The sequence below is a fragment of the Microvirga terricola genome, from assembly GCF_011777495.1.
Taxonomy (GTDB): Bacteria; Pseudomonadota; Alphaproteobacteria; order Rhizobiales; family Beijerinckiaceae; genus Microvirga; species Microvirga terricola.
Genome location: NZ_JAATJS010000002.1, coordinates 1 through 115,343 on the forward strand (window position 1 = coordinate 1; position 115,343 = coordinate 115,343).

Genomic DNA, 115,343 nt, shown 5'->3' on the forward strand with positions numbered 1-115,343 from the left:
CATTCCCGGCAAGTCGAATGCGGAAGATCACGTGTCGAACTCCACCTGGTGCGGGCGCAAGGCCCGCACCGTGGTCGAGAACGTGGAGCAGATCGTAGCGGGCGAATTGCTGATGGCGGCGCAGGCGCTGACCCTCGTTGAGCCGCTGGCGAAGGACTATCCGCTCGGCCGAGGCTCGCAGGCGGCGATCGGGGCTATCCGCGCAATCATCCCGCCCGCGCTCGACGGCGACCGCTGGTACGCCACCGAGATGCGCCAGGCGCTCGATCTCGTGCGCTCCTGCGCGGTGGTCGAAGCGGTCGAGAGCGCTATCGGAGCGCTGGAATAGGGAAGGCGTCCGCTCCGAAACCGCCCCGGTTTCGGAGTGGCCTCCCTCAGTGCAGGATCTGGCTCAGGAAGAGCTTGGTGCGCTCGTGCTGCGGGTTTTTGAAGAACTCGTTGGGTGTGTTCATCTCCACGATCTGCCCGTAATCCATGAAGATCACGCGGTCCGCGACCTGACGGGCGAAGCCCATCTCGTGGGTCACGCAGAGCATGGTCATGCCCTCTTCCGCGAGGCCGACCATGGTGTCGAGCACTTCCTTCACCATTTCCGGGTCGAGCGCCGAGGTCGGCTCGTCGAACAGCATGATCTTGGGGTTCATGCAGAGCGAGCGGGCAATCGCCACGCGCTGCTGCTGGCCGCCCGAGAGCTGGCCGGGATATTTGTTGGCCTGTTCCGGGATCTTGACCCGGGTCAGGTACTTCATGGCGACCTCTTCGGCGTCCTTCTTCGGCATCTTCTTCACCCAGATCGGGGCGAGCGTGCAGTTTTCGAGGATCGTGAGATGCGGGAAGAGGTTGAAGTGTTGAAACACCATGCCGACATCGCGGCGCACCTCGTCAATGCGCTTCAGGTCGTTGGTCAGTTCCGTACCATCAACGATGATGCGGCCCTTCTGGTGCTCTTCCAGGCGGTTGATGCAGCGGATCATGGTCGATTTGCCGGAGCCCGAAGGTCCGCAGATCACGATACGCTCGCCACGGCGGACATTGAGGTTGATGTCACGCAGCACATGGAACTCGCCGTACCACTTGTGCACGCTTTCGAGCGCGATGGCATCCACTTGGCCGGTCGCGCTTCGGTCTCTTGTCGGCATTAAGGTCTCTCTCATGTGAATGGTGCGCGAGAAATCAGTTCTTCAGGGGCAATGCACGAGGGGCGAGAACCTCAAGCGGCCTGCCGCGCGGATCGTTCTTCTCCGCCTGACGGGATGCGCGTCGCTGCGCGTCTTGCAGCTCGCGGACGGCACCGTCGTAGTCGAGGTTCACGACCCGACGGTCTCTTACGACTACTTGCCCATCCACGTAGACGTCACGTACTGCGCGTTCGGCTGAACAATGGATCAGGTTCCGCAAGGGGTCGTGGACGGGTTGCATGGCGGGATGATTCAAATCCACAAGGACGAAATCCGCCTTTGAACCCGGAGCAAGCCGACCGATATCCGTTCGCCCCAACGCGGTCGCGCCACCAACCGTCGCTGCCGTGAAGAGGGTGGCTGTGTCGAGATCGAACACGCTGCGCCCTGAAACACGCGAGCAGATCATGGCCTCGCGCATCTCTTCGAGCATGTTGAAGGGATAGCTGTCGGTGCCGATGCCGACATTGACGCCCGCCCGACGATAGGCGCCAAGGCTTTCGAGGGTCATGCCGCTGCGGGCAAAGGTGACCGGGCAATGGGCTATCGAGGTGCCGCTCTTGGCGAGGCGTCCGAGATCATCTCGCGTCCGTTGCCGGGTCCAGGAGTGGTGGTCGAGGAAGATACTGTGACCGAGGATCAGGTCCGGCCCCAGGATACCGAGGCGTTCAAGAAAGGCTGGCGCAGTCTCGCCGGTTCGGCGCAGCAGCTCCTCATGTTCGGCCATGGTTTGTGCGGCGTGGATCGTGACGGGTATCGAGCGCTTGCGGGCCTCGGCCGCTGCCTCCTGCAGTAAGCGCTCCGAGCAGGTCTCGATCTGCGACGGTGCCACAACACCCTCAAGCCGGTTGCTTGGATGCGTCCGAACCCGGTCGATGAAGGCGAGGGCCTCCACATAGCGTTCGCGACCAGCGGCCTCGTTCCAGTCGAAATCCAGACGATGGCTGTCCACGACTCGCCAAGCGGCCTCGCGGAAGCCGGGGGCAAGGTAGACCCGCGCGCCGCTCTCCGCCGCAAGCGAAAGCCATTTCGGATGGGGCGAGGCGATGTCGAGAAGCGTCGTGACGCCACTGCGCATAAGATCGCCGAGCATAACCGTTTGGCAGGCTGCTTTGGCATCGTCGTCAGCGTCGAGAAGAGCCGAATACTCATAGAGCGCATTACCCCAGAGCGCGGCCGTGCCGATATCTTCGAACAGGCCCTTGGCGAGCGGTTCGTCGCCGGAATGGCAATGAACGTTCACGAAGCCGGGCATGACCAGGCATGAAATGCCCTGGATCTCCTGATCCACGCGGCCCTCGAAGCCGGGGCCGATATGGAGAATGCCTTTCGATGAGAAAGCCACGTCGACATTCTGTCGATAGACATGCTGCGCGGCTGCCTCGTCCCAGGAAACGACCCAGGCGGCGTTGCGAATTGCGGTAATCGTATCAGTCATGACCCATCCGGAAGTGACGCTCGAGGAAACGGCTATAGACACCCATGATCGTGCTGAAGAGCAGATAGACCGACGCCGCGAAGATATAGCCTTCGAGCACGGCAATGCCCTGCCATTGCGGATCGCGCATGGCGCTTCTGATGGTGTCGAGGAAATCGAGTAACCCGACGATCACCACGAGCGTGGTGTCTTGAAAGAAACCGATAAAAAGCGTGACCAGAGGCGGGATCATCGTCTTGATCGCCTGCGGCAGCACGATAAGGCGCATCATCTGCCAATAATGAAGCCCCATGGCTGCGGAGGCTTCGAACTGGCCTCGTGGAATGGCTTGCAACCCGCCGCGCACGATCTCCGCCACATAGGCGGCAGCAAAGAGGATGATCGCGATCTGGGCCCGCAGGAGCTTATCGATAGTCAATCCTTCCGGCATGAAGAGCGGCAGCATGACAGAGGCCATGAACAGGATGCTGATGAGCGGAACCCCGCGGACAAGTTCGATGAAAGCGATGGCGAGAGCGCGGATCACCGGCAGCTTCGATGCGCGCGCCAGTGCGAGCACGATTCCAAGCGGAAACGCGCCCGCAAGCCCGATGAAGGACAGCATGAAGGAGAGGGGAAGGCCGCCCCACTTGGAGGTCGGCACATAGCTGAGACCGAAAACGCCGCCGAGCATGAGGCAGAATAGGGCGGCAAGAGTGAGTCCCCAGAACGCGAGAAGCTTTCGTCCCCAAAAGGCGGGCCCCATCGAGATGCCGCAGCCGGCAAAGAAGAGCAGCAAGGCGGCGAGGGGCCGCCACTGCTCGTCATAAGGATAGAAGCCAAAGACCATGAAACGGACTTTGGATGTGAAGAACGGCCAGCAGGCTCCGCCGCTTGCCTTGCAGGTGGCCGGATCGCCCGTGAAGACCGCATCCACAACGAGCCATGTAAAGGCCTTCTGCAGAACAAGTACGATCAGGGCGAGGCATGTGACCGTGATGATCGCGTTTCCTGGGGTTCCGAAATAGGGCGCAGAGAGTTTGCGCCAGAGCCCAACTTGCTGCGGAGGGCTGACGCGCGGAGCCAGATCTGTCTTGACGAGTTGCATGCCATCACCCTCGCAATGCCACGCGGGCGTTGTACCAGTTCATGAAGGCCGAGATGCAGAGCGACAGTGAGAGATAGACCATCATGAAGATGGCGATCGGCTCAATGGCCTGGCCGGTCTGGTTCATGATCGTGTTCGAGACCATGACCAGGTCTGGATAACCGATGGCGATCGCGAGAGAGCTGTTCTTGAAGACATTGAGATAGGTGCTCGTCATCGGTGGAATGATAACGCGCAGCGATTGCGGCAGGATCACTAGGCGAAGCGCCAAGGGGCGATGTAAGCCGAGAGAGGCCGCAGCCTCCCATTGACCCTTCTTGACGGCTGTGATGCCGCTTCGGACAATTTCGGCCACGTTTGCGGATGCACTCAAGGAAAGGCCGACGAGCAACGCGACGAATTCCGGCATGAGCTGGGCGCCGCCTGCGATGCGAAAGCGGCCGATTTCCGGCCAGTCCATTGCCAATGTGGGTCTCAGCACCGCAAAGAACAGGAGCGGCGGGGCGATGACGGCGAGAAGAACGAGCGGCCAGCGGCGCCGCTCGACGCCCGTAACGACCCGCTTGTCGCGCATCTTTCGCGCGAAAGGGAAAGCCAAACCGATGCCGGCAATCAGTGCAAGGCTGATATAGGTCAGCTCCTGCGACCATTGGAGCGCCGGGACGATCAGGCCGCCATTGCTCAGATAGACATGGGGCAAAATCTGATATGCTTGCCGCGCTGGTGGCAAGGACGTGACGATGACCGCATACCAAAGAAAGAGGAACAGCAGCAGCGGCACGTTTCTCAGGACATCCACATAGACCATCGCAAGGCGCGACAGGAGTGGATTGGCTGAAAGGCGGGCGATGCCGACGAGCGTGCCGATCACCGTCGCGAGAAAGGCGGCGAGGATCGAGACGCGAACGGTGTTCATGATCCCGACGAGAAGCGCTCGCGCATAGGTATCTGACGGCTGATAAGAGATAGGGGACTGGCTGATCACGAAGCCCGCCTCGCGACTCAGATAGGCGAAGCCTGTGGTGATGTTCTGCCGAGCGAGGCTCCCCGTTGCGTTCGTAAACAGAAAATAGGCGATCAGTACGACTGATGCGGCACAAACAATTTGATAGAAGATCGCTCGCGCGCGCAGGTCGTAGATGATGCGCCACGGGCTTTGCGAAGCGGCGTGCATCTCTTGTCCCAGTGCTGAGAAGTGTGCGGCCGAGCGGCGCTGCTCATGCAGCGCCGCTCCCTTTGGATCGGATCAACGGAACGGGGGGGCGTAGAGCAACCCACCCTTCGACCATTGCTGGTTCGGGCCACGGGTCAGACCGAGTGCGGTCTTTTCGCCGAGATTGCGCTCAAACACGTCGCTATAATTGCCGATGCCTTTGATGATGTTGTAGGCCCACCGATTGTCGAGACCGATCATCTTTCCGAAGTCGCCGGTGACGCCGAGCATGCGCTGGATTTCGGGGTCCTGGCTCGAGAGCTGCTGATCCACGTTGTTCTTCGTGATGCCCTTTTCCTCTGCGGCGATGAGCGTATAGACCGACCAGCTGACGATGTCGCGCCAGTTCGAGTCGCCCTGGCGCACGACAGGAGCCAGCGGCTCCTTGGAGATGGTCTCAGGCAGAACTACGTAGTCGGCCGGATTGTTGGCGACGGCCCGGACCGAGGCGAGATCTGAACGATCGCTGGTGGTCGCGTCGCACCGACCGGAGAAGAAGGCGTTCCGGTTCTCGTCCGGGTTCTCGAAAACGACGGATTCGAACTTCTTGTTGTTGGCTCGAAAGAAGTCCGCGAGGTTCTGCAAGGTCGTCGTCCCAGGCAGAAGGCAGATGGCCGCGCCGTCGAGATCCTTTGCGTTGGAGATATTGAGTTTCTTGTGAACCATGAGCCCTTGGCCGTCATAGAAGACGGGCGGCCCGAAATCGAGTCCGAGCGAGTTGTCCCGGCTGAAGGTCATGGTGGTCTGCCGGGAGAGAATGTCGATCTCCCCGGACTGAAGGACCTGGAAGCGTGTGTTGATGTTCGTGGGAACGAAATCAACTTTGTCGGGACTGCCGAAAACGGCGGATGCGACCGCTCGGCAGATGTCCACGTCGAAGCCTGTCATCACGCCCTTGGAGTCGGGAACAGCGAAACCGGGCGTCGGCTGCGAGACGCCGCAGATGAGCTTGCCGCGCTTCTTCACGGCATCGAGCGTCGATTGCGCCGATGCAGGCGCTGATAGGCTTGTCAGACATGCTGCGGTCAAGCCGGCCAGCAGCATATTCATAGTCACTCGTTTCATGATCCCTTCCTCCGCATGTGACGCGTCGTTGCGCGCCTCTGGTGGACAAGGCATCTCTAAGAACGCCCTGCCGATGTTCCTCATTTGATGCCAGAGATTGTATTCAATTTGCCTTCTTTCTGGCGTCCAATGTGAGTTTGAACCCGCTCCTGGGCACGACTCTCGCCGAGCAAAGTGACTGGTGGCGTATCTGCGACAGTCGGGCGTTTCCCGAAATAAGCGGTAATTCTCTGTTTTTTATGGAATATTTTGGCTGTCTGGGCTTGTCGTGTCACATGGCTCTCTCCCGATAACGCCCGTTTTGTGTACATACTCGCGGACAAGACTGTATACATGTCGGTGCGGTAATCAAGGGGCTGGGTCTGATGAGCGCTCGCGATGCCGGACTTGCGGCAGGGTACTCTCGCGCAGCGAGATTAGAGTAAGGAATCTGGGGACACTGGCTGACACGATCACACCCCATATTGACGCCGTCAGTCGCGCATGCACCATATGTTGTAGTCATGGGTCTCTGGACGAACATCCAGAGCTAAGAGGGAATCCGGTGAGTCGAGAGGCGAATCCGGGGCTGCCCCCGCAACTGTGAGCGACGAGCGTTCTGCCATTAGCGTCACTGGTGAGTCATCACCGGGAAGGCCGGCAGGAGGCGATGACCCGCAAGCCAGGAGACCTGCCCAGGACTGACGATCATGTCCTCGGGCGGGGTGCCCCGATGGATCGCTTTGCGCCGCGCGACCCTGTCCATGCGCGGCCGCGGAATGCGCTCCTCGGCCCAAGCCCCCAACATATTGGGGTTGCCGAATGTCCTCTTCTCTCCATACCGAAAGCACCGCGCCAGCGGCGTTATCTCTTTCTTCCACATCGCCAGCGACGGCCCGTGCCGAGCCCGGCTATCAAATCATCCGCCGCAACGGAGGCGTTACGCCCTTCGATGCTTCGAAGATCGGCATTGCGCTGACCAAGGCGTTCCTCGGGGTCGAGGGCTCAACAGCTGCTGCTTCTCGCCGGGTGCATGAGGTCGTCGAGAGTCTGACGCAGGAGATTGTTTTGGGCCTCACCCGGCGCGCGGAGGCAGGTCGCACCTTTCACATCGAGGAAGTTCAGGATCAGGTCGAACTCGCCTTGATGCGAGGCGGACATCACAAGGTCGCGCGGGCCTATGTGTTGTACCGCGAGCAACGTGCGGCCGAGCGGGCGAAGGCTGCGCCGGCAACGGCGATCATAGCTCCCGAGTTTCATGTGACATTGGTCAATGGCAGCCGCATCGCGCTCGACATCGACCGGCTGAGAAACCTCATCAGCGAGGCGTGCGAGGGGCTGGCGGATGTTTCCGCCGAGGCCATCCTCACCGAGACCCAGCGCAATCTCTATGATGGCATCACAGAGGCCGAATTGGCGCTGGCGCCTGTCCTCGCCGCCCGCACGCTGGTCGAGCGCGAACCTGACTACGCCTTTGCCAGTGCCAGGCTCCTCCTGGACGGCTTGCGCAGAGAAGCGCTGAGCGCCGCGCATGGCGGCCGCCAGCAGGCGACGCAGGCCGAGATGAAAGACCGCTACGCTGCGTATTTTCCCGCCTACGTCGCAAAGGGGATCGAGGCGGAATTGCTCGATCCGGAACTCGCCCGCTTTGACTTGAAACGATTGGCGGCGGCATTGAAACCGGACCGTGATTTGAACTTCCAGTATCTCGGCCTCCAGACTCTCTATGACCGCTATTTTTTGCACATTGCAGGAACGAGGTTCGAGCTACCGCAGGCATTCTTCATGCGAGTTGCCATGGGACTTGCCTTGCGCGAGATCGGCCGCGAAGCGAGGGCGATCGAATTCTACGATCTGCTCTCGTCCTTCGACTTCATGGCCTCGACCCCGACGCTGTTCAACGCGGGCACCACACGGCCGCAGCTCTCGTCATGCTTCCTGACCACCATCCCCGACGATCTCGAGGCCATCTTCAAATCGGTCAAGGACAACGCCCTTCTGGCCAAATATTCCGGTGGCCTCGGCAACGATTGGACACCGGTTCGTGGGCTTGGGGCTCGGATCAAAGGGACGAACGGCGAGAGCCAGGGCGTTGTGCCTTTTCTAAAAGTGGCCAACGACACAGCCATTGCCGTCAATCAGGGCGGCAAGCGGAAGGGCGCGGTCTGCGCCTATCTTGAGACCTGGCACATTGACATCGAGGAGTTTCTCGACCTGCGCAAGAACACCGGTGATGATCGCCGCCGCACCCACGACATGAACACGGCGAACTGGGTGCCGGATCTCTTCATGGAACGGGTGTCCGAAGATGGCGCATGGACACTCTTCTCGCCTGATGAGGTTCCCGACCTTCATGACCTCTACGGCCTAGCCTTCAAAGCAGCCTATGAAACTTACGAGGCGAAGGCCGCGCAAGGTAAAATCAAGGTCTTTAAACAGGTCCGGGCGGTCGATCTGTGGCGGCGCATGCTGACGATGCTTTTCGAAACTGGGCATCCCTGGATCACCTTCAAGGATCCTTGCAACATCCGGTCGCCACAAGGCCATGTCGGCGTCGTGCACTCTTCCAATCTCTGCACCGAGATCACTCTCAACACCTCGCGGGATGAGGTCGCGGTGTGCAATCTTGGCTCGGTCAATCTCGCCCGTCATGTGACCCCGCAGGGTCTCGACCACGACAAGCTCGCCCGCACGGTCCGGACTGCTCTGCGGATGCTCGACAACGTAATCGACATTAACTTCTATACGATCCCGGAAGCCCGCCTCTCGAACCTTCGCCACCGTCCGGTGGGCCTCGGCCTCATGGGGTATCAAGACGCGCTCCATACTCTTCGCCTGCCGATCGCATCGGAAGATGCAGTCACCTTCGCCGACGAGAGCATGGAGGCGATCAGCTTCCATGCGATAGCAGCCTCCTGCGAGCTGGCCGCAGAACGCGGGCGTTGCCCGAGCTTTGAGGGTTCGCTTTGGTCGAAAGGTATCCTGCCCATCGACAGCCTCGAGCGCCTTTCCGAGGCGCGGGGAAGGCTAGATCTCGACCGTTCGTCGGTCCTTGACTGGTCGGCTCTGCGGGAGCGCGTCATGCATGTGGGCATGCGCAACTCCAACGTCATGGCCATCGCGCCGACCGCAACAATCTCCAACATCTGTGGCGTCTCGCAGTCCATCGAGCCGATCTTCCGCAATCTCTATGTGAAGGCCAACATGTCGGGCGACTTCACCGTGGTGAATCCGGCCCTTGTGCATGATCTTAAGGCACGCGACCTCTGGGACGAGGTGATGATCTCGGATCTGAAGTACTTCGACGGCAGCCTTGCTTCCATTGACCGTGTTCCGGACGACCTGAAGATGCTTTACGCCACGGCCTTCGAGATCGAGCCCTCCTGGCTGATCGAGGCTGCGGCCCGAAGGCAGAAATGGATTGATCAGGCTCAGTCGCTCAACCTCTACATCGCCAATCCGAATGGCCGGAAGCTCGATAGCATGTATCGGCTGGCTTGGGAGCGCGGACTCAAGACGACCTATTATCTGCGCGCGACAGCGGCGACCCACGTGGAGAAGTCGACGCTCAAGGGCACCGACGGCAAGCTGAATGCCGTCCAGGTCACTGCGACCTCGGTTTCAAGCGGCACCGGAGCCGAAGGCAAGGCATGCTTGATTGACGATCCTACCTGCGAAGCGTGCCAATAAAGCGATCTCGCAGACCTCGCACTGAATCGCCATCCCGAAAAGCCGCGCCACGCCGCGCGGCTCACCTCCCTTCAAGGAATGTCCCATGCTCGACTGGAATGAGACTCAAAACGCTCCGCTGCTCGCATCCACCTTATCTGCCAATCCTGCCGATACGACGGGGCTGGGCTCGATCGACCGCAGCGGCGGGCGCGTCAATGTTGACGACAAGGCGATGATCAATTGTCGCGCAGACGTGAATCAGCTGTTGCCCCTCAAGTACAAATGGGCCTGGGAGAAGTACCTGGCCGCCTGCAACAATCATTGGATGCCCACCGAGGTCTCGATGCAGGCCGACATTGCGCTTTGGAAATCCCGCGAAGGACTAACCGAGGACGAGCGGCGCATGGTGAAGCGTAATCTTGGATTCTTTGCCGCGTCCGAAAGCCTGGTGGCCAACAACATCGTGCTGGCGATCTATCGTCATCTCACGAATCCGGAATGCCGCCAGTATCTGTTGCGCCAGGCCTTTGAGGAAGCGGTCCATACGCATACCTTCCAGTATATCGTGGAGAGCCTCGGCCTCGACGAGGGTGAGCTCTTCAACATGTATCGCGAGATACCCTCGATCACCGACAAAGCCGCCTGGGCGCTCAAGCATACACAGGGCATCGAAAACCCATCCTTCGTCACAGGCACGCCTGAGGCGGACCAAGCCTTCCTGCGCGATCTCATCGCCTTCTACGTCGTCTTCGAGGGGATGTGGTTCTATACAGGATTCGCTCAGATCCTGGCGCTCGGCCGCCGCAACAAGATGGTCGGCATCGCCGAACAATACCAGTATATCCTGCGCGACGAGAGCATCCATCTCAACTTCGGCATCGACGTGATCAATCAGATCAAGATTGAGAACCCGCATCTGTGGACGCCGTCATTCCAAGACGAAGTCCGTCAGATGCTGCGCGAGGCGGCAGAGCTAGAGGCGGCCTATGGCCGAGATACGATGCCGCGTGGCTTCCTCGGCCTCAACGCCGCCTTGTGCGAGCAGTACATGCACTTTATCGCCAATCGCCGTTGCGGGCAGCTCGGACTGGCTCCCGTCTTCGCTGAGGCCGAGAACCCGTTCCCGTGGATGTCGGAGGCGATGGACCTTAAGAAGGAAAAGAACTTCTTCGAGACCCGCGTCATCGACTATCAGAGCGGAGGTGCTCTGGCTTGGGACTGACGCTGAGGCGGAGTTGCTCGGGTGCTCCCCAATGAGGTGCGATGACCTTAAGTTGGGGAGGTCGTCAAGTATTCGGCGTGAAACGCGCCACGAGGGTATGTCTGTCGCCGGGATAAGTGAACCGCACCCAGGTAATAGGGCGGAGATTGCTCCAGGTGCGGCGCTCGACGACGAGGCAGGCCGACCCCTTGGTGACCCCAAGCGATCGAGCCACCTCCGCTGAGGCACCGACGGCCTGGATGCGGTGCTCGGCCGTGCTCCAGGGCACCTGCCGAAGCAGCCATTGCCCGGGCGGCGTGGTGGCGAAATCCGCGTCCGATACTTCAGGGACCGCACTCGCATTGATCCTCCGCTCCTCCACGCAGAACGGCTTCTTGCCGGCGTAGTGGACGCAGAGCAGTTTTACGAGGCGTGTGGCCTCGTTGATGTCCATCAGGCGCCGATCCTCGGCGCTGGCCTGCCGCTCACTCCGCTGCACGAGGGCATAGGCGTAGGGAAGCCCGAGCGATTTTACCTCGGTCTCTATGTCATGGATTTCGAGCACGGCGGACTGCGCGCGCGGCTGACTGACAAAGCTGCCGGCCTTCCTGTGGCGCTCAATCAAGCCGGACTTGGCAAGCTGGGTCATGACCTTGTTCACGGTCATGCGCGAGCATTGATATTGCTCGGCGAGGTCGACCTCGAACGGCAGGCGGAAACCCGGCTGCCATTCGCCCGACACGATCCGGCTCTCGATGTCGCTCAGGATCTTCTGGTGGAGGGTTGTTTCCTTGGCGTTTCCGTTCGCCACGTCGCGCTCATCCTTCTCAACTCTTCTGGTCCGCTTTAGCGCAGCGTCGGCGTAAGCAGAAATGAAAATCTTCAGCCCGTGTCGCGGGCGAGCAGGTCGCTCATTGCCGCACGGAAGCGCGCCGAGATCTGATCGCGGCGGATATGGCGTCCGTGTTCCGCCTGTTTCCGGCCGCGCACCCAGACCGTGTCGATCCCTACGCCGCTGGCAAACACGAAATGGTCGAGGAGGTGTTCCGCAGAAAGCCAAGGAACTTCCGATATATCGAGGGTCATAAGATCGGCAGGTTTGCCAGGCTCGATCCCACAGGTGCTGCCGAGCGCCTGCGCGCCGCCCTCAAGCGCCCTTTGAAGGAGGGCGAGGCCAGTCGACCCGCCAGGAGGAGCGATTACGTTGCGGGAGTGGCGGGCAAGTCGCTGTGAATATTCGAGCAGCCGTAGCTCCTCGGAAAGGGAGATCAGGATGTTGGAATCCGAGCCGACACCAAAGCGACCGCCGCTTTGCAGGAAAAGAGGCGCCGAAAACACCCCATCGCCGAGGTTTGCCTCCGTCACGGGACATAACCCGGCGACCGCGCCGCTTTCGGCCACGCGACGCGTTTCGGCTTCCGTCATGTGGGTGGCGTGAATGAGACACCAGCGCCCGTCAACGGGCGCGCAGTCAAGCAACCATTCCACTGGCCGCGCCCCAGACCACGCGATGCAGTCTTCCACCTCCTTCACCTGTTCGGCGATGTGGATATGGATCGGCCCGTCTTGAGCGAGAGGCTGGATGGCAGCGAGCTCCTGGGGCGTGACCGCGCGCAGGCTGTGCGGTGCGACTCCGAGAATGCCACCGGGCAAGCGGGCAACGATTTTCGCTGACCGTTCCATCAGGCTTGCATAGCGATCGAGATCGTTGATGAAACGGCGCTGTCCCTCAATCGGCGCGCTCCCTCCGAAACCCGAATGGGCGTAGAAGACCGGCAGCAGCGTGAGCGCGATGCCTGCCTCCGCACTCGCTGCCGCGATTCGTTCGGCCATCTCGGCCGGGTTCGCGTAGGCCGTGCCGTCCTTATCGTGATGCAGATAGTGGAATTCGCCCACGCGGCAGAAACCGGCTTCCAGCATTTCCATGTAAAGCTGCGCGGCCACCGCCTCGACGTGATCAGGTTCCATGGAGAGCGCGAAGCGGTACATGACTGCACGCCAACTCCAGAAACTATCATCGCCAGGCCCGCGGGTTTCGGCCAGGCCGGCCATTGCGCGTTGGAAAGCGTGGCTATGCAGGTTGGGTATTGCGGGCAGCAGGAAACGGTGACGCTCGTCTCCCGGTTGGGCAGCGACTCCCATCTCCACACTGTCGATATGCCCGCCTGAAAGAAGAACCCGCACATCGCGCGCAATGCCGTTTGGCAGCAGTGCGTTCTCGGCATGAATGACGGTCATCGCGGTCTCCTCGCCTAGCGTTCCGCCGAATTTCCGGCTTGCGTGGATGTCAATTAAGTATATACATAAAGACGAGCGGACACGCAACAAGGTGTGACAGGGAAACGAGAGCATGGCGGAAGGCGATCGCATCTGGACGAATGCTCGGCTTGCAACGCTTGACCCGCGCCTGATCGGACTGGGTGTGGTGGAGAGCGGTGCACTCGCCGTCCGCGACGGGCGCATTCTGTTCGCCGGTCCGGCGGCTGAGTTGCCGGCTCCTTATGTTGCACGTGCTGAGGTCGTGGACTGCGAGGGGCGCTGGATCACGCCTGGGTTCGTCGACTGCCACACCCATCTTGTTCATGCTGGAAACCGCGCGCGTGAGTTCGAGATGCGACTCGCTGGCGCAACCTATGAGGAGATTGCGCGGGCAGGGGGAGGCATCGTTTCGTCCGTCTCGAGTGTGCGGGCTGCAAGCGAAGACGATCTCGTGCGCGAAAGCTTGCCGCGGCTCGATGCATTGCTGGCGGAAGGCGTCACCACGGTCGAGATCAAGTCCGGTTACGGACTGACTGTCGAGCATGAGCTGAAGATCCTGCGCGTAGCTCGCAGGCTCAGGGAGGAGAGGGCGGTCTCGGTGACCGCCACCTATCTCGGCGCACATGCGCTGCCCCCCGAATACAAGAGCCGCGCCGATTTTCTGCGGGAGGTCGTGCTGCCAGGGCTGGAAGCCGCACATGCAGCGGGTCTCGCGGATGCAGTTGACGGCTTCTGTGAGGGCATCGCCTTTTCCCCCGAGGAAATCCGGCTTGTTTTCGATGCTGCCAAAAAGCTCGGCCTGCCGGTCAAATTGCACGCCGACCAACTCTCCAACCTGTCCGGCGCAGCGCTTGCTGCGGAATACGGAGCGTTGTCAGCCGATCATCTGGAATATGCCGACGAGAGAGGCGCCGCCGCCATGGCCCGCGCCGGTACGGTAGCTGTCCTGCTCCCTGGGGCCTTCTATTTTATCCGCGAGACGAAGAAGCCGCCGGTCGATCTCTTCCGCAAACATGGCGTGAAGATTGCGCTCGCCACCGACAACAATCCCGGTACGTCGCCGCTTACTTCCGTGCTTCTGACGATGAATATGGGTGCGACCCTTTTCGGTCTCACCGTCGAGGAGTGCCTTGCCGGTGTGACACGCGAGGCCGCCCGCGCGCTTGGTCGTCAGCCGGAGATCGGCACGCTGGAGTCCGGCAAGGTCGCCGATCTCGCCATCTGGGACATCGAGGACCCTGCCGAGCTCGTCTACCGGATGGGCTTTAACCCGCTCCACGCACGCGTGTGGAGGGGGCGGGCACAAGTTCAGGCCTGAGAAGAGGCAAATCATGACCATCATCCTGCATCCTGGCGCGGTGTCGCTCGACAATCTTGCCGCAATTTACTGGAATAACGTGGCCGCCAAGCTCGACCGCGGCAGCGACGCCAATATCGGGAAGGCCGCTGCCCGCATTGCGGCCATCGCCGCCGGCAACGAGCCAGTCTACGGCATCAACACCGGCTTCGGTAAGCTTGCCTCGATCAAAATTGACGCCGCCGATACGGCCACACTCCAGCGCAATCTCATCCTCTCCCATTGCTGCGGCGTGGGGGCGCCACTGTCGGAGAATATCGTGCGCCTCATCATGGCGCTGAAGCTCATATCGCTCGGACGCGGTGCCTCCGGCGTGCGGTTGGAGCTGGTGCGCCTGATCGAAGACATGTTGGAGAGAGGTGTGACACCGGTCATCCCGGAAAAAGGGTCTGTCGGCGCCTCGGGGGATCTTGCGCCACTCGCCCACATGGCTGCGGTGATGATGGGAGAGGCCGAGGCCTTCTATCAGGCTGAGCGGTTGCCCGGCCGTGTCGCTCTGGAGCGGGCGGGACTCAAGCCGGTGGTGCTCGCAGCCAAGGAAGGACTTGCCCTCATCAATGGCACGCAGGCATCCACCGCCTTGGCGCTCGGCGGCCTGTTTCGCGCCCACCGCGCTGCTCAGGCGGCACTGATTACTGGGGCCATGTCAACCGATGCGGCCATGGGCTCGTCCGCGCCGTTCACGGCCGAAATCCATACGCTGCGCGGCCACAGGGGCCAGATCGACACCGCTGCGGCTCTTCGCGGATTGCTAGAAGGATCGGCTATCCGCCAGAGCCATCTGCACGGCGATGAGCGCGTGCAGGATCCCTATTGCATCCGCTGCCAGCCGCAAGTGGACGGAGCCTGCCTCGACCTTTTGCGCATGGCTGGCCGCACGCTTGAGATCGAGGCAAACGCGGTGACGGACAATCCACTCGTACTGTCGGATGACAGCGTCGTTTCTGGCGGTAATTTTCACGCTGAACCGGTCGCCTTCGCCGCCGATCAGATCGCGATGGCGGTATGCGAGATCGGTGCCATTGCTCAACGCCGCATCGCGCTGCTCGTCGATCCGGCGCTATCCTATGGTCTGCCTGCGTTCCTGGCGAAGAAGCCGGGGCTGAATTCCGGCCTCATGATCGCGGAAGTCACATCTGCTGCGCTGATGAGCGAGAACAAGCAGATGGCACATCCCGCCTCTGTCGACTCGACGCCGACCTCGGCGAACCAGGAGGATCACGTCTCCATGGCTTGCCATGGCGCGCGACGGCTCGTCCAGATGACTGAAAACCTGTTTGCCATCATCGGCATCGAGGCCTTGGCAGCAGCTCAAGGCATTGAGCTGCGCGCCCCGCTGACCACGAGCCCGAAACTGCAGACGGTCATCGCTACCCTGCGCTCCGTCGTGCCGACGTTGGAGGAGGACCGCTACATGGCGCCCGATCTGGATGCCGCCGCGGCGCTCGTTGCCGACGGCAGGTTGATCGCCTGCGTCTCGGCCAGCCTGCTGCCGGTGCTGGAGGTATAACATGTCCCCTGTCTTCGAGATCAGCCGCGGCTCTTCGCCCGTCATCCTCGCTTTTCCGCACACGGGCACGGAGCTACCGCCGGAGATTGCCGCGAGGCTTAACGACAACGGTACGATCCTGGCTGACACCGATTGGCATATCGACACCCTTTATGCCGGCCTGCTGCCCAAGGTGACGACGGTTCGGGCGACGTTCCATCGCTACGTGATTGACGCCAATCGGGATCCGTCTGGGGCGAGCCTCTATCCGGGCCAGAACACTACCGGCCTCATCCCCGAGACCGATTTCGACGGTAAGTCCCTCTGGAAATCGGGGGAGGAGCCGACCGAAGCCGACATTTGCCGTCGCGTGGAGCAGTTCCATGCACCTTATCATGCCGCGCTTTCGGCCGAGATCGACCGAGTGAAGGCACTGCATGGTGTCGCCGTCCTCTACGACTGCCACTCCATCCGTTCACATATCCCGTTCCTGTTTGAAGGACGGCTGCCGGACTTCAACATCGGCACTCACATGGGGCGCGCCTGCGATCCAGCGATCGAGGCCGCCGCCGTCGAGTCTGCGCGCGCGGCGGAGGACTACACCCATGTGCTGAACGGCCGCTTCAAAGGAGGATGGACGACACGGCACTACGGTCGACCGGAGAGCGGCGTCCATGCGATCCAGATGGAACTCGCACAGTCGACCCATTTGATGGCTGAAACCCCGCCCTACGCCTACGAGCCCGCAAAGGCGGAAGCACTCCGCGTCCAGCTGAAAGCCATTCTCGAGCGCATCGAAGCGATCGCGCTTCGTCTCGGACATTGAGAGGACAAGATCATGACCAATCCGCGCCACAACGTTCGCGAGGTCCGCGCGCCAAGGGGCACCGAACTCAACGCTAAAAGCTGGGTCACGGAAGCGCCGCTGCGCATGTTGATGAACAATCTCGATCCGGATGTCGCCGAGCGCCCGAATGAGCTTGTTGTCTATGGCGGCATCGGCCGCGCCGCTCGCACATGGGAGGATTTCGACCGTATTGTCGCAACCCTCAAGACGCTGAACGACGACGAAACGCTCCTGGTACAGTCCGGCAAACCTGTCGGCGTCTTCCGGACGCACAAGGACGCGCCGCGTGTGCTGATCGCTAACTCAAACCTCGTTCCGCACTGGGCGACCTGGGACCATTTCAACGAACTCGACAGAAAGGGGCTGGCCATGTACGGCCAGATGACCGCGGGTTCCTGGATTTATATCGGGACCCAGGGGATCGTTCAGGGCACCTACGAGACATTCGTTGAGGCTGGCCGCCAGCACTATGGCGGCAACCTGACGGGCAAGTGGATTTTGACGGGAGGCCTCGGCGGCATGGGTGGTGCCCAGCCGCTGGCGGCCGTCATGGCTGGCGCTTGCTGCCTGGCTGTCGAGTGTGATGAGACTCGCGTCGATTTCCGCCTGCGCACACGCTATCTCGACGCCAAAGCGCATACGCTCGACGAGGCGCTCGCCATGATCGATCAATGGACGAAGGCAGGAGAGGCGAAGTCTGTTGGTCTCATCGGCAACGCCGCTGAGATATTCCCTGAAATCGTGCGCCGCGGCGTGAAGCCTGACATCGTCACCGATCAGACTTCAGCCCATGATCCGATACATGGCTATCTTCCGGCTGGCTGGACGGTGGCCGAATGGCGCGCGAAGCAGGAAAGCGATCCGAAAGCCGTGGAGGCAGCGGCCCGCGCTTCGATGAAAGTCCATGTCGCTGCCATGGTCGACTTTTGGAACATGGGTGTCCCAACGCTCGACTACGGCAACAACATCCGCCAGGTGGCCAAGGAGGAAGGGCTGGACAACGCTTTCGCATTTCCTGGCTTCGTGCCGGCGTACATTCGTCCGCTCTTCTGCCGTGGCATCGGCCCCTTCCGCTGGGCGGCGCTTTCGGGCGACCCGGAGGACATCTACAAGACAGACGCCAAGGTCAAGGAGTTGCTGCCCGACAATGCTCATCTGCATAACTGGCTTGACATGGCTAAGGAACGCATCTCCTTCCAAGGGCTGCCAGCGCGGATCTGCTGGGTAGGCCTCGGTGACCGTCATCGCCTCGGCCTGGCGTTCAACGAGATGGTGAGAAACGGCGAGCTGAAGGCGCCGATTGTCATCGGCCGCGACCATCTCGATTCAGGCTCGGTCGCTTCTCCCAATCGCGAAACGGAGGCAATGAAGGACGGCTCCGATGCCGTCTCCGACTGGCCGCTGCTCAACGCACTCCTCAACTGCGCTTCCGGTGCGACTTGGGTGTCGCTGCACCACGGTGGTGGCGTGGGCATGGGCTTCTCGCAGCATTCAGGCATGGTCATCTGCTGCGACGGCACAGACGATGCCGCGCGCCGCATCGAACGCGTCTTGTGGAACGATCCGGCTACAGGCGTCATGCGCCATGCCGATGCAGGCTACGACGTCGCGTTGGACTGCGCGAGGGAAAAGGGCCTGCGCCTGCCGGGCATCCTTGGTAACTGAGGCGAGGCTAAGATGCGGATTATCCGGCGCCGGGATTATTCACGTATGCCATGGAAAAACGGGCAGGGCCTCACCGAGGAGGTGATGGCCTTCCCGGCTGGCAGCAGCGTTGAGAGTTTCGACTGGCGCCTCAGCATTGCGCATGTTGGTACGGACGGCCCGTTCTCGGTCTTCCCCGACATCGAACGGACCATTGCGCTTCTCGATGGCGAAGGCCTGGCGCTTGATCTGCCTGAGGGGCGCACGGTCACGCTCGGGCCGGGTTCAGAACCGTTTTCCTTTCCAGGTGACTGGGTGATCAGCAGCCGCAATCTTCGGGGGGCGACGACCGATCTCAACATGATGACCCGTCGCGGCCGTTACAGGCACTTCATGCGCCGAGAGACTGTGATTGGCACGCTGGCCGTTCAGGCGAAGCATGACGCTCTACTCGTCTTCAATGCCATGGCCCGGGTGCGCAGCGGCGTTGAACAGGCCGAGCTTGCCCGGTGGGACACGGTTCGACTGGAGCCGGGTGAACGCCTTTCGGTGACGTCCGAGGGAGCGGTTGACCTTTTTCTAATCGACGTGAGGCCGGAGCTGTAAGGATCTGTTGCGGCCTTCCTAGAAAACAGAACGACATCGCTGCCTGTCGATCGCCTCCGATCCCGCAGGGCCGGCTTGACCGCTAGCCTGATCGCATCGCAACGATGCCGTCGTGATCGATGGTCTTGAAACAAGGGATCGGGACGGAATGTTATAGGTTCAGCCTGAGCATTTGGAGGGCTAGGTGGAGCCAGAACCGCCAAATGAGACAGCGCGGAAGCCGGTCCCGACAGACATCGCGTCGCAGGGCGGCGACTCACACGGCGCGTTCACCAGGGGCGCCCTCGATCGCCTCCTCGATGAGCCGTGGCCTAGGGCCGGGATGCGGATGCACAGCATCAAAAGCGATCGGCTCGCAGAGTTTGGCGCTTCATCGAAGCTGAACGTCGAAAGGACGTTCATCGCGCTGCTCAAGGAGGAGGGACGCCGCTGCGCTGATGAGTTCCTCTTAAGACATGGCGATGATCTTGGTCGGCGGTCCACACTTGGATGTGCTGTTGGCGGAGGCTTAAGCCAATGACGCTGATCGGACTTGCCGGAATGCTTGGCGGACTCGGTCTTCTGATCGCACTCGCCTTCCGCGGCTGGAGCGTGCTGCTGCTTGCGCCAATCGCGGCACTTGTTGCGGCCCTGTTCTCCCGCGAACCTCTTCTGGCGCACTGGACCCAAACTTTCATGGGCAGTGCTGCAGAGTTTCTTGCGCGCTTCTTTCCCTTGTTTCTGCTTGGCGCGCTATTCGGCAAGTTGATGGAGGACAGCGGGTCGGTGACCGCCATCGCGACCTTCATGACGCAGCGGATGGGTCCACAGCGGGCGATGCTGGCAGTCGTGCTCGCTGGTGCGATGGTCACCTACGGGGGAGTTAGCCTCTTCGTCGCCTTTTTCGTTTTGGCGCCCATGGCGCAGGAACTGTTTTGCACCGCCAATATCCCCCGCCGGCTGATGCCGGCGGCGATCGTGCTCGGCACCTCGACCTTCACCATGTCGGCGCTGCCCGGCACGCCGTCAATCCAGAACGCGATTCCGATGCCGTTCTTCGGCACCACGCCATTCGCCGCACCGGGGCTCGGCATTCTGGCGGCGCTGATCATGCTTGGCTTCGGCCTGTGGTGGCTCGGTCGCGAGGAGAGAAGGGCAAAGAGGATCGGCGAAGGTTTTGGCGACGGTGCACCGATGCCGGCCGGTCGTCTCGCAACCGATGAAAAATTGCGGGAGCGGGCAACCGCTGCGCGTGAGTTTGATCCGGCGGAAATCGTGCATGGCAAGCAAACCGATAGACCACCGTCAATCACACTCGCTGTCCTGCCCCTTGTCGTGGTGGTCGCCGTCAATCTCGCGATGTCGCAGTTCATCCTGCCTGCACTCGACACGCACTATTTGGCGGACCCTCGTTTCGGCGGCGTCTCGCTTGCGGATCTCGGCGGCATCTGGGCGGTGATCACCGCACTCACTTGCGCTATCGTCACGGTACTTGCGGTGAGCCATGGACGATTGCCGGCTCCCCGCGCGACCTTAGACGCCGGCGCCAATGCGGCAGTGCTACCGGCGATGAATGTTGCGAGCCTGGTCGGATTCGGCGCGGTCGTGGCCGCAATGCCTGCGTTCGCAGTGGTGCGCGATGCTGTTCTCGGTATCGGCGGCAGCCCCTTGGTGTCGCTGGCGGTCGCTACTAATTCACTTGCCGCTCTGACCGGATCGGCATCCGGCGGCCTGACGATTGCACTGGACGCGCTTGGCGCGACTTACTTGGAGCGAGCAACGTCGATAGGGCTCGATCCAGCTCTCCTGCATCGCGTGGCGGTGATCGGATCGGGCACCCTTGATAGTCTGCCGCACAATGGCGCGGTGGTGACGCTGCTCGCGGTCTGCGGCTCGACGCATCGCGAGAGCTATCGCGACATTGTCATCGTCGGAATCGTTGGCCCCGTGATAGCGCTTGTTTTCCTGATCGTGATCGGCTCAATGGTCGGGCCCTTCTGAGCCGGCTGGAATACGCACGCTCCAATACTGTGACTGGCCCGATACGGCCGCTTTCGCGCGGCCCAGCGGATCACATATCTCCATTAGATCGCTACCGATACCCCATTCTTGTTGTCCTTCAAAAAGAACAAAATGCCTCTTTGTGGGTAGGTCATTATGGGCGCTAAAGTCCTATTAAATTAGGGTAGGGGACCACTTTCTCTGTCATCGAGAGAAGGGCGGTTTTATTCCCTGAATGGGCGTTCTAAAAAAAGAACATTCTTGTTGACTCGGCCGAATTTCCGGGACACTCTGTAACAGCTCCCAGCCTGCTCGCGCAGATTGGGGACCGCGGTGATTTGAAGTGCACAGCTTGCGCCGCGTCATCAAACGCTAAAGCGTCACGGGGCGTGCCGAGCGCTTCGTGACTTGCAGTCAAGGATTGCTGGTCATGATCATCGCTCTGGCAAAGCCGGCTTCTCTCCGCCCGATGCCCCGAATGTGCATTGGCCATGAGTGTTGTCCCTTCTGAGCGAAGAGATCCCTTCCCAGACAACACCTTCATTCGACGCCGCCTTTCCTCTGCCGGCGGCAGGAGAGTTTTGCCATGCCGACCGCTCACATCATCGAAATCGAGGAAATTGCCGCAGGCGTGATCGTCGCCACCGAAGGCGGCTTCCGGTTCTTCGCGGCTGAAGCGGCCTTCCGATCTCTGGATCGAGAAGTGTTCCCCAGCATCGCCCATGCCATTCGCGCTGTACACGACACGCTCCGCAAACAGCGTTCCTCCTTCAACTCCAAGAAAAGGTCTATTCTGATGTCTTCTCTTCAACGCTCCGGGAAATGGAGCTTGCGGACAGCGCTTGCCGTCGTGGCGACGCTGGGCTCGTTCGGAACCGCATGGGCCGCCAAGGATCAGCTGGTCATCGGCGCCACGCAATATCCCTCGAACCTCAATCCCAACCATGAGGCCATCACCTCGAAGGATTACGTGTTGGGCTTCGTCTTCCGCCAGGCGACGGCTTTCAACGGCGAGGGCAAGAACGTCTGCCTCCTCTGCTCCGAATTCCCGACGATCGAGAACGGCCTTGCCAAGATCGAGACTCGCGACGACGGCTCGAAGGGCATCGCCATCACGTTCAAGATCCATCCCAAGGCCACCTGGGGTGACAGCGTTCCGGTGACCGCGAAGGACGTGCTCTTCACCTGGAATCTCGGACGCCAGAAGGAAGCGGGCTTCTTGAGCCTCGATGCCTATGACCGTTTCGAGAAAATCGAGGTGATCGACGACAAGACCGTCATTCTCCACACCAAGACGGTTCGCAGCGATTACAACGAACTCGGACGCTTCCGCATCCTGCCGGAGCATATCGAAGGCCCTATCGTTAAAAGCGTCGGCGTTGCCGAATATCCGAAAAATACGGCCTATAACCGCGCCTCGACGACGCCCGGCCTCTACAACGGCCCTTACCTGATCAAGGAGATTCAGTCGGGCTCCAACATCATACTCGAACCGAACCCGCATTGGTACGGCAAGGCGCCTTACTTCAAACGTATCGTCATTCGCACCATCGAGAACTCGGCGGCGCTTCAGGCCAACGTCCTGTCGGGCGATGTGGATTTCGCGGCAGGCGATGGCGTGGGCCTCACCACCGATCAGGTGCTGGAGCTCGAAAAGGCTCACAAGGCCAAGTTCGACTTCATCTACAAGCCGAGCTACACCTACGAGCACATCGATCTGCAGAAGAACAATCCGATCCTGCAGGACAAGCGCGTCCGCCAGGCTCTGCTCTATGCGATCAATCGCAAGGCGCTGACGGATAAGCTCTTCGACAGCCGTGAGCCCGTGGCCGACACCTTCCTCGCGCCGATCAGCCCCTTCTACGACAACAGTGTCACCAAATTCGCCTACGATCCGAAGAAGGCGGCGGCGTTGTTGGAGGAGGCAGGATGGAAGGCGGGGCCCGACAAGATCAGGGTCAATGCGCAGGGCCAGCGTCTATCCCTCGATTTCAGCACGACGGCCGGCAACAAGGTGCGCGAACTCGTGCAGCAGGTTCTGCAGAGCCAGTGGCGCGAGGTTGGCGTCGAGGTCGTGATCAAGAACGAGCCGGGACGCACGTTCTTCGGCGAGACGGCCCGCAAGCGCACCTATGGAGGCCTTGCCCTTTATGCCTGGACCAGCGATCCGGATGAGCCGCCGGTGCGCAACCTTCACACCTCGGCCATTCCTGTCGAGGGCAACAACTGGGCCGGCAATAACATCGCGGCTTTCTCCAATCCGCAGTTCGATGCGGCTTTGGACAAGCTCCTCGTCGAACTCGATCCTGCCGCTCGCAAGAAACTCTGGTCTGAGCTGCAAAAGATCTATGTGGAGGAGCTGCCGGTTCTCCCGCTCTTCTTCCGCGTCCAGCCCTTCGCCCTCCCGAAATGGCTGAAGGGTGTCGAGCCTACCGGCAGCGGTGTCAGCACGCACTGGGCTGAAACCTGGCATGCGATCTAACCGCCTTGAAAGCGAGCCTGGACCGTCCAGGCTCGCCTCTCCCCTCGCTCTCGAAGTCGACGGCTTGTCCGTCGATTTTTCGTCTCATGAAGGAAACAAGCGCGTCGTCGATGGCGTGAGCTACGCGATCGCGCGCGGGCAGACGCTCGGTGTCGTCGGCGAAAGCGGCTGCGGCAAATCCATGACGGCGCTGGCTCTTTTGGGACTAGTTCCAAAACAGGGGTGCGTCACGGGACGCATCAGCGTCAGCGGTCAAGGCCTGTCCGAAATTGCGATAGACGAATGGCCGGAGATTCGCGGCAAGCGCATCGCGATGGTGTTTCAGGAACCGATGACGGCGCTCAACCCCGCCATGCGGATTGGCGATCAGATCGCGGAGGTGCTGCACCTTCATGAGGGTCTAAGCTGGAAGGAGGCGCGTGAGCGCGCGGTCGAAGAATTACGCCTCGTCGGCATCCCATCTCCTGCCGAGCGCGCAAATGCCTATCCGCATCAACTCTCGGGCGGCATGCGCCAACGTGTCGTGATCGCCATGGCGCTTGCCTGCCGTCCCGACGTGCTGATCGCGGACGAGCCTACGACAGCGCTCGACGTGACGATCCAGGCGCAGATCCTCGAACTGATGCAGCGTTTGCAGGATGAGATCGGCATGGCGGTGCAATTCATCAGCCACAATCTCGCCGTGGTGTCGGAGATCGCGGACGACGTGATCGTTATGTATGCGGGCCAGATCGTGGAGCGCGCGAGCGCCGATGAGCTCTTTTCCAACCCGCTTCATCCCTACACGCAGGGACTGATCGCCACCCTGCCGAAGATTGAGAATCGTCAGGATGAACTGCCGGTCATTCCCGGCATGGTTCCGCGCCTTGATGGAACCCTCAAGGGATGCCGCTTTGCCGGGCGGTGCGTGAAGGCGGATTCGGAATGCCATGCCCTTATACCTGTCTTGCGCTCGATAAGCCCTGGGCACGATGTTGCCTGCCATAAGGTTCGTCCATGACCGCTCTTCTTTCAGTCAAGGAATTGACCATCAGTTTCCCGGTCGGCGGCGTGTCGCTTCTGCCGAGGCGCCGTCGCGTCATTCAGGCCGTCCAGGATGTGAGCTTCGATATCGCTCCCGGCGAGACCTTGGCTCTCGTGGGCGAGAGCGGCTGCGGCAAGACGACGGCAGGCCGCGCCACTGCCGGCCTTTACAAAGCACCGAAAGGCACGGTTTCGTTTCGAGGGCAAGACATCTTTAATCTGCCGCGAGCCAGCCGGAAGCCTGTGCGCCGCGCGATCCAGATGGTCTTTCAGGACCCATTCTCCTCGCTCGATCCGCGCATGACCGTTTTCGAGATTTTGAGCGAGCCTTTGAAGATCAACCGTATGGGCAGCGCGCGCGAGATCCGCGAGCGCGTGCAGGATCTGATCGGGCAGGTCGGCTTGCCGGCGGATTCCCTCAATCGCTATCCGCACGAATTCTCGGGCGGCCAGCGCCAGCGCATCGCGATTGCACGGGCGCTCGCGCCTGAGCCGGAACTTATCGTCGCCGATGAGCCGTTATCCGCCCTCGATGTTTCGGTGCAGAGCCAAGTGCTCAACCTGCTTGGCGCTCTCAAGCGCGAGCGCGGACTCAGCTATCTCTTCATCAGCCATGATCTTGCTGCCGTTCATCACATCGCCGACCGCGTCGCGGTGATGTATCTCGGCCGTCTCGTGGAAATCGCCGGGCGCGATGCGCTGTTCGCCAATCCCCGACATCCCTATACGCAAGGACTTCTGGCAGCCGTGCCGCGCATCGGGCAGGGGCGCCGGAAAAGAACCCTGATCGCAGGCGATCTTCCAAGCCCTCTCGCTGTGCCGTCAGGCTGCGCCTTCCATCCCCGTTGCCCGCTCGCGCAGGAAATCTGCCGCCGCGAACGCCCGGAGCTCAAAACACATAGCGATGTGGCTCATCTCACGGCCTGCCATTTCGCGGAGCGCAAGGAGGCCGCATGATCGTCTTTCTCCTGCGTCGCCTTCTCGGCATGGCGGTCGTCCTACTCGTCATGTCTTTCGTGGTTTACGGCCTCATCGGTCTCATGCCGGGCGATCCCATCGATCTCATGGTCCTGTCGAATCCCGGCATGACGGCGGCCGATGCGGATCGGCTGCGTGCGCTGCATGGCCTCGACCAGCCGCTCATCGCCCGCTACTGGCGCTGGCTGATCGCCGCCTTGAACGGTGATTTCGGCTTCTCCCGCGTCTATGCCCGGCCCGTTCTCGATATCGTCGGCCCGGCGCTTTGGCAGACGACGAAGCTCGTCGCGCTCACTCTCGCGATCAGCAGCATTCTCGCCATCGCTCTCGGCATCCGCTCCGCCATTAGGCCGGGCGGCAAGTTCGATACGCTCATCAGCTTCGTGAGCTTCGCGGGCATCTCCATTCCGTCCTTCTGGCTCGCCCTGATTCTCATCCTGGCCTTCGCGGTTGGGCTCGGCTGGCTTCCGGCCAGCGGAATGGGGCGGCCCGGCGAGGGAGGGTTCTGGGACAGCGCGCGCTATCTCATTCTTCCTGTGGCGACCCTCGTCATTGCCAACCTGGGCGGCGTGACCCGCTATGCGCGCTCGTCGATGATCGAGACTCTGCGCATGGATTTCATCCGCACCGCGCGAGCCAAGGGCGCGCGCGAGCCGCGCGTCGTTCTGCGCCATGCCTTTCCCAATGCCCTGACCTCGGTGATCACGGTGATCGGCGTGAATTTCGGCACGTTGTTCTCTGGAGCGCTGATTACCGAGACCATGTTCGCGCAGCGCGGCCTCGGCAAGACGATCTACGATGCGATCCTGGGCAACGATTTCAATCTGGCGCTTGTCGCCCTGCTCTTTGCCACCTTCGCGACCCTGATCGGCAATCTTCTAGCCGATATCGCCTATGCCTGGCTCGATCCGAGGATTTCTGTGACATGACCGCAAGCGCGATGACCTTGCATGCCTCGCCCTGGCAAAGGCGCTGGGCGCGGTTCCGGCGCAACAGGACGGCGCTTGCTGGCCTTTGCGTTCTTATCGGCCTGATCATGTTCTCCCTGGCCGCTTTCCCGCTCGAAGCCTTCTTAGGCATCGATGCCAACAATGCGGATCTGCTTTCCCGCTTCGATCCGCCTTCCGCTACGAACTGGCTGGGGCACGATGAGTTGGGGCGTGATGTCCTCATCCGGCTCATGTATGGCGGGCAGGTGTCGCTCGCCGTCGGCTTTGCCGCAACGTTTCTCGGCGCGGTGATCGGTATCTCAATCGGGCTTGCTGCCGGCTATTTTGGCGGACGCGTGGACGCGCTGCTGATGCGTTTTACCGACGGTATCATCGCTCTTCCGCTCCTGCCGCTTCTCATCGTGCTGGCCGCGATCGATCTGACGAAGCTCGGCTTCTCGACCGATTTTGCGCGCTCGGGCGCGGCGAGCTTCTACCGGATCGTCCTGATCATTGCCCTGATCGACTGGACCCGGATCGCCCGCCTTGTGCGCGCCTCCACGCTCAGCATCCGCGAGCGAGAATTCGTGCTGGCCGCCCGCGTCTCAGGAGCGGGGACAATCCGCATCCTGCTGCGCAGCGTTCTACCCAACGTGATCGCGCCGATCATTGTCGCGTGCAGCCAGGTGCTGGGCAGCGTCATCCTCTTCGAGGCGGTTTTGAGCTTCTTAGGGTTCGGCATTGTCCCGCCGACGCCGAGCTGGGGCAACATGCTCAACAACGCACAGGAACTCGTGGCAACCGCCCCGCTGCTCGCGATCTATCCCGGACTTTTCATCTTCACTACTGTCATCGCCGTGAACTTCATCGGCGATGGTCTTCAGGACGCTTTTGATCCGCGGGCAGAATAAAATGGCGGGCGAACTTCTTAAATACGCCCTTGATGATGTGCTCTATCCATCCATCGCGTCTTTCGACGACGGCTATCTGGAGGTCGGTGGGGGCACCGACACGCGGAACTGTTTCATCAGCGGAAGTGACAAGCTCGTTTCAAACGAGCTTGTCACTTGCTGACGGAAGTAGCCCGGGCCCTATGTTGAGAACACCGACGGATTCAGACAGCATCTAAGCAAGGGTATCCGAGTTTTTACGCGATGGGATCGTCAGTAGGTTGCGGCCGGGTTGACCTGCCAGATCTCGGTTACAAGCTTGCCGTCCCGATAGACGAGGACATAGCGGACCTTGATTTTATTAGTGCCGGCGAAGGTCACATCGGCCGTCACGGTCGCGCCGGCAGGATTGGCAGCTTCGGAAGTGGCAGCGATAGTCGCATTCTGGCCGCCCTGCGCAGCGAAGAACTTGGACCAGACTCCACTGATCGCCCCGGGCGCGGCGTAGTTGCCATTAAGAGGCCCGCCAACCCAATGCAGAGCGGCGCCCTCCGCATATGCCCCGGTGACGGTAGTCAGATCCCCCGCCGCAATGCTCTTGATGCGTGCTTTTGCAAGGTCTTCGGCCGGACCCGCCAGCGCGGGAGTGGCTACAAGGGCCGCAAGGACAAGCGGGGTGGCAAGATTGGTCTGTCGGCGCATCTTCGGTTACCTCCTGGTTTGAAATGCACATGACTAAGACGCGTCCGACGAGGAGTTATTCCGCTCGATCAAAAAAATAAAAAGATTGGTTCACGGAATAAGAAGGCCTACGAAGGGTCTATCTTTCCGACGCCGGATAGATCGGCAATCTTTGCTAAGGTCCCAGGAAGAGGTGCTCCGCCAACGGCGATAGGTGGTTCGCTCTTTTCTTCAATGCAAGGTAAGATAATGACCGCCGATATGGTGCGCCAGCTCGAACCGCTTGTGCCGGCGTTACGACGCTATGCTCGCGCGTTGATGCGCGACCGCTCCGATGCGGACGATCTGGTGCAGGACTGCCTGGAACGTGCGATCGGTCGTTGGTATCAGAGACGCAATGAGGAAGATCCCCGTGCTTGGATGTTCACCATCCTGCACAATCTGGCCATGACACGGCTGCGGCGACAAGTTCAACGGCCCGCACATGTGTCGATCGAGGATGTCGATGAAGCAAGCCTCTCATGCACGGCCCCACAGGAAGACCGTTTACGCTATCGTGATTTGCTGTCCGCCTTGACAGAGTTGCCTGAGGAACAGCGCACAGTCCTACTGCTCGTTACCGTCGAAGACCTTTCTTACGCAGATGCGGCGCAAGTGCTGGATATCCCGATCGGCACGATCATGTCGCGTCTGTCCCGCGCCCGCGAGCGCCTCACGCGTCTGATGTCAGCCGATCTTCGACCGGACGCCCCCCGCTTGCACCTCCGGAGCATTAAATGAGTTCCCGACCCATTACTGAAGACGACCTCAACGCCTTTGTCGACGGAAGACTCGATGTCCCCCGCCGCAAAGAGGTCATCGCCTATCTCGAGGCCCATCCGGACGTGGCGCAAAGGATCGCGCTGTACACTGAGCAGCGGGATATGCTGCGAACCGCCCTTCAGCCAATTGCCGAAGAGCCCATTCCACCTGAGCTCGATGTTTCGCGTATGATCTGGGAGCGGCGACGGCCGCGCACAATGCCACGATGGGCGGGCGTGGCCGCAGCTGTGGCTCTCATGATCATCGGAGGGGCAGGGGGCTGGATCTTGCGCGGCTTGGATCAGCCATCCTCGGCAACTGTGCAATCACTGGCGCGGGAGGCAGCCGCGAGCTATTTCGCCTATGCTCCCGATCTGGTGCGCCCGGTCGAAATCCGCGCGGATGATAGCAAAACTCTCGCTGCCTGGACGGCCAAGCGGGTCGGTCGACCGATTGCCATTCCAGATCTTGCAGCATCCGGCTATCACTTCATGGGTGGTCGCGTCGTGCCAACCGACTACGGTCCTGCTGCCCTGTTCATGTACGACAACGACCGGGGAACACGCCTTGTCATTCTCGCGCGTCCTATCGAGGCTGCCCAAGAGCTTCCAATGTCTCCTGTCCGACAGGGCGGCGTCAATGGCTTTGCATGGGTGGGCAACGGGCTTGGCTATAGCATTGTCGGTCCGGTTCAGGCCGAGGCTCTTCGAGATATCGCTGACGACGCCCGGAGACAGGTGGGCACCCACGCCTGACCAAACCAGGAGAAGACGATCAGCGGGCCGATAAAGCCGTCCTGGCGGCGACGTCGTCCCATCCGCGACGCCGCCCCCGCGGTGCGCTCTGCAGGCCGGCGATCACTTTGGTCCGGGCACGCGCGAGCTGGTTCGGCCAGGCGATGGTGACCGTCGGCAAGTCTTTGAAACACATTATCAATCTGGCACGCAGAGAGGGGCATAGCTTACGATAGAGGTCTTTCTCCCTGCTGTCGCCCGCGCCGCTATTGTCATGTTTGGGCTATGATGCCTGAGCCTATGGTATCGGGCAGCGCAAAGGTTTATTCAGGTCGATGATCCTGCTCTGGTTCAGAGCGACATGTAAGTGAAAGACGCCCGCCCGATGCCAGCTTATCGTTCAAGAACCACAACACATGGCCGTAACATGGCTGGGGCCCGCGGCCTCTGGCGTGCTACCGGGGTGAGGGATGGCGACTTTGGCAAACCTATCATTGCCGTGGTCAATTCCTTTACCCAATTCGTTCCCGGCCATGTCCATTTGAAAGACCTCGGTCAGCTTGTCGCGCGAGAGATCGAGGCGGCAGGCGGCATTGCGAAAGAGTTCAACACCATCGCAGTGGATGACGGCATCGCCATGGGGCATGACGGCATGCTCTATTCGCTGCCATCGCGTGAGATTATCGCCGACAGCGTCGAGTACATGGTCAATGCCCATTGTGCCGATGCCATGGTCTGCATCTCGAACTGCGACAAGATCACACCCGGCATGCTCAACGCGGCGATGCGGCTGAACATTCCCGCCGTCTTCGTCTCGGGCGGGCCGATGGAGGCCGGCAAGGTGGTCCTGCATGGCAAGACGCATGCGCTGGATCTCGTGGATGCCATGGTCGCTGCTGCAGATGAGAATGTCTCGGATGCCGATGTGCAGGTCATCGAGCGCTCGGCCTGCCCAACCTGCGGCTCGTGCTCGGGCATGTTCACGGCGAATTCGATGAACTGCCTGACCGAGGCTCTGGGCCTTTCGCTGCCCGGCAATGGATCGACGCTTGCCACCCATGCCGACCGCAAGCGGTTGTTCGTCGAGGCAGGCCATCTCATCGTAGACCTTGCCAAGCGCTATTATGAACAGGACGACGCTTCGGTTCTGCCGCGCAGCGTGGCGAACAAGCGGGCTTTCGAGAATGCTATGTCGCTTGACATTGCCATGGGTGGCTCCACCAACACGGTGCTGCATATCCTTGCCGCCGCGCATGAGGGCGAGATCGACTTCACCATGGACGACATCGACGCATTGTCGCGCAAGGTGCCTTGCCTGTCGAAGGTCGCCCCAGCCAAGCAGGACGTGCATATGGAGGACGTCCATCGCGCCGGCGGCATCATGGCGATCCTTGGCCAATTGGATGCGGGTGGCCTGATCCACCGCGATACGCCGACGGTCCACACGTCCACCCTAGGTGAGGCGATCGAACGCTGGGCCATCGACCGCACGGAAAGCGAGAGCGTGCGCACGTTCTTCAGGGCGGCTCCCGGCGGCGTTCCGACCCAGATCGCGTTCAGCCAGGAAGCTCGTTGGGACGAGCTGGATCTCGACCGCGAAAAGGGCGTGATCCGCTCGGTCCAGCATCCCTTCTCGAAGGATGGCGGCCTGGCGGTGCTCAAGGGCAATGTCGCGCTCGACGGCTGCATCGTGAAAACCGCCGGCGTGGATGAAACCATCCTCAAGTTCACCGGCCCGGCCGTGGTGTACGAGAGCCAGGACGCCGCCGTGAAGGGCATCCTCGGCAAGGAGGTCAAGGCGGGCGACGTGGTGGTGATCCGCTACGAAGGCCCCAAAGGCGGGCCGGGCATGCAGGAGATGCTTTACCCGACCAGCTATCTGAAATCGCGGGGCCTCGGCAAAGCCTGCGCGCTAATCACCGATGGGCGGTTCTCGGGCGGCACTTCGGGGCTTTCCATCGGCCATGTCTCGCCCGAGGCGGCACAGGGCGGAGCGATCGGTCTGGTGCGCAACGGCGACATCATCGAAATCGACATTCCCAATCGGACGATCAATCTTGCGATCTCCGATGAGGAGCTGGCGGCCCGCCGCGCCGAACAGGATAAGCTCGGCTGGAAGCCCGCAGCCCCGCGCGAGCGCAACGTGACCACGGCGCTGAAGGCCTATGCCGCCTTTGCCGCTTCCGCCGACAAGGGGGCGGTCCGCATCCTGCCGGAATGATCTGGCCCGATTGCGGAGCCCGGCTGACGAGCTCCGCCGCAGGCCAGCTTGCATGACCTCTCGCGTCCTGCGCGGGGTGCTGACAAGCTGGCCAGACCTCCTCCTCAGGCTAGTCGCTGTGAGAGGCGGGAGCCACGGGAGTGGGGGGCGTCAGTAATCTCCCATCGGATTCGCCGCCACAGGCGCTCGTCGGGATTTTCGGTTCCGGTGATCCGGATCGAGCATCTGTCTCCGGAACAGCTAAGGGCCTATGCGTCACCGACAACAAGCTCGTCCTCAATGCGAGCCGCCGGCAATCGGGAGCCTAGGGCGATGCTCTTGCGTGAGCCGCGCACTTTTCCAGGTCGATGAGATGGCTGCCCGTCTCCGGGATTGAGAAGAGCGAGGAGGGCCGCCCAATCAGCCGGGCTGCTCGGCCGGACATTGGCGAAGTGCTGCCGAAGAGTTGGTCTCCGGCTCGATTACTAGATCTTCGACGACATCCACGTTCGCGCAACCACCGTAGTAGCGACGATGCGAACCGTTCCGGGATTTCCGGGGCTCCATGTTGCCGACTGGAATGGTCGCAAATAGTTTGACGAAGCCACTGCGCGACACCTCCATGCCAGGAGTCGGTGTTACTGTGCCTCGTGGAGTGTCTATAAAAGTGACGCCAATTCAAAGTATGGTGACATCGAAGGGCACTAGCTTGCTTTAGTTGACCACGCCCAGAAGGGAGAACAGCGTATATTAGCCCTTCGAGGGTCTGGATAAAGCTGCCGCAATGCGTGCGTTCCTCTTTTTGACCGAATACAAGAAGAATTATAGTGCCATGACTGAGCTGGATGGCCCTCGAAAGTTCGCTTTGGACCGAAATAGGTTGGGCGGTTTCACGAAGTGTCTTATTCGCCTCATGGAACAATGGGTACGAACTTGACCAGTCTGTCTGACGCGCAGGCTCTAGTGACGCAGATCGTGGACAACATGATATTGCGCGCTGGGAGCTTCATTGTGACGATCTACGGCGATGTTGTTGAGCCACGGGGCGGCCGTGTGTGGATCGGCAATATAATTGAAACCTGCTCCAGCGTCGGGATCAGTGAGACGCTTGTCAGGACCGCCGTGTCCCGTCTTGTTTCGGCACAGCAGCTCGTGGGCGAACGCGGAGGGCGGCGCAGCTACTATCGGCTGACTCCGGCAGCGCAGCGTGAATTCCTACAGGCGGCACGGATCCTTTTTGAGCCAGAAGAGTCCCGTGGCTGGTCCTTCGTTTGGCTCTCGCCTACACAAAGCGAGGGCGTCTCCGGAAAACTGGAGGCCGCTGGTTTCGCAAAACTGTCGGGCCAGTGGCTGGTTGGTCCGTCCGCCCGGCTACCAAGTGAAAGCGCAGCAGTTGTCTTCGAGGCAGCCGGTGCTGCTGCTTCCGAGGCGCTTCGGGAGTTTGCTGCCGCCCATTGGGACCTGGGTGCCCATGAGGCTGCTTACAGTCGTTTCCTGGCGCTTTTCAGCCCTGTGGAGCACCTGCTCTCGGATGGCCTTCGCGTCTCGCCCGATCAATCGCTACAACTCAGACTCCTGCTGGTTCATCAATTCCGGCATGTCGCACTGCGTGATCCTGGCCTGCCCCGTGAGGCGCTTCCAACAAACTGGATTGGGCACAGGGCCAGGGAATTGTTCGTGCGCCTTTACATCGCCCTTTCGCCTCTAGCCGACTCCCATGTCGCAAGCCGCTTTGTCGCGGAAGAAGGGCCGCTGTCCCCTGAAACTCCCGCCACGGCGCGAAGAGCGGCCAGACTGGAGCATTCTCTCCGCGGATGAGCATAACGGCCCATTTAAGGCGTTTTGAACCGTTGGGTTCGGAAATGTCACAAAAATTCACATGATTGCGCTTGAACTGTGATGTTTTATTTGTTATAGACTGACCGACCGGTCGATTAATAAAAATGCGCGGCGATGATCGCTCTTACGACACGGGAGGAAAGAATGGCCGAAGCGTTCATTTGCGACGCTGTCAGGACCCCTATCGGACGATATGGCGGTGCTCTCGCCTCAGTGCGGGCAGATGATCTCGCGGCATTGCCCCTTGCGGCGCTGATGAATCGCAGTCCCCAAGTCGAATGGAGCAGGGTCGACGATCTCATCTATGGCTGTGCCAATCAGGCCGGCGAGGACAACCGCAACGTTGGCCGCATGGCGATTTTGCTGTCCGGGTTGCCGATCTCGGTCCCCGGCACGACGGTGAACCGCCTGTGTGGTTCCGGTATGGATGCGGCCGGCATGGCAGCACGGGCGATCCGTTCCGGCGATTGCGACATGGTCATTGCTGGCGGTGTCGAGAGCATGACGCGGGCACCTTTCGTTATGCCCAAGGCGGACAGCGCCTTCTCTCGCTCGAGCGCGGTCTATGACACGACGATCGGCTGGCGCTTCGCGAACCCCAAGATCAAGGACGTGTACGGTGCGCACTCCATGCCGGAGACCGCGGACAACGTAGCCGCCGATTTCAGGGTCGCCCGGGCCGATCAGGATGCCTTTGCGGCGCGCAGCCAGGCCCGTTGGGCGGCTGCCCAGGAGGCGGGCATCTTTGCCAACGAAATTGTGCCCGTTCGGATTGCACAAAAGAAAGGCGAGTCCATCATCTTCGATCGTGACGAGCATCCGCGTCCCGACACGACAGTCGAGCAACTCGCGAAGCTCAAGGGCGTCAATGGACCCGACCTGACGGTCACTGCCGGCAATGCGTCGGGTGTGAACGATGGGGCCGCCGCGATGGTGATCGCGTCCGAGGTGAGCGCGCGGCAGCAGGGTCTCACCCCCAAGGCCCGCATCGTGGCCATGGCTGCCGCCGGCGTAGAGCCGCGGATCATGGGGGTGGGGCCGACTCCTGCCGTTCGAAAGGTCCTGGCCCGTGCCGGGCTCACCCTGGACAAGATGGACGTGATCGAACTGAATGAAGCATTCGCGGCCCAGGCTCTGGCGGTTTTGCGCGATCTTGGGTTGCCCGACGATGCGGCCCATGTGAACCCCAATGGCGGCGCGATCGCGCTTGGTCATCCTCTCGGAATGAGCGGCGCCCGCCTCGTGACCACAGCCATGTACCAATTGCACCGGCAGGGCGGCCGCTACGCGCTTTGCACGATGTGCATCGGTGTTGGTCAGGGAATTGCCCTGATCCTTGAACGCGTTTGAACCGAAGGCACGCCGCTATGTATGCTCAGATGGTCAAGACCGATAGCGATCGCTTAAAGAGCCTAGACGAGATGACGCCCGAGGAGCGCGAGTTCCAGGAACGGATCGGGCGCGGCGAGAAGATCGAGCCCAAGGAGTGGATGCCGGAGGGATACCGTAAGACTCTCATCCGCCAGATCGGGCAGCATGCCCATTCGGAAATCGTCGGTCAGCTCCCCGAAGGCAATTGGATCACTCGCGCTCCGACGCTCGAACGCAAGGCCATTCTACTGGCCAAGGTCCAGGACGAAGCTGGTCATGGTCTCTATCTCTATAGCGCGGTTGAAACGCTGGGCGTGAGCCGTGACGAGCTGCTCGCTATGCTCCACTCGGGCAAGATGAAGTACTCCTCAATCTTCAACTATCCGACACTTAACTGGGCCGATATCGGAGCGGTGGGCTGGCTCGTCGACGGCGCCGCGATCATGAATCAAGTCCAGCTGCAGAAGACATCGTACGGCCCTTACAGTCGGGCGATGATCCGTATCTGCAAGGAGGAGAGCTTCCATCAGCGCCAGGGCTACGACATCATGATGAAGATGGCCTTCGGCAATCCGGCCCAGAAGGCCATGGCCCAGGATGCTCTCAGCCGGTTCTGGTATCCGTCGCTGATGATGTTCGGTCCCTCGGACAAGGACTCCGTTCACTCCGCGCAATCCATGGCCTGGAAAATCAAGATCAACACGAATGACGAGCTCCGCCAGAAGTTCGTCGACCAGACCGTCCCGCAGGCCAAATATCTCGGCCTGACGATTCCCGACGAGAACCTCAAGTGGAACGAGGATAAGGGCGGCTACGACTTCTCCGAGCCCGACTGGTCGGAATTCTTCGATGTGATCGCCGGTAACGGCCCCTGTAACCGCGAGCGCATGAATGCCCGGGTCAAGGCCTGGGAGGACGGCGCATGGTTCCGCGATGGCCTTGTGGCTCATGCCGAGAAGACGGCGAGTCGTCGGGCAGCAGCCGGTATTGCCGCCGAGTAAGATATCCCCGGCGCCGGAATGTCCCGTCGCCTTCCTCAATCTGGGAGAATGATCCGTGTCTAGCGAATGGCCTCTCTGGGAAGTGTTCATCCGCGGCCAGCACGGCCTCAACCATCGCCACGTTGGCAGCCTGCATGCTCCCGACGCTGAGATGGCGATCAAGCATGCCCGCGACGTCTACACTCGTCGCAACGAAGGTGTGAGCATCTGGGTGGTGAAGTCAAACGACATCACTGCGTCGAGCCCTTCGAACAAGGGACCTCTGTTCGAGCCATCTAACTCCAAGGTTTATCGACACCCCACATTCTACGACATTCCGGAAGAAGTGGGGCACATGTGATGGCTACGAGTGTCAATCCATCTTTCCTTCTCGAGTTTCTCCTCCGCACAGGCGACAACGCTCTGATCCTTGGCCACCGTGTCTCGCAGTGGTGTGGCCACTCCCCTGTGCTGGAAGAGGATATTGCTCTGGCCAACACGGCGCTCGACCTCATAGGTGAGACGCAGCTCTGGCTGGGGCTTGCCGGTGAAGTTGAGGGTAAGGGCCGGACTGCCGATAGCCTGGCCTATCTGCGTGACGCTGCCGAGTTCCGAAACGTGCTGTTGGTTGAGCGACCCAACGGCGATTTCGGCCAGACGCTGATGCGCCAGTTCTTGTTCGATGTCTGGCACTTCGAACTGCTCACCGCCCTGCAGGAATCCAGCAACGCTCGTATCGCCGAGATCTCGGCCAAGGTCCTAAAGGAAGTTTCATACCACCTCGAACGGTCTGCCGACCTGATCATTCGCTTGGGGGATGGCTCCGCCGAAAGCCACCGCCACATGCAAAGTGCGCTGGATGATCTTTGGGCATACACGGGCGAATTGTTCCTCACCGACGTGGGCGATGATGCACTTGCCGAGGCGGGCATTGCTCCCGCGCCAGCGAGCCTGAAGCCGAAGTGGGAGGCGACCGTCTCGCGCGTGCTGGGGGAGGCGACACTCAGGCGGCCGACAGACAACTACATCCACAAGGGCGGCAAGCGCGGCGTACACACCGAGCATCTCGGGTACATCCTGGCCGAGATGCAGTTCTTACAGCGCGCTTATCCTGGCGCGATTTGGTGAGAAGGCCATGGGCAGCCTCGCTCAGTTCTCGATCGAACAGGTCTGGCATTGGCTGTCAGAGGTTCCGGATCCCGAGATCCCGGTGATCTCCCTCGCCGATCTCGGCATCGTCCGGGACATCGCTTGGGACCACGATACTCTCGTCGTCACGGTAACGCCGACTTACACCGGTTGCCCCGCCACCACCGTCATCAATCTGGACATCGAGCGCGCGCTTCGCGAGCGCGGTGTCGAGAAGATTCGGCTGGAGCGTCGGCTGGCTCCCCCCTGGACCACCGACTGGATCAGCCGCGAGGGTCGGGAGAAACTCCGCGTCTATGGCATAGCTCCGCCCGTTGATGGAACAGCAGCGGACGGCCGCCTCATGGCACGGGTCAACAGCCTGTCCGGCGCCTCGAACTTGCGGATTTCCTGCCCGCGCTGCGGATCCATCCACACGGAGAAGGTCAGTCAGTTCGGATCGACACCCTGCAAGGCGAGCTATCGCTGCGGGGACTGCCTTGAACCCTTCGATTATTTCAAATGCATCTAATGATGCGGGAGTGACGTCACATGGCACGTTTTCATCCCTTGAAGGTCACCGACGTTCGTCGTGAAACACGCGACGCGGTTGTGGTTACGCTTAAGCCGCGCGATGAGGACGGTGCTCTGTTCGATTTCGTCCAGGGACAGTACCTGACTTTCCGTCGCGACTTCGATGGAGTCGAACTGCGGCGCTCCTACTCGATCTGCTCGGGTAAGGACGAGGGCCTCATCCGCGTCGGCATCAAGCGGGTCGATGGCGGCGCGTTCTCGACCTGGGCGAATGAGAACCTCCAGCCTGGCGAATTGCTGGAGGCTATGCCGCCTATGGGATCCTTCCATACCCCGATCGATCCCGACGCCGCAAAGCACTATCTCGGTTTTGCAGGCGGTAGCGGCATCACGCCTCTTCTCTCCATCATCAAGACTGTCCTGGCGCGCGAACCGAAATCGCGGTTCACGCTCGTCTACGCGAACCGGCAGATCTCATCGATCATGTTCCGCGAAGAACTGGAGGATGCGAAGAACGTCTATCTCGGACGTCTCTCCGTTCTTCACGTCCTTGAGAGCGAGAGCCAGGAGATCGACCTCTTCACCGGACGCGTTGATGGCGAGAAGTGCAAGGCGATCTTCCAGAACTGGATCGACCTGCCATCCATCGATACAGCTTTCATCTGCGGACCCGAACCCATGATGTTGGCGATCGCCGCCTCGCTGCGCGAGCATGGGCTTGGCGACGGCCAGATCAAGTTCGAGCTCTTCGCGTCCAGCCAGCCTGGCCGCGCCAATGCCCGCAAGCCTGGTGTCGAAGCTTCGTCTGTGGGGGCAGCCTGCGAAGCGACGGTCACCCTCGACGGTGCTACGCGCAGCTTCACGATGCCCAAGCAGGGGCAGAGTCTGCTCGATGCCGCACTCGAAAACAAACTCGACGCCCCTTATGCCTGCAAGGCCGGCGTATGTTCGACGTGCCGCGCCAAAGTTCTGGACGGCGAAGTGGAGATGGTCACGAACCACGCTCTCGAGGACTACGAGGTCCGGCAGGGCTATATCCTGACCTGCCAGTGCTTCCCGCTGACGGACAAAGTCACCGTCAGCTACGATCAGTGATCCACAGAGCGGGGAGAACAGCATGACTGAGACGATGGGCATCGAGGATTATCTCGCGCAGGGCGGGGTGCTGAGCTCTCCAACGAATGTGCCGGCCCGCTATCGCGGAGAATTGCTGCGACTGATGGCAACCTTCGTGGATAGCGAGCTGGCGGGCTCTGCCGGCTTTGCCGATAGCATCAACGCCGCTCCCGGAATCAAGGAGCGGATCGCCGCTGCCCGGATCGTGCTCGAGAAGACTGATCATGCCGAGCTTGTGCTCGCTGTCATGGGTACCTTCGGGGCAGATACCGCTCGCTATAGCGTGCATCATCCCTGGGCGGCTCGCGTCGCCCGTAATGCCGATCTCGGCGCGACGCGTCTGGGGAGCGATATGCGGCTCTCCGTCTTCCATTACCCGCTTCAGGGTTGGGTGGATGCCGTGACCATGAACGTCCTGATGGGCAGGGCGGTCGGTCTTCAACTCGAAGAGTTCTCCCGCGTCTCCTACGCCCCTCTTGCCGAGGCGTTCCGCGCGATCGCTCCCCGCGAGGCCCGCCATGCCGAACTCGGTATCGAAGGATTGCAGAAGATCATCTCGACCGATGAGGGGAGGGAGGAAGTCCGTGTGGCCGTTGCATTCTGGCGGCCTCAAGTCGCGGCGAGTTTCGGCATGGCCGGATCCTCGCGCTTCGACACGTTGAAGCGATTTGGTTTGCGTCATCGACCCAATGAGGCGTTGCTGGCGGATTGGAACGCCGACGTCGATGCGACCTTGTCGGCGTTGAATTTGAACTGATCAAAGGATTGATTGATGGGCATTGCGTCTGGAAACCCACGGCAGCTTGAGAGTTTTGTTTGCGGAGAGTGGGTCCGGGGTGCGCGTGAAGGCCTTCCGTTGCACGATGCGACGACTGGAGAACCGGTTGCGTTGATCGACTCGTCGGGAATCGACTTTGCCGCTGCGCTGAATTACGGCCGCTCTCGCGGTGGCCCTGCTTTGCGAGCGATGACCTTTCACGAGCGTGCCGGCATGCTCAGGGCGCTTGGCCAGGCCTTGATGGAACTCAAGGAAGAGTTCTACGCTCTGTCCTATGCGACCGGTGCGACTCGCAGCGATAGCTGGATCGACATCGAGGGCGGCATCGGCACGCTTCTGTCCTATGCATCCAAGGGACGTCGCGAGCTGCCGGATACGCGTGTCCTCATCGAGGGAGACGTGGAAAGCCTGTCTCGTGACAACAGCTTCTCGGGTCAGCATATCCTCACGCCGCTACAGGGCGTCGCCGTGCATATCAACGCCTTCAACTTCCCCTGCTGGGGAATGCTGGAGAAGATTGCACCGACGCTGCTTGCCGGTATGCCCGCCATCGTAAAGCCCGCCAGTCAGACCGCTTATCTCACCGAGCTCATGGTTCGGCGGATCATCGAGACCGGGCTTCTGCCGGACGGTGCGCTTCAACTGATCTGCGGATCGGTCGGCGATCTCCTTGATCACGTCACCGGGCAGGACGCCGTCACATTCACCGGCTCTGCCAGCACCGGTCGTCGCCTCAGATCGCATCCGGCTGTTATCGCGAACTCAGTTCGCTTCACGATGGAGGCCGACAGCCTTAACTCTTGCATCCTCGGTCAGGATGCAGGCCCGGGAACCGAGGAATTCGATCTTTTCATCAAGGAGGTTGCACGCGAGATGACGGTCAAGGCCGGGCAGAAGTGCACGGCCATCCGGCGCGTGATGGTGCCGCGCGCTCACTGCGACGCCGTCGTTTCTGCTCTCGGAAAGCGGCTAACGACCGTATCTATCGGGAATCCCGCCGACGAAGCGGTCCGGATGGGCCCGCTGGCGAGCCTCGAACAGCGGGAGGAAGTCCGAGCGCGCATTCACGATCTCTCGCCGGAGACGCGGATCGTCTTTGGAGACCTCGACCGTATCGAAGTGATCTCCGGAGATTCCGAGAAAGGCGCCTTTCTGAACCCGGTCCTGCTGCTTTGCGAGTCCCCCGATAATGCTCGGGCCGTCCACGACGTCGAGATCTTTGGCCCCGTCAGTACGATTCTGCCCTACGACAGTCCCGCCGAAGCCGTCGATCTCGCCCTGCGCGGCAAAGGCTCGCTCGTGGCTTCCGTATTCACGAACGATCCTGTCATTGCGGAGGAGACCGTTCTCGGCCTCGCACCCTTCCACGGTCGTGTGCTGATCGGAAACCGCACTAGCGGCAAGACCTCTACAGGTCATGGATCGCCGCTGCCGGTCCTCGTTCACGGTGGTCCGGGTCGCGCAGGAGGGGGTGAAGAATTGGGCGGCATGCGCAGCGTCAAGCACTACATGCAGCGCAGTGCGGTCCAGGGAGCTCCGCGGCTTCTGTCGGCTGTCACAGGCCGTTGGATCGAAGGCGCGCCTGCGCGGAGTGACGGCGTTCATCCCTTCCGCAAGTCACTCGCCGAGCTGCGTATCGGTGACCAGATCGTCACTGGAAAACGAACCGTCACCCTCGAAGATATCGAACACTTCGCTCATTTTACCGGCGATACTTTTTATGCCCACATGGATGAGGAGGCCGCGAGGGCCAACCCGTTCTTCGACGGGCGGGTCGCGCATGGCTACCTCATCGTCTCTTTTGCCGCAGGCCTCTTCGTCGATCCCGCGCCCGGTCCCGTGCTCGCCAATTACGGCGTGGATAATCTGCGATTCCTGACGCCGGTCAATCCAGGCGATGTGCTTCAGGTTCGTCTGACCTGTAAGGATATCAACCCGCGTGGATCTGCCGAACACGGCGAGGTCCGCTGGGATTGTAGAGTCACCAACCAACATGAAGCTATGGTCGCACAGTACGATGTGCTGACCATGGTTGCAAAGTCATGGCCGTAAGAGCGGGGAACAGAGCATTACTGAGGAAATGACCCCGGTTCATTGCCAGGAATGCGATAACGAAGACGGAATGATTGCGTACAAATGCAAATCATTGGTTTCCGTCTTCGCTATGACGAAGTCTGTGGTCGCCCGGAATTTGTCCAGCGAGCGTCAGCGGATGGACATGATTCCCTCAAGGATCAGCGTCGTGGCGACGTCCGCATAGTCCTCGCGGGTGATGGGGCCTCCGTCACGGAACCACAGATAAACCCAGTTCAACATGCCAAAGAGAGACATGGTGACGGGCATGAGCAGGGGCCGATCCTTGTTGTCCAGGCCCGGATTGATCTCCCGGAGCACGGCAGAAAATCGTCCAACGATCCGGCGTTCGATCGCTTGGATCTCAGTTTTCTGCTCGTTGCTGAGCGCACTCATCCCGTTGAGCTGAACCTTGTGCTGGTTGTCGGCTCCTCGGTAATTCTCAAGGACGGCCCAAACAAGCCCACGCAGACGCTTTCTCGGCGGCACTTCAGCCAGATCGGCTGCTTCAACCGCAGCCTCAAGCTCAGAAAGATGCGCGTGGATGATTCCGAAGATCAGGGCCTCTTTGCTGGGGTAATAATGGTATAAAAGGCCCTTAGAGACGTTGGAATGCGCCGCGATTTGGGACATGGACGCCTTGTCCATCCCTTGGTCGGCAAAGACAGCGGCGGCACTTTCAAGAATACCACGTTGTTTTTCTTCGAAATCGCTTGCGCGAGTTCGTGCCATTTGATCGTCCACTCTTACGTTGCTTCCTGGGCCCCTCAATACGCGGGGAGAGCCCAAGCTCTTCCGCGATATCCTTCGGAGACCCAAAAAGCAAATACCGGGCTAGCCTTTCGGCCGGTTGTCAATAACCCGCTTTGCTTTGCCTTCGGATCGGGCAAGCGCATCCGGGTCACGGATCTCGATACGGGTGCTCACGCCCACAACGCTCTTGATGTGATGGGCGAGTTCTTTCGCGGAGGCGGCTCTGGAAGCAGGATCGGCCCCATGTGGAATGCACTCGACATGCACGGTCATGCTGTCCATACGCCCCTGGCGTGTCAGCTCAATCTGGAAGTGCGGCGCCAGGTTGCGGCATTTGAGGATTTGTTCCTCGATCTGCGTCGGAAAGACGTTCACACCACGCAGAATAATCATGTCGTCCGAGCGTCCGGTGATTTTCTCGATGCGTCGCATGCTGCGAGCCGTGCCGGGAAGAAGCCTTGTCAGATCGCGCGTCCGGTAGCGGATCATCGGCAAGCCTTCCTTGGTCAGCGTGGTGAACACGAGCTCACCCATTTCACCGTCCGGCAGGACCTCGCCCGTCACGGGATCGATGATCTCCGGGTAGAAATGGTCTTCCCAGATATGCAAGCCGTCTTTAGTTTCCACACACTCATTGGCGACACCCGGTCCCATCACTTCGGAGAGGCCGTAGATGTCGACGGCGTGCATATTGAACGCCTGCTCGATCTCGAGGCGCATCGCGTTGGTCCACGGTTCCGCTCCGAAGATGCCGACCGCCAGAGAACTCTCGCGAGGATCGATGCCTTGCCGACGGAATTCATCGAGAATCGATAGCATATACGAGGGAGTCACCATGATGATGCGAGGCTTGAAGTCGTTCATCAATGAAACTTGGCGCTCTGTCATGCCGCCGGAAATTGGCACGACGGTGCAGCCCAACCGCTCGGCTCCGTAGTGGGCTCCCAGGCCTCCTGTAAAGAGACCATAGCCATACGCGACATGAACGATATCGCCGGCGCGCCCCCCTGAGGCGCGAATCGAGCGTGCCATCACATCTGCCCATGTCTCGATATCCCGGGCGGTATAGCCGACCACCGTCGGCTTTCCGGTTGTCCCCGAAGACGCGTGGATACGACTGAGCTTTTTACGCGGTACGGCGAACATTCCAAACGGGTATGTATCCCGCAGGTCCGACTTTGTTGTGAAGGGAAACTTGGCAAGGTCCGACAGAGTCTTCAAGTCGGTCGGATGGACGCCGACGGAGTCGAAGCGTGCGCGGTAAAAGGCAGAGTTCTCGTACGCATGCGTCAAAGACCACTTCATGCGCTTGAGTTGCAGCGCTGCGATCTCGTCGCGCGATGCCGTTTCGATCGGCTCCAGGTCTCCTGGCCGAGGCGAAAGACTTTTCATGGTTTCCTCCCAATTTTTGCGAAGGGTTTTTACCCTCTTCAACGTTTTTATAGTCGCAAGTTGGAGCAATGCAGCGGCTAGACAGTCTCCGGCACGAGCTCTCCCTTGACCGACCGCGAATGCCCACGAAATTCTGCGATCTGATCGCCCGCCTGGTTTGTCACCGCGACGTCGTAGATTCCTCCACGGCCACGCCGCGAAACTTCGCGTGCGATTGCCGTCAACCGATCTCCGACGAAGGCCGGTGCGATGAATGTGATCGCGGCCTGCTGTGCCACGTTGCGCTGGTTGTAGGTGTTGCAAGCGAAGGCGAAGGCTGAATCCGCTAAAGTGAAGATATATCCGCCGTGACAGGTCGCGTGACCATTGGCCATGGCGCTGGTGATCGTCATAGAGATCCGGGCTCCACCCGGACTGACCTGCTCGATCAGCATGTCGAGTTGTTGCGAAGCAGCATCAGCCTGCCACATGGCTTTCATACAGGCTCTAGCGACTTGCTCGGGGTTCATGCTGGTCATTGGCCACGGAACTCCGGTTTACGTTTCTCTAGGAAAGCCGTGACACCTTCAGCGTAGTCGGCACTGCGGCCAGCTTCGCGCTGGAGGTCCTTTTCAAGATCGAGCGATGCGTCAAGCGATTGCGTCGCTGCCGCCTGGATGGCGCGTTTCGTCATGCCGAAACCTCGGGTCGGGCCCGCGGCCAGGCGTAGGGCCAGCTCCTTTGATTCCCTTTGTAGGTCCTCGTCTGGAACCGCTTTCCAAATCAGGCCCCATTGCGCGGCTGTTTCGGCGTCGAGCGGTTCGGCCAGCAAAGCGAGTGCCTTCGCGCGCGGCTCGCCGAGGATGCGTGGCAGGCTCCATGTGCCGCCGGAATCGGGAATTAGACCGATCTTCGAGAACGCCTGGATGAAACGCGCGGAACGAGCCGCCAGGACGATGTCGCAAACAAGCGCGATGTTCGCGCCCGCGCCGGCCGCCACGCCGTTGACCGCGCAGACGACCGGCTTCTCAAGGTTGCGGATGGAGCGCACGAGCGGGTTGTAGAGCCGGTCCACAGTTTGTCCGAGATCGGGCGCCTCATTACCTTTGCGAGGGTCGCGGTCACCCAGATCCTGTCCGGCGCAGAACCCGCGACCGGCGCCTGTCAACAGGACGGCACGCACTGTGGGATCCGAGTGCGCTCTGTCAAAGCCTGATCTCAGAGCGAGATGCATTTCCTCGTTGAAGGAGTTCAGCTTGTCCGGTCTATTGAGAGTCAGCGTCAGAACGCCGTTTTCGAAAGCCGAAATGACAGTTTCGGAATCTGGCATTTTCTCCCTCCCGGCACCGCACTTTCCGGCGGCATAAAAAACATCTTGCATAAACCGACCGGTCAGTCAATTATAAGGAGAAAAATCGAGGGACTGGAATGAGCGCTCTTTTCGACCGGCACCGGAAGCTTATTGATGCCGCTGTCTTGGCCCTTCGGGAGCGCGGGTTCTGGTCACCTTTTTCTGAGATTCCGAGCACCAAGATTTATGGCGAGACAGCCAAGGAAGACGGTCTCGCCGCTTTCGAGGCTCGGCTTAATGCACCTTTTCAGTTGCCCGGACATCCCGAACAAAAGTCGGTAGGAGGCGAACTCTCGCCGTGGGGGATGCCTCTCAACATCTCCTATCCGACGGCGGACTCAAAGACCCTGGTTGCCGCCTCGAAGGCGGCGGCCCCTGTCTGGGCCTCCGCTTCAGTCGAGGAGCGTGCCGGCATCTGCGCCGAAATTCTCGTGCGCTTGAATCGCATGAGCTTCGAGATTGCCAGCGCCGTCATGCACACTACCGGGCAGGCCTTCCCGATGGCATTCCAGGCTGGTGGACCACATGCTCAGGACCGCGGTCTCGAAGCTCTCGCCGTGGCCTGGAGCGAAATGTCCCGCGCACCGCGCGAAGCAATTTGGGAGAAGCCTCAGGGCAAGGCCTCGCCGATTATTCTAGAAAAGCACTGGCGGATCGTGCCACGGGGCATCAGCCTTGTCATCGGCTGCCAGACCTTCCCGACCTGGAACAGTTACCCGGGCCTTTTCGCGAGTCTGGCGACCGGTAATACGGTAATCGTGAAGCCGCATCCGGGTGCCGTTTTGCCGCTCGCGATCACGGTGGCGGTGGCGCGCGAGGTCATGGCCGGGCAAGGGTTCCCGGCTGATGTGGTCCTTCTTGCGGCTGATGCTCAGGGAGCTGAAATCACGAAGGACCTCGTGCAACATCCCGACGTGGCGATCATTGACTACACAGGCTCGAATGCGTTCGGCGACTGGGTGCGTAGCAACGCAGGGTCCGCGCAGGTCTACACAGAGGAGGCTGGGGTCAATTCTATCGTGATCTCGGCCACCGATCGCTTCGATGCCATGTGCGCCAACATTGCGTTCTCCTTGGCGCTCTACAGCGGCCAGATGTGTACCGCGCCGCAAAACCTCTTCATTCCTCGGGACGGCATTCCGACCGACCTGGGTCATAAGAGCTTTGATGAGGTCGGGCAGACCATTGCTTCCGCCATCGATGTCCTTCTGGCCGATCCGGCGCGGGGCTCAGGTGTCTGCGGTGCCATTGCCAATCAGGCGACGCTCGAGCGCGTCGAAAATGCTCGCATGCTTGGACGCGTGGTTCGCGATTCAGCGCCGCTCGAGGGATCTCGCAGTGCGACGCCGCTAATCGTCGCTGTCGATGCTGCCAAGACATCGGTTCACGAGGAAGAGTGCTTCGGCCCTATCGCCTTCCTCGTGGCCGTTGCCGATGCTGATGAGGGGATTGAGCATGCGGCCGCACTCGCCTGCCGCAAGGGAGCTATCACTACAGCCCTGTACGACATCGACGAACCGCGTATTGAGCGCGGCATCGAGGCCTTCGCGCGGGCCGGCGTGAACCTATCCGTGAACCTGACGGGAAATATCTTCGTCAATCAAAGTGCAGCGTTTAGCGATTACCACGTGACCGGGGCAAATCCGGCAGGCAACGCCAGCCTTACGGACGCGGCTTTCGTCACCAATCGCTATCGACTTGCCATGTGGCGTCGCCCAAAGGCGGCATAAAAACGGCGAAAAGCCGATAACATCCAGGGAGGAAAACCATGCAAAGAACCATCATTAGCGCTACCTTGGCCAGCGTGATCTCGTTCGGTCTTACCGGGATCGCAGCGGCCGACATCAAGATCGGCGCGACCGTGTCCGAAACCGGCCCGGCTTCGTTCCTCGGAGATCCGGAGGCAAAGACCCTGAAGCTGCTGGTCGAGCAGATCAACGCTGCAGGTGGAGTGAAGGGGGAGAAGATCAAGCTCTTCCTGTACGATGACGGTGGCGACCCCAATAAGGCGCGCACTTTTGCTACCCGTTTGGTCGAGGATGACGGCGTGGTCGCCATCATCGGCGGCACCACGACGGGAACATCCATGGCTGTGATGCCGGTTGCCGAAGAAGCCAGGCTTCCTTTCATTTCGCTGGCTGGCGCAATAGAGATCATCGATCCGGTGCGTCCGAACACATTCAAGACACCGCACACGGATCGCATGGCTTGCGAAAAGATCTTCGACGACATGAAGAAGCGTGGATTGACGCGTATCGGCATGATCTCGGGGACCGACGGCTTCGGTGCATCCATGCGGGCCCAGTGCCTGGACGTCGCCAGCAAGTACGGCATCACGATCGTCGCCGAGGAGACTTATGGTCCGAAGGATGCCGATATGACGCCGCAGCTCACCAACATTCGCAGCAAGAGCGATGTGCAGGCGATCATCAATCCCGGCTTCGGTCAGGGTCCGGCCATTGTCACGCGAAACTATGCCCAGCTCGGTATCGCTCTGCCGCTCTACCAGTCGCACGGCGTCGCCTCTAACGGTTTCATCGAGCTTGCCGGCGCGAAGGCAGCGGAAGGCATTCGATTGCCGGGAACGGCATTGCTCGTAGGCGAGATGTTGCCTGAGAGCGATGCTCAGCGGCTTGTCGTGATGGCTTACAAGACGAGTTTCGAGAAAGCGACCGGGACACCGGTCTCGACCTTCGGTGGCTATGCTCATGACGCGATGCGCATTCTCGTCGACGCTCTGAATCGTGCGACGTCGATGAAGCCCGCCGCCGTTCGCGATGCCATCGAGAAGACCTCGGGCCTCGTTGGCACGACAGGTACGGTGACGATGTCGGCGAAGGACCATCTGGGCCTCGATCTCGGCTCGTTCCGCATGCTCGAAATCCGCAATGGCAGCTGGAAGCTGGTGAACTGAGTCCACTCTCGGTGGCCGCTGGCGGTGGAGCTCTCCGCCGGCGGCTGACGAGGCTCCGGCCTAAAGGCCGGCCCTCTCTGCTGGAAAAAATCCATGCCCGAATTGATGCAGTTCCTGCTGTCCGGCGCGACAGTGGGCGCCGTCTACGCGCTGGTCGCGCTCGGTTTTACGATTGTCTATAATGCGTCCAACGTGGTCAACTTCGCTCAGGGCGAGTTCGTCATGTTGGGCGGCATGATCACGGTCTTTGCTTTCCAGGCGGGATTGCCGCTTCCATTAGCGGTCCTGATTGCCATTCTGGCAGCAGCGGTGATCGGCGTCGGCTTCAATAAGCTGACGATCGAGGTGGCGCGAGGCGCGCCGGTGGTATCGTTGATTATCATCACGGTTGGTGCCTCGATCTTCATCCAAGGGGTGGCACAAGTCGTTTTCGACAAGCAACTTCATCGCTTTCCTTCGTTCTCGGGTGACGATCCGATTCGTATTCTGGGCGCGACGATCCTTCCGCAAAGTTTGTGGGTTATTGTAGGAGCTATCGTCGTGTTCATCGGACTTTGGGCGTTCTTCACCCGCACCTTGGTGGGGCGAGCCGTACTCGCCACATCGAACAATCGGATCGCAGCTCAGCTCGTCGGAATCAACACGACCTTCATCATGGCGTTCTCCTTCGGATTGTCGGCTGCCATCGGTGCCCTCGCAGGTGTGCTGATCACGCCGATCACGCTGACGAGCTACCAGGTCGGGATCTCCCTCGCCCTGAAGGGCTTTGCGGCGGCGATGCTCGGCGGGATGGGCAATCCGATGGGAGCGCTCGTTGGCGGTATCCTTCTGGGCCTGCTCGAGTCGCTCACCGCTGGCTACATCAGTTCGCAATACAAGGACGCGGTGGCTTTCATTGTCATCCTCACGGTCTTGTTCGCCTTTCCTCAAGGCCTTTTCGGCCGTAGCTCGATGGAGCGGGTGTGATCATGCGCCTGTCAAAGCAAGCGACGCTCCTGGTCCTCGCCGCGTTGATCGTCGTCGCGCCCATCTTCTTCCCCTCCGGTTATTATTTTCGCGTGGGTTCTCTCCTCTTCGTCAATTCTCTGGCCGTCGTCGGAGTGGTGATCCTCACCGGATATGCCGGGCAGATTAGTCTGGGGCACGCAGGCTTCGCGGCTATCGGCGCCTATGCCTGTGCGCTGGCCCCCGTCCACCTGCATGTGCATCCTTCCATCGCGGCGATCATCGGGGCCGTTCTGTCAGCGGTGGTCGCTTATCTGGTTGGCCGGCCCATCCTGAGACTCAAGGGCTATTATCTGGCCGTGGCGAGTCTCGGCTTCGGTATTCTTGTCTCGATGGTGCTGGCGAATGAGATAGCCATCACGGGTGGACCGGATGGCATCAAGGTGCCCGAGCTCGGACTTCGCGCCGTACTCGCCGATTGGGGTTTGGAGCTGACCAATGCGCAGTTCTGGTATGCTTTCTCCGGCCTAGTGCTCCTCGTTGGTTCCTGGCTTGCCCTTAATCTGTATAACAGCCCGACTGGACGCGCCCTGCGCGGCTTGCACGAGTCTGAGATCGCGGCTCGAACTGTCGGCGTAGATGTGGCGCAGGCCAAACTCGTGGCCTTCATGATTTCTGCCGTCTACGCGTCCGTGTCCGGCTCGCTTCTTGCGCTTCAGAACCGGCTGATCACGCCCGACATCGCCGGTTACATGCACTCGATCGAAATCGTGACGATGGCCGTGCTAGGTGGTGTCGGATCGGTCCTGGGCGCGATCTTCGGCGCAAGTATCCTGACCTTGCTGCCGCAGCTCCTCACTGTGTTCCAGGAGTACGAACAGGTGATGCTCGGCCTTGTCATGATGCTGGCCATGATCTTCATGCCCCGAGGGCTTCTTCCCAGCATCGTGGGTCTTGTGCGGGGGAGGGGAGAATGAGCCTTCTTGCTGTCGAAGGGTTGGGAATTTCGTTCGGCGAGCTTCATGCCGTACGCAATGTTGGATTCTCCATGAAGCCGGGCGAGATCGTCTCAGTTATCGGGCCCAACGGCGCGGGCAAAACCACGCTGTTCAACATGATCTCGGGAATTTATCTGCCGAAGTCGGGAACAGTCCATCTTGGCGGTGAGGACGTCACCGGTATGAGCCCGCACCTGTTGGCACGTCGCGGCCTGTCACGCACATTCCAAAATCTCCAGATTTTCCAGGCTATGACCGTCCTGGAAAATGTTATGGTCGGATATCATCTTCATGAGCGGGGGCCGGTAATCGCGGACCTCCTGGGGCTTTCATCCTCCCGTCGCCGCAGCCACGAAGCGGAAGAGAAGGCGAGAATGCTGCTTGAGCGCGTGGGACTTGTCCGCGCCGCAGAGAAAGAGGCCGGATCACTGTCCTATGGTGCGCTCAAACGGCTCGAAATCGCACGCGCCCTTGCATTGAAACCGAAGGTGCTCCTGCTCGACGAGCCGGCGGCCGGCTGCAATGCTGTCGAGACCGAGGAGATCGACCACCTTATTGCCGAACTCGCGGCGGACGGCATCGCCATCCTGCTGGTGGAGCACGACATGAAGATGGTCATGCGCATCTCGAACCATATCGTCGTGCTCGACTTCGGCGAGAAGATCGCGGAAGGCGACCCTGCCACGGTCAGCCGGAATCCGCGAGTCATTCAGGCCTATCTCGGCACCCAGGCGGCGGAGGTCACCTATGCTGTCGGTTGAAGGCCTGCGCTCCCGATACGGTCGCATCGAAGTGCTGCACGGGATCGACCTGTCGGTTGGTTCCGGCGAAATTGTCACCGTTGTGGGCGCGAACGGAGCCGGCAAGACCACTCTTCTGCGCTGCCTCTCTGGCGTTCAGCCTGTGTCTGGTGGGCAGATCACGTTCCGCGGCGAACCCCTAACATCCGTTCCCGCCTTCCGTCGCATTCAGCGCGGTCTAGCCCAGTCTCCCGAAGGGCGGCAAATCTTCACGAATCTCACGGTAGAGGAAAATCTGCGCCTTGGCGCATTCATCTACGACGATGATCGCGTCGGTCAGGACATGCAGGACGCATTCGCCATGTTCCCAATTCTCCGGGACAAGCGGGATCTTCCTGCTGGCGGATTGTCTGGAGGCCAGCAGCAGATGCTGGCGATCGCCCGAGCTCTGATGGGACGCCCGTCCTGCCTCCTGCTCGATGAGCCGTCGATGGGGCTTGCTCCGATTCTGGTCGCACAAATCTTCGACGTGGTGAAGAACCTGAAGAGCCTCGGTGTGACCGTTCTCCTTGTCGAGCAGAACGCCTTCGGAGCTCTGTCCATTGCCGACCGCGGCTATGTGATGGAGACCGGTCACATCACCTTGTCCGGCACGGCTGAGGACCTGATAGCCGACCCGCGGATCCGTGAGGCCTATTTGGGAGTCTAGAATGCCTGTCAGCATTTCACGCGAAGGGGTAGTCGCGATAGTCACGGTGGACAATCCGCCTGTGAATGCTCTCGCCCAACCCGTACGTCAGGCGCTCTGGGACACCGTGGAGGCGCTGGATGCAGACGCATCCGTGCATTCGGTGGTTCTGATCTGCGCTGGTCGCACTTTCATTGCCGGTGCCGATGTCTCGGAATTCGGTCGGCCTCCGATGCCGCCGCACCTGCCGGATCTGGTGTCCCGGATCGAAGCCGCGACAAAACCCTGGATCGCCGCCATTCACGGGAGCGCTCTCGGCGGTGGGTTCGAGATCGCGCTTGGCTGCCGTTTTCGGGTTGCCCTGGCCTCGGCCTCTATCGGCCTGCCGGAAGTGACATTGGGGATAGTCCCTGGCGCTGGGGGCACCGTCAGGACGCCACGCCTGGCAGGCGTTGAGGCCGCCATCGACCTTGTGACGACCGGCAAGCCCATTCGCGCCCCGCGGGCGAAGGCCCTCGGTCTCGTGGATGCAATTTACGAAGAGGATCTTCTCGCCGCAGCTATATCCTTCGCGGAGAATGTCGTGACGCGGCAATGGCCGGCTTCTGCCCGAGAGCGGCTGCTCACTCCCCAGCCCACGAGCTTCTGGGAGGAGAATGAGCGCGCTGTTGCCAAGCGATCGCGGGGCGAGGACGCGCCCCTCCGGGCACTCGCGTGCATCCGACAGGCGACTGAGTCCGACTTTTCCTCGGCTCTCGCCTTCGAGCGCGAGATCTTTCTCACCTTGCGCGGGTCCGCCCAGGCGACAGCGCTTCGCCACGTCTTCTTCGCTGAACGGGCCGCGTCTCGTCCCGCAGAATTGAAAGGCGTCGAGCCGCGTCCGATCCGACAGGTTGGTGTGATCGGTGGCGGAACGATGGGAGCAGGCATTGCCGCTACCTTGCGGGATGCGGGCTTGCCCGTCGTTCTCATCGAGCGCGACGAGGCGGCTCTTCAACGCGGCCTTGCCAATCTGCGCGGCATCTTCGAGGCTGCGGCCAAGCGAGGGCGCATCGCTGCCGATGACGTCAATGAGCGGATGGCCGGGGTTACCGGCAGCACCGACGAGACATATCTCTCACATGCGGACATGGTGATCGAGGCAGTGTTCGAGGACCTTGCTGTCAAGAAATCGGTCTTCGCCCGTCTTGGGGAAGTTTGTCGTCCTGATGCCATTTTGGCGACCAACACATCCTATCTGGATCCTCAGCTGATCGCCGCGGAGTTGGTGGGACCGGAGCGCTTCATAGGGCTTCACTTTTTCAGTCCGGCCCAAATTATGAAGCTGCTCGAGATCGTGCCGACGGCTGACACAGCACCCCAAGCGGTGGCGACCGGTTTTGCCTTGGCGCGCATGCTTGGAAAAATCCCGGTCAGGGCCGGAATCTGTGACGGCTTCATTGGCAACCGACTCCTCAAAACGACCCGCATGCAGGCCGAGCGCGTGCTCCTTTCAGGTGGCTCGCCGTCGCAAGTCGACGCAGCCATGCGGGCCTTCGGCATGTCGATGGGGCCGTTCGAGGCGCAGGATCTCGCCGGTCTCGACATCGCTGCTTTCCAGCGCAAGGCGGCGCGTGGGCGGGGCGAAGCTCCCTTTGCGCCCGTGGCAGAGCGGCTCTGCGCTCTCGGCCGCTTTGGCCAGAAGGCAGGCGGCGGCTGGTACGATTACGGGACCGGAAGCCGCCAGCCACAGCCCTCGAACGTGGTTGCCGATCACATTGCCGCCGCAGCCGCCGAGGCGGGACTTGCACCTCGCTCGTGGAGCAACGCAGACATCGTCGATGCCATTGTCCTGCCAATGGTCAACGAGGGCGCGAAGATCCTGGAGGATCGTGTTGCCCTGCGACCTGCCGACATCGATCTCGTCGAGATTCACGGTTACGGATTCCCTCGCTGGCGCGGGGGGCTGATGCACTGGGCCGAGGCCCGGGGATTACCCGACGTCGTCGGGATGCTTGACAGGCTGGCGGAGCTCAAGCTCGCGGAGCCTGTATGCGAACTGCTCCGGTGCTCGACCGTGACTGGTCGGCTTCCTACATCTTACCTCCGGAGAAGCTCATGACCTGGTGGGCGTGGCGGCTTTGCTGAGGCCGCTCTCGTCCCGGACAAGCTAATCGCAGATCGCGCTTACGACGCGGGTAAACTGCGCTGCCGTCATTCCGCCAAACCCACTCGCAAGCATCCTCACACCTATGATCCTATCGCCTACCGCACCCGCAATCTCATCGAGCGCATGGTCGGGCGCATCGCCACCCGTTACGACAAACGCGCCAACACCTTCTTATCCGCCATTCGGCCATAGCTTTGAGACGATGCAGATGGATGGCAGGAGCGGAGTGGCGAGACCGGGGGGACGAAGAGGTTGCGGACGGCGGAGAAGATCGAGGTGAACCGTTGCAGGCCTCCCGGCGACCGGAAGCCCTGCATCGCATGCTCTTGTCGGAGCAAGGGTAGATACGAGTTTCTCTGCCCGGTTATTCAGCCCCTTGTGTGAGCGATGCTCAACCGCCGGTATGCATCTGTTTTCAGGCAGCGGCATAGGAGCCCAGCTTGTCGGTAATCATCCGGCGGCCGGACATCCTTGCTTCTTCAACAGACGCTTCAGCAAGCGCTTCGCGACCTTGGTATTGCGTCGGATCTGAGCGATCTCATCGAGCATATCTACTTCCTTAAGCATGACAGCTTCGCAAAAGGGACGCGGTCTAGCGCTTATCTGCCTGTTTTGTGCACGCCCTAGGGCATGCACCTCCCACGGTCAGATGGGCAGGCCATCGAGGGGATAAATGCGCGCACTCAACAATCTGAAGCTTCTCGTCAAGCTTTACATCCCGATCACCATTTTCGTCGCGATTGCTATCGGGCTGATCGCTCTAGCTAACAACGGGCTCAACCATCTGGCTGAGGGCACTCAAGATCTGGTTAATAAAGAGGCGGCCCGCCGGGCGTTGATGCTCCAGATCAACGCCGAGATCAACGAAGCCAATACTCAAGAGAAAGCGCTGATCCTCTACAAAGAAGCTGAACTGCTTAAATCGGCTGAAAAGGTCTTTAGTGAGTACAAGGGTTTTGCTCTTACGCACGTTGATGAATTAATCGCTCTGGCTGATACGCCCGAGCGGAAGACGAACTATACTGAGCTCAAGGCTCAGATGACGAACTATTTCAGTCTCATGGACAAAAGTGTTGAGCGAGCTCGTGTGAACGACGACGAGGGTGCGCTCAAGATCTCCAACGGTGAAGCACGTGAGGCACGGATCAAACTTCGCAATCTTGTCGCGGAGCGCGTCGCCGCAATCAAGAGGTCGCTCGAGATTGCTGCCAATGACGCCCAGGTGGAAGCATCCAACACCTCCTGGACATTGATCTCCTCTGCGACGGTTGGCATTTTGGTGGCTCTTGGTCTGATCAGCGCGATCGTGATCTTCGGCATCACCCGTCCGCTGGGCGCCATGACCGCGGCCATGGGCCAGCTGGCGAACGGCGACCTCTCCGTCACCGTGATTGGCACCGAGCGCAAGGACGAGGTCGGCACGCTCGCCCGTGCACTCCAGGTGTTCAAGGACAATGCCATTGAAGCCCGTCGTCTCGCCGCCGAGCAGGAGGTCGAGAACCAAGCCAAGATGCGTCGGGCCGATCTATTGGATCAGCTCACAAAGCGGTTTGAGACGAACGTCTCCTTGCTCACGCAAGGCCTGTCCTCGGCTGCCACCGAGATGGAGGCTACCGCCCAGTCCATGACCCGGGTGGCCGATCAGACCACCCAGCAATCCGTCACCGTCTCCTCCGCCGCCCAGCAGACCTCCGCCAACGTGCAGACGGTGGCAGCCGCCACCGAGGAGTTGTCCATTTCCATCCGAGAGATTGCCTCCCAGGTTAGCCAGTCATCCCTGGTGGCAGAACGCGCCGTGGCCGGAACCCAGCGCACCAGCGCTATCGTGCAGGAGCTCGCCGACAGCGCCGAGCGCATCGGCGACGTGGTGCAACTGATCAACACCATTGCCGGCCAGACCAACCTGCTGGCGCTTAATGCCACCATCGAGGCGGCGCGTGCCGGTGAGGCGGGCAAGGGCTTTGCGGTGGTGGCCTCCGAGGTGAAGGATCTGGCCACCCAGACCGCCAAGGCCACGGACGAGATCTCTGCCCAGATCGGCTCGGTGCAGCAGACGACGCAGCAGACCGTGGCGGCGATCCAGGAGATTGCGCGTACGATCACCGAGATGTCGCAGATCTCGACGTCGATTGCTGCGGCCATGGAGGAGCAGGGAGCCGCGACCTCTGAGATTGCCCGCAACGTGCAGGAGGCGGCGCGTGGCACCGAACAGGTGACCGGCAGCATCATGGACGTGCAGAACGGGGCGGGTGAGACCGGCGCGGCCGCCTCGCAGGTGCTGGGCGCCGCCCAAGAGCTGGCGCGCCACTCCAACGATCTCGGCCAGGAGGTGGCGACCTTCCTAGCCGATGTTAAAGCGGCATAGTTTTTGAGACCTCTATAGTGAAATTCAGTTGGGCCAGCCCCACGCTCAACTGCGGACCTCACAGGGGATTCTCATACCAGGGCCGCTGTTCGCAGCGGCCCTTTGGCTGTCTGCTCTGAAGAACAGAATGGTGCGAGAGTATCTACAAATCCCGCGTTGGTTTCCTCCTCCCACCCATGAGGCAGTTGTTCGCGAATTGCGTGTAACCCCCTTTATGGAACCCGATAAGGATGCAGTTCAGGGTATTCGGAGGCATTGTGAAGCGACACAAACGGCAACTGAATATTCTATAAGTATAAGCTCCGTTTGCGAGAGGGTTCAGCCTGACTGAACACATGGGATAATTTATGGCCAAGGATGGTAGTCGATTTTCGGCGCACCCATTGTGACGGATTACGCTTGCTGCGAAGGCGACTTTTCTCTCAGCGTGCCGCGAAGCGGAGGGCTCGGCGCGACGTAAACGCCCCGGGCTGGCGCGGGTATGAACGCTTTCAAGGTTTTTGTTCGCCCTGATCCGCTCGATGTTCACTCCGAGCCAAGACGCGCGGCGGGAGAATATATAGTTTTAGGCACAATCGAATGATGACGAGTTCCTATCCTGCCGTTGCAGGAATGATCGGATGCACACCGCAATGAAGGTGAAGCACAGACATTTGACAGCCCGACAGCGCCAATGCGCGACAGCGTTGTGAGCTTCAAGTCTCCCTTGTCGGCGGCCTGGGGTCGCTTCGAGCATCCTCACAAGTTCAGGTGCTATTTTCCGAGCGACAGGAGCGATTCAGGGCTTCAAGAAAACTTTTCGCATGTCCGCCGATGGCATCCGTAATTCGCTATTCCTGTAGAGAGACATACTGCTATGACGCTGACGCTAACACTGCAATCGTTCTTCCGCCCCGCGATTTCGAACGTTGTCACGCTGCTGTCTAAAGCCGCTGACGGAACGTTCGGCAATTCTGATAGTTACAACCCCCAAATCAGCGCCGATGGCCGTTATGTTGTGTTTGAGAGCTACGCGAGCAATCTTGTCACGGGCGTTGGAAACGGTGCCTCCCATATTTTCCGGAAGGATCTGACGACGGGCGAGATCGTTTTGGTATCGAACTCTGGCGATGTGGCCCATACGCAGGGTAACGGCAGCAGTAATAACGCCCAAGTCAGTGCCGACGGGCGTTATGTGGTGTTCCAAAGCGACGCAAGCAATCTGGTCACGGGCGACGGAAACGGTCTTTCCGATATTTTCCGGAAGGACCTGACGACGGGCGAGATCGTTTTGGTATCGAGCGCTAGCGATGTGGCCCATACGCAGGGTAATGGCACCAGTAGAAGCGCCAAAATCAGCGCTGACGGGCGTTATGTGCTGTTCACGAGCGAGGCTACCAACCTGGTCGCGAACGACACCAACAACAAATCCGATGTCTTCCGCAAGGACTTACTGACTGGCGAGCTTATCCTCGTCTCAGCGGCCGGGGATGTCGCTCACACCCCAGGCAATAGCCACAGCTACGGCAGCCAAATCAGTGCTGATGGACGTTATGTCATCTTCGAGAGTGATGCGACCAATCTGGTTGCGGGTGATAATAACGGCGCATCCGATATCTTCCGAAAGGATATGGCGACGGGGGAGATCACACTTTTGTCGACGGCCGGCGATGCCGCCCGCACGCAGGGGAATTCCTACAGTTACAATGCCCAGGTCAGCCTCGACGGGCGTTACTTGGTATTCGAGAGTAACGCCGACAATTTTGTCGGGGGCGACGTCAACGGCGCATCCGACATTTTTCGCAAAGACCTTACGACGGGGGAAGTCGTCCTGGTGTCGACGACCGGAGATGCCCCCCACACGCAGGGCAATTCCGATAGCTACGACGCTCGGGTCAGCGCCGACGGGCGGTATGTGGTGTTCACAAGCAGTGCGACCAATTTGGTGGCCGGGGACACGAATGGTGCGCCCGACGTTTTTCGCAAGGATCTGTTGACCGGCGAATTGATCCGCCTCTCCGCTGCCGCCAGGGATGCGCAAGGCAAGGAAGAGGGTGACGGCACAAGTGTCGGGCCCTGCCTCAGCGCGGATGGACGCTATCTTTTCTTCTCCAGCGCTGCCGGAAACCTGATCGCGGGAGATGACAACAGAAACTCCGACGTTTTCCGTAAAGACCTTCTGACTGGTGAGATCACGTTGGTATCGAGCGCCGGCAATGCGGCGCAGACGCAGGCGAACTATGGTAGCGACAGCCCGCAAGCCAGTGCCGGCGGACGCTATGTGGTGTTCACCAGCTATGCGACGAATCTGGTCGCGGATGACACCAATGGACAAGCTGACATTTTCCGCAAGGATCTTACGACCGGCGAGATTGTATTGGTTTCGACCGCAGGTGATGCCGCTCACACCCAGGGCAACAGTTATAGCTACCACGCCCAAATCAACGCCGACGGACGCTATGTCGTGTTCGAAAGTCGGGCGAGCAATCTCGTGGCAGGGGATAGCAACGGTAGCCTTGACGTTTTCCGCAAGGATCTGCTGACGGGCGAAACTGTCTTGGTCTCAACCGCTAACGATGCCGCTCACACCCAAGGTAATAGCGTCAGCTACAACGCCCAAATCAGTGCCGATGGTCGCTACGTTGTGTTCACGAGCGAAGCGACCAATCTCGTGTCAGGGGACACGAACGCCACGTCCGACGTTTTCCGTAAAGACTTGATGACCGGCGAGATTGTATTGGTATCGCGTGCTGGCGATGCGACTGGGGCGCAAGGAAATAAAATCAGTTACGACGCAAAAGTCAGCGCCGATGGCCGCTACGTCGTATTTACGAGCGGCGCCAACAATCTGGTCGCAGGCGATGCCAACAATCAGGTCGATATCTTTCGCAAGGATTTGGCGACAGGCGAGATCGTTCTAGTGTCGAGCGCCGGAAACGCGGCGCGCACACAAAGTAACGCTGCCAGTAATAGCGCCGAGCTCAGCGCCGATGGCCGTTACGTCGTGTTCGAGAGCCGCGCCAGCAATCTCGTCGCGGGCGATGTGAATAGTCATGTTGATGTTTTTCGTAAAGATTTGACGACAGGCGAGATTGTGTTGGTCTCGACCGCCGGCGATGCAGCCCATACGCAAGGTAATGGTGATAGCCGCAGCGCGCAAATCAGCGCCGACGGACGCTATGTAGTGTTCGTGAGCGACGCCAACAATCTGGTGGCTGGGGACACCAATGGTGTATCCGACATCTTTCGCAAGGATCTGGTGACGGGAGAGTTGGTGCGTCTTTCGACGGCGAATACGGATGCACAGGGCAACGAGCAGGGCAATAACGAAAGCGGCTATTCTGTGATCGGCACAGATGGGCGGTTTGTCCTGTTCCAGAGCTATGCCAGCAATCTGATGGCAGGTGATACCAATGGTGCCGAAGATATCTTCCAGGTCGATGCGACGTTACTGCCGTACGCGCAAGCCATCTCTGAGGGACGGTTTGTACAGGTTACACTTGGTGTCGGTGCGGCGTCATCCATCGGCATAGCCTGGGGAGACGGCGCTACTGAGACCATCGTTCCCGTCAACGGGAGCGCAACCTTCGGGCATGCCTATGCTGAAAAGGGCACGAAGGCGGCATTCGTGACCGCGCATGAGGGGGCGCAGACCTGGACTGTACCTTATTCGATCGATGTCAACTCGGGTCAGATGACGCGTGACGCCGCGAAGTTCGATACGCTCAGTGGCGGGCTCGGAAGCGATCAATTGACGGGTGACGACATGGCCAACATCCTGCTCGGCAATGGCGGTAACGATCTCCTCGATGGCAGGGGCGGTGCCGACGTGATGTCCGGTGGGTCCGGCAACGATACCTATATTGTCGACAACGCGCTTGACCTTGTGCAGGAAGCGCCCAGCAGCGGCATCGATACTGTTCTTTCAGCAGTTAATTACGTGCTTGCATCAAACATCGAGAACTTGACTGGCAAAGGCTCTGCTTCGCTTACCCTGAAAGGAAACGGCCTGACTAACGTGATCAAGGGAGGCGCTGGTAACGACAAACTGTATGGCGGCGGCGGCAAGGATGTCCTGTCCGGCGGCGCGGGTAAGGACTATTTCGTTTTCGACACCAAGGCCAAGACAAGTTTCGCCAGGATCACCGACTTCTCGGTAAGGGACGACACGATCTGGCTCGACAACAAATTTTACACCAAGCTGGGCAAGAAGGGCACGCCGACCAAGCCGCAGAAGTTCAGTGCGGAAATGTTTTGGATCGGTGACAAGGCTCACGATGCGACCGACCGAGTCATCTACAACAACAGGACAGGCAGCTTGTATTATGATGGCGATGGCGACGGTCCGGGTGCGGCGGTGAAGCTCGCTACGCTCAGCAAGGGCCTCAAAATGACCTACAAGGATTTTTTTGTCATCTGAGATCTGCCAATTGCATTGGTCCGACCACCGAAATGTCGGGATCTTTTCGGACCAATGCAATCCTGTGCGAAGTTCAGGATTCGCTAAAGATAACGATTCCAGCGATACGGTTCGCGGCGAGATGCTGACTAAGCGTCTATGCGCACATTCTGGCTAACCAAAGAGTCCGGCTTTAAGATTACGCAAGCCACAGCCGATGTCGCGATCTGGATATTCTTTGGCGACTCAATCGAGCGATGACTCAACCACCTCGATGATTGCAATCATCGAGGTTCTGGAAGCTGACTAAACCCGTTCCGGTTATGCCGTCCGTACGCCTTAAGCGGCTCATAGCTCGACCGCTTGCAATGCTCAGAAAGCGCTATGGGTTGTGAGTGAAACCGCTTCTCGTGTCGCCGGGCGTCTCGCCCCAGCGAGCGCGATAGCGCCGGTAGAACCCGGACAAATCGTTAAAGCCGAATTCATAGGCAATGTCGGCAATTGTTCTATAATTCTCCGTCGGCATCCGCAAAGCATGCCGACACGCGTCGAGACGCGCGATGACCAGGCTCTCGCCCAGCGAGCGGCCAGTCGGCTCAAACAGCTTGTGCACATAGCGTTCGGAGACGCCGAGGTTGCGGGCGATCTTCGCCGCATCCAAAAAGGGATTGGTCAAGTGCCTTGAGATGTATTGCTTCGCGGCAGCGAGGCGAGCCGCGCGAATTCCCCCGCGAATGGCCTCGGAGGCTTTACCTGCGGGCGCAATGGTAGCGGCGAGGAGATCGCAGAAGATTTCGCCCGCTTTATTGCTCATCTCGAGAGGCAAGGTTCCGATGGCTTGCCCGAGAGATTTGACATAACCTGCGAGAAGGGCGCCTGCGCCTTCATCTCCGCGAAGGCGAGTGTGCACATCTGTGCTAGGGGAAAGGCGAGCCTCGATCAGACGCTTGGGCAAGTGAATGATAGTTGTCTCCAGGCTTGGCGTGCGGATGACGGCATTGAACGGGATGGACGTATCGAGCAACACCAGATCGCCGGCATGCGCCGTAACCTCATGGGATGAGACGTGAGTGACCCCTTTTCGGATCAGATGAAGGCAATAGGCATCCTCCGTCGTTTGCGCGATCTCCGGTGCCCCTCGGTACATGCGCTGAGCCGCAAATCGCGCTAAAGCGACTGACACATTTCCAATCGCATGACACTCCATGCGGGCCTCGAACGGAGCGCGTTCCGATCGCTCTGCCTTCAATCCAAGAAAGGTGTCGCAGACGAACTCCCGCCAATAGGAAAACTGGTCTTCAATCTTCAAGCTGCTTGTGTCGAAAATAATCGCCATTGTGTATCATATCTTCAGCTTATCTAGCGGAACGATATAGCATAGATTGCGCTCAGAAAGTAAAGTTTGTTTTTAAAATCGACGTTGGAACAATTGTCTGTTGTCAATATGAAATGAAACGTTATTTCATGAAATAATAATGATGGCTCATTTTGAGTTCGCTCTCTAAGGAGAGCGCGTCTCTCTTTTCGACTGTGCACTCTGATCCAGGCCGCGTTCCGCGGGTGCCAAGACGAATCCTCTGCCGCTTTTTAACCCTCCCTTCTCAAGAAGCTGAAGTCGTATGCGGTGAACTCTTTGTCCGCAAATCAGGCGATACTTGATTCAAGGCTGCATCTTGAGAGGCAGCCTTGGTCAAATGAGATGTGCGATGGCGCACCGGCGGCCGCAGTTGTTCGCTGTCGTCCACTCGCGTTTCCTTCGATACCAAGACGACACATGCAGGACCGCACTAAAGGCTGCTGAGTGGCTCAGTGCGTAGCGTGAACGCCCGATCAAAGACCGCTCGTTCCACTCGGCCAGACACAGGACTCCAACTTCTAAGGATGAACAATGGCCACTCCGGTTCTTTGGGGCAGCGAGTTTCTCGTCAATACAACTACTATTCACACTCAAGATCGGCCGGCTATCACAGCTTTGGCCGATGGTCGCTTTGTTGTGACCTGGACGGATTACAGCGGACAGATTGATGCCGTCACAGGCATTGCCGTGCGCGGTCAGATCCTGAATGCGGATGGGAGCAAGGCGGGGGAAGAGTTCGTCATCAGCAGCTCGTCAGCGGCCGAGGCCGGGGCGAAGGTGTCAGCTCTTCCCGACGGAAATTTCGTCGTCGTCTGGTCAGATGCAAGCAAATACAGCACCGAAAACCCCTCTGACGTTTATGGGCAGGTCTTCTCGGTCACAGGAAAGCCGATCGGTGCGAAGTTCTTTGTAAACACAACGCTCAATGGCGCTCAAGAATTACCCCAGATTGCTGCCATTGGAACTGGCGATTTCGTTGCCGTCTGGCACGACGTATCGGCAGAAGGTGAAGTGCGCGCGCAACATTTCCACTATACCGCTGAAGGTGTTCTGACCGGTTCAGGGGAGTTCTCGGTCAACTCCATAGCAGCCGATGATCAAACGCAGCCAATTGTGACCGGTCTTGGCGGCGACCGCTATGTGATCGCGTGGGCCGACAAAAACGTCGACCAAAGCCGTGGTTTCGTAACTGACATTCGCGCCCAGATTTTCGATGCCAATGGCAAAGTTGGAGCAGAACTCGTCCTTAAGGCTGGGGACAATGTGATTGCCGCACCGACGATCAGCAAGCTCGCCAATGGCGGCTTCGTTCTGTCGTGGAATGATGAAACCCTAGATGACTCCGGCCAGCCTAATGGAAAGGTTCATGCGCAGGTTTTCAACGCGTCAGGTGTGGCTATCGGCGCCGAAATCGATGTTAGTGTCGTTACGGGCGTCGGCTATCAGGACGAGCCGCATGTCACGGTGCTGAAGGACGGTCGTTTCATAATCGCCCGGACCAATCATGACACGGATGTCGTCGGGGGAGAAGACGTCTATGGTCAGGTCTTCAATGCGGATGGTACGAGCAGCGGAGGCGCATTTCGTATCAACAGCGGGAGCCAGGGGCCGCAAGATCAGGCGGCCTTCACTGTCCTGTCCGATGGGCGCATCGCGGTTGCCTGGCATGACGACGGCGGATACGAGGCAGGCGGGACTGGAAGTTCCATCCAGGCGCAAATCATCGATCCCCGGGAGGCCGCGATCAACATTGCAGGCACTTCGCTTAACGACGACTATATCGGAACAGCTTTCGCGGACACGCTCAGCGGTGGCGATGGCGACGACCATCTCCGCGGTCAGGCTGGCAACGATATTCTTGATGGGGGCGCAGGTAACGATACGCTTGACGGCGGTGCCGACGCCGATGTTCTCAAGGGTGGCGCGGGCAATGACATCTACTACACCACCGCCGGGGATCAGGTAGTCGAAGATGCGAATGCAGGCGACGACACGGTTGTTTCGACGGTAAACTGGCAGCTTGGCGGCAATATCGAAAATCTGGTTCTGACCGGCACGGCGCAATATGGGACTGGCAACGAATTGGCCAATTCCATCACTGGGAACAGCGGCAACAACGTACTCGATGGCAGCGCCGGGGCCGACACACTCATCGGCGGGGCCGGAGACGATATCTACATCGTCGATGCTCTGGACACGGTAGTGGAAGCTCCCGGCGGTGGTATTGACACGGTGTATACCAGCGCGACGTCCGTCGATCTCGCCGCATTCCCGGAGATCGAAAACATCTACTCGACAGCGACAGGGGCAGTTCTCCTGAGCGGCAATGACGCGGCCAATGTTCTAACCGGTGGTAGCGGCGCGGACCAACTGAACGGCGGTGGGGGCAATGACGTCCTGCGCGGTGGTTTAGGTAATGACACCCTCAATGGAGGCCCCGGCAACGACACCCTCGACGGCGGCCTTGGCGCCGACATCATGATCGGTGGTCCCGGCAACGATGTTTACTATGTCGACGATGCAGGCGATCAGGTTGTAGAACTCCGCGGTGGTGGCTGGGACATTGTCTACACCAGCGTGAACTTCGCCCTGGGTGGAAATGAGATCGAGTTGCTGTTAGCGACCGGCTCCGCCAACGTGACCCTCACCGGCAACGCTGATGCCAACACCATCAAGGGTAACAGCGGCAATAATGTCTTGGTGGGTGGTGGCGGTAACGACACCCTCAACGGCGGTTCTGGCAACGACAAGCTCTACGGTGGCTACGGCAACGACTGGCTCACCGGTGGGGCCGGCAAAGACATCTTCGTGTTTGACGCCAAGCTGGGTACATCCAAGACAGACCGGAAGGTGAACTTCGACAAGATCATCGATTTCAATGTGAAGGACGACTCGATCTACTTGGACAACAAGGTCTTTACCAAGCTGGGCAAGGGCTCTGTAGCCAGACCCGGGAAACTGAACAAAGACTTCTTTACGATCGGCGACAAGGCGAAGGATGCCGACGACTTCCTGATCTACAACAACAAGACCGGCGTGCTGCTCTATGACAAGGATGGTTCCGGCGCGGGGGAGGCTGTCGAGATCGCTCAACTCGCCAAGAAACTCAAGCTGACGGACAAGGACTTCTTCGTGATCTGATCGCTGGGTCTGTTCACCCCCTCCTCGCTTGCTCAGGAGGGGGAGGCCCGATGTTGATCCCTCTGTCGGCTATGTGCAGGGGAGAGCGACGGAGATCCTGAAACGGTCGCAACTGAGTTCGCCGGCAGAGGCGCGCGAGTGTGCTGGCCATCCAGCCTGTAAATGCCATCGGCACTCTCGCGTGCCAACAATGGGCGATTATGAGGCACTCACGCGCCGACTGCTCGACGTTTCGGGGTCCGATACAAGGCCCGGCCAGTAAACTGCGTCGCTGGTTGGCCGCGCACCGAAGATGGCCTGTCCGACCCGCACCACGTTCGCGCCTTCCTCGATAGCGACCTCGAAATCACCCGACATGCCCATGGAAAGCTGAGTAAGGTCGGGATTGATGGCCACGGCACGGTCCCGCAGGTCGCGCAGCAAACGAAAGCAGGCCCGCACGCGCTCGGTATCCACGCTGAAGATCGCCAGCGTCATCATTCCTTGCGCTTTCAGCCGTGGGTATTCGGACAGGCGCTCGACGAACGGCATGAGGTCATTGGGATGCAGGCCATATTTACTCGTCTCGCCCGAGGTGTTGACCTGCACGAACACATCAAGATCGCGCCCTTGGGCATCAAGGCGGCGGTTGAGTTCCTCGGCCAGCCGGAAGCTGTCGAGCGCATGAAACTCCGAGGCGAAGCGAGCGAGATACTTCACCTTGTTCGTCTGGAGATGGCCGATGATGCTCCACCGGATCGGCAGATCGGAGAGTGCGGCCTGCTTGTCGCGGGCCTCCTGTAGCTTGTTCTCGCCGAAGTCGGAGATTCCCGCCGTAAAGGCATGCCTTAGGATATGGGCGGGGACCGTCTTGGTGACGGGCAGAAGACGCACATCGGCAGGGCGTGCGCAGCGATGGCAAGCAGCTACGATGCGCTCCTGCACGGTTTTCAGGTTCGTCGCGAATGCCGTGGCCGGATCATCGCCAAATCGGGCGATGTCTTCGGGCGAAAGCTTAGTATTGAAAGGTGTGGTCATGTCCAGACAAGCTTCCGCGTCATGGCCATCAGTATGGCAGCGGGAAGTGCACCACGAGCTGGCGCACGCGGCCGTTGATCCGTTGCCGGTCGGCGTCGAGCGTTCCGCCACGGACGGCGTGAAGGGTGTCGAAAATGAGCGTGGCGATCTCACGATACTCGTCCACGCCGAATCCACGCGACGTTCCAGCGGCGGAGCCCACGCGGATGCCCGAAGTCACCATGGGCTTTTCCGGATCGTTCGGGATCGCGTTCTTGTTGAGGGTGATGCCCACAGACTCAAGCGCCTTCTCGGCGATATTGCCGGTCACGCCGAAGGGGCGCAGATCGACCACGGCCAGATGGCAATCCGTGCCGCCGGACGTGATCTTAAGTCCGCCATCGGAAAGGGCTTTCGCCAGGACACGGCAGTTCTCGACGACTGCCCGCGTATAGATCTTGAAGGACGGTTGCAGCGCCTCGCCAAACGCCACCGCCTTTGCCGCGATGACATGCATGAGCGGCCCACCCTGAAGACCGGGGAACGTCGCTGAATTGATCTTTTTCGCGACCTCGGCGTCATTAGTGAGTACGAATCCGCCGCGCGGTCCGCGCAGGGTCTTATGCGTGGTCGAAGTGACGACATCAGCGAAAGGCACAGGAGACGGATAGACGCCACCAGCGACGAGCCCCGCGAAATGCGCCATATCGACCAGCAGGATCGCACCCACCTTGTCCGCGATCTCCCGAAAGCGCGAAAAATCCATGATACGCGGATAGGCCGAGCCGCCTGCGATCAAGAGTTTGGGCCGGTGCTGGTGCGCGAGCTGCGCTACCTGATCCATGTCGATAAGGTGACTTTCTGGGTCGACGCCGTAGCTGACGACGTTGAACCAGCGGTCGGACATGTTGACCGGCGCTCCATGGGTAAGATGTCCGCCAGCCTTCAGGTCGAGCCCGAGAATTGTATCGTCGGGCTTGAGAAGCGCGAGGAAGACCGCCTGATTGGCTTGGCTTCCCGAATGAGGCTGGACATTGGCGTAAGCACTCCCGAAGAGTTGGTTCGCGCGCGCGATCGCCAAATCCTCAACGACATCCACATTCGCGCAGCCGCCATAGTATCGGCGGTGCGGATAGCCCTCGGCATATTTGTTGGTAAGCACAGACCCCTGCGCATCAAGCACGGCCTGACTCACGAAATTCTCCGAGGCGATCAGTTCGATGGACTCACGCTGACGGGTCTTCTCGTTGGCGATCGCAACGGCAATAGCATCATCGGCGGTGGATAAACCGGCAGCGCTCACGCCTGCGTTCGCTGTGTTCTCTATTGCGCGCAGCGCGACCGATGCTCCCATCGCTGACCTCCTTCAAAGTGCTGACAAATTGAGTTCTTGAGTGCCCGCTACGGAGGTTGTGCGCGGTGGTGTCTGTCAGCACCTATCATGGGCGTGGTCTGCTGTTCCCCTCCACTTGGTACGGTTGAGCCAGGCCAATTCCAGAGATCGCTGGAGTGAGACCTATGCCTTCATCACTGTCCGAAACGCATTCGCCAGTTTCTTGACCGCGACCTCGATCTCAATTGGAGTGTATGCGGCAAATCCCATCAGGAACCCGGCCTTGCCGTTGCCGGCCGCATGGAGCGCCGACAATCCAAGAAGCTCGATTTCAACGCGCCGCGCCGCGTCGATGACTGCGCGTTCGGACAAGTCGGAGGTCAGCACGCACGGCATCTGCAATCCGCCAATTGGCACGCGCGGCTCGACGAAATCCGACAGGTGTTGGCTGACCAGGGTTGCCAACACTTCGAGCCGTTCAGCGTAGATGCCGCGCATGGTGCGGACGTGAGCGCCAAAATGCCCGCCTTCCATGAACCGCGCCAGCGTCAGTTGCGCCATCGAGGCGGAATGCCCGTCGAGCAGTGTGCGCGCGACTGTCATCGGCTTCACGAGCTGGGGCGGCAAGACGACATAGCCGATCCGCAAGCCGGGAAAGAGCGATTTTGTGAAGGTGCCGATGTAGATAGTCCGGTCATGCGGATCGAGACCCTGCACGCAGGCAGTTGGCTTGCCCGCGTAGTGGAATTCGCTGTCATAATCGTCTTCAATGATCCATGTCTGATGCTGGGCCGCCCATTCGATCAGTGCCAGACGGCGATCGAGTGCCAGCGTCGTGCCGGTCGGAAACTGGTGGGAGGGGGTCAGGAACACGGCCTTGGCCCGGCGCGGCTCGTCCATGATCTGCTCGACCAGCAGGCCCTGACGGTCCAGGCGGATTGGGATGCATTCGAGCCCTGCCGCATCGAACGCCTTGCGTGCGCCGTAGTAAGCAGGGTCTTCGATGAAGATGTGATCGCCGGAATCGAGCAGCATGTTCGCGCACAACGTCAACGCCTGCTGCGAGCTGGTAAGGATCAGCACCCGGTCGGCCGTGGCGCGTGCGCCCCGCTCAAGGTTCACATAGTCAGCGATTGCGCGCCGCAACGGCTCGGTCCCCTGCGGATCGCTGTGAAGGAGGGCCTGCGTACCGGTTTCCTTCAGCACCTGCCGCTCCAGGCGCTCCCAGAGTTGAAGTGGGAAGGTGCGTGTCTCCGGCACTCCATGCGCGAAGGGCCGCGGTGAAAGCAGCTCGCGTACGCCGCCGCCGCGGAACATGGCGTTTCCGCGTTTACTGAGGTTCGGAGCCTGATTGCGCGAAAGCGCGTCCCGCTGGGAGAGACGGCGACGAGGCGTGAACTCGGTCATCTCCGCCACGAAACTGCCGCTGCCAACTCGCCGGCCAATGAAGCCTTCTGCGTGAAGCTGGGCGTAGGCGGTCTCGATCGTGTCGCGCGACACGCCAAGCGATTTGGCGAGCGCTCGCGAGGCGGGCAGCGGCTTCCCCGGTCCGAGCGCGCCGTCGAGGATAAGCTGGCGGATCGCTCGCTGAATCCGCGCATGAAGCGGCATCGCTGCATGGGCGGGATGGGCAAGCCAAGCCTTCACGGACTCCAGTTGGGAATGCTTGAACAAGTGGTCTGAGTGCCTTGAATGAACTGGATGGGTTCATCAGACCATTCATCGGCTAGATGTCAAGGCATCTTACTGTTCTTGCGCCCCAACCTGCAGGAGACTCTTCAGGATTATGTTGTCCGGTCCCTCATCATCCATTCGCTTGAACGATATTACACATCCTGTCGTCGCGGGACTGATTTCCGTGATCGTCAATTATGGCGGCACCTTCATCGTGGTCTTTCAAGCCGCGAAGGTTGCTGGCCTGAGCCCGGAACTCACGGCATCCTGGGTATGGTCCGTTTCAATCGGCGTGGGGCTGACGGGACTTTTCCTGAGTTGGCGCTATCGTGAGCCGATCATCACCGCCTGGTCGACTCCGGCGGCGGCTTTCCTCGTCACCGCGCTCGCAACGACGCCTTACGCGGAGGCCGTCGGAGCATACATGATCTCGGCGGCGGCATTCGTCGCTCTTGGCGTGTCAGGCTATTTCGAGAAAGTCATCCGGTTGATCCCACCGGGCATCGCCTCGGGCCTGCTAGCCGGTATCCTGCTGCAATTCGGCATCGGCGCATTCGGTGGCGCGAGTATCGACCCTCTGCTGGTCGGGCTGCTGATCGTCGCCTATGTCGCATTGAAGCGTCTTTCAACCCGTTATGCCGTGGTCGGCATCCTCGTTCTCGGGCTTGTGTTCCTGCTCACGCAGGGCCGTGTCGACTTATCGGGGCTCCACCTTCAGTTTGCTGCTCCGGTCTTCACCATGCCGGATTTCTCTCTGAATGCGCTCCTGAGCGTCGCGCTGCCGCTGTTCCTGATTACGCTGACCGGCCAATATATGCCGGGGATGCTCGTTCTGCGGAACGACGGCTTCGAAATCAGCGCCAATCCGATCGTCACCGTGACGGGCCTCGGTTCGCTGCTCATGGCTCCGTTCGGCTCCCACGCCTTCAATATCGCGGCCATCACGGCGGCTATCGCCACTGGCAAGGAGGCGCACGAAGACCCGTCCAAACGTTGGATCGCCGGCATTGCGGCGGGCTGCTTCTATGTGCTCGTTGGGGTGTTCGGCGTGACGCTCGCTGCGGTGTTCATGGCGTTTCCTGCGACCTTCATCACGACGCTCGCCGGTTTGGCGCTGCTCGGCACGATCGGCGGCAGCCTCGCAGGAGCGATGGCCGATCCGACCTCCCGCGAAGCGGCGCTGATAACATTCCTGGCATCCGCAGCGAATATCAAACTGCTGGGCATCGGCGGGGCGTTCTGGGGACTGCTGATCGGCCTCGTCGCCTACTTCGTCCTGAACGGTCGCCTGCCGCATCGCGAGCGGGCAGACCTGACGGTAAGCGAGGGTCTTCGACGAACGAACGATTATCCAGCGCCCCGGCACGTCCACGTCGGTGGCATCCAGCGCGAATAGCTCGATGGGTCGCATGCCAGCGTAGAACAGTGCGGCCATGACCATGGCGGGCGCAGGTGACATCGCTGCTACGAACTGGGCAGCCTGCTCGTAGCTAATGGTGTCGTGCCGCCACGCTTCGTCAGCGCTGCGGCGGCCATGCCCTTTAGCTTGCGCGGGCGGCGCCACTGGCGCACGTCCGCCCAACCGTTGCGAGCCGCATGATTCCAGACTGCAATGAACGCGTGTAGCACTGGCGATTCAGTGTTTCAGGGGATGCGTTCGGATAAAGAGTGTGTGCCGCGTCGTCGAGGGTTCCTTGATTGATGGTGTTCAGTCTGCAGTTCATAAAATGAACTGCCAATCCGCAGTGCGCGCCGTCTGTTTTACGGACGTACAGAATGAAGCGCCCGTCCCCTCCCTGCTCAATATAGGAGGCGGCTGCCTCATTGAAGGTAACGAGCCGCGCGCTTGACGAGTTTAAGGGGCACCGCATCGACTCCCATACAGCATTGATATCGGCTTCGCTGAGGATGACATTGCGACCCTGAACCGAGCAGTTGCCGGTTGCCTTGGCGATCTTGATCAAGGCACGAGAGGTGATGCGTAGGTGTTCCGCAGCTTCGGCAGCCGTCCATATGCGGGGAAGTCGAGAAGTCATGACCTATCGTACCTAACGCACTCCGACGCGAAGATTGCTGCTCCTATTTGCCAGCGGCCTTTCGGAGCGCCTCGTTGATCCTGTCCTGCCAGCCTGGGCCGTCTTCCTGAAAGTAGTCGAGTACGTCCCGATCAATGCGCAGTGAAACCGTTTCCTTCGCGCCAGGGATTGCCGGCGCCTTCGGTGCTTCAGCCGCCTTTGGAGGAATTTTCCTGAACACCGCCTCGGCAGCCTTGAGCGGGTCTCCCGGCCTGCGTGTTCCTGTTGGAGGCTTCGACATAGTACAACTCCTTTTGCAGGTTATCGCCCCGCCGGTTCCAGAGCCTCTTTCAATGCCGGATGAAGGTCAAATAGGCTATCGAAGTTATAGCGCCTTACGTCGAGCCGGCTGGTGAGATGCGAGCGAGAATCTCGGAAGCTTATCAATCCTTTCTCGCCCCGCGCGGCGCGCCTGGCTGCGGCCCGCTCCCGTCCCGGAGATCTTGGACCTGTTTAGGGCTCAGGCCTGCTTCGCGTTTCTTACGGGGTAAGGATCTTCCTGCTCCTTGGACATGTCCAAGCCGCTGGTCTTGTCCAATTGGGCGTCGATAGCCTTCCGATCCCACCGTCGCCTTACAGGAAGCGCCGGCGGCATCACGCCGTTGAACACCCACCGACCGTACCTATGGCAGGAAGGCCACCCACGGGCATAATAGAACTATTGAGTTCTATTATGCCTGTGTGTATGCCGGGTCGGCCCATCAGATTGGCCGCGCTTTTTAGGAACTCTGCTATGTCCGTGGCAGGGCCCCGAACATAACGATCCGCCAAATGGAATCGAAGTGGTTATCCAACTCGGACGAGGTCGGTCGAAACTCAGGGTTCAGGAGCACCTCATGAAGCGCTTGGGCGGTCACGAAGAAGCCGAGCTGCCTCGCGAATTGCGTCGCATTGCTGAGAGTAAGGAGCCCCATCTTTTGGGCATTCTCGACAAGCGGTTCAAGCACCGCCGTGATGCTATCACGGGTCCGGGCGAACTCGTTAGCGACAACGGGAAAGCGAGGCGCCTCTGCAGCGCACATTCGGTAGAGGTCGACATTCCCGGGGGTGATGATCATAGCAAGCAACGATCGACAGGCATCCCGAAGCGATGACAGAGGATCCGACGCCCTGACCTCAAGCGCCTGAATGTGACCCAGCATCCGCTGCCGGTCGATGGCAACCGCAGCCGCAAACAGCGCCTCTTTTGAAGGAAACCGGCGATAAATGCTATGCTTGGCGGTGCAGCATGACGCCGCAATATCATCCATCGTCGTTGCCGCATACCCTTTGAGCCGGAACACCTGAAGGGCCGCCTCAATGATCGCGTCCGACAGTTCCATCGCCTGGGCACGGCTCGGTCTTCCGCGCCCGCGTTGTGCGGCAACGTTCTGCGGGGTGTCGTCGAGGTCAGACCGATCAAGCATCGGGCAGTCATATACCGGGTTAGGTAATTTTCCAATCCAGTTACAAACTGGGCCCGCAACCCGAGACAACCTTCTTTAGAAGAAGGGCCGCTCCAAAGCGCAGAGCCACTATGTCGGGTTCCTCCGGGTCACATTTAGAGCACTATGGTTCTTTTTCGTGCCCTTCGGCCTGAAGAATAGCTCGCTCATGCCTCGACAGTAAGTCCGCCTCCATCTATTTAATGAACTACTGGGTTATTTTTTAAACCAGTTTGGTCAGCCATTGGTTTCGCCTCCTTCGGTCAGACCCTTTCAGTCGAAGGCCGCCTGAACCGTTTCGAGCTTTTGGCGATGGCCCAGTTGGGTTGAATATACAATGTATCAACGCAAGACTGCAGGCCGTGGGCCATTGGAAAATGAGCTGACATTTCTTCAAGATCTGGCCCGAGGACCTCGTCCTGTCACCGTCGGCCCTCTCGGACGTTGCCTCAAGCGTGGCTGGTGCAAGCCGATCCAGCCGCCGGAGGCCTCGGCGCGTGGGGCATCAAAACCTGCCCTCTATGCGATCACCGCTGACGGCCTTGAGGTCGTTGCCCGCGCGTCGGCCGGGGAGCTTCGCGTCCGCAGACGATGAAGCCGGCGCTTTGCTTTTTGCTGATAGCCAGCAGTAGTTGATGAACCGCGCCTAGCGACACTCGCGACGCATCCCAGCTCTCTAATAAAAAGCCCCGGCATTTCCGCCGGGGCTTTCTTCGATTTGTTGGGAGCGCCGATCAGAAGTCGCGCTGAATGCGCAAGCGCCCTTCCACAGCATCGGACGAGCCAATTGATGTGAATGGGCCCGTCGAAACCCGACCGCGAGGATCGACCCGGGCGTAGATCACCTCGAGGCCAAGATCCAGGCCGCTGACCGGTTGCCAGATGACGTTGCCGCCAATGCGGTACTCGTTGAAGTCGACCAGACCAAAGCCAAAGCCTGTCGCGTCGATTCCACCCGCAGCAGCACCATAGTTCACCCGCATGTACGATCCCAGCAGGTTGGAGCGGATCCGCGGTGTCCAATAGTGGCGGAACCCACCAGCAACAGCCCAGGCTTTCGTGCGCTCGATATTACCGGTGTTGGCGTTGATAAAGCCGTCCGTCAGGAGAATATTGCCAGCTCCGAGCTCTGTAGAAGGACCGGCGATCGTTCCGTTCGAACCGACTGTCCCCCCGTTCAGGTAGCCCACCGCACCGTCAGCGTAAGTCGCACTGACCCACAGGGCGTCGCCGGGTGCGATCTGCGGCAAATTCACGCCGATTGAAGCGGCAATAGCGAAACCGTACTCGGTGTCCGGATAATTAGCGACCGCCCCAAACTGAGTTGGAAGCGAGACCAGGTTGTTGCTGCGGATCTGATGAAGAGCGCCTGAGAGTTGCGCCGTGCCCCAGGTGCCGGTGTATTTGAGATTGCCGACGACGTCGGGCGCGCGCTCGCCAGCGTAGTTGAGCGCCGAAGAGGCTGGGCCGCCAGCGATGAACCCGGATTGCCGGCGCTCGATGCCATCTTCGATCGCCAGCGTTGCCGAGAAGCCGTTGCCGAACGTGAAGGTGTAAGCCAGCACATCCACATTGGGCGCGTCATCAAAGCGCAAGGTCCCCATGTTTTCCGACGGAAGATCGGTGTTCGAGAAGAATGAGTCGAGACGGCCAGCCGTCAATCCGCCGAACTGGACGAATGCCGACTCAACATCAGCAGATTGCGGGCGGACAACACCGGTTCCACCAAACGGCGTGCCCGAGCTGCGCGTGATCTCGAAGCGGACAAAACTGCGCACCAGACCGTAAGCCGTTGCGGTACGCGCATCGAGTTGGATGCGGCCACGAGCTCGGAAACCAAGAGCGTCGGAGGAGCGCGCAAACGGCGTGTCGAACAGGTAATCGGCGCGAACACGTCCGCCGATACGCAAGCAGGTCTCAGTGCCCGGGATATAGAAGAATCCTGCACCGTATGTATTGCAGACGCGAACGTACTCAACGGCCGCTGCCTTTCTCGCCGGAAGATCGGCCGCATTGGCTCCCGCAACAGCTACAAGAGAAGCAGCTGATGCGAGGAGAAAGCTCTTAACGAGCGTCATCATTTGTCTCCAAAAATTCAAGAACGTCGAGATCGGCACACGCATTGCGAAGCAACTCATGGCCATGAAATTGCGAACGGTTCGTCCCATTCGCTGCGGCGACACTAGACAGCGAAAATTCCCGTTCAAGCGAATTGCCGCAGCATCATCGCATTTGTGCCAAATTCCCCCGGAGATGTTGCAAAAACGTGACCTGAAATCGCAATAACATTATGAAAAGACTTGATAATTTGTGTTTCACACGAGTTGACAATTTCGCGCGAAAGCGGTTGATTGCATGCGTCTTATTCATCTCGAAACACGGATGGTGAGACCTCCCAAAAATTCAGGATTGAGACCCGGAATTTTGGCCCGGTGGAAATTCCACCGGGCTTTTCTCATGTATGCGTGAGACGATGCGATCACCGCTCATGTGCGAGTGTTATCGCCAGCTGCACAACAAGGCGGGGGGAGGTCGATCCGATTTCGAGGCGGCACCTGATTGATCACACCGATCATTGGTGCAACAAGCGTCGAGCGTGACCGATGTTCTTCTTCAAATCCATGACAGCGTTCGCGACGACTCCCATGCATCAATCGATTTTCATCATGCACAAGTGACAGGCGCGATACGTCCACAAGGCTCATCTCTTGCTCGCTGAGCATTTCGAGTGGCTCGCTGCATGAGCAGTCGCAATCACTCTGACGTCTTTCTGTTCGTAGCCAAAGCCTGCGACAACTTGAGCCGCCCTGGCGCTAGTCCGCCTCCCTGCGGCACTAACGTCACGCATGACTTCGCGCATGGCCTCCAGGCACGGTTTCTTCGGTGAGGTTGTGCGTAGGTTCCCTCGCGGACGAACTCATCCGCTCATGACCGAGATTCTGCCGACCCGCCGCGGACAAAGCCGCTACGTTCATGCCTCCTCAGCATCCATCACCGCGACAGGACGGAGCATTTTCATTGTTGGCTTGCGGCCAGCATGCTCCGATAAGATCAGCTCGAAAGGGAGAGTGGCCACAGCATGCCTCTCTTCATCTTGATATCAGTGCCCGCCGAGCACAAGAGTCCTGATGGGGAGCAACAACGCTTGGATTCGCAGGATCATGGCATGCACAAGCGCAACGGCATCCACTGCGTGCAATGCCACACGTTGAATGGCGCCAACCTCGTTCGAAGCAAGCAGCTCGTGGTTACTGGTATAGGCGTTGGCGATGCAGCTGCTCCCGGGGGTGACGCCATCGAGCCCGCCATCGTAGAGAGGCTCAAGATAAACCAGGATGGTTCCCGGCCGCGTTACCTGCTGTGGGTCGAGCAGCTGCTCGCCGCTGCGGACCTGACCGGTGGCGATGAAGTCCTGCACACCGGTCACCACCATCGGGACGATCGTCCAGGGCTTCGACGCGCAAGTGACCTCGGCAGCCATGCCGACCTGCATGACCGGGGCCTCGACTTGTCCGAAGCCGGCCTGTAGGCGCCCCCGCCCGGCACCCGCGGGGATCAGGACCCCGGCCGGCCGCATGAGCGGGTTGACGACGTCGCCCACCCGCAGCGTGAACTGCTCCACCCGCCCGTCCACACCGGCCCGGACTACTGTCTTCGCCAGTTCTACCTCGGCCTGGGCCAACTCCCCTTCGGCGCGTGCCTTCTCGGCGGGGAAGAGAGTGGAGATCTGCGCCTCGGCCGCCTGTTTGGTGGCGACGGCGGCGTCAATCGCGCCTTGGCGTCCCTGCAGGGTGACTTGGAGTTTCTCGATATCTCGAAAGGCGACATTGCCTGGACTGCGCCGATACAGCTCCTGTTTGGTCTCCAGCTCATCCACGGCCTGCTGATAGGCGCCCTTAGCCTCCTGGATCTTGCCCTCTGCCTCCAGGATACCGGCTCGCGCTACCACCTGCTTCGCGTCGACCTCGGCTATCTTGCGGCGTGCGGTCTCCACGGCCGCCTCCTGCTTTGTGCTGTCGAGCCTGAAGATCGGTGCGCCCTGCTTGATCTCGCCGCTGACGCCCACGTAGGTCTCAGCGACCCGGCCGTTGGTTTCGGGCAGGATCGGGACGGTTCTAAAGAACACGGTGACGTTGTTGGTCGACGGATGATTATAAAAGATCACCGTGATGAGCCCCACGGTGAGCATCAAACAGGCAGTGATCCCCCACCGCAACTCGAACCACACCGAGTAGAGCGTGATCTCCTTGCCGAGCCGCTTTCCCTGGACGTAGCGGCGGTAGAGATAATCCGGGAGGATCGTCAGCAGGGAGCAGAGAATTAGCTCAAGCATCAATAAGTTCCTTATGACCGCCCGCAGAAGGACTTATTGGTTTATCCGGCACATTGCCCGCATCCTCCCCCGGCTTGGTGCTGGCGATGGGTTTTTGCTGTACCTCGGTTGGCTTGATGCCAGCGATCTTCTCGAGTGATCCCGCAATCCTGGTGAGGGGTGTTGCGAAATCGGGCATGTCAATCAGTGCAAGCAGCAGGCCCACCACCCAAAAAAGATGCACGTGCGTGAACAGGGCCAGCAGGCACAGCACAGCGACGATCTCGGATTGCAACTTCTCGGACTTATGCGCCATGCGCTCTGGAAGCGTGTGCAAGAGAAAGAACAGATTACCTACGGCCAGCACGGCCAGTATCAGGATCACGGCCATTCCCACCATGAGAACGTCCGTATCGCCGGGCGCGGTGATGAACGGCGGCAAATGGTGAGGTGCAGCGGGGTGGAGTGATGCGCTCAAACTGGCCTCCGAGAGAAAATTTCAGGTGCGTTCGAAGCAGGCTTGTCTGTTAGCAGCGCTCATATATACATACCGCATGTTTGTATAGTGCGGCGGCGCACTCCGAGGGATCCCGTGAGGCGGACAAAACAACAGGCTGAGGAAACGCGACAAACTGTACTTAGCGCAGCTGAAACGTTGTTTCTCGATCGCGGCTATGAACACGTGTCATTAGACGAGATCGCCGCTGCATCAGGGGTGACTCGTGGCGCAGTCCATTGGCATTTTCAGAACAAGCAGGGTTTGCTTTTCGCAATTCGTGACAAGTTGCGGTTGCCAGTTCAGGAATTGTCCGACCAACTCGAAGGCAACGGGGAAATGGCTCCAGTCGATGCGCTCGCAAACGCAATCTCGGACACATTTGCTCGATTGCAGGCCGATCCGCGCCACCGTGGATTGCTGAAAGTGTTATTGCGTCTCGATGTGACGGACGAGACAAACAGCGGCGACATCTTTCAGAAAGAATTTAGGGCGTCTCTTCGCCATATCTTCGACATTGCATCCCGTAGCGGCAAACTGGTCCCGCCTTGGACGCCCGAGTCTGCCACGGTAGCTTTCAATGCTGTCGTAGGAGGTCTTCTCGTGCAGTGGGCACGCGGCCTGCCTGACTTCGAACTGATTCCAGATGCAGAAGCAATTATACGTACACTATTGACAGCTTGGCAGACACCCACGGACGCAATCTCAGCCAAAGCTGCTCGCTGATCATTATTTGCGTCCGGTATCAAGCGCCTGACGCAAGTCTCTCTAATCAGCCAGTCCGTGGCCGCTGCCCGTGTGATCCTGAGCGGCATCGAGATGGTGCGCATGATGCGGTAAGGACAAGCGAAGTACGCCTGCACTTTGCAGCCGACGCTCGCGCGGCAGTTTGACCTGCTCACCGCATAAGCGCTTCACAGCGCCCCAGCTATCTCCTTTCCCCCGCCCAGAATTTGCGACGCAACGGAAAACCGCATGGGCACTTGCTCGCGCGCGACCGAATACTTGAACTGAGGTGGGTGGCCGGCGGACGGAAGCCACTGCCTGCGCGGAAAAACCGGCCCTGTTTTTCTGTACGACTAGTCGTGCGCTCCTTCGGCGAGCAGGAGCAGCTTGTGAGGATCGCGGATCATGATCCGTTGACGTCCACCCGCAACGAGGCCTTGGCTCTCCCAGGCGCTCAGGACGCGGCTTACGGTGTGTAGTGTCGTGCCCGTCATTTCGGCCACGTCCTGGCGCGTGATCGGGAAGTCGATCTGGACGCCCGCCTCGATCTTGCGGCCGGCCTGCTGCGCGAGGCGGAGCAGAGTGTGTGCGATGCGGCGCTCGACCTCCTCCGTCGACATCTCGACAACCCTCGTATGGGCATCTTCTAGTCGGCGGCCAACGGTCTGGAGCGTGTTGACCGCGAGCCCGGGATGCGTCGCCACGAGGCGGGGCCACGCCGTGGACGGCCAGACCAGAGCGATGCTGTCCACCACTGCCGTTGCCGTCGCCGGATAGGTTTTGCGGCCAATGGCCATGGCAACGCCGAACAGTTCGCCGGGCGCCACGAAGCGAACCACCACCTGCTGTCCGTCGGGGGTGAGTTTGAACACCCGCAGGTGCCCGTGCAACAGGACAAAAAAGGAGTGGGCCTCCTCCTCCTGCTGAAACACATTCGTCCCCTTCGGATAGCGCACCGACTGCGCCTCCTGAAGCAACTTGTCGATCTGCTCCGGCGCGAGCCCCGCGAAGATGGGGACATCCGCCACAAGGGAACGATCAATGCCCGCCATGTCATCTCCTCAGACCGAATTGGATCAACAACGCTCACTAGTATCGCTTCTAGCGCATCTCGCGGAAAAGTGGACCCAGTTTTCCGCGGGATCGACAGCCGGCGCGCGGCAAGCGTGGCTTTTGGTTCGAATGAGGAAATGGGTCTGCTGTGAGAGGTACGCTGTCCAGTTTCGGGCAACGACCACTGGGTTAGAGACGATCCGCCCCATGCCGCTCGAGATTGCGGGCCTTGACCATATCCTCCGCGCCGCGAGCCGCCGCCGTCTTGATGTCTTCGAAGAGGAGCGCAATCTCCTCGAAAACGCTCAGATCTATCTCGTCCATCGCGACAGTATCCAATTCGCCGACAAGCTCGAGCAGTGCAGCGATGCGGTCGGCTTGATGTCTGGCATCAAGGATCAGGCCGCGAAGCTGGCGCCGGGTTTCGAGCGCCTCGAACCGTTCAAGCGCGGCGTCGACCTTGCCGCGGCACCGGCAGTCCAGGTCGAGCGTACCCACCACGGTGCGGATCCGGGCTAGAAGTTGAGACGGTTTGGTTTCCGAGGGCTGATCCTCCACGCCGACCTTGTGCAACACCGGTTCCATCGGTCCCTCCCTGTCGGTAGCAAAATGAGACGCCCGTGGTCCGGTGCCGCTTCGATTAGCGTTGGCTACTGAAGGACTCACCGTCTCGTTTCATGAAAAAAAGTCCGGGCTATGAGCCCGGACCTCGTTGTGTTTTCTGCAACCTCTTAGTGGCCGCCAGTCGACTGGGCCGATCTCTGCGGATTGTAGTCCTTGAAGATCGCTTGGTTCTCTTGTCCATCGACCTTCAGGATGCCTGCGAGGCCGCGCTCGACCCGGCTGAGCGCGTGATCGACGAGAATGTAGTTGCCGGGGACCTCCACCTTGAACTCGACCATGCTGGCTCCGCCGGGAGGCGTGGTGATGGTCTGAACGTCCTTCAGCGGCGACGAGGTCAGCGATGCCATCGGATAGACCTTGTCGAAGATTCCACCGATCACGTGGAACGACGAGGTGTAGTTGGGGCCGCCCACGCCGAAGAAGACGCGCACTGTCTCGCCGACTTTCGCCTTGAGTGGGTTTTTCTTCAGGGCGTCGGTCGTTCCGTTGAACACGAAGTATTCTGGACGCTCGCTCACCAGCTTGTCATAGCTCTCCTCCGCAAGACCTTTCGTTCCGAAAGCCTGCTCGGTGTAGATCTCGCCCTGCATCACGTAGTACTCGTGGTCGACCTTCGGCAGACCTCCCTCCGGCTCCACCAAAATCATGCCATACATGCCGTTGGCGATGTGCTGGGCGACCATCGGGGTGGCGCAGTGGTAGACATATAGGCCGGGGCTCAAGGCCTTGAACTCGAAGCCGCGGCTTTCGCCAGGAGCAGCCTCTGTTGCCTTCGCGCCGCCGCCGGGTCCGGTGACCGCGTGGAAGTCGACGTTGTGCATCATCACGCTATCGTCGGCATTCTTGAGGCTGACCTCGACGGTGTCGCCGACCCTCACCCGGATGAGGGGCCCCGGAACCTTGCTGTTAAAGGTCCAGTAGCGATAGTTCGTGCCGTCGGCCAGCTGGCCTGTGACCTCAGTGGTCTCCAGGTTGACCTTGACGCGCTGCGGGCCGCGGGCAGCGATGGGGCCGGGAAGATCAGCGGGATCACGCACCACATCCACTAGGGCAGCAGCCGTACTGGCGCTGACTGGATGGTTGTGCTTGGTCTCGGCGGCACCAGCGGGCAGGGGCTGTGCGAGCAAGGCGGCCGCGCCAAGGGCCAGAACGGCAACAGTCGCAAGCAACGGGCGGCGTCCCGAGATCTTCAGGGCTTTCATCATCATCTCCTCTAAGAGCCGTTTGGCGGAGCGTCTCCGTCAGCGGATGAAAGCTTTGTATCGTGCGCTGCGGCATCGTTATTTGTCGCAGTGCAAATAAGAAAGAAAAACAGCCGCCGGCAGCACCCGGTGATTTCCTTGAGCGAGGTCAAAGAAAATCGGGGCGGGTCCCCTCATAGACAGGCAGGCATGTTTGTTGCGACGCATCCCACGAACCGTTGTGGCGCGTCGCCGATGAAAGGGCTCCCGATGAGCGAACACCTCAGGGCACGATATGGCGAGGAGCGGCTGCCCCGTTACACGAGCTACCCCACGGCGCCGCAGTTTTCCGAAGCCGTTGGTCATCAGGATTATGGAGAGTGGCTTGTCTCACTCCCGGTTGAAACAACAGTCTCTCTGTATCTCCACGTGCCCTTCTGCCGCTCCATGTGCTGGTACTGCGGCTGCCACACGACCATCACCCAGAGAGATGCGCCTATCGTCGATTATCTCTCCGTTCTCAATCGAGAAATCGACCTGGTTGCAGATCGCTTGAGCCATTCGCTGCCGGCGCGGCATGTCCACTTTGGCGGGGGAACTCCGACCATCATGGAGCCTTCCGAGCTTCTCGGCCTTGTTGATCTCATGAGGCGGAGATTTTCTTTCGATTCTGAGACCGAAATCGCCGTCGAGATCGATCCCCGCACGCTGAGCCGCACCATGACGGCGGCCCTCGGGGAGGCGGGCGTCACCCGCGCTAGCCTAGGCGTTCAAAGTTTCGATCCGGTCGTGCAGCGCGCCATCAATCGCATCCAGAGCTTCGAGCAAACCGCGAAAGCGACGGAGGGTTTGAGGGCGGCAGGCGTGCGTGGTGTCAATTTCGACTTGATCTACGGACTCCCGCACCAAACGGTGGAGTCCTGCATCGACACGGTACGCAAGAGCATTGAGCTTCGCCCCGAGCGCTTTTCCGTTTTCGGGTACGCGCACGTGCCCTCGTTCAAGAAGCATCAGCGCAAGATCGACGAGGCTGCGCTCCCCGACGGTGCTGCCCGTTACGAGCAGGCGGAGGTCATTGCCGAAGCGCTGATGGAAGCTGGCTACCGCCGAATCGGGCTCGATCACTACGCCCTACCTGATGACCCCATGGTGAAGGCCCAGGTCGATGGCGTTCTGCACCGCAACTTCCAGGGCTACACGACCGATCCCAGCGACGTTCTAATCGGGTTCGGGGCCTCGGCCATCGGGCGGCTGACACAGGGCTACGCCCAGAATGAAGTCGTGCTGGGGCGCTATGCCGAGCGCATCTCCCGTGGGGAGTTGGCGACAGCGAAAGGTTATGCACTGACTGCTGACGATCGTCTTAGAGCCGATTTGATCGAGCGGGTTATGTGCGACTTCAAGGTTGATATTGCGCAGATCTGCCATCAGCACGGAACAGAACCGGAGATCATCCTGCAGTCGATCCCCCGGCTGCAGATGCTGGAGAGCGATGGCCTCATTCGTCTCGATGGGAGCATATTGTCGATCAATGATGACACGCGCTTTCTCGTGCGGAGTGTGGCTTCTGCTTTCGACGCGTATCTCGGCCAGTCGGGCAGAACCCACAGCCGCGCGGTTTGACTGACGCTGATCGATACGCCCGCAGGAGCCCAGGCTCCAGCGGGCTTACCGCCCGATACATCAGGCGCAGGACCGAATGCGATAGATGTCACCGCTCGCGGGATCCCGTTCCTCATGAACGGGGCATTCGTGCCAACTACGGAACTTCGGCGTCTGGTTCGCCTGAGCCGAAGGGCAGGAGAACGGAACAGTCTCGTACTCGCCCCTGACGTAGTTGTAGGCATTCTTGTAGACGCACTCGGCGGAAGCCGGCCCTGCGACCAGCAGGAGCAGTGGGGTCAGGATGGCTTTCGTGGACATCGTTGTCGGCTCCTTTTGTTGGGCTTTGAGGTCACGCCGTCGCGGCAATGCGCGCATCTCCGCGGCTGTTGATGCCAAGACGCTGGCGGAGAACGCGGCGAGGGGCGACCAGGTCAGCCAGCGTCACTTCGTCGAGCGATGCAAAGAACGCCTCCAAGGCGCGGTTCATTGAGCGGGTCAGAAGGCAGGCTCCGCTCAGGATGCATGTGGTCGGTCCGTCGCCTAAGCATTCCACAAGGCGCATGTCATGCTCCAAGGTCCGCACGACCTCGCCTATACGGATGGTCGAAGCGGGTCTGGCGAGCGTCAAGCCACCGGTTCGCCCGCGAATGCCCGTAACGTAGCCGAGACTGACAAGGGTCTGCGCAACCTTCATAAGATGGTTGCGGGACAGCTTGTGCCGCGTCGCGAGTTCCTCGATCGTGACGAGCCGCTCCTCCACGACAGCGAGACTCATCAGCAAGCGCAGCGCAAAATCAGTGTGGGACGTTAGCCTCATGCGGTCTCCTCAAAGAGGTATTTACAATACATCTTTTTAAAGATACGCAAAGAGGCATTCGGAAAGCATTTTTATGGCGAGTTCAACGACTGCAATTCCCCTGATCGAGCCGGCAACAGGCGTGACCGAGGATGTGATCCGGTGCCTGGTCGAGACCTTCTATGACAGGGTTCTACGCGACGACGAGCTAGGGCCGATCTTCCGCCAAGCTCTGGCTCAGCGATGGAGCGAGCATCTGGCGATCATGGTCGACTTTTGGTCGTCCATCGCCTTGCGGACAGGCCGGTATCAGGGAAAACCGCAGCAGGCCCACAGGGGCCTGGAATTGGTGGAGGGGCACTTCGAGCGTTGGCTCACCCTGTTCGAGGCGACGGCTCGCGAAGTCTGCGAGCCAGAAGTCGCGCTGTTCTTCATTGATCGCGCGCACCGCATCGCCGACAGCCTGCAGATCGGCCTCAACATTGGTCCAAAGGCCCTGCATCTGCCCAGCCGAGCCACGTCGGGCGATGCTTGCGGCTGAGGCAAGATTTTTGTCTTTTAATGACTTAGCGAGCGAGGTGGCGGTAGATCGCCGGAAGCGCTGAGGGGAGCTTCGCCACTTGGCTCACGATGGCGTAGCCGCCGCGGCCAAAGAGGGTGGGAAAGTAGGACTGCGCCTCCCGATCCACCGTCACGCCGAACACGCTCAGGCCGGCTCGACGAGCCTCCAGGACCGCGCGGCGGGTATCCTCGATGCCGAAGCGGCCTTCGTAGTAGTCGACGTCGTTCGGCTTGCCGTCGGTCAGCACCAGCAGGAGCTTCTGCCGGTTCGGGCGCTCCGACAGTTGCGCGGTCGCGTGCCGGATGCCGGCCCCAATGCGGGTGTAGTAGCCGGGTCTCAGGGCCGAGATCCGCCGCACGACCGTTTGGCTCAAAGGTTCGTCGAAATCCTTCACGGTCTCGACCCGCACCCAGGAGCGGCGGCGGGACGTGAAGGTCATGATCGAATGAGAATCGCCGCAGGCTGCCAGCCCATGCGCCAGCACCAAAAGCGCCTCCTTCTCGACATCGAGAACCCGCCGGTTGTCGATCCAGGCATCCGTCGACAGCGAGACGTCCACCAGTAGCGTCACAGCCAAATCATGGGCTTGGCGCTTGCCGGCGAGATGAACGCGGTCGGAGCCCCCGCCCCCTGAAGCGAGATCGCTCCGGGCGCGAACCAGAGCATCGATGTCGAGTTCCTCGCCGTCGGGCTGTGCCCGCAAAATCTCGTGCTTGGGCCGAAGCGCCTCGAACTGGCGGCGCACGCGGCGGATGCGACCGCGCGCCGCTTCGTCGGGTTCCCAGATGTCGCCCTCTTCGGAGGCGCGCGCCGCCAGCACGCGGCAATGGTTCGGCAGATACGCTTTCCGCGTATAGTCCCATTCCGGATAGGTCAGATCAGCGGTCAGCGCAGTCGTTTCGACGGCCTCAGGCGGCAGATCGAGGTCGAACCTTAATCTGACGGCCGGCTTGCCCTTGTGCCTGGAGAGCGGAATTTCCTCCATCTCGTCGAGCGCCTTTTCGGCGTTCTCGTCCTTGTCATCGTCCGAGGGACGATTGACGTTGACCATCTCGGCCATGGCCAGAATCTTCTCGAAGCGATTCAGGATGAACGGATCGCTGCGCTGGGCCTGGTCTGTCTCACGCCGGGCGGCGAAGTGTTTGCGCGTGTCCGAAGCGGCGAGGTCGCCTGGCGTCGACGGCTCGTCACTGGTGCTGTTTGGTGCTCCTGGCTCGCGGGCCCAAGTGTCACCCCAGAATGGCACCGGGAGGAAAGGTTGATAGCCCGCAGGTGCCTGACGCGGCAGGATCGAATCGCTTGCGTCCAAATCCCACAGCGGAGGCGGCGCTGCGCTCTCGTCTCCCAGGAGCGACAGCACGATCTGCTCGATCCTGCTCTCGGCGGCGGGAAGGGAGCGTCTCGGCCGCGCCTCGCGCATCGCGACGCAAAGCTCGTTGTAGAGGCCCACCAAGCCCGGGCACTCCGCCAGGACGGTCGTAGCGGTCTTCTCCGCTCTTCTGAGGATCAGAAGATCCCGCCGCAGCGGATCTGCTTCGTGAATCGGGCTTGTCGGGACATAGGCGAAGTAGGCGGCGAGCCAGAGATAGGCGGAACGGTTCAGCCGGCTCGAAGGAAAAAGCTCTATCCGCGGCGGAAGGAAAAGGGTCGCGACATCACGTCCGGGTTGTTCCAACCGTTCCTCCGCGATCCCGAGTCTCTGGCGGAAGTTCAGGCGATGAGACGAGGCGCGCGCGGCGGTGCCGGCCAATTGCACGCCGGATTCGCCGCCAAGGCCCCGGAAGAACACACCGAGAGACGAGCGGACCTCATCGAGAGAAACGCCATGCTCGGGGTACCGCGGGTAGGTGGCGGCGCGGCCGACAAGCCGGTGCCAGAACTGGCCGACGGTCTCTTCGAGTTCGAGAAAATCGAGCATGGCGAGCCGTCCGATCAAGCGAGCGTCGCACGCGCGACTTCGAGAAGTGCCTTCTTGACATCGAGATCGTCGGTCAGCGGCTCGATCATGCTGGCGGTGACGGCCTCTTCCAGGGAGACACCTGCGGCGATGAGCGATGCGCAATAGACCAACAGGCGCGTGGAGACGCCTTCTTCTAGATCCTGACCTTTCAATGCCCGCAGGCGGCGGGCCAACAGCAGGAGCGGACGCACGCGATTGTCCGGCAGGCCACTCTCCGAGGCGACGACGGCGATCTCCTGATCGATGGGGAGAAAGTCGAACTCGATGGCCACGAAGCGCTGGCGGGTCGAAGGTTTCAGGGACTTGAGCAGGGTCTGGTAGCCGGGATTGTAGGACACGACCAGCATGAACGAGTCCGGCGCCTGCAGCTCCTCGCTCGTACGGTCGAGCGGCAGGATGCGGCGGTCGTCTGTCAACGGATGGAGCACGACGGTGACGTCTTTGCGGGCCTCTACGATCTCGTCGAGATAGCAGATGCCGCCCTCGCGCACGGCGCGGGTGAGAGGGCCATCCGCCCACACCGTGTCGCCGCCTTTCAGAAGATATCGGCCTGTGAGATCGGCAGCGGTGAGGTCATCATGACAGGACACCGTGTGCAGGGGTAAGCCGAGCTTGGCCGCCATATGCGCCACGAAGCGTGTCTTGCCGCAGCCGGTCGGGCCTTTGAGAAGGAGCGGCAGGCGCTTGCGCCAGGCGAGCTCGAAGAGAGCGCATTCTTGCCCTGCGGGAACGTAATAGGGAATGTCGGTTTGCAGCTGCGGCACGGCATGGAGAAGGGGCTTCATCGGATCAATCCTCGGCAGCATAGTGAAAGACGGGGCGGCTCTCTCAAGCCGCCCCGCAGCGACTTACTCGGCAGGTTGCAGCCCTTGTATCAGGTGCGATGTTTTCTCACGGCCGGGCACAAGCACGGCATAGAAGAACATCAGCGCCGAGATCAGGACGAACACGCCCGAGCCGAGGCGGATCCAGTAGAAGAGCGCCAGCTGATCCTGCACCTCCATGTACGACTGTCCGAGAACCCTCTGCAGGTGCACCTGGATGACGCCCGCGAAGGTGAGCGCGAAGGTCATGACCGACATGGCCGTGCACATCATCCAGAAGCTCACGATGCTGAGCATCTGGTTATACGGCGCGCGGCCACGAAGCAGCGGCATGGCATAAGCCATGACGGCGAGGTTGAGCATCACATAGGCGCCGAAGAAGGCGAGATGCCCGTGCGCGGCGGTGACCTGCGTGCCATGGGTGTAGTAGTTCACCGAGGACAGGGTGTGCAGGAAGCCCCAGACGCCAGCGCCGAAGAAGGCCATGACGGAGCAGCCGATCGACCACAGAAGCGCAGCGCGGTTGGGATGACGGCGCCCGGCCTTCCAGGTCATCTGCACGGTGAAGATGACCATGGTGAAAAACGGCGCGACTTCGAGCGTCGAGAACAACGAGCCGATCCACTGCCAGTAGCCGGGTGCGCCGATCCAGTAGAAATGGTGGCCGGTGCCCAGGATGCCCGAGAACAGCGCCATGCCGACGATCACGTAGAGCCATTTCTCCACGACTTCGCGGTCGATGCCGTTGAGCTTGATCATCAGGAAGGCCAGAACGGAGGCCATGATCAGCTCCCACACGCCCTCGACCCAAAGGTGCACGATGTACCACCAGTACATCTTGTCCACCGCGAGGTTGGCGGGATTGTAGAAGGAGAACAGGAAGAAGATCGCGACGCCCCACAGCCCGAAAAGCAGGATGTTGGTGACGACGGTCTTGCGGCCTTTCAGAACCGTCATAGTGATGTTGAACAGGAACATCAGGCAGACGACGACGATGCCGATCTTGATGATGAACGGCTGTTCGAGAAACTCACGGCCTTCGTGAATCTTGAACATGTACCCGACCACCGCGATGCCGGCGGCGACGAAGAACATCCAGAACTGGAGCTTGGCGAGAAACGGGCTGAACAGCTCCGTCTCGGTCTCCTCGGGGATTAGGTAGTAGGTCGCGCCCATGAAGCCGATCAGGAGCCACACAATCAGAGCATTGGTGTGGATCATTCGAACGATGTTGAAGGGCAGAAGGACGGAGAGAGTGTTGGGAAGGACATAGATCGTCCCAGCCAGAACGCCGAACAGGATCTGGGACAGGAACAGGGCCAGCGCTCCATAGAAATAGAGCAGAGCCACTTTTTGCGTTTGGTATTTCATGGTTGCGATCCTGATCTCAGCCGGCTTTGTTCGGCGGCCAGTTTTGGGTCTTGATGCGGCTGGTCCATTCCAGGAAATCCGCGAGGTCATTGACCTCCTGATCGGTCAGGTTGAACTGCGGCATCTGACGACGCCCTGGGGTGCCGGAGGGCTGCGCGGCCATCCAGGCCTTCAGCATCTCGCGGGCAGCGGCCGTATCTTCCTTGCCGCCCCAGCGATCCCAGAGGTTGCCGAGCTCGGGAGCGAAGTAAGCGCCCTCGCCGAGGATCGAATGGCAGTTGATGCAGGCGTTCTTTTCCCAAACGTGCTTGCCACGGGCGACCGAGGCCGAGAGCGTCGAAGTGTCGGTCGATGAGGTGTTCATGTAATAATGGCTGTGGGCGGTCAGACCCACGAAGATGGCGAAGAAGAAAAACGAGCCCCCATAGAACACGTTCCTCGCCGCCGATTTGGTGAGGGCTTCAGCCATCACGCGATCCTTTCTTAAGTGACAGGGATGTCGGGGCGGTAGCGTGACATCCTGGTGCCTCGGGTTGCGTCAGGCACCGCATGGTGCGCTCCCTTCTGACTACAGGAGGGGCGCGATCACTCTTTGCTCTGTCGCAAAGAAAAGCCGTCTCAGCCGTGGAGCAGGGGAAGAGCGGAAACGATCAAGGGAACGACGGTGACCAATGCCAACCAGCAGAGAAACAGAGCCTGCCAGCTGGGTGGAACGCCACGGAGCTTGAGGAAGTCCATCAGCATCCACCGTCCCTTGGCGAATGCCGCGATAAGGATCAGGCCATTGGCCGTGATCCCCGTCAGACCGGAATGGTTCACGGCGAGTCCCACGAGCGTGAGGAGGACGAGCAAGCCCCAGGCCCGCGTGACATGGCGTGCAGCGATCCGTGTCATCAATCATCCGATCAGATAGACGAGCGGGTACATCACGACCCAGACGAGATCGACCATGTGCCAGAAGGCGGTGCCCGTCTTCAGGTTTTCGGCGCTGTCGGAAAGCGCGACGGCGGCGAGAATCACGATACCCAGCAGGACATGAAGGAGATGAAAGCCGGTCAGCAGGAAATAGAGCGTGAAGAACGTGTCGGTCTCCAGTCCGATACCGGCATTGGCCTTCGCCACGTATTCGGCGATCTTGATGGTGATGAAGACAAGGCCGAGGGCATCGCTCCCGCAAGCTGCCATCGCGCGACGCGGCGGTGCCCCTCGGTTCGTGCCTCGACCGCCAGGGCGGCCAGCCAGCCGCTGGTGATCAGGACAAGGGTATTGATGCCGCCGAGAACGGGATCAAGTTGTGCCTGGCCTGCCGAAAAGACGGCCGGATGGACGGCTCGCGTGACGGAAAAAGCCACGAAGAGCAGGCCGAAGGTCACGACCTCGGTCAGGATGAGCTCCCACATCATAGGATGTCCCGGCAGTTCTGAGAGTGCACCCCATGGCCGGGCCTCGTGCGCAGCGTTCATCGCTTGTCTGCCATTACACATTTGCCGATGACGCCACGTATCGACCGCTGCCGTGCGTTTCCTTGAGATGGCACAAATAAGTCTCGGGCTTTCTCGGCCATAAAGCGTGCGCAATCAAAAACAGGAGAGTTCTCATATGAGCGATGCCCAGTTTGGTTTGGTGATGGCGACACCGCTCATCATCATATTCGCTGTGATGCTATATCGGATGGGCGTGCTGCGCCTGACCGGCACGGTTGCGGCGGTGACCATGTCGGTCGTGATTGCGGTTAGTCTCTTCCTGACCCAATAAGATGCGTCCTCAGGCGGCGCGGCTGATGCGAATGCGCCAAAGGTCGGGGCCTTGTTCCTGATAGTCCCAACCGAACTCGCCCGGCCGCTCAACATTGAACTGGTAGAGCAGGGGCCTGGGATCATGATCGTTGACGAGCAGGAAGGCTTCCCCCGGAGCGAGCTGGTCGAAGGTCTGGAAGATCAGAGGATGGCGCATCCGCGGCACAATCTGGCGGACGTCGATGACGGTTTCGGTGACATTGCAACTGCACATCAGACAGAATTCCTTTGTGGAAAGGAGTTCCTGGCTCCTCTCTTCGGTGAGGGATCCTTGGCCGATCAGGAGCGCCGCTTCTTTGCCCCGCCTCAAACAAGTCGTCGATTGGGCGCAACCTCCGGATTTGCTTGCTGCCGCGCAAAGAAGTTCCAGAAAATTCCAGTTAAGAGGGTGATCTGAACTAGCCTAGTCACCTGGAGACGATCATGTCTGTCGAAGCCACCCAGCTTGTTGACGATGTCATGCGGAGATGGCCCGCGACGATCCGCGTTTTCCTGAAATACAGGATGCGCTGTGTCGGCTGTCCGATCGGATGCTTCCACACCATCGACGACGCCTGCCGCGAGCATGCCACTGACCGTGCGCAGTTCCTGGCCGACCTGCGGGACGCCGTCGGCGGGAAGCCTATTTCTGCGGCTGGCCCAACCCGCTAGCATGTTTAACTAGCGAAGCCCGTCCCATGGCTCAGCCAGAGCATGGAGATCCAGGTTGAGCAGGTCGATGGCGCGGCGCGCGGTGTGATCGATGATATCCATCACCGTTTGCGGCCTGCGATAATAGGCGGGGACGGGCGGCGCGATAATGGCCCCCATCTCGGTCGCCAAGGCCATCATGCGGATGTGCCCCAAGTGCAGCGGAGTTTCTCGTGTCAGGAGAACCAACCGGCGGCGCTCCTTCAGATGGACATCGGCGGCACGCACGAGAAGGTTGTCGGCGGCGCTCGATGCAATGGCCGACAAGGTCCGCATGGAGCAGGGCGCAACAACCATTCCTGCCGTGCGGAAAGACCCGCTGGCAATCGTCGCGCCAACATTTTCAATCGCATGGCAGTGGGTGGCAACCATCCGCGCCTGATGCAGTGCATCCGGTCCGATCTCATGCGCGATCGTTCGCTCGGCGCTTGTCGAGACGACGAGATGCGTCTCGCAGCCTGCAGCAGTCAGGAGCTCAAGGATACGGATCCCGAGCATGGCACCTGATGCGCCGCTGATGCCGACAACAACGCGCGAGCCGATCGTCATGCGACACTCCCGAGTGGGAACTGACCAAGCCCAAGCCTGGACCAGATTGCATCGATCCGTGCCGAGACGGCAGGATCCATTTTGAGCACCTCGCCCCATTCCCGATCTGTCTCCGGTGCGATCTTGTTCGTAGCGTCGATGCCGAACTTGCCGCCGAGCCCGGCCTTCGGCGAGGCGAAATCGAGATAGTCGATCGGGGTATCGGTAAGGGTGACGAGATCGCGGGAAGGATCGGAACGAGTGGCCACCGCCCACATGACGTCTGCCCATGAGCGGACATCGATATCCTCGTCGACTAGAATGAGGATCTTCGTGTAGGTGAATTGCGGAAGAAGCGACCACAGCCCCAGCATCACGCGGCGGGCCTGACCGGCATATCGCTTTGCGATCGAGACAACCGCGATCCGGTAGGAGCAGGCTTCCGGTGGCAGCCACACATCGTGCACCTCGGGAAACTGTCGCTTCAGGATCGGAACGAACAATTCGTTGAGCGCTTCGCCGATGCGGGAGGGTTCATCCGGCGCGCGACCGGTAAAGGTCGAGAGATAAATCGGATCCCGACGCATCGTGATGGCCGTCACTTCCATGACGGGAAAGTGGTCGACGGAATTGTAGTAGCCCGTGTGATCCCCGAATGGGCCTTCGGGAGCGGTCTCCTCGGCGGACACGAATCCTTCGATCACGATCTCAGCCTCCGCGGGAACGACAAGCGGAACGCTCACGCATGGCATGAGTCTGGAACGCTGGCCGCGCAGCAGCCCTGAGAAGCGCAGCTCCGACAAGGTTTCCGGGAGAGGAAGCACCGCGGAGAGGATGGTGGCGGGATCGGCTCCGATGACGACGGCCACCGGCATGGGTTCACCGGTTAGTTTCCAGCGGTGATGATGCCGGGCGCCGCCCCGGTGCGCGAGCCAGCGCATGATGGCGCGGTTCTGCCCAAGCACTTGCATGCGATAGACGCCGACATTGTAATCGTCGACCCGGGTGCTATCCGGCGGGCGTGTGATGACGAGGGGCCAAGTGATGAGGGGAGCGGGCTCTCCGGGCCAGCAGATCTGGACCGGAAGTCGCCCGAGATCAACGTCGTGTCCCGTCAGTACGGTCCGCATGGTGCTGCGAACCTCTTTCGCGCGCATCGCAAAGGCGGCTTTTGCCAGCGGAAGTTTGCTCCAGGCATCCGCGAGACCTTGCGGCGGACGAGGTTCGCGCAACTCGGCGAGGGTTTCACCAAGATCACGCAGATTGGTTGGGTGCACGCCCAGGCCCCACGCAACGCGTTCGACCGTGCCGAAGAGATTCACGAGAACCGGCATCTCGGCTGGACGGCCATCGGGCTGAATGGCCCGTTCGAACAGTAGGGCCGGGCCGTGCGCCTGGAGCACCCGTCGGTGAATTTCGGTGATCTCGTGCTCCACCGTGACCGGCTCGCGAATCCGCACGAGCTGCCCCTCAGCCTCAAGGTGCGTCATGAACTCGCGAAGATCGGAAAACAGGGGCAGATCACGGGTTGGCATCGGTGTCCTCGGGATGGATCACTCGATGCGGAAGCGAAGCGCCTCTGTCTTTGCTCCAGCTCAAATACGAGCTTGGCGGCTTCGCGTAGAGAGATTGCAAGGATGCTTTCATGACGACATTGCACGCGCCTGTGGTGGCCTTTCCGCCTTTTGTCTCCGCCGCATTGCGGCCTCTTCCTCTGCACCCGCTGCAGTTCTTCCTCTCCGCTGTGTTGCGCCGAATCGTGCGGCAGCACCCGCGCATGTTCGAGCGTCTTGGGCACTACGCCGGAAAGCGATACGGCTTGGCCCCGTCCGACCTCCCATTTGGCTTTGTCCTGGACACGGCGCCAGTAGGCCCTGGGATTGCAGTTGTACGTTCTCTGCCCGCCGGACTCGATGCCACGATTTCCGGCCCGCTTCAGGCTCTGCTTGGCATGGCGAGCGGAGCCTATGACGGCGATGCGTTGTTCTTCTCCCGGACCATCGTGGTCGAGGGCGATATCGAGGCCGTGCTGGCTCTCCGGAACGCCATCGATGATGCGGGGGTCGATATCCTGCGGGAGGGGACTGCGCTCCTCGGCCCGCTTGGGCGTTTGGGCGAAGCCCTTCTCCGACATCAACGCAGGGGCGACACGGGCGCCGGAAACCGCAAGAGGCAAGGGGCGTCTTCGTGGAACTGATCTGTCCGGCCGGTACGCCGTCCTCGTTGCGCACTGCCGTGGATGCCGGTGCGGATGCGGTCTATTGCGGCTTTCGTAATGAAACCAATGCCCGCAACTTCCCCGGTCTGAACTTCAGCCCTGAAGAGCTTGTTGAGGGTGTGGCTTACGCCCACCGGCATGGCGCCAAGGTGCTGGTGGCCATCAACACGTTCCCCCGGGCCGGAGCGTTGGAGTTGTGGCGAAAGGCCGTCGATGATGCGGTAGCGGCCGGAGCGGATGCTCTCATTCTCTGCGACATCGGCTTGATGGCCTATACCGCCGAAACTTATCCCGACATCCGGCTGCACGTCTCAGTCCAGGCCGCCGCGGCGAATCCTGACGCCATCCGTTTCTATGTAGAGCGGTTCAATGCAAAACGCGTGGTCCTGCCGCGCGTGCTGAGCGTGCCGGAAATCGCCGCGATCACGCGCGCTACCACCTGCGAGGTGGAGGTGTTCGTCTTTGGAGGCCTGTGCGTGATGGCGGAAGGGCGCTGTTCGCTCTCGTCCTATGCCACGGGTTTGTCGCCGAACATGAACGGCGTGTGCTCGCCGGCCAGCCATGTTGCCTACGAGGAAGCGAGTGGCACGGTCACGTCCCGCCTCGGCGGCTTCACCATCAACAAGTTCGGGAAGGGCGAGCCGGCGGCTTACCCGACGCTGTGCAAGGGCCGTTTCAAGACGGAGCTGTCGACCGGGTACATCTTCGAAGACCCCGTTAGCCTCGATGCCGCGACGCTCCTGCCGGGCCTGCGGGATGCCGGCGTGAAGGCACTGAAAATCGAGGGGCGGCAGCGCAGCCGTGCCTACATCGAGAACGTGGTGCGCTCTTTCCGCGAGGCTCTCTCTGCGCTGGAGGAGGGGCGCACTATCCCGGCGGGAATGCTCCTGTCGATGAGCGAGGGGCAGAGCAACACGCTCGGCGCTTACCGCAAGACCTGGCGCTGAAGCGGGGAGGAGAAGCATCATGAAGCTGACACTCGGGCCTGTTCTGTACAAGTGGGAGCCTGGCGCATGGCGGGACTTCTACTTCCGGATCGCCGACGAAGCTCCAGTCGATGCCGTCTGCATCGGGGAGGTGGTGTGCTCGAAGCGACTTCCGTTCTTCCAGGACCTGTTGCCGGAGGTGATGGACCGCCTCGGCGCAGCCGGAAAAGAGGTGCTTCTGAGTTCGCTCGCCTTCGTCACTCTGGAGAGGGAGCGCAAGCAGATCGCGTCCTTGGCGCGCGATGCAGATCTTCTCGTGGAGGTGAACGACATCACGGCCCTGACCCATATGGCGGGGCGCCCGCACACGATTGGGCCCTATGTCAACGTCTACAATGAAGCGACTCTCAACTGGCTAGTGCGCAATGGCACCCGGCGGGTTTGTCTACCTCCCGAACTGCCTGCGTCCTCCGTCGGAGCCTTGGTGAAGGCCCGCCCGGATGTCGAAGTGGAAGTTTGGGCGTTTGGCCGTATTCCCTTGGCGATTTCCGCGCGCTGCTATCACGCTCGCCTTCACAAGCTCACGAAGGACAACTGCCAGTTCGTCTGCGGCAAGGATCCAGACGGTCTGGCAGCCGACACTCTGGATGGGCAGGCGTTTCTGGCTGTGAACGGCGTCCAAACGCTCTCGTCGTCCTATGCCAACCTGATCGAAAATCTCCCCGATCTCGCGTCCATGGGCGTGGCCTCCTGCCGGCTCTCTCCCCAGACATGCGACATGGCCGCTGTCTCAGAGGTCTTCCGCAATGTTGCGGACGGAAGACTCGGTCCAGATGAGGGCAGACATGCCCTCGACCTGATCTGCGATGGCGTTTCGTTCTCTAACGGTTTCCTCAAAGGTGCTGCGGGAGCCAGGTATCAGACTCTTGTCGCTGCGGGATCGGGCTGAGACCGATGCTTTTGAGCGCGCTGTCCAACGTCGAACCGTTGCCCGCTGTCAGTGAGCCGCCTGCGAGCGGTGGCGCTGCGAGCGTCGAGGTCATGGCTGACGATGAGCCAACCATAGGTCTCCTTGCGGGACTCGACCCTGCCGTCGCTGCGGAGTTGCTGGAGCAGGCGGAGAGGCGCGTGGTACGTGCCGATGAAGTGCTCTTCACGGCAGGACAACTCGCTCACTCGGTGCACGTCCTCGGGGCGGGAGCAGCGAAGCTCGTGCAGGCTATGCCTGGCGGGGCGCAGATCATCGTCAAGTATGTCAGGCCTGGCGAGATTTTCGGTAGCCCTGCTCTCCTGGACAGATTTTATCCCACCGATGCGGTGGCCGTGACAGAGGGCGTAGAGCTTCGATGGTCATCGCAACTTGTTAGAACGTATATCGATCGACATCCGCGCGTGGCCTTCAACGTCATCGGAGACCTTGAAGCGCGCCTGCGCGAGATGGAAAGCCGATTGCGAGATCTCTCGAAGGAGCCGGTGGAGCAGCGCTTGGCGCGCGCGATCCTCAAACTCGTCGAGATGTTCGGGCGACAGACGAGGGAAGGAGTCGAGATTCCATTTCCGGTCAGCCGTCAGGACCTGGCCGACCTGATCGGCAGTACCCTGCCTACGGTAAGCCGAACGGTTCGTGCCTGGGAGGCGCAGCGCCAGATCAGGCGTTCCCGACGACGCCTTGTCATCGCAGACGTGGAGGCCGTGGCGAGGATCCTGTACCAGGAAAATGCGCGGGAGCCGGACCATGAGCGCGGCCGCAGCAGAACTGCGCGGCAGTAACCGGGATGGGGAGTCTCCCGCCTCAACCGATCTCGGAAAAGAGCCGACAGTTTGTGCCACAACAAACAGGTCCCGTCAGCGAGAGCGTATGACATCTCTCAAGAGCCGTTCATGAGGCTCGTCGGAATCATATCCCACAAGGAGAAGAATCATGCGGAATGTCATCGTGCTCGGCGCCCTCGCGGTGGCCCTCGGATTTGCAGGCGCAGCCGACGCCGCCGAGGTCGAGGTGAAGATGCTCAACAAGGGCGCCGACGGCGTCATGGTGTTCGAGCCGGCGCTCGTGAAGATCAACCCAGGTGATACGGTCAAGTTCGTCGCCGCCGACAAGGGCCACAACGCCGAGACCATCGAGACGATGCTCCCCGAAGGCGCAAAGGCATTCGCCGGCAAGATGAACGAGGATACCGTCGTTACCTTCGATAAGCCCGGTGTGTACGGTTACCGGTGCAAGCCGCATTACGGCATGGGCATGGTCGGCATGGTCGTGGTCGGAGAAGCCACCAACCTGGATCAGGCGAAGGCTGCCACGCATCCGGGCAAGGCGAAGCAGGTCTTCACCGCGTTGTTCGACAGGCTCACCACGCAGGCGGCTGCCAAGTAACTCTTGCAAGACAACTCCTGCAAGTCCGTTCCGCCGCCGCGATGGTTCCGTCGCGGCGGCGTTTTCATCCGGTCGAAGGAGGCCACTGATGGCTCCGATCCCTCGGTTGCGCGACTACAAGGGCCCCGCACTCCTATCCTACGGCTTCCGGCCGTTCTTCCTGTTCGGTTCTCTCTATGCCGGTCTCGCGATTCTGGCATGGCTGCCGATGTTCTACGGCGAACTGGAACTGTCGACGGCATTCTCTCCTCGGGACTGGCACATCCACGAGATGCTCTACGGCTATCTTCCGGCAATCATCACGGGCTTCCTCCTGACGGCGGTACCGAATTGGACCGGGCGCATGCCGCTCCAGGGTCGGCCGCTGCTCGTCCTCCTGCTCGTCTGGGCTGCCGGTCGCGTCGCGGTCACCCTGTCGGGCCGATTGGGATGGCAGACCGCCGCCGTCATCGATAATGCCTTCCTGCTTCTCGTCGGCGCTGCCATGGCGCGCGAGATCCTCAAGGGGGACAACTGGCGCAATCTCAAAGTCCTCGTCGCCGTCGGGATCCTGATCGCGGGCAATGTCGCCTTTCATGTCGAGGCGCATGTCCTTGGGGCGGCGGAGTATGGCGTCGGCCTGGGAATCGCAGCCACCATGATCCTAATCATGTTGATTGGCGGGCGTATCATTCCGAGCTTCACTCGCAACTGGCTCGCGCGCGAGAACCCCGGACGCCTGCCGACATCGTTCGGACGCTTTGACATCATTGCCATGGTCGCCGCCGGCGTGGCACTGCTGGCCTGGATTGCCGCTCCGAACTGGTCGGCTACCGGCGCGGTTCTGATCGCAGCCGGCGCCCTCCAGGCGGTGCGGCTTGCCAGGTGGGCAGGGGAGCGTACCTGGCGGGACCGGCTCGTCCTGATCCTGCATGTCGCCTATGCGTTCGTGCCGATCGGTTTCGTGCTCACGGGGTTGGCTTCCTTGGGACTTCTGCCTGCCGCAGCAGGAATCCACGCTTGGACAGGCGGCGCAATGGGCGTGATGTCCATCGCCGTGATGTCCCGCGCGAGCCTCGGGCACACGGGGAGGGCCCTCGTCGCGACGCCGGTGATGCAGGCGCTCTACCTGCTCCTCGTCGCTGCTGCACTCGCGCGGATTTGCGCAGCGATACACCCCGTTTGGAGTGATGCGCTTTTGCATATCGCCGGCATGGGGTGGGCTGTTGCTTTCCTTGGGTTCGCACTGACTTACTGGAACGTGTTCACCCGGCCGCGGGCGGCGCCCTGAAACGGCCGGAACATTCTCCGGGAGTGGAGCCGCGCTCCGCAGCCGATGTTGATGAGTGAATGTAGATAAACGACAAACCCGGGAGGCGTGCCGGTCAGGGGATGGGCCGTGCTCCGAAGGCCGGTCGTCGTCCGGCAAGATCCTCTCGGCGGCGCCATCGAGATCTTTGTATTGGCCGCTCTTGAGCTACCACAGGAACAGCGCCAGCCCGGCGACGCCGAGGCGACGGAGACGTCGCGGATCGTGTTCGGGTGATATGAGGCACGGCCGTCGATATTTGCGGCTTTCCGCTCCTCGCGATTGGCGACGCGGTCGGCAGGTGCCTTGCGGGTTTTGTACGGCCTTCTCGTTTCCTGAGGCCGGCTAGGGCACCGAAATGCTCGACAGATAGGCGTATAGTTCACTATGAGCCTTTGACCAGCCGAGGTGCGCCTTCCCCTGCAGCTCCGGAGGCGTTTTCCAGCCCGGATCGACGCCTGTCATGTCAGGAAGCTGGTGCGCAATCCCCTTGTGACAATCGATGCAGGTGCGTTGGCCCGTCACAAGATAGCGGCTATGGATATCGGCCGCTCGAACGGTTTGCTTGGTGAAATCCATTGCGACCGCAGAGTGGCAGTTGCGACATTCAAGCGAGTCGTTCGATTTGAGCCGGGCCCATTCATGCTGGGCAAGCTCAATGCGCTTCTCCAGGAATTTTTGGCGAGTGGAGATGGTGCCGAAAATCTTACCCCATACCTCCTTCGACGCCTGCATCTTCCGCGCAATCTTGTCCGTCCATTGATGGGGAACGTGACAGTCTGGGCAGGTCGCGCGGACACCGGACCGGTTGGAGAAATGCACTGTCTGTGTGAGTTCCTGATAGACGTTGTCGCGCATCTCATGACAGGAGACGCAGAACTTCTCTGTGTTGGTCGCTTCGAGAGCTGTGTTGAACCCACCCCAGAAAATCACGCCGCCAACGAAGCCGCCAAGCGTCAAAACACCCAGGCTGAGATAGGCACTAGGCCTGCTGATGATCAGCCAGAACCATACAATCACCCGCCACAATCGCAGGACAAGATCTTTCAGCCAGTGCATGTTGGCGCCTCACTTCTGCTTTTGGCCGATATCTTTCATGTCCTGAAAGGTATTTGGAACGAGCGGTCGGGCGTCGGATTGCACAACGTGGCATTGCGTGCAGAAATAACGACGCGGGGTGACATCGGAGAGAACCTGACTGTCGCGATCCATAAAATGCGTAATGCTGATCATGGGTGCGCCCGAGCCTTCGGTGAATTCACGTTTGTGGCATGAAAGGCACCGATTGGTGTTGAGCGTCAGCTGATAGCCGTCGATCGAGTGCGGAATGACCGGCGGCTGCTCGGGGTAATTTCGCATGCGCCTCACATCATCGACAATGGGCCGCGCCGGTGGCGGCGCTTTGACCTCGCTCATCGGCTGGGCTGCGCCCGTAAGAGGCGGCACAATGTTCACCCCATCCGCGGAAATCGCTCCAACGGCGAAGCCCAGAAACCCTAGGATGGCGGCGGCGACTACGATCGGAGAGCGGGTCAAGCTTCGACCGGAACGATTTTGACGGCGCATTTCTTGAAATCCGTCTGTTTGGAGATTGGATCGGTGGCGTCGAGCGTCACCTTGTTGATGAGTTGACTCGCATCGAACCACGGAACGAAGACGACGCCAGGCGGCATGCGGTTGCGTCCGCGCGTCTCGATGCGTGTGCGTATCTCACCGCGGCGCGAAATAATCCGAACTTCCGCTCCCTGATTGAGTCCGCGCTGGCGGGCATCGTCGGCATGCATGAAACAGCGCGCACCCGGGAAGGCCCTGTACAGCTCCGGCACACGCATGGTCATGGAGCCGGAATGCCAATGCTCGAGCACCCTCCCGGTGACGAGCCAGAGATTATACTCTGCATCCGGCGCTTCGGCGGGCGGTTCGTATGGCACCGCGATGATCTTCGCGCGACCGTCCGGATTGCCGTAGAATTCGACACCTTTTCCGGGCTTCACATAGGGGTCATAGCCTTCGCGATAGCGCCAGCGTGTTTCCTTTCCGTCGACGACCGGCCAGCGCAGACCACGAACCTGGTGATAGGTATCAAACGGCGCGAGATCGTGACCGTGGCCGCGCCCAAAGCTCGCATATTCCTCAAACAAACCCTTCTGCACGTAGAAGCCGAAATGTTTGGATTCTACGTTTTCATAATCCTGATCAGCGTCGCTGACAGGAAACCGATCGACATGGCCATTGCGGAACAGGACATCGAAAAGCGTCTTGTCGCTGTAATTCGGATTGGCATCGAGAATCTCACGCGGCCAAACCTCATTCGTGGTGAACCTCTTTGAGAACTCCATCAGCTGCCAGAGATCGGACTTCGCCTCCCCTGGAGCGTCTACGAGTTGGTGCCAGAAATGGGTGCGCCGCTCGGCATTGCCGTAAGCGCCCTCTTTCTCCACCCACATCGCCGTCGGCAAAATGAGGTCCGCGGCAAGGGCCGTCACGGTTGGATACGCGTCCGATACCACGATGAAGTTGTCGGGGTTGCGATAGCCCAAATAGGTTTCGTTCGAGCTGTTGGGCGCTGCCTGCAGGTTGTTGTTGACCTGAATCCAATAGAAGTTGAGCTTCCCGTCCTTCAGCATGCGATCTTGCTCGACAGCATGGTACCCGGGTTTGTCGGGAATGATGCCTTGAGGGATGCGCCAGATCTCTTCGGCGTGTTTGCGGTGCTCGGGATTTGTCACCGTCATGTCTGCAGGCAATCGGTGCGCGAACGTGCCGACTTCACGGGCCGTGCCGCAGGCGGAGGGCTGCCCGGTGAGCGAGAACGGGCTGTTGCCCGGTTCTGAAATCTTGCCCGTGAGGAGATGGAGGTTGTAGATGAGCTGATTGGCCCAGACCCCACGCACATGCTGGTTGAATCCCATGGTCCACAGAGAGACGACCTTGCGCTTAGGATCGGCGTAAAGCTCGGCGAGTTCCTGCAGGAAACCTCGCTCGACTCCTGAGATTTCCGATGCCTTCTCGAGCGTGTAGTCTTTGACGAAGCTGGCATAGGCCGCAAAGTCTATCGGCTGCGTGGCCGCCGGGTCGGGCGCCTTTTTCGTCTTCACCTCTCGCGGATCATCAGGCCTCAAACCGTAACCGATATCTGTCGCCCCTTTCACGAAGGTCGTGTAGTTCTTGACGAAGTCCTGGTTCACCCTCCCCGTCGAGATGATGTGGTTGGCGATGTAATTCATGATCGCCAGGTCGCTGCCCGGCTTGAAGACGATCGGGATATCGGCGAGATCGGCGCTGCGGTTCGTGAACGTCGACAAAACGGCGACTTTTACGTGCGGATGGGCGAGACGCCGATCGGCAATGCGCGTCCAAAGGATCGGATGCATCTCCGCCATGTTCGAACCCCAGAGCACGAACGCATCTGCAGCTTCGAAATCGTCGTAACAGCCCATCGGCTCATCCATGCCGAAGGTGCGCATGAAGGCATACGCTGCCGAAGCCATGCAATGTCGCGCATTAGGATCAAGATTGTTTGATCGGAAGCCAGCACGCATCAGCTTCGTCGCGGCATATCCCTCCCACACGGTCCATTGGCCTGAGCCGAACATGCCGAGTGCCGTCGGCCCTTTTTCTTGCAGCACGCGCTTGGCCTTGGCGGCCATGACATCGAATGCCTCATTCCAGGAGACCGGCGTGAACTCGCCATCCTTCGCATAAACTCCGTTCTTCTTACGCAAGAGTGGCGTGGTCAGGCGGTCCGCGCCGTACATGATCTTGGAAAGGAAGTATCCTTTGATGCAGTTGAGGCCACGATTGACTTCGGCCTGCGTATCGCCGTGCGTAGCCACGACCCGACCTTCCTTGACGCCCACCATGACGCCACACCCGGTCCCGCAGAAACGGCAGGGAGCCTTCGACCACTTGATTGCTAGGGATTCGACGCCACCGGGCACGGGTTGTGCCGTTGCCGGCAGACTGACATTGGCCGCGGCAGCCGCTATCGCGGCAGCCTGTGTCTTTAGAATATCGCGGCGGGATAGCGTCATACAGCCTCTCCCTGGTTCTCCAGAGTGTCAATTTGTTCAAAGACGAGATTTGCCGAGAGCACGCCTTCGATCAGCGCAATGTCGGTAAGCCGCCGACCGACCACGTCCGAATTCGGCGCTTCCATCACCACGATGATCTTGGTTCCCTCGGCGTGATGAACTTCGGTATTCGCGAGGGCTGCAATCTGCCGGACGATATCCGCGCACCGGTCTGGTAGCACAGTGACGACCGCACTTGAGATATGCACCATTTCGCAAAATTCTGCGTCACGCATGGCGGCTTTCCCGGGTTGAAACGGTGATGGCGGATGTCGGGCATGTTACGATGCAGGCACCGCACCCGGTGCAAAGATCCTCCGACAGGACCGGCTGGGCAGGTTCGCCGATCCGCGCTTTGAAGCGAATAGCGTTCTCCGGACAAGCGTCGCCGCACGACTGGCAGACAATTCCGCGAGCCGCGAAACAGGCCTCGCCAATCGCCGCGATGTGAAAGAACGCTGCCGAGTTTTGCTCCGCGAAGACCGGCTCCGGACAGGCCGCGGCGCAAGCGCCACAGAACGTGCATTCAGCGCCCGAGAAATCGACTGCCGGTAAGCGGTCGGCGTCGAGCTGAAGAATTCCTTGAGGACACGCGGTGACGCAGGCCTCACAATGAACGCAGGAGGAGGCGATCGTTTCCTCCGTCGTCCACGGTGGGCGTATGGCAGATGCCCGCGCCACAATGCGTCCAGTGAGAAACCTGCGTCTGCCAAGATTGATTCCGGACGACATGCTGGCGCCTCTAGTGCGGTGGGCCCGGTGGCCCTAGCACGAGTTGCGACATCCAGATGAGAAACCCATAACCGCCGACCACGCCGACCGTAAGGATCGGCCAAATCAAAACGGCCAGCACAACGAATGCCAGAATTTCTTGCCACTTGGTATTTTTCTCAGCGCCCTGCGCTTGAGCGATCGTGGCGTCGTCGGACTGCATCACATCATCCCCGGCTTCTTCCAATCGGAACAACCAGATCAAGGCGAGATTTTAGACCACCGCTAAAATGGTAGATTGTTGATCCATCTGTGTCTAGCCCACGATACTCAACAGCGTCGCTTCTACTCGCTCGTGATTGGTTTCGCACCCGCTCACCCACGATCTCCCCACTGTTTGGGAACTCTAGGTTTCAGGTCCAAAAGCGTCACGATTGTCGGGTTGGCCGACCACGCTCAAGTTCGCGGAAGTGGGAAGTATCGTCTGAGCCGGCGAGTGGCGGTTCGGACGGCCAGCTTGCTTCGTAGTCATCAGATATGGAGTGCACGTATTGCAGATCCAGGCCACTCAACAGGGAGTTCGAGGGCCTCGAGGTGACTTGCGGGTCGGCAAGGGCTTGGCGGTATTTTTGGCAGCACCCGATGGCAGCGTCGATTTTTTGCCAAAAATATCAGAAAACTAGAGACATGAGTGCGATCCCGGCATCCTCACGGCCGGATATCGACATCGCCGTCAAGGGTCGCCTTCTGAAAGTCGGTGATCAGGGCATCGACGCGTACGCGCCAGCGCCCGGGCATCGGAATGACGAGGTTGTCGACCTGCCACGTGCCATCACCAGTCCGCTTGGCCTGACGCTCGATCGGCTCGATGCCCGCAGCCGAGTTCGTCAGGACGAGCGTCACCTCCTTGGGATCGAGCGGCCCGAAGTCGCCTGTCATGAAGGTCATGGAGGCCAGCACGGGCCCGGCGCGCGCCGGGCTTAGCGTCAGTTCCACCATGGCGGGCGCCGTGTGGATGTGGAGACTGACTGGCGCGGCTGCGGCGAGAGCCCGGGGCGGAGGCGTGAAGCGCCAGGTTGCCACCAGACCGAGGATCACGACCGCGAGCCCGATCTCGCCCGCAATCGAGCGAAGCAAATTCCGGCTTCCAGCCGGGCCGGTCGCGAGCGCAGGAGTCAGGCGCTGCCGATTAAGCCCAGCAAGGGCCAGCAGGCAGACCACTGCCGCCATCTTGGCCAGAAACACGCGCCCTACGCAGTCGTAGCGAGCGCCGACGGAGTCTCGATCTGTACGACGCCCAGGGCGATGCCGGTGAGCACCAGAGCAGCCACGGTCAGGACGGCGATGGCGGAGAAGCGGCGCACGATCGGTAAGGATGCCTCGCGCTTTTCCCAAATAACGAGCGCCAGCGGCACCAGTGCTCCGACCCAGAAGGCTGCGGCCATGCCGTGGATGAAAACAGCCGGGCGGGTCAGCCATTGCGGCTCGGCCACGCTGGCGTGCCCGCTCAACGCGAGCGCCAGCCCGGCACCGCCGAGGCCCAACAAAGACAGCGGATATCTTAGGCGTCGAACCTTGTTCGCGCCCCAGGCGCAGAGCAGCGCCAGGACAGCTGCTCCGGCAGTCAGGCCGAAGGAAGTCTGAACACCTACGGCCCAGGGCGGCCCGGAAAACAGGGCCAGGAGCGGCGCGTCGAGGGCATCCAGTCCCTGCAACCCGACCGATACGATGGCGGCGAGGACGCCAACGCCAATGGCCGTCCGGATCACCGAGTGGGCTGCCCTTGGAGTGTCGTTCGGTGCGATCCAAATCGCGAAGAAGGTGCCTCCGACTCCGATGAACAAGCCGAAGTAGAGAGCAAGGCGGCCGAGCCATAGGACGAGAGCGAGCTCCCAGCCGATCCTCGAAGGTTCCCCAGGTGGAGTGATCGTCGCGGTGCCAATCGAGAACACGAGCGAACCGCCAACCGGATGACCGTCCGAGGAAATCACCCGGTAGCTCACAACCTGGGTGCCGCGAGGCAGATCGGTCGGGAGCTGGATCGTGAGCGTGGTGCCCCGAGCCTCAAAGTGCACGTCCCGACGCTGGGTGCCCTTGGCGTCGACCAGATGCACGAGCACGGGCGAGATAGGCTCGTTGAAACGCAGATGAACCTCGGATGGCACGGTCTCAACGACTGCGCCATCGGCGGGCACCGCCTCGACAAGGGCGGCGTGTGCGCGAGCTTCCCCTCCCGCGAGAATGCAGGCGAGTCCGAGACAGAACAGGATGCGATGGAGCCGGGTCATCATGGATCGTTGAGGCGCGCCGGTCCTTCTGGCGCGCCTCAACCTTAGCTCAATTCGTGGCCTTGGGGCGCAGCTTCAGGCCCGGTGCCGGGAACTTGTAGTCGTCCGCCTTCTTACCTTCGTCCGGGATCTCAATCCAGCGGTCGGCTTTGCCGGCCTCGCATTCCTGGACCGTCGGAAAATAGAGCGTGGTGTCCGGCTTGAGGCTATCGGTGAGATAGGCCCGGAAGACGAACTCGTCGTAGTGCTCGTCCAGCAGCTTTCCGGTCCAGACGATCTCGCGGACGCCTTCGGTCACCGGCGTGCCGTAGTAATCGTAGGGCTGCTTGTACCCACCCTTCACCGTCTCCAGGGTCCACCCGGACTTCGGCATCGGCTTCACGGCAACGACTCCCTCCGGGATCTGAATGCGGACCTTGAGGGTCGGAGTGCCCTCACAGCCATGGGGGACGCGCAGGACTCCCTTGTACGTCGAGCCGATAGCGGCCTGCTGGGTCTCGAGGCTCGAGTGTGCCAGGGCGGCGGGCGCGAGAAGGCACAGCGCGGCAGCGCCAACCACGCTGGAGCGGAATGTGGTAAGCATTGGATTATCCTTTAGCTTGTCTTGATCGATGGTCGATGAGCGATCAGCCGATCCGCGGCGGCGCACGCGCGCCCAGCGGTCGGACGGCAAAGGAGCGGCCAGCAACACGCACAGAGGCACCAGGTGCGGCCTGCTTGAAGTATGTCGTCTCGGGCAGGAGAATGGCGATCGGTGCCGGAGGCGCTCCGACAGCCACACCGAGCTTCCCGCACAGGATACACCAAGAGCAGTGCGGGGCCTTGTCCGGCTGCGCGGGCTCACACGGAGTGTGATGTCCGGAGCGGCATTGGTGCGAGGAAGCCTTGGAAACGGAGTGTTGGGCCGCCACAGGCGCAGCGTCGACGCCGATAAACAGTACCTAGATCAAAAGGATCAACGCCGCGGAGAACCCGCAGGCACGGCGGAGGCGTTCCTCGCTGTTCAAGGCGCCGATCATCGGATGCCGGTCCTCCGTTTCTGGCTGGTCAGTTACCCGTAACACCTAGCCTCGGCGTGACATGCGGACTTTGATCTGACGCAACAAACGTCGCAGTTTGGCGATCTTGGGGCCTTCCCTGCCGCTCGCGCTCATCGCTCTCGATCATCGCATTACGCCACGCACGATATCGAGCAGGTGATGATCGGCACGATCGGCGGCGGCAAGGTGACGGTGACGGACAAGGCGACGCCGCTGTCCGAGGTCATCGCCCCGTCAGCGGACCAAGACCGCCTTGGCAGAACCGCACTCTCGTGGAGGCCCCGCCGGGACACGAAAGTCGGTGGCACGAACCGATTTACCGCGACAGGTGTTCGGCGCGCCACGCGCTAGACGGCACTGGTGTCTAGCGCGGCGAGGGATACTGACCTCGCGCCTTGGGAAAGTATCAACGTTCCAGCACATATTGGCCTGGCGCCTCTTGTGGCGGCGGATATCCCCGCTCGAGGAGCCATCGAGCGGCGGGTTCGTTCGATGATGGGGTTCAAATCCATCAATAGCGCTCGCGCTGTGCCGGACGGCATCGAAATGGTTTACATGATGCGCAAACAGCAAGCGAAATATGCCTGCAATCGGCGGCTGCCTCTCGCCGAGCAGTTCACATCCTGACTGCGTGAGACCACTGGCGGGAATAGCCCTCCTTCTATGCCTGTCGAGAATCCCCGACAGAACCCCTTTTTCAACTCGCAGGCTACTCGGCTTAGGACATATGCATGCCGCCATTCACGTCGATGGACGACCCTGTAATATATGCGGACAAATCGGAGGCGAGAAAAACGCAGGTATTGGCTACGTCTTCGGCGACGCCGAACCGGTTGAGGGGAATTTGCGGCATGACCTTAGCTGTGAGTTCCTCGTCGTAGAAGCCCTCCGTGAGCGCCGTCATGATCACACCGGGATTGATGGCGTTGACGCGAATGCCCTGGTTGCCCTGCTCGCGCGCGACGGCGCGGACGAGCCCCAGAATGCCGCCCTTTGAAGCTGCGTAATGTGGTCCCCCCATCAGGCCGCCGCCACGTTGGGCCGCGATGGAAGCAATACAGATGATCGATGAACCAGCTCGCATCAACGGCAGAGCCTGTTGGATCATCAGGAAAGAGCCGCGCAGGTTGATGTCGAGCATCTCCGTCCATTCGGAAATCGAGATGCCCACGGTTGGCCGCGGCCTGGCGATGCCGGCATTGTTGACGAGAATGTCTAGCCTGCCGAACGTCGCGCCGATCGTTGCCCCGGCGCGGGCGACCGCATCGGGGCTGGCGACATCGACCTGCAAGGGGAATGCTGCTCCACCCAGACGCTCGCAGGCAGCGTCGAGCGATGAAGCGTCGAGATCCGCCAGAATGACCTTGGCGCCTTCCTCGACGAACCGCTGTGCGGTGGCGAAGCCGATGCTCTTCAACGCGGCTGCGCCAGTTACGCAAGCAATCTTGTCCTTCAGCAGCATTTCCCTGTCCTTTTTCTGGATGCCTGCACGGGTGCCGGCATTGCTTTTTATTCGAAGGGAATCCCGCGCTGGTCGGGCAGGCGCCACAGCGCGAACGCGGAGATCGCGATGATCGCGAGACCGTAAAAGACGATGCCGATGGGATCGCCGCCGAAGGCTCCGAGCAGGTAGGTGGCGATGAATGGTGCTGGAGCCGCGAAGATCATCGTCGAGCAGGTATAACCGAGCGCCGAACCGGTAAACCGGAAATTGGTCGGGAAGGACTCCGCGAAGAAGGCGGGCTGTGCGCCGGCATTCATCTGGATCGCGAACAGCGCCAGGCTGATGATCGCCGCGCTCGCGAACCAGTTCTTCAGGCCAAGAACCGGGAATAAGAGAACGGTTGCGATGAGCAGCAGGAACAAACCGATGGACAGGACCTTCTTGCGTCCGATCTTGTCGCTCAGGTGGCCGCCGAGAAGACCACCGAAGATGGAAACCCCGTTCGCGACGATCAACAGGCTGAAGCTGATCGAGCGGTCGAGACCGAGCGGACCGGTGAGGTAATAGATTGCGAAGGTGACGCAAATGTAGAAGATGGCAGCCGATGCACCCCAGCTCATGACGAGGAGAGCGAGAGTTTTCGGGTGTGCCTGCAGAATCGCAAGTGCGCGCGGCTTCTCGGCGGCGACTTTCTGGCTTTTCACGAAGACCGGCGTTTCCTCGACCGACCGGCGAATATAGAAGCCGACCCCGATCAGCAGGAAGCTCGCCAAAAACGGAATACGCCATCCCCATTCATTGAAGTCTTCCTTGCTCAGCACGGCGGCAAGACCCGCAAGCGTCAAGCTTGCGAGAACCTGGCTGATAGGCGAGCCGATTGCCATCAGGGCGCCGTAAAGGCCGCGGCGGTTGTCCGGCGCGTGTTCCATCGCCAGAAGCTGCGATCCGGTTGCCTCGCCGCCAAGTCCCACACCTTGCAGGAAGCGCAGCATGACGAGCAGGGTGGGGCGAGAATGCCGATCTGCCCGTAGCCGGGAAGGATGCCGATCAGCGCCGACGCGAAGCCCATCAAAAGCAGGGTCCAGGTGAGAACCCGCTTGCGCCCGAGTTTGTCTCCCAGCGCGCCAAAGACCAGGCCGCCCAGTGGCCGTGCGAAGAAACCGGCGCCGAAGGTCGCGAAGCTCGCCAGTAGCGCCGTGCCGGGTGTCATTTCCGAAAAGAACAGCGCCGGAAAGACCGTGGCTGACACCGCGCCGTAGATTGAAAAGTCAAACCACTCCAGAGCCGATCCGACGCTCCCGCTGATGACGGCTTTTCGCGACGCGGCAGTGTCGCGCACGTGCTGATAGGATTTGCTCCCCGATATGACTGCTTGTTCCAACATCTTTTCCTCCCACGATGTTTTTTTGACGCGATTAACTCAGGACGCCGGTTTCGACGGAAACGTGCCGGTAGGCCGCTCCGGCGATGAAACCGCCATCAAGCAGAAAATCCTCTCCTGTGATGAAGGCTGCTGCCTCCGAGGCGAGGTACAGGACCAGTTGGGCCACCTCATCCGCTCGCCCTGCACGCCGGATCGGAGTCATGTCGATCATCGGACGCAGATGCGGTGAACCGGCGTTGAGATCGGTGACGATCAGGCCGGGGCAGACGGCGTTCACGCGGATGCCGTCGCGGGCGAATTCCATCGCCGCGGAGCGGGTGAGGCCCCGCAGTCCCCATTTGCTGGCCGTGTAGGCCGGATCGGCATGGCCGGAAAAGGCGCTGTTCGAGGAGATGTTGACGATGCTGCCGCCGCCGCTCTTGCGCATCAGCGGGGCCACCGCCCGGATGCCGATAAAGGCCCCCGTCAGGTTGATGTCGACCAGCCGCCGCCAACTCTCGACAGACGTCTTCTCGATCAGGGTCCGGTTGATGATGCCGGCATTGTTGATGAGGATCGAAAGCGTTCCTTTCCAGGCGTCAACTTCAGCGACGACGGCGCTCCAGTCCTGTTCCGAGGTGACATCGAGGCGCTGGAAGCGGACCTCCCTTCCGCTCGCTGACAATTCCTCGGCCAGCGCCCGTCCCTCTGCCTCCAGTACGTCGCAGATCATCACGGCGGCACCGCATTCGGAGAGCAGACGAACCTCCATCGCTCCTTGGCCGCGGGCGCCACCAGTGATGATGGCGGTTTTCCCGGAAAGGTCGGTCAGCGCGTTTTTCACCTGTGTCATGTTCGTGCTCATGCCGAAACCGTCCTCTGTGCCTGGGTTCCGAGTTTTTCGATGCCGAGCGTGATAGTCTGCCCTGGTCTCAGGAAGGCCGGTGGCTTCAGGCCGAGGCCGACGCCCGGCGGCGTTCCGGTCGAAATGACGTCGCCGGGTTCGAGTGTCATGAACCGGCTGAGATAGCTGATGAGAAAGGCCACATCGAAGATCATGGTGCGCGTGTTGCCGGTCTGGCGGCGCACGCCGTCGACCTCCAGCCACAGGTCGAGATTTTGTGGATCGGGAATCTCGTCGCGTGTCACGAGCCAGGGACCGATTGGGCCGAAGGTGTCGTGGCTCTTGCCCTTGGTCCATTGGCCGCCGCGTTCCGACTGGAAGGCGCGTTCCGAAACGTCGTTGGCGACGCAATAGCCGGCGACATGATCGAGGGCCTGCTCCCGCGAGACATATTTCGCCCGCGTGCCGATAACGACGGCCAGTTCCACCTCCCAGTCCGTCTTTTCCGAGCCGCGTGGTATCTCGATGTCGTCGTCCGGACCGCAGATGGCGCTCGTGGCTTTCATAAAGACGACCGGTTCGTCGGGCGGTTCCTTGCCGGTTTCACGTGCATGATCGGCGTAGTTCAGTCCGATGCAGATGAATTTCCCGACGGAGCCGACGCAGGCGCCGATCCTTGTTCCAGGTGGGACTTCGGGCAAGGCACTTGGGTCGACCGCGCGAATGCGTTCAATGCATTCGGGAGACAGGAAAGGGCCGGAGATGTCATCGACGATGGATGACAGGTCTCTGAGCGCACCGGTACCGTCGCGCAGCGCCGGGCGTTCCTGCCCGCGTGCGCCAGCTCTCAGCAATTGCATGGGGTTTGTCCTCTCAGTCGTGGTCGGCGGCTCCACCGCGAGGGGATAGGTTCCGCCTTCTGTGCGCACGAGAACGAGGCCCGACTGTGTGTCTGGGGGAGCGGATCAGCACGATAGTACCGTCTCCGTGCTCGTCGCAGAAATCGCCCCAAGCATTTCAGCGAACCACCATCAAACACGTATGGCTTTGCTCCCTGCATCGTTTTCCTCCCGTGCGATGCGGCAGACGATCGAGATGGAGCGCGCCTTTTTATGCGCGACGGTAGCCTTGGAGTTCGCTGTCGGGGATGTCGTCGAAATTAACGACGATATTGTCGGGGGTCCGGCACGTCAGCCAAACCAGTTCGTCGGTCACGCTCATGTTCACCTCGACATGAGGCATGAAGGGCGGGACGAAAACGAAATCACCCTCGTAGAGGTCGACGAACTCTTTGTAGCCCTCGCCGTAATAGATCCGTCCATGTCCCTTGAGGACATAGCCGCCCGTTTCGCATTCGCCGTGATGATGCGGCGGCGAGCGGTGTCCGGGCTCGTTGCTCACCCGGCCGAACCAGATCTTCGTCGCTGGCGTGTGCTGGGGGCTCACGCCGCTGTGGCGCACACAATCCCCGGATTGCGCCGTGCCGGTGTCAAGCGCGGTGGCTCTCGTGACGACGGGAATGCTGCGCTCCGCCATGGTTTCCCCCCTTTTTGGCCATCAAGCTCTTTTCATAATCTCATAATATGAGATTTGATGCTTTTTAGTCGGGATTTTCTGGGCTTGCAACAACAAATGTTGTCGACCATGAGAAGCGAAAGGCATGGGGAGAAGACACATGGGGAAGGAGTCCAGCCTGAACCGGATGCTGAGCGTGCTCGCGGCATTCACCGAGGAAAAGACTTCCATTACGCGGGAGGAGGTGGCGCAACTGACCGGAGGGTCGCGGGCCACGTCCTATCGCTATCTTCAGAATCTTTGCGAGGCGGGACTTCTGTCGTCGGCGAGTGAGAACACATACGTGCCAGGCCCGCGGATCATGGAACTGGACCGGCTCATCAGGCTGCACGATCCTGTTCTTTCGGCCGCGCGCGGACCGATGGTCGAAGCCTCCGAGCGCCTCGGCCTCAACGTGATGCTGTGCAGTTATTTTGGCCGGCGTGTGGTGTGTTCTGAGATCCTCACGCCCGACGGCGACTCGCCGAGCAGCTACGAACGCGGTCGGACGATGCCGCTTTTGCGCGGGGCGATGGCGAAGATCATCATTGCCCATCTGCCGCATCCGCGATTGAAGGCGATTTATGCCGAGAATGCTGAAACATTGAGGGCCGCCGGCGAAGCGGCGGATTGGAGCGGATTTCGCACCGCCATGAACGCGCTGAAGGAAAACGGCTACGCGGTGACATGCGGTGAGGTTTACGAAGGTGTGACCGGCTACGCAGCTCCCGTTTTCGACGCAAACGGTAAGATTTGCGGCAGTATCGTCTTCATGCTCGGCGCCAAGCGGCGAACGGCGAGTGACGAAACGCGAGTAATCTCGGAAATCATCGAGCTCGGTCGACTCATCTCGTCACGACTGGCGGAAAACGCGCGCGGCATGTAGGGACTGTTGCGTTAATGGGTCCGGAGCGGTTCCTTGAGGAGCGGCTCCCTGTCCCGATCTTCAAGCGCCGCCGTTCTCCGCCCGAGATCACTGCCGAGAGCGCCAGGCGAAGTCCGCCTCGCCAACCAACTCTTCGGGCTTGCCGCCAAAGACAGCTTTCGGGCCTGATGTATGGCGATTCCGACGCATTCTTGTCGAGCACGGCGCGACAGAGCCGGATCAACCCCGAGTGCTCTCAGATCCCGGAAGGGAAGGGCGTGCGGCGGATCACGCGAGTTCCCTTGGCGCGAAATCTGATCAAGCGGCGACCGATTCGGCGCCCTTGAGCTGGAGCAGGGTTCTCACCTCGTCGGGCGTCGCCACTCGGTGGCCGAGTTCCTCCACGACCTTGCGGATCTTGCGCACCTGATCCGCATTGCTCATGGCGAGCTTGCCGCGCTCGATCATCAGGTTGTCCTCGAGTCCGACGCGGACGTTGCCACCGAGAATCACGCCCATGGTGCCGAGCGGGAACTGATGCCGGCCGGCGGCGAGGACCGAGAAATGATAATCGTCACCGAGCAGGCGGTCGGCGGTCGTCTTCATGTGCATGATCTGCTCCGGCGCCGGATCGATGCCGCCCAGAACGCCGAGGACGAACTGCAGGAAGATCGGGCCCTTGAGCAATCCCTGCTTCTTGTAGAACGCGACGGTCTGGATATGCCCGACATCGTAGCATTCGAGTTCGAAGCGGACACCCTGCTGTTCGCCGAGATCGCGCAGGATCGATTCGATGTCGCCGAAGGTGTTCTGGAAGACGATATTGCGGGTCGCCTCCAGGAATTTCGGCTCCCAATCGTGACGCCAATTCGTGTAGCGATCGATCATGGGAAACAGCCCGAAATTCATCGAGCCCATGTTGAGAGAGCACATCTCGGGCTTGAGAAGGTGGGCGGCGGCGAGGCGCTGGTCCAGGGTCATGCGCGAGCTGCCGCCGGTGGAAATGTTGAGAACCGCGTGGGTTTCCTTGCGGATGGTCGACAGGATCTCTCGGAAAAGCTCCGGATCGGCTGACGGGATGCCGGTTTGTGGATCGCGCGCGTGAAGATGGATGATCGCCGCGCCCGCTTTTGCTGCGTCGATGGCGTGTCGAGCGATGTCCTGCGGCGTCACCGGAAGATGCGGGCTCATGGTCGGGGTGTGGATGGACCCCGTGACGGCGCAGGTGATGATGACCGGCTTGCTCATGCGGCGGCTCCGTATTCGAGACCCGTCTCCTGCGCGAAGGCATCGAGGCTGTCGGTCAGGACCGCCAGGATCTCGTCGATCTGTTCATCGGTCGTGATGAGGGGCGGGCAGACGAGGAAGTGATCGCCGATGCGTCCCCCGCGGGTGCGGCGGGAATAGATGATCAGGCCGCGGTCATAGGCGAGGTCGACGAGGCGGTTATGGGCGTTGAGTCCAACCGGCAGTGGCTCCATCGTCTCGCGGTTCGCCACGAGCTCGAAGGCGAGAAGGAGGCCCTTGCCACGCACGTCGCCGATGAATTCGTAGCGCTGCATGAGCGCCTGCAACCGCCGGCTCAGCTTATCGCCCTGCACCTGGGCGGCGTCGATGAGACCGAGGCGGTCGATCTCGCCCAGAACCGCAAGACCGGCGGCGCAAGCGAGCGGGTTGCCTGCATAGGTAAAGCCGTGAATGAAGCCGCCGCTGTCGATGACCGCATCAGCGATGCGCCGGTCGGCCACCATGGCGCCGAGCGGCATATAGCCCGCGCCGAAACCCTTGGAGAACGCGATCAGGTCGGGTCTCATGCCCCAATGATCGCAGGCGAGATACTGCCCCGTGCGTCCCGCGCCGCTCATCACCTCGTCAGCGATAAGGAGAATGCCGAACTCGTCGCAGATCCTGCGGATTTCCGCGTAATAGCTATCGGGTGCGACGAGCGCACCGGTCGAAGCGCCGCCCACCGGTTCCATGATGAAGGCAAGGACCGTTTCTGGGCCCTGGCGGAGAATTTCATCGCGCAGGTAGCGCGCATATTTCAGGCCGCGCTCATGATCGCTAAGATCGTCCCGGTCGAGATAGCAGGTCGGAGCCGGGATCTTCGGCATCTCGCGCATCATGGGCGAGAACGGAGCGCTCATGAGCGACATGCCAGTGACGCTAAGTGCCCCGAGGCTCGAACCGTGATAGGAAGGGAAGCGGGAAATCACCTTCCAGCGCGAGGCTTCGCCGATGGCGACCGCGTATTGGCGGGCGAGCTTTAGACAGCTTTCCACCGCCTCCGATCCGCCGGAGACGAAGAAGACACGGTCGAGACCCTGCGGCATCCGCGCGGCGATCTGGCGGGCGAATTCTTCGGCGGGCTCGTTTTCGAAATGCAGGCGGTAGCCGAAGGTGGATTTCTCCATCTGCCGGCGCATGGCTTCGAGCACCGCTGGGTTGGAGTGGCCGATATTGGACACCATCGCGCCGCTGGACCCGTCGAGGTAACGCTTGCCATCCACATCCCACATGTAGACACCCTCGGCACGGTCCAGAAGAGGACGACGCAGCCGCGTCTGGTAAAACAGGTTCGACATTGCGTTCTCTCTTCTGTCCCTTTTCGGCATTCCCTAAGATGGGCTGCCAAGCAAACACCGCTCGACATCAACGCGCAAATAAATAGGATGAACGCATCGCATTCTCTAAAGGAATGATCATCCGTGAAGCAGCGGCGCTCGCAACGGTTCGTCTGGGACATCGACTGGAATTTGCTGCGGACCTTCATGGTCATCGTGCAGGAGAAGGGCATCACCTCGGCCGGGGAGAAGCTGCGCCTGAAGCAGCCAACCATCAGCAACGCGCTGCGCCGTCTGGAGGGGCACTTCGACTGCCGGTTGATCGAACGCCGTCCTGGCATCTTCGAGGTGACCCCAGCAGGCCAGCGTCTCTACGCGGAATGCGTCGCCCTGTTCGATTCCGTGTCCGGCCTGCACACCCTCGTCCACGACCAGCCGGACGAGGTCACGGGCCGGATCGACATGGCCTTCGCAAGTCACGTGGTCTGCCCGCTGCTCGACGATATCCTGGCGGAGTTTCACCGGGATCACCCCCGGGTGACCTTCGCGACGTCCGTTCTGTCGAGCCAGGAGGTGATCACGTCTGTGGCGCGGAAGGACGCCGCCATCGGCGTCTGTCTGCTGCACGAACGCAATCCGAAACTGGAGTTCCAACCGCTCTACCGCGAGAGCTTCGGCTATTTCTGCGGCCGCCAGCACCGCCTGTTCGGCAAAAAGGGGTTGAACGTCGAGGACTTGCGAAGCGAGGCCTATGTCTCGTTCAAGACCGACCAGATGGCGGATGCGTTGTGGCCGATCGCGATGCTGCGCCAGCAGGAAAAGTTCACCGGCCCTATCCTCGGCACCTCCTCGCATCTCGAAGAGGTCAAGCGCCTGATCATCGCCGGGTTCGGCTTCGGCCCCCTTCCGATCCACGTGGTCGAGGACGATGTGCGAAAAGGGTTTTTGTGGCGCCTGCCGCCCTATGAGGAGCCGCCGGAAATCGACGTCTACCTGACGTTCGACCCGCAGGCCCGTCGCACACGGGCGGAAGCGCTGCTTCTCGACAGGCTGCTGACGCAGA

General features: G+C 60.5%; 104 protein-coding genes, 3 pseudogenes and 1 riboswitch (1 of these 108 running past the window's edge). Of the genes and pseudogenes, 53 read left to right on the plus strand and 54 right to left on the minus strand.

Annotated features, from left to right (window positions below; genetic code table 11):
• Positions 1-328, plus strand: a 328-nt coding sequence (locus HB375_RS04310; RefSeq protein ID WP_167671763.1) for an aromatic amino acid lyase, incomplete at its 5' end; no start/stop codon positions are given.
• A gap of 46 nt (positions 329-374) precedes the next feature.
• Here HB375_RS04310 and HB375_RS04315 read toward each other — a convergent pair.
• The 5 genes from HB375_RS04315 to HB375_RS04335 all read right to left on the minus strand — a co-directional run bounded on the left by HB375_RS04315 (position 375) and on the right by HB375_RS04335 (position 5,981).
• On the minus strand, positions 375-1,139 hold the full coding sequence (locus HB375_RS04315) for an amino acid ABC transporter ATP-binding protein (protein WP_167671764.1): 765 nt from the start codon (positions 1,137-1,139) through the stop codon (positions 375-377).
• A 34-nt stretch (positions 1,140-1,173) separates the two neighbouring features.
• Positions 1,174-2,616, minus strand: a complete 1,443-nt coding sequence (locus HB375_RS04320; protein ID WP_167671765.1) for an amidohydrolase family protein — start codon at positions 2,614-2,616, stop codon at positions 1,174-1,176.
• Positions 2,609-3,703, minus strand: a complete 1,095-nt coding sequence (locus HB375_RS04325; protein ID WP_167671766.1) for an amino acid ABC transporter permease — start codon at positions 3,701-3,703, stop codon at positions 2,609-2,611. Before HB375_RS04325 ends, HB375_RS04320 begins: the two co-directional genes overlap by 8 nt.
• Positions 3,704-3,707: 4 nt before the next feature.
• Complete coding sequence (locus HB375_RS04330; protein ID WP_167671767.1) at positions 3,708-4,877, minus strand: amino acid ABC transporter permease; 1,170 nt, start codon at positions 4,875-4,877, stop codon at positions 3,708-3,710.
• Between the two features lie 72 nt (positions 4,878-4,949).
• The gene (locus HB375_RS04335) at positions 4,950-5,981 is read right to left on the minus strand and encodes an amino acid ABC transporter substrate-binding protein (RefSeq protein ID WP_167671768.1); all 1,032 of its coding nucleotides are present in this window, start codon (positions 5,979-5,981) and stop codon (positions 4,950-4,952) included.
• 488 nt (positions 5,982-6,469) lie between these two features.
• A riboswitch (cobalamin riboswitch) is annotated at positions 6,470-6,673 on the plus strand.
• A 109-nt stretch (positions 6,674-6,782) separates the two neighbouring features.
• Here HB375_RS04335 and HB375_RS04340 point away from each other — a divergent pair.
• Positions 6,783-9,650, plus strand: coding sequence for a ribonucleoside-diphosphate reductase subunit alpha (locus tag HB375_RS04340; protein ID WP_167671769.1), 2,868 nt, complete (start codon positions 6,783-6,785; stop codon positions 9,648-9,650).
• A gap of 85 nt (positions 9,651-9,735) precedes the next feature.
• The gene (locus HB375_RS04345; RefSeq protein WP_167671770.1) at positions 9,736-10,854 is read left to right on the plus strand and encodes a ribonucleotide-diphosphate reductase subunit beta; all 1,119 of its coding nucleotides are present in this window, start codon (positions 9,736-9,738) and stop codon (positions 10,852-10,854) included.
• 64 nt (positions 10,855-10,918) lie between these two features.
• Here the strand turns inward: HB375_RS04345 and hutC are convergent, their stop codons facing one another.
• Positions 10,919-11,644, minus strand: a complete 726-nt coding sequence (hutC, locus tag HB375_RS04350) for a histidine utilization transcriptional repressor HutC (RefSeq protein WP_167671771.1) — start codon at positions 11,642-11,644, stop codon at positions 10,919-10,921.
• A 71-nt stretch (positions 11,645-11,715) separates the two neighbouring features.
• Complete coding sequence (locus tag HB375_RS04355; protein ID WP_167671772.1) at positions 11,716-13,071, minus strand: formimidoylglutamate deiminase; 1,356 nt, start codon at positions 13,069-13,071, stop codon at positions 11,716-11,718.
• Positions 13,072-13,183: 112 nt separating this feature from the next.
• Here HB375_RS04355 and hutI point away from each other — a divergent pair, with 112 nt between their 5' ends.
• The 11 genes from hutI to HB375_RS04410 all read left to right on the plus strand — a co-directional run bounded on the left by hutI (position 13,184) and on the right by HB375_RS04410 (position 27,338).
• Complete coding sequence (gene hutI, locus HB375_RS04360) at positions 13,184-14,410, plus strand: imidazolonepropionase (protein WP_167671773.1); 1,227 nt, start codon at positions 13,184-13,186, stop codon at positions 14,408-14,410.
• 13 nt (positions 14,411-14,423) lie between these two features.
• Positions 14,424-15,959, plus strand: a complete 1,536-nt coding sequence (hutH, locus tag HB375_RS04365) for a histidine ammonia-lyase (protein WP_167671774.1) — start codon at positions 14,424-14,426, stop codon at positions 15,957-15,959.
• Between the two features lies 1 nt (position 15,960).
• Complete coding sequence (gene hutG / locus HB375_RS04370; RefSeq protein WP_167671775.1) at positions 15,961-16,764, plus strand: N-formylglutamate deformylase; 804 nt, start codon at positions 15,961-15,963, stop codon at positions 16,762-16,764.
• Positions 16,765-16,776: 12 nt separating this feature from the next.
• The gene (gene hutU / locus HB375_RS04375) at positions 16,777-18,450 is read left to right on the plus strand and encodes a urocanate hydratase (protein ID WP_167671776.1); all 1,674 of its coding nucleotides are present in this window, start codon (positions 16,777-16,779) and stop codon (positions 18,448-18,450) included.
• 12 nt (positions 18,451-18,462) lie between these two features.
• The gene (locus HB375_RS04380) at positions 18,463-19,035 is read left to right on the plus strand and encodes a HutD/Ves family protein (protein WP_281409324.1); all 573 of its coding nucleotides are present in this window, start codon (positions 18,463-18,465) and stop codon (positions 19,033-19,035) included.
• A gap of 525 nt (positions 19,036-19,560) precedes the next feature.
• A complete protein-coding gene (locus tag HB375_RS04385) occupies positions 19,561-21,015 on the plus strand; it encodes a GntP family permease (protein WP_167672490.1) in 1,455 nt (484 codons plus the stop codon).
• Positions 21,016-21,601: 586 nt separating this feature from the next.
• A complete protein-coding gene (locus HB375_RS04390) occupies positions 21,602-23,497 on the plus strand; it encodes a peptide ABC transporter substrate-binding protein (RefSeq protein WP_167671778.1) in 1,896 nt (631 codons plus the stop codon).
• Positions 23,487-24,497, plus strand: a complete 1,011-nt coding sequence (locus tag HB375_RS04395) for an ABC transporter ATP-binding protein (protein WP_167671779.1) — start codon at positions 23,487-23,489, stop codon at positions 24,495-24,497. The genes HB375_RS04390 and HB375_RS04395 overlap by 11 nt, the downstream gene beginning before the upstream one ends.
• Positions 24,494-25,477 (plus strand): ABC transporter ATP-binding protein, encoded by a 984-nt coding sequence (locus HB375_RS04400; protein WP_167671780.1) that lies wholly within the window; start codon positions 24,494-24,496, stop codon positions 25,475-25,477. Before HB375_RS04395 ends, HB375_RS04400 begins: the two co-directional genes overlap by 4 nt.
• A complete protein-coding gene (locus HB375_RS04405) occupies positions 25,474-26,427 on the plus strand; it encodes an ABC transporter permease (RefSeq protein WP_167671781.1) in 954 nt (317 codons plus the stop codon). Before HB375_RS04400 ends, HB375_RS04405 begins: the two co-directional genes overlap by 4 nt.
• A complete protein-coding gene (locus tag HB375_RS04410) occupies positions 26,424-27,338 on the plus strand; it encodes an ABC transporter permease (RefSeq protein WP_167671782.1) in 915 nt (304 codons plus the stop codon). Before HB375_RS04405 ends, HB375_RS04410 begins: the two co-directional genes overlap by 4 nt.
• 252 nt (positions 27,339-27,590) lie before the next feature.
• On the opposite strand, the gene HB375_RS04415 is transcribed toward HB375_RS04410, so the two are convergent.
• Positions 27,591-28,019, minus strand: a complete 429-nt coding sequence (locus HB375_RS04415) for a nuclear transport factor 2 family protein (protein ID WP_167671783.1) — start codon at positions 28,017-28,019, stop codon at positions 27,591-27,593.
• A 228-nt stretch (positions 28,020-28,247) separates the two neighbouring features.
• Here HB375_RS04415 and HB375_RS04420 point away from each other — a divergent pair, with 228 nt between their 5' ends.
• The 12 genes from HB375_RS04420 (at position 28,248) to paaZ (ending at position 41,531) form a co-directional block, all read left to right on the plus strand.
• Positions 28,248-28,778 carry a sigma-70 family RNA polymerase sigma factor gene (locus tag HB375_RS04420; RefSeq protein ID WP_246728355.1) on the plus strand — a complete coding sequence of 177 codons (531 nt, stop codon included), beginning with the start codon at positions 28,248-28,250 and terminating at the stop codon, positions 28,776-28,778.
• The gene (locus tag HB375_RS04425) at positions 28,775-29,554 is read left to right on the plus strand and encodes an anti-sigma factor family protein (protein WP_167671784.1); all 780 of its coding nucleotides are present in this window, start codon (positions 28,775-28,777) and stop codon (positions 29,552-29,554) included. Before HB375_RS04420 ends, HB375_RS04425 begins: the two co-directional genes overlap by 4 nt.
• A gap of 364 nt (positions 29,555-29,918) precedes the next feature.
• Complete coding sequence (gene ilvD, locus HB375_RS04430) at positions 29,919-31,754, plus strand: dihydroxy-acid dehydratase (protein ID WP_167671785.1); 1,836 nt, start codon at positions 29,919-29,921, stop codon at positions 31,752-31,754.
• 900 nt (positions 31,755-32,654) lie between these two features.
• Entirely contained in the window at positions 32,655-33,551 is an 897-nt protein-coding gene (locus HB375_RS04435) for a PaaX family transcriptional regulator C-terminal domain-containing protein (protein ID WP_167671786.1), read from the plus strand.
• 165 nt (positions 33,552-33,716) lie between these two features.
• Positions 33,717-34,922 (plus strand): 3-oxoadipyl-CoA thiolase, encoded by a 1,206-nt coding sequence (pcaF, locus tag HB375_RS04440; protein WP_167671787.1) that lies wholly within the window; start codon positions 33,717-33,719, stop codon positions 34,920-34,922.
• 17 nt (positions 34,923-34,939) lie between these two features.
• A complete protein-coding gene (gene paaA, locus HB375_RS04445; RefSeq protein ID WP_167671788.1) occupies positions 34,940-35,944 on the plus strand; it encodes a 1,2-phenylacetyl-CoA epoxidase subunit PaaA in 1,005 nt (334 codons plus the stop codon).
• A gap of 55 nt (positions 35,945-35,999) precedes the next feature.
• Entirely contained in the window at positions 36,000-36,284 is a 285-nt protein-coding gene (gene paaB, locus HB375_RS04450; RefSeq protein ID WP_167671789.1) for a 1,2-phenylacetyl-CoA epoxidase subunit PaaB, read from the plus strand.
• On the plus strand, positions 36,284-37,051 hold the full coding sequence (gene paaC, locus HB375_RS04455) for a 1,2-phenylacetyl-CoA epoxidase subunit PaaC (RefSeq protein WP_167671790.1): 768 nt from the start codon (positions 36,284-36,286) through the stop codon (positions 37,049-37,051). The genes paaB and paaC overlap by 1 nt, the downstream gene beginning before the upstream one ends.
• A 7-nt stretch (positions 37,052-37,058) precedes the next feature.
• Entirely contained in the window at positions 37,059-37,583 is a 525-nt protein-coding gene (paaD, locus tag HB375_RS04460; RefSeq protein WP_167671791.1) for a 1,2-phenylacetyl-CoA epoxidase subunit PaaD, read from the plus strand.
• Positions 37,584-37,603: 20 nt separating this feature from the next.
• Positions 37,604-38,680 (plus strand): 1,2-phenylacetyl-CoA epoxidase subunit PaaE, encoded by a 1,077-nt coding sequence (gene paaE / locus HB375_RS04465; RefSeq protein ID WP_167671792.1) that lies wholly within the window; start codon positions 37,604-37,606, stop codon positions 38,678-38,680.
• Positions 38,681-38,702: 22 nt separating this feature from the next.
• On the plus strand, positions 38,703-39,458 hold the full coding sequence (locus HB375_RS04470) for a Phenylacetic acid catabolic protein (RefSeq protein WP_167671793.1): 756 nt from the start codon (positions 38,703-38,705) through the stop codon (positions 39,456-39,458).
• A gap of 15 nt (positions 39,459-39,473) precedes the next feature.
• Positions 39,474-41,531 (plus strand): phenylacetic acid degradation bifunctional protein PaaZ, encoded by a 2,058-nt coding sequence (gene paaZ / locus HB375_RS04475; protein WP_167671794.1) that lies wholly within the window; start codon positions 39,474-39,476, stop codon positions 41,529-41,531.
• Between the two features lie 153 nt (positions 41,532-41,684).
• Here the strand turns inward: paaZ and HB375_RS04480 are convergent, their stop codons facing one another.
• The 4 genes from HB375_RS04480 to paaG form a co-directional block, all read right to left on the minus strand.
• Complete coding sequence (locus tag HB375_RS04480) at positions 41,685-42,284, minus strand: TetR/AcrR family transcriptional regulator (protein WP_167672492.1); 600 nt, start codon at positions 42,282-42,284, stop codon at positions 41,685-41,687.
• A gap of 102 nt (positions 42,285-42,386) precedes the next feature.
• A complete protein-coding gene (gene paaK, locus HB375_RS04485) occupies positions 42,387-43,697 on the minus strand; it encodes a phenylacetate--CoA ligase PaaK (RefSeq protein ID WP_167671795.1) in 1,311 nt (436 codons plus the stop codon).
• A 77-nt stretch (positions 43,698-43,774) separates the two neighbouring features.
• Positions 43,775-44,215, minus strand: a complete 441-nt coding sequence (gene paaI, locus HB375_RS04490) for a hydroxyphenylacetyl-CoA thioesterase PaaI (RefSeq protein WP_167671796.1) — start codon at positions 44,213-44,215, stop codon at positions 43,775-43,777.
• Positions 44,212-45,006, minus strand: coding sequence for a 2-(1,2-epoxy-1,2-dihydrophenyl)acetyl-CoA isomerase PaaG (paaG, locus tag HB375_RS04495; protein WP_167671797.1), 795 nt, complete (start codon positions 45,004-45,006; stop codon positions 44,212-44,214). Before paaG ends, paaI begins: the two co-directional genes overlap by 4 nt.
• Positions 45,007-45,104: 98 nt before the next feature.
• On the opposite strand from paaG, the gene paaN reads away from it, so the two are divergent.
• From paaN to HB375_RS04530, 7 genes are all read left to right on the plus strand, one after another.
• Positions 45,105-46,757 carry a phenylacetic acid degradation protein PaaN gene (gene paaN, locus HB375_RS04500; protein ID WP_167671798.1) on the plus strand — a complete coding sequence of 551 codons (1,653 nt, stop codon included), beginning with the start codon at positions 45,105-45,107 and terminating at the stop codon, positions 46,755-46,757.
• 38 nt (positions 46,758-46,795) lie between these two features.
• Entirely contained in the window at positions 46,796-47,941 is a 1,146-nt protein-coding gene (locus HB375_RS04505) for an ABC transporter substrate-binding protein (RefSeq protein WP_167671799.1), read from the plus strand.
• Positions 47,942-48,034: 93 nt separating this feature from the next.
• Positions 48,035-48,907 (plus strand): branched-chain amino acid ABC transporter permease, encoded by an 873-nt coding sequence (locus HB375_RS04510; RefSeq protein ID WP_167671800.1) that lies wholly within the window; start codon positions 48,035-48,037, stop codon positions 48,905-48,907.
• A gap of 2 nt (positions 48,908-48,909) precedes the next feature.
• Positions 48,910-49,863, plus strand: a complete 954-nt coding sequence (locus tag HB375_RS04515; RefSeq protein WP_205800061.1) for a branched-chain amino acid ABC transporter permease — start codon at positions 48,910-48,912, stop codon at positions 49,861-49,863.
• Complete coding sequence (locus tag HB375_RS04520; RefSeq protein ID WP_167671802.1) at positions 49,860-50,645, plus strand: ABC transporter ATP-binding protein; 786 nt, start codon at positions 49,860-49,862, stop codon at positions 50,643-50,645. The genes HB375_RS04515 and HB375_RS04520 overlap by 4 nt, the downstream gene beginning before the upstream one ends.
• Complete coding sequence (locus tag HB375_RS04525; RefSeq protein ID WP_167671803.1) at positions 50,632-51,333, plus strand: ABC transporter ATP-binding protein; 702 nt, start codon at positions 50,632-50,634, stop codon at positions 51,331-51,333. The genes HB375_RS04520 and HB375_RS04525 overlap by 14 nt, the downstream gene beginning before the upstream one ends.
• Position 51,334: 1 nt before the next feature.
• Positions 51,335-53,413 (plus strand): 3-hydroxyacyl-CoA dehydrogenase NAD-binding domain-containing protein, encoded by a 2,079-nt coding sequence (locus HB375_RS04530; protein ID WP_167671804.1) that lies wholly within the window; start codon positions 51,335-51,337, stop codon positions 53,411-53,413.
• A 160-nt stretch (positions 53,414-53,573) separates the two neighbouring features.
• Here HB375_RS04530 and HB375_RS18070 read toward each other — a convergent pair.
• A pseudogene (locus tag HB375_RS18070) lies at positions 53,574-54,010 on the minus strand (DDE-type integrase/transposase/recombinase); the annotation flags it as partial.
• Between the two features lie 124 nt (positions 54,011-54,134).
• Between HB375_RS18070 and HB375_RS04540 the strand changes: the two are divergent.
• On the plus strand, positions 54,135-55,826 hold the full coding sequence (locus HB375_RS04540) for a methyl-accepting chemotaxis protein (RefSeq protein ID WP_167671805.1): 1,692 nt from the start codon (positions 54,135-54,137) through the stop codon (positions 55,824-55,826).
• An 856-nt stretch (positions 55,827-56,682) separates the two neighbouring features.
• Positions 56,683-60,225 carry a PD40 domain-containing protein gene (locus HB375_RS04545; protein ID WP_167671806.1) on the plus strand — a complete coding sequence of 1,181 codons (3,543 nt, stop codon included), beginning with the start codon at positions 56,683-56,685 and terminating at the stop codon, positions 60,223-60,225.
• A 361-nt stretch (positions 60,226-60,586) separates the two neighbouring features.
• Here the strand turns inward: HB375_RS04545 and HB375_RS04550 are convergent, their stop codons facing one another.
• Entirely contained in the window at positions 60,587-61,540 is a 954-nt protein-coding gene (locus HB375_RS04550; protein WP_167671807.1) for an AraC-like ligand-binding domain-containing protein, read from the minus strand.
• Between the two features lie 552 nt (positions 61,541-62,092).
• Between HB375_RS04550 and HB375_RS18345 the strand changes: the two genes are divergently transcribed.
• A complete protein-coding gene (locus tag HB375_RS18345; protein ID WP_167671808.1) occupies positions 62,093-64,702 on the plus strand; it encodes a calcium-binding protein in 2,610 nt (869 codons plus the stop codon).
• Positions 64,703-64,900: 198 nt separating this feature from the next.
• Here HB375_RS18345 and HB375_RS04560 read toward each other — a convergent pair whose 3' ends face one another.
• The 3 genes from HB375_RS04560 to pdxR form a co-directional block, all read right to left on the minus strand.
• On the minus strand, positions 64,901-65,719 hold the full coding sequence (locus HB375_RS04560) for a YggS family pyridoxal phosphate-dependent enzyme (RefSeq protein ID WP_167671809.1): 819 nt from the start codon (positions 65,717-65,719) through the stop codon (positions 64,901-64,903).
• A gap of 28 nt (positions 65,720-65,747) precedes the next feature.
• Positions 65,748-67,052 (minus strand): serine hydroxymethyltransferase, encoded by a 1,305-nt coding sequence (locus HB375_RS04565; RefSeq protein WP_167671810.1) that lies wholly within the window; start codon positions 67,050-67,052, stop codon positions 65,748-65,750.
• A 162-nt stretch (positions 67,053-67,214) separates the two neighbouring features.
• Positions 67,215-68,705 carry a MocR-like pyridoxine biosynthesis transcription factor PdxR gene (pdxR, locus tag HB375_RS04570; protein ID WP_167671811.1) on the minus strand — a complete coding sequence of 497 codons (1,491 nt, stop codon included), beginning with the start codon at positions 68,703-68,705 and terminating at the stop codon, positions 67,215-67,217.
• A gap of 112 nt (positions 68,706-68,817) precedes the next feature.
• On the opposite strand from pdxR, the gene HB375_RS04575 reads away from it, so the two are divergent.
• A complete protein-coding gene (locus tag HB375_RS04575) occupies positions 68,818-70,101 on the plus strand; it encodes a benzoate/H(+) symporter BenE family transporter (RefSeq protein ID WP_167671812.1) in 1,284 nt (427 codons plus the stop codon).
• Between the two features lie 145 nt (positions 70,102-70,246).
• Here HB375_RS04575 and HB375_RS04580 read toward each other — a convergent pair whose 3' ends face one another.
• From HB375_RS04580 to HB375_RS04605, 6 genes are all read right to left on the minus strand, one after another.
• Entirely contained in the window at positions 70,247-70,741 is a 495-nt protein-coding gene (locus HB375_RS04580) for a hypothetical protein (RefSeq protein WP_167671813.1), read from the minus strand.
• A 43-nt stretch (positions 70,742-70,784) separates the two neighbouring features.
• Complete coding sequence (locus tag HB375_RS04585) at positions 70,785-71,021, minus strand: BrnA antitoxin family protein (RefSeq protein WP_167671814.1); 237 nt, start codon at positions 71,019-71,021, stop codon at positions 70,785-70,787.
• A 490-nt stretch (positions 71,022-71,511) separates the two neighbouring features.
• Positions 71,512-72,255, minus strand: coding sequence for a TetR/AcrR family transcriptional regulator (locus tag HB375_RS04590; protein WP_205800062.1), 744 nt, complete (start codon positions 72,253-72,255; stop codon positions 71,512-71,514).
• A gap of 683 nt (positions 72,256-72,938) precedes the next feature.
• Positions 72,939-74,282 (minus strand): porin, encoded by a 1,344-nt coding sequence (locus HB375_RS04595; protein WP_167671816.1) that lies wholly within the window; start codon positions 74,280-74,282, stop codon positions 72,939-72,941.
• Positions 74,283-75,304: 1,022 nt separating this feature from the next.
• Positions 75,305-76,537, minus strand: a complete 1,233-nt coding sequence (locus tag HB375_RS04600) for an HlyD family secretion protein (RefSeq protein WP_167671817.1) — start codon at positions 76,535-76,537, stop codon at positions 75,305-75,307.
• Positions 76,530-76,994 (minus strand): hypothetical protein, encoded by a 465-nt coding sequence (locus HB375_RS04605; RefSeq protein ID WP_167671818.1) that lies wholly within the window; start codon positions 76,992-76,994, stop codon positions 76,530-76,532. Before HB375_RS04605 ends, HB375_RS04600 begins: the two co-directional genes overlap by 8 nt.
• 114 nt (positions 76,995-77,108) lie before the next feature.
• Between HB375_RS04605 and HB375_RS04610 the strand changes: the two genes are divergently transcribed.
• The gene (locus HB375_RS04610; protein WP_167671819.1) at positions 77,109-77,738 is read left to right on the plus strand and encodes a TetR family transcriptional regulator; all 630 of its coding nucleotides are present in this window, start codon (positions 77,109-77,111) and stop codon (positions 77,736-77,738) included.
• A 353-nt stretch (positions 77,739-78,091) separates the two neighbouring features.
• Here HB375_RS04610 and HB375_RS04615 read toward each other — a convergent pair whose 3' ends face one another.
• The 3 genes from HB375_RS04615 to nirK form a co-directional block, all read right to left on the minus strand.
• The gene (locus HB375_RS04615) at positions 78,092-78,790 is read right to left on the minus strand and encodes a Crp/Fnr family transcriptional regulator (RefSeq protein ID WP_167671820.1); all 699 of its coding nucleotides are present in this window, start codon (positions 78,788-78,790) and stop codon (positions 78,092-78,094) included.
• Between the two features lie 190 nt (positions 78,791-78,980).
• Entirely contained in the window at positions 78,981-79,376 is a 396-nt protein-coding gene (locus tag HB375_RS04620; protein WP_167671821.1) for a hypothetical protein, read from the minus strand.
• Positions 79,377-79,522: 146 nt separating this feature from the next.
• On the minus strand, positions 79,523-80,617 hold the full coding sequence (nirK, locus tag HB375_RS04625; protein ID WP_246728357.1) for a copper-containing nitrite reductase: 1,095 nt from the start codon (positions 80,615-80,617) through the stop codon (positions 79,523-79,525).
• A 249-nt stretch (positions 80,618-80,866) separates the two neighbouring features.
• Between nirK and hemN the strand changes: the two genes are divergently transcribed.
• Positions 80,867-82,219 carry an oxygen-independent coproporphyrinogen III oxidase gene (gene hemN, locus HB375_RS04630; RefSeq protein ID WP_167671823.1) on the plus strand — a complete coding sequence of 451 codons (1,353 nt, stop codon included), beginning with the start codon at positions 80,867-80,869 and terminating at the stop codon, positions 82,217-82,219.
• A 60-nt stretch (positions 82,220-82,279) separates the two neighbouring features.
• On the opposite strand, the gene HB375_RS04635 is transcribed toward hemN, so the two are convergent.
• The gene (locus HB375_RS04635) at positions 82,280-82,519 is read right to left on the minus strand and encodes a hypothetical protein (RefSeq protein ID WP_167671824.1); all 240 of its coding nucleotides are present in this window, start codon (positions 82,517-82,519) and stop codon (positions 82,280-82,282) included.
• Between the two features lie 31 nt (positions 82,520-82,550).
• Positions 82,551-83,018: an RrF2 family transcriptional regulator gene (locus HB375_RS04640; protein ID WP_167671825.1), complete on the minus strand. Its 468-nt coding sequence runs from the start codon at positions 83,016-83,018 to the stop codon at positions 82,551-82,553.
• 73 nt (positions 83,019-83,091) lie between these two features.
• Between HB375_RS04640 and HB375_RS04645 the strand changes: the two genes are divergently transcribed.
• Entirely contained in the window at positions 83,092-83,538 is a 447-nt protein-coding gene (locus HB375_RS04645; RefSeq protein WP_167671826.1) for a group III truncated hemoglobin, read from the plus strand.
• Between the two features lie 25 nt (positions 83,539-83,563).
• On the opposite strand, the gene HB375_RS04650 is transcribed toward HB375_RS04645, so the two are convergent.
• The 6 genes and pseudogenes from HB375_RS04650 to HB375_RS04675 all read right to left on the minus strand — a co-directional run bounded on the left by HB375_RS04650 (position 83,564) and on the right by HB375_RS04675 (position 89,177).
• Entirely contained in the window at positions 83,564-85,477 is a 1,914-nt protein-coding gene (locus tag HB375_RS04650; protein ID WP_167671827.1) for a nitric oxide reductase activation protein NorD, read from the minus strand.
• A 14-nt stretch (positions 85,478-85,491) separates the two neighbouring features.
• On the minus strand, positions 85,492-86,304 hold the full coding sequence (locus HB375_RS04655) for a CbbQ/NirQ/NorQ/GpvN family protein (RefSeq protein WP_167671828.1): 813 nt from the start codon (positions 86,302-86,304) through the stop codon (positions 85,492-85,494).
• A 63-nt stretch (positions 86,305-86,367) separates the two neighbouring features.
• Positions 86,368-87,714, minus strand: coding sequence for a cbb3-type cytochrome c oxidase subunit I (locus HB375_RS04660; RefSeq protein ID WP_167671829.1), 1,347 nt, complete (start codon positions 87,712-87,714; stop codon positions 86,368-86,370).
• 16 nt (positions 87,715-87,730) lie between these two features.
• Positions 87,731-88,183 (minus strand): c-type cytochrome, encoded by a 453-nt coding sequence (locus tag HB375_RS04665; protein WP_167671830.1) that lies wholly within the window; start codon positions 88,181-88,183, stop codon positions 87,731-87,733.
• Positions 88,184-88,332: 149 nt separating this feature from the next.
• Complete coding sequence (locus HB375_RS04670; RefSeq protein ID WP_167671831.1) at positions 88,333-88,608, minus strand: cytochrome C oxidase subunit IV family protein; 276 nt, start codon at positions 88,606-88,608, stop codon at positions 88,333-88,335.
• 3 nt (positions 88,609-88,611) lie between these two features.
• Positions 88,612-89,177 (minus strand): annotated as a pseudogene (locus HB375_RS04675) (cytochrome c oxidase subunit 3 family protein).
• A 136-nt stretch (positions 89,178-89,313) separates the two neighbouring features.
• Here HB375_RS04675 and HB375_RS04680 point away from each other — a divergent pair.
• Positions 89,314-89,469 (plus strand): hypothetical protein, encoded by a 156-nt coding sequence (locus HB375_RS04680; RefSeq protein WP_167671832.1) that lies wholly within the window; start codon positions 89,314-89,316, stop codon positions 89,467-89,469.
• 9 nt (positions 89,470-89,478) lie between these two features.
• On the opposite strand, the gene HB375_RS04685 is transcribed toward HB375_RS04680, so the two are convergent.
• A complete protein-coding gene (locus tag HB375_RS04685; protein WP_167671833.1) occupies positions 89,479-89,724 on the minus strand; it encodes a DUF2249 domain-containing protein in 246 nt (81 codons plus the stop codon).
• A gap of 209 nt (positions 89,725-89,933) precedes the next feature.
• Here HB375_RS04685 and HB375_RS04690 point away from each other — a divergent pair, with 209 nt between their 5' ends.
• The gene (locus HB375_RS04690; RefSeq protein WP_167671834.1) at positions 89,934-90,161 is read left to right on the plus strand and encodes a DUF1858 domain-containing protein; all 228 of its coding nucleotides are present in this window, start codon (positions 89,934-89,936) and stop codon (positions 90,159-90,161) included.
• 9 nt (positions 90,162-90,170) lie between these two features.
• On the opposite strand, the gene HB375_RS04695 is transcribed toward HB375_RS04690, so the two are convergent.
• Together HB375_RS04695 and HB375_RS04700 are read right to left on the minus strand one after the other, a co-directional pair.
• On the minus strand, positions 90,171-90,749 hold the full coding sequence (locus HB375_RS04695; protein WP_167671835.1) for a UbiX family flavin prenyltransferase: 579 nt from the start codon (positions 90,747-90,749) through the stop codon (positions 90,171-90,173).
• Positions 90,746-92,263 carry a UbiD family decarboxylase gene (locus tag HB375_RS04700; protein ID WP_167671836.1) on the minus strand — a complete coding sequence of 506 codons (1,518 nt, stop codon included), beginning with the start codon at positions 92,261-92,263 and terminating at the stop codon, positions 90,746-90,748. Before HB375_RS04700 ends, HB375_RS04695 begins: the two co-directional genes overlap by 4 nt.
• A 110-nt stretch (positions 92,264-92,373) precedes the next feature.
• Here HB375_RS04700 and ubiT point away from each other — a divergent pair, with 110 nt between their 5' ends.
• From ubiT to HB375_RS18575, 7 genes are all read left to right on the plus strand, one after another.
• A complete protein-coding gene (ubiT, locus tag HB375_RS04705; RefSeq protein ID WP_167671837.1) occupies positions 92,374-92,925 on the plus strand; it encodes a ubiquinone anaerobic biosynthesis accessory factor UbiT in 552 nt (183 codons plus the stop codon).
• Positions 92,916-93,893, plus strand: a complete 978-nt coding sequence (ubiU, locus tag HB375_RS04710) for a ubiquinone anaerobic biosynthesis protein UbiU (RefSeq protein ID WP_167671838.1) — start codon at positions 92,916-92,918, stop codon at positions 93,891-93,893. Before ubiT ends, ubiU begins: the two co-directional genes overlap by 10 nt.
• A gap of 19 nt (positions 93,894-93,912) precedes the next feature.
• Positions 93,913-94,821, plus strand: a complete 909-nt coding sequence (ubiV, locus tag HB375_RS04715) for a ubiquinone anaerobic biosynthesis protein UbiV (RefSeq protein WP_167671839.1) — start codon at positions 93,913-93,915, stop codon at positions 94,819-94,821.
• Between the two features lie 5 nt (positions 94,822-94,826).
• Complete coding sequence (locus tag HB375_RS04720) at positions 94,827-95,642, plus strand: Crp/Fnr family transcriptional regulator (RefSeq protein WP_167671840.1); 816 nt, start codon at positions 94,827-94,829, stop codon at positions 95,640-95,642.
• A 151-nt stretch (positions 95,643-95,793) separates the two neighbouring features.
• Positions 95,794-96,246 carry a pseudoazurin gene (locus tag HB375_RS04725; protein ID WP_167671841.1) on the plus strand — a complete coding sequence of 151 codons (453 nt, stop codon included), beginning with the start codon at positions 95,794-95,796 and terminating at the stop codon, positions 96,244-96,246.
• An 88-nt stretch (positions 96,247-96,334) separates the two neighbouring features.
• On the plus strand, positions 96,335-97,516 hold the full coding sequence (locus HB375_RS04730; RefSeq protein ID WP_167671842.1) for an NnrS family protein: 1,182 nt from the start codon (positions 96,335-96,337) through the stop codon (positions 97,514-97,516).
• 108 nt (positions 97,517-97,624) lie between these two features.
• Positions 97,625-97,771 carry a hypothetical protein gene (locus tag HB375_RS18575; protein ID WP_167671843.1) on the plus strand — a complete coding sequence of 49 codons (147 nt, stop codon included), beginning with the start codon at positions 97,625-97,627 and terminating at the stop codon, positions 97,769-97,771.
• Positions 97,772-97,879: 108 nt separating this feature from the next.
• Here the strand turns inward: HB375_RS18575 and HB375_RS04740 are convergent, their stop codons facing one another.
• The 9 genes from HB375_RS04740 to HB375_RS04780 all read right to left on the minus strand — a co-directional run bounded on the left by HB375_RS04740 (position 97,880) and on the right by HB375_RS04780 (position 105,189).
• A complete protein-coding gene (locus tag HB375_RS04740; protein WP_167671844.1) occupies positions 97,880-98,593 on the minus strand; it encodes a cytochrome c3 family protein in 714 nt (237 codons plus the stop codon).
• A gap of 9 nt (positions 98,594-98,602) precedes the next feature.
• Complete coding sequence (locus tag HB375_RS04745) at positions 98,603-99,100, minus strand: nitrate reductase cytochrome c-type subunit (protein ID WP_167671845.1); 498 nt, start codon at positions 99,098-99,100, stop codon at positions 98,603-98,605.
• On the minus strand, positions 99,067-101,568 hold the full coding sequence (napA, locus tag HB375_RS04750; RefSeq protein WP_167671846.1) for a periplasmic nitrate reductase subunit alpha: 2,502 nt from the start codon (positions 101,566-101,568) through the stop codon (positions 99,067-99,069). Before napA ends, HB375_RS04745 begins: the two co-directional genes overlap by 34 nt.
• On the minus strand, positions 101,565-101,843 hold the full coding sequence (locus tag HB375_RS04755; RefSeq protein WP_167671847.1) for a chaperone NapD: 279 nt from the start codon (positions 101,841-101,843) through the stop codon (positions 101,565-101,567). The genes napA and HB375_RS04755 overlap by 4 nt, the downstream gene beginning before the upstream one ends.
• The gene (napF, locus tag HB375_RS04760; protein WP_167671848.1) at positions 101,836-102,339 is read right to left on the minus strand and encodes a ferredoxin-type protein NapF; all 504 of its coding nucleotides are present in this window, start codon (positions 102,337-102,339) and stop codon (positions 101,836-101,838) included. The genes HB375_RS04755 and napF overlap by 8 nt, the downstream gene beginning before the upstream one ends.
• 10 nt (positions 102,340-102,349) lie before the next feature.
• A complete protein-coding gene (locus HB375_RS04765; protein WP_425515158.1) occupies positions 102,350-102,583 on the minus strand; it encodes a periplasmic nitrate reductase, NapE protein in 234 nt (77 codons plus the stop codon).
• A 443-nt stretch (positions 102,584-103,026) separates the two neighbouring features.
• Positions 103,027-103,563: a CopD family protein gene (locus HB375_RS04770; RefSeq protein ID WP_167671849.1), complete on the minus strand. Its 537-nt coding sequence runs from the start codon at positions 103,561-103,563 to the stop codon at positions 103,027-103,029.
• A 5-nt stretch (positions 103,564-103,568) separates the two neighbouring features.
• A complete protein-coding gene (locus HB375_RS04775) occupies positions 103,569-104,606 on the minus strand; it encodes a copper resistance CopC/CopD family protein (RefSeq protein WP_167671850.1) in 1,038 nt (345 codons plus the stop codon).
• 49 nt (positions 104,607-104,655) lie between these two features.
• Positions 104,656-105,189, minus strand: coding sequence for a YcnI family copper-binding membrane protein (locus tag HB375_RS04780; protein WP_167671851.1), 534 nt, complete (start codon positions 105,187-105,189; stop codon positions 104,656-104,658).
• A 616-nt stretch (positions 105,190-105,805) separates the two neighbouring features.
• On the opposite strand from HB375_RS04780, the gene HB375_RS04785 reads away from it, so the two are divergent.
• Entirely contained in the window at positions 105,806-105,997 is a 192-nt protein-coding gene (locus tag HB375_RS04785; RefSeq protein WP_167671852.1) for a hypothetical protein, read from the plus strand.
• Between the two features lie 117 nt (positions 105,998-106,114).
• A pseudogene (locus HB375_RS18095) lies at positions 106,115-106,273 on the plus strand (IS6 family transposase); the annotation flags it as partial.
• Between the two features lie 91 nt (positions 106,274-106,364).
• Here HB375_RS18095 and HB375_RS04790 read toward each other — a convergent pair.
• The 6 genes from HB375_RS04790 to HB375_RS04815 all read right to left on the minus strand — a co-directional run bounded on the left by HB375_RS04790 (position 106,365) and on the right by HB375_RS04815 (position 110,833).
• Positions 106,365-107,108 (minus strand): SDR family NAD(P)-dependent oxidoreductase, encoded by a 744-nt coding sequence (locus HB375_RS04790; RefSeq protein ID WP_167671853.1) that lies wholly within the window; start codon positions 107,106-107,108, stop codon positions 106,365-106,367.
• Positions 107,109-107,155: 47 nt separating this feature from the next.
• The gene (locus HB375_RS04795; RefSeq protein WP_167671854.1) at positions 107,156-108,082 is read right to left on the minus strand and encodes an MFS transporter; all 927 of its coding nucleotides are present in this window, start codon (positions 108,080-108,082) and stop codon (positions 107,156-107,158) included.
• Positions 107,974-108,474, minus strand: a complete 501-nt coding sequence (locus tag HB375_RS04800) for an MFS transporter (RefSeq protein WP_167671855.1) — start codon at positions 108,472-108,474, stop codon at positions 107,974-107,976. The genes HB375_RS04795 and HB375_RS04800 overlap by 109 nt, the downstream gene beginning before the upstream one ends.
• 31 nt (positions 108,475-108,505) lie before the next feature.
• Complete coding sequence (locus tag HB375_RS04805) at positions 108,506-109,306, minus strand: SDR family NAD(P)-dependent oxidoreductase (protein ID WP_246728358.1); 801 nt, start codon at positions 109,304-109,306, stop codon at positions 108,506-108,508.
• A gap of 8 nt (positions 109,307-109,314) precedes the next feature.
• Positions 109,315-110,157: a fumarylacetoacetate hydrolase family protein gene (locus HB375_RS04810; RefSeq protein ID WP_167671857.1), complete on the minus strand. Its 843-nt coding sequence runs from the start codon at positions 110,155-110,157 to the stop codon at positions 109,315-109,317.
• Between the two features lie 250 nt (positions 110,158-110,407).
• On the minus strand, positions 110,408-110,833 hold the full coding sequence (locus tag HB375_RS04815) for a cupin domain-containing protein (protein ID WP_167671858.1): 426 nt from the start codon (positions 110,831-110,833) through the stop codon (positions 110,408-110,410).
• A gap of 139 nt (positions 110,834-110,972) precedes the next feature.
• On the opposite strand from HB375_RS04815, the gene HB375_RS04820 reads away from it, so the two are divergent.
• The gene (locus HB375_RS04820) at positions 110,973-111,737 is read left to right on the plus strand and encodes an IclR family transcriptional regulator (protein ID WP_167671859.1); all 765 of its coding nucleotides are present in this window, start codon (positions 110,973-110,975) and stop codon (positions 111,735-111,737) included.
• A gap of 297 nt (positions 111,738-112,034) precedes the next feature.
• On the opposite strand, the gene kce is transcribed toward HB375_RS04820, so the two are convergent.
• Entirely contained in the window at positions 112,035-112,964 is a 930-nt protein-coding gene (gene kce / locus HB375_RS04825) for a 3,5-dioxohexanoate:acetyl-CoA acetone transferase (protein WP_167671860.1), read from the minus strand.
• Positions 112,961-114,301, minus strand: coding sequence for an aminotransferase family protein (locus HB375_RS04830; RefSeq protein ID WP_167671861.1), 1,341 nt, complete (start codon positions 114,299-114,301; stop codon positions 112,961-112,963). Before HB375_RS04830 ends, kce begins: the two co-directional genes overlap by 4 nt.
• A 123-nt stretch (positions 114,302-114,424) precedes the next feature.
• Here HB375_RS04830 and HB375_RS04835 point away from each other — a divergent pair, with 123 nt between their 5' ends.
• Positions 114,425-115,343 carry the 5' portion of a LysR substrate-binding domain-containing protein gene (locus HB375_RS04835; RefSeq protein ID WP_167671862.1) on the plus strand. The gene runs 50 nt beyond the window's last position, so the window shows 919 of its 969 coding nt (coding positions 1-919); the start codon lies at positions 114,425-114,427; its stop codon lies beyond the right edge, outside the window.

Bases quoted from the DNA above. Each gene is read 5' to 3' on its own strand.
- HB375_RS04745 (WP_167671845.1), bottom strand. From the start codon at position 99,100: ATGCGCCGTCAAAATCGTTCCGGTCGAAGCTTGACCCGCTCTCCGATC.
- HB375_RS04525 (WP_167671803.1), top strand. From the start codon at position 50,632: ATGCTGTCGGTTGAAGGCCTGCGCTCCCGATACGGTCGCATCGAAGTG.
- HB375_RS04685 (WP_167671833.1), bottom strand. From the start codon at position 89,724: ATGTGCAGTTGCAATGTCACCGAAACCGTCATCGACGTCCGCCAGATT.
- ubiT (WP_167671837.1), top strand. From the start codon at position 92,374: ATGACGACATTGCACGCGCCTGTGGTGGCCTTTCCGCCTTTTGTCTCC.
- HB375_RS04830 (WP_167671861.1), bottom strand. From the start codon at position 114,301: ATGTCGAACCTGTTTTACCAGACGCGGCTGCGTCGTCCTCTTCTGGAC.
- HB375_RS04585 (WP_167671814.1), bottom strand. From the start codon at position 71,021: ATGTCGAAGCCTCCAACAGGAACACGCAGGCCGGGAGACCCGCTCAAG.
- HB375_RS04580 (WP_167671813.1), bottom strand. From the start codon at position 70,741: ATGACTTCTCGACTTCCCCGCATATGGACGGCTGCCGAAGCTGCGGAA.
- HB375_RS04340 (WP_167671769.1), top strand. From the start codon at position 6,783: ATGTCCTCTTCTCTCCATACCGAAAGCACCGCGCCAGCGGCGTTATCT.
- pcaF (WP_167671787.1), top strand. From the start codon at position 33,717: ATGGCCGAAGCGTTCATTTGCGACGCTGTCAGGACCCCTATCGGACGA.
- HB375_RS04725 (WP_167671841.1), top strand. From the start codon at position 95,794: ATGCGGAATGTCATCGTGCTCGGCGCCCTCGCGGTGGCCCTCGGATTT.
- HB375_RS04775 (WP_167671850.1), bottom strand. From the start codon at position 104,606: ATGACCCGGCTCCATCGCATCCTGTTCTGTCTCGGACTCGCCTGCATT.
- HB375_RS04540 (WP_167671805.1), top strand. From the start codon at position 54,135: ATGCGCGCACTCAACAATCTGAAGCTTCTCGTCAAGCTTTACATCCCG.
- HB375_RS04645 (WP_167671826.1), top strand. From the start codon at position 83,092: ATGGCGAGTTCAACGACTGCAATTCCCCTGATCGAGCCGGCAACAGGC.
- kce (WP_167671860.1), bottom strand. From the start codon at position 112,964: ATGAGCAAGCCGGTCATCATCACCTGCGCCGTCACGGGGTCCATCCAC.
- HB375_RS04595 (WP_167671816.1), bottom strand. From the start codon at position 74,282: ATGACGCTCGTTAAGAGCTTTCTCCTCGCATCAGCTGCTTCTCTTGTA.
- HB375_RS04665 (WP_167671830.1), bottom strand. From the start codon at position 88,183: ATGGCTGAAGCCCTCACCAAATCGGCGGCGAGGAACGTGTTCTATGGG.
- HB375_RS04800 (WP_167671855.1), bottom strand. From the start codon at position 108,474: ATGTTGGAACAAGCAGTCATATCGGGGAGCAAATCCTATCAGCACGTG.
- HB375_RS04785 (WP_167671852.1), top strand. From the start codon at position 105,806: ATGATCGGCACGATCGGCGGCGGCAAGGTGACGGTGACGGACAAGGCG.
- HB375_RS04620 (WP_167671821.1), bottom strand. From the start codon at position 79,376: ATGGAACCGGTGTTGCACAAGGTCGGCGTGGAGGATCAGCCCTCGGAA.
- hutI (WP_167671773.1), top strand. From the start codon at position 13,184: ATGGCGGAAGGCGATCGCATCTGGACGAATGCTCGGCTTGCAACGCTT.
- HB375_RS04655 (WP_167671828.1), bottom strand. From the start codon at position 86,304: ATGAAGCCCCTTCTCCATGCCGTGCCGCAGCTGCAAACCGACATTCCC.
- hutU (WP_167671776.1), top strand. From the start codon at position 16,777: ATGACCAATCCGCGCCACAACGTTCGCGAGGTCCGCGCGCCAAGGGGC.
- HB375_RS04480 (WP_167672492.1), bottom strand. From the start codon at position 42,284: ATGGCACGAACTCGCGCAAGCGATTTCGAAGAAAAACAACGTGGTATT.
- HB375_RS04425 (WP_167671784.1), top strand. From the start codon at position 28,775: ATGAGTTCCCGACCCATTACTGAAGACGACCTCAACGCCTTTGTCGAC.
- HB375_RS18345 (WP_167671808.1), top strand. From the start codon at position 62,093: ATGGCCACTCCGGTTCTTTGGGGCAGCGAGTTTCTCGTCAATACAACT.
- HB375_RS04740 (WP_167671844.1), bottom strand. From the start codon at position 98,593: ATGCACTGGCTGAAAGATCTTGTCCTGCGATTGTGGCGGGTGATTGTA.
- HB375_RS04720 (WP_167671840.1), top strand. From the start codon at position 94,827: ATGCTTTTGAGCGCGCTGTCCAACGTCGAACCGTTGCCCGCTGTCAGT.
- paaG (WP_167671797.1), bottom strand. From the start codon at position 45,006: ATGCCAGATTCCGAAACTGTCATTTCGGCTTTCGAAAACGGCGTTCTG.
- paaE (WP_167671792.1), top strand. From the start codon at position 37,604: ATGGCACGTTTTCATCCCTTGAAGGTCACCGACGTTCGTCGTGAAACA.
- HB375_RS04700 (WP_167671836.1), bottom strand. From the start codon at position 92,263: ATGCCAACCCGTGATCTGCCCCTGTTTTCCGATCTTCGCGAGTTCATG.
- HB375_RS04640 (WP_167671825.1), bottom strand. From the start codon at position 83,018: ATGAGGCTAACGTCCCACACTGATTTTGCGCTGCGCTTGCTGATGAGT.
- HB375_RS04810 (WP_167671857.1), bottom strand. From the start codon at position 110,157: ATGCAATTGCTGAGAGCTGGCGCACGCGGGCAGGAACGCCCGGCGCTG.
- paaK (WP_167671795.1), bottom strand. From the start codon at position 43,697: ATGAAAAGTCTTTCGCCTCGGCCAGGAGACCTGGAGCCGATCGAAACG.
- HB375_RS04420 (WP_246728355.1), top strand. From the start codon at position 28,248: ATGACCGCCGATATGGTGCGCCAGCTCGAACCGCTTGTGCCGGCGTTA.
- HB375_RS04400 (WP_167671780.1), top strand. From the start codon at position 24,494: ATGACCGCTCTTCTTTCAGTCAAGGAATTGACCATCAGTTTCCCGGTC.
- HB375_RS04820 (WP_167671859.1), top strand. From the start codon at position 110,973: ATGGGGAAGGAGTCCAGCCTGAACCGGATGCTGAGCGTGCTCGCGGCA.
- HB375_RS04670 (WP_167671831.1), bottom strand. From the start codon at position 88,608: ATGACACGGATCGCTGCACGCCATGTCACGCGGGCCTGGGGCTTGCTC.
- HB375_RS04660 (WP_167671829.1), bottom strand. From the start codon at position 87,714: ATGAAATACCAAACGCAAAAAGTGGCTCTGCTCTATTTCTATGGAGCG.
- HB375_RS04415 (WP_167671783.1), bottom strand. From the start codon at position 28,019: ATGCGCCGACAGACCAATCTTGCCACCCCGCTTGTCCTTGCGGCCCTT.
- HB375_RS04565 (WP_167671810.1), bottom strand. From the start codon at position 67,052: ATGGGAGCATCGGTCGCGCTGCGCGCAATAGAGAACACAGCGAACGCA.
- HB375_RS04380 (WP_281409324.1), top strand. From the start codon at position 18,463: ATGCGGATTATCCGGCGCCGGGATTATTCACGTATGCCATGGAAAAAC.
- paaA (WP_167671788.1), top strand. From the start codon at position 34,940: ATGTATGCTCAGATGGTCAAGACCGATAGCGATCGCTTAAAGAGCCTA.
- HB375_RS04805 (WP_246728358.1), bottom strand. From the start codon at position 109,306: ATGACACAGGTGAAAAACGCGCTGACCGACCTTTCCGGGAAAACCGCC.
- HB375_RS04410 (WP_167671782.1), top strand. From the start codon at position 26,424: ATGACCGCAAGCGCGATGACCTTGCATGCCTCGCCCTGGCAAAGGCGC.
- paaZ (WP_167671794.1), top strand. From the start codon at position 39,474: ATGGGCATTGCGTCTGGAAACCCACGGCAGCTTGAGAGTTTTGTTTGC.
- HB375_RS04470 (WP_167671793.1), top strand. From the start codon at position 38,703: ATGACTGAGACGATGGGCATCGAGGATTATCTCGCGCAGGGCGGGGTG.
- nirK (WP_246728357.1), bottom strand. From the start codon at position 80,617: ATGAAAGCCCTGAAGATCTCGGGACGCCGCCCGTTGCTTGCGACTGTT.
- HB375_RS04615 (WP_167671820.1), bottom strand. From the start codon at position 78,790: ATGGCGGGCATTGATCGTTCCCTTGTGGCGGATGTCCCCATCTTCGCG.
- HB375_RS04390 (WP_167671778.1), top strand. From the start codon at position 21,602: ATGCCGACCGCTCACATCATCGAAATCGAGGAAATTGCCGCAGGCGTG.
- paaD (WP_167671791.1), top strand. From the start codon at position 37,059: ATGGGCAGCCTCGCTCAGTTCTCGATCGAACAGGTCTGGCATTGGCTG.
- HB375_RS04755 (WP_167671847.1), bottom strand. From the start codon at position 101,843: ATGCGTGACGCAGAATTTTGCGAAATGGTGCATATCTCAAGTGCGGTC.
- HB375_RS04550 (WP_167671807.1), bottom strand. From the start codon at position 61,540: ATGGCGATTATTTTCGACACAAGCAGCTTGAAGATTGAAGACCAGTTT.
- HB375_RS04650 (WP_167671827.1), bottom strand. From the start codon at position 85,477: ATGCTCGATTTTCTCGAACTCGAAGAGACCGTCGGCCAGTTCTGGCAC.
- HB375_RS04515 (WP_205800061.1), top strand. From the start codon at position 48,910: ATGCGCCTGTCAAAGCAAGCGACGCTCCTGGTCCTCGCCGCGTTGATC.
- HB375_RS04330 (WP_167671767.1), bottom strand. From the start codon at position 4,877: ATGCACGCCGCTTCGCAAAGCCCGTGGCGCATCATCTACGACCTGCGC.
- paaC (WP_167671790.1), top strand. From the start codon at position 36,284: ATGGCTACGAGTGTCAATCCATCTTTCCTTCTCGAGTTTCTCCTCCGC.
- hutH (WP_167671774.1), top strand. From the start codon at position 14,424: ATGACCATCATCCTGCATCCTGGCGCGGTGTCGCTCGACAATCTTGCC.
- HB375_RS04435 (WP_167671786.1), top strand. From the start codon at position 32,655: ATGGGTACGAACTTGACCAGTCTGTCTGACGCGCAGGCTCTAGTGACG.
- HB375_RS04320 (WP_167671765.1), bottom strand. From the start codon at position 2,616: ATGACTGATACGATTACCGCAATTCGCAACGCCGCCTGGGTCGTTTCC.
- HB375_RS04405 (WP_167671781.1), top strand. From the start codon at position 25,474: ATGATCGTCTTTCTCCTGCGTCGCCTTCTCGGCATGGCGGTCGTCCTA.
- ilvD (WP_167671785.1), top strand. From the start codon at position 29,919: ATGCCAGCTTATCGTTCAAGAACCACAACACATGGCCGTAACATGGCT.
- HB375_RS04545 (WP_167671806.1), top strand. From the start codon at position 56,683: ATGACGCTGACGCTAACACTGCAATCGTTCTTCCGCCCCGCGATTTCG.
- paaN (WP_167671798.1), top strand. From the start codon at position 45,105: ATGAGCGCTCTTTTCGACCGGCACCGGAAGCTTATTGATGCCGCTGTC.
- paaI (WP_167671796.1), bottom strand. From the start codon at position 44,215: ATGACCAGCATGAACCCCGAGCAAGTCGCTAGAGCCTGTATGAAAGCC.
- HB375_RS04695 (WP_167671835.1), bottom strand. From the start codon at position 90,749: ATGACGATCGGCTCGCGCGTTGTTGTCGGCATCAGCGGCGCATCAGGT.
- HB375_RS04395 (WP_167671779.1), top strand. From the start codon at position 23,487: ATGCGATCTAACCGCCTTGAAAGCGAGCCTGGACCGTCCAGGCTCGCC.
- HB375_RS04680 (WP_167671832.1), top strand. From the start codon at position 89,314: ATGAGCGATGCCCAGTTTGGTTTGGTGATGGCGACACCGCTCATCATC.
- HB375_RS04795 (WP_167671854.1), bottom strand. From the start codon at position 108,082: ATGCTGCGCTTCCTGCAAGGTGTGGGACTTGGCGGCGAGGCAACCGGA.
- HB375_RS04790 (WP_167671853.1), bottom strand. From the start codon at position 107,108: ATGCTGCTGAAGGACAAGATTGCTTGCGTAACTGGCGCAGCCGCGTTG.
- hutG (WP_167671775.1), top strand. From the start codon at position 15,961: ATGTCCCCTGTCTTCGAGATCAGCCGCGGCTCTTCGCCCGTCATCCTC.
- napF (WP_167671848.1), bottom strand. From the start codon at position 102,339: ATGTCGTCCGGAATCAATCTTGGCAGACGCAGGTTTCTCACTGGACGC.
- HB375_RS04345 (WP_167671770.1), top strand. From the start codon at position 9,736: ATGCTCGACTGGAATGAGACTCAAAACGCTCCGCTGCTCGCATCCACC.
- HB375_RS04520 (WP_167671802.1), top strand. From the start codon at position 49,860: ATGAGCCTTCTTGCTGTCGAAGGGTTGGGAATTTCGTTCGGCGAGCTT.
- HB375_RS04600 (WP_167671817.1), bottom strand. From the start codon at position 76,537: ATGCTTGAGCTAATTCTCTGCTCCCTGCTGACGATCCTCCCGGATTAT.
- HB375_RS04505 (WP_167671799.1), top strand. From the start codon at position 46,796: ATGCAAAGAACCATCATTAGCGCTACCTTGGCCAGCGTGATCTCGTTC.
- HB375_RS04730 (WP_167671842.1), top strand. From the start codon at position 96,335: ATGGCTCCGATCCCTCGGTTGCGCGACTACAAGGGCCCCGCACTCCTA.
- hemN (WP_167671823.1), top strand. From the start codon at position 80,867: ATGAGCGAACACCTCAGGGCACGATATGGCGAGGAGCGGCTGCCCCGT.
- HB375_RS04575 (WP_167671812.1), top strand. From the start codon at position 68,818: ATGTTGTCCGGTCCCTCATCATCCATTCGCTTGAACGATATTACACAT.
- HB375_RS04780 (WP_167671851.1), bottom strand. From the start codon at position 105,189: ATGCTTACCACATTCCGCTCCAGCGTGGTTGGCGCTGCCGCGCTGTGC.
- ubiV (WP_167671839.1), top strand. From the start codon at position 93,913: ATGAAGCTGACACTCGGGCCTGTTCTGTACAAGTGGGAGCCTGGCGCA.
- HB375_RS04815 (WP_167671858.1), bottom strand. From the start codon at position 110,833: ATGGCGGAGCGCAGCATTCCCGTCGTCACGAGAGCCACCGCGCTTGAC.
- napA (WP_167671846.1), bottom strand. From the start codon at position 101,568: ATGACGCTATCCCGCCGCGATATTCTAAAGACACAGGCTGCCGCGATA.
- HB375_RS04335 (WP_167671768.1), bottom strand. From the start codon at position 5,981: ATGAAACGAGTGACTATGAATATGCTGCTGGCCGGCTTGACCGCAGCA.
- HB375_RS04510 (WP_167671800.1), top strand. From the start codon at position 48,035: ATGCCCGAATTGATGCAGTTCCTGCTGTCCGGCGCGACAGTGGGCGCC.
- HB375_RS04530 (WP_167671804.1), top strand. From the start codon at position 51,335: ATGCCTGTCAGCATTTCACGCGAAGGGGTAGTCGCGATAGTCACGGTG.
- HB375_RS04355 (WP_167671772.1), bottom strand. From the start codon at position 13,071: ATGACCGTCATTCATGCCGAGAACGCACTGCTGCCAAACGGCATTGCG.
- HB375_RS04635 (WP_167671824.1), bottom strand. From the start codon at position 82,519: ATGTCCACGAAAGCCATCCTGACCCCACTGCTCCTGCTGGTCGCAGGG.
- HB375_RS04690 (WP_167671834.1), top strand. From the start codon at position 89,934: ATGTCTGTCGAAGCCACCCAGCTTGTTGACGATGTCATGCGGAGATGG.
- HB375_RS04325 (WP_167671766.1), bottom strand. From the start codon at position 3,703: ATGCAACTCGTCAAGACAGATCTGGCTCCGCGCGTCAGCCCTCCGCAG.
- HB375_RS04560 (WP_167671809.1), bottom strand. From the start codon at position 65,719: ATGACCACACCTTTCAATACTAAGCTTTCGCCCGAAGACATCGCCCGA.
- HB375_RS04315 (WP_167671764.1), bottom strand. From the start codon at position 1,139: ATGCCGACAAGAGACCGAAGCGCGACCGGCCAAGTGGATGCCATCGCG.